The sequence below is a fragment of the Pseudovibrio sp. Ad5 genome (assembly GCF_001623095.1).
Taxonomy (GTDB): Bacteria; Pseudomonadota; Alphaproteobacteria; order Rhizobiales; family Stappiaceae; genus Pseudovibrio.
This window is the reverse complement of record NZ_LMCH01000008.1, coordinates 113628-194800: the sequence shown is the minus strand read 5'-3', so window position 1 is coordinate 194800 and position 81173 is coordinate 113628. Positions and strand designations below refer to the sequence as shown.

General features: G+C 50.7%; 74 protein-coding genes and 2 pseudogenes (1 of these 76 only partly in view). 37 read left to right on the top strand and 39 right to left on the bottom strand.

What is annotated here, in order from left to right:
- Nucleotides 1-339: 339 nt before the first annotated feature.
- Nucleotides 340-1245, bottom strand: coding sequence for a LysR substrate-binding domain-containing protein (locus PsAD5_RS06040; protein ID WP_063291423.1), 906 nt, complete (start codon nucleotides 1243-1245; stop codon nucleotides 340-342).
- Nucleotides 1246-1342: 97 nt separating this feature from the next.
- Between PsAD5_RS06040 and PsAD5_RS06035 the strand changes: the two genes are divergently transcribed.
- Nucleotides 1343-1534, top strand: coding sequence for a hypothetical protein (locus PsAD5_RS06035; protein WP_063291422.1), 192 nt, complete (start codon nucleotides 1343-1345; stop codon nucleotides 1532-1534).
- A 94-nt stretch (nucleotides 1535-1628) separates the two neighbouring features.
- Here PsAD5_RS06035 and PsAD5_RS06030 read toward each other — a convergent pair whose 3' ends face one another.
- The 3 genes from PsAD5_RS06030 to PsAD5_RS06020 all read right to left on the bottom strand — a co-directional run bounded on the left by PsAD5_RS06030 (nucleotide 1629) and on the right by PsAD5_RS06020 (nucleotide 5750).
- Nucleotides 1629-2012, bottom strand: coding sequence for a RidA family protein (locus PsAD5_RS06030; protein ID WP_208980823.1), 384 nt, complete (start codon nucleotides 2010-2012; stop codon nucleotides 1629-1631).
- Between the two features lie 149 nt (nucleotides 2013-2161).
- Complete coding sequence (locus PsAD5_RS06025) at nucleotides 2162-4414, bottom strand: hypothetical protein (RefSeq protein ID WP_063286870.1); 2253 nt, start codon at nucleotides 4412-4414, stop codon at nucleotides 2162-2164.
- A gap of 172 nt (nucleotides 4415-4586) precedes the next feature.
- Nucleotides 4587-5750, bottom strand: coding sequence for an acetyl-CoA acetyltransferase (locus PsAD5_RS06020; protein ID WP_063286869.1), 1164 nt, complete (start codon nucleotides 5748-5750; stop codon nucleotides 4587-4589).
- A gap of 375 nt (nucleotides 5751-6125) precedes the next feature.
- Here PsAD5_RS06020 and PsAD5_RS06015 point away from each other — a divergent pair, with 375 nt between their 5' ends.
- Together PsAD5_RS06015 and PsAD5_RS06010 are read left to right on the top strand one after the other, a co-directional pair.
- Nucleotides 6126-7040, top strand: a complete 915-nt coding sequence (locus tag PsAD5_RS06015) for a glycosyltransferase family 2 protein (protein WP_063286868.1) — start codon at nucleotides 6126-6128, stop codon at nucleotides 7038-7040.
- A gap of 123 nt (nucleotides 7041-7163) precedes the next feature.
- Nucleotides 7164-8126, top strand: a complete 963-nt coding sequence (locus PsAD5_RS06010; protein WP_063291420.1) for a glycosyltransferase family 2 protein — start codon at nucleotides 7164-7166, stop codon at nucleotides 8124-8126.
- 59 nt (nucleotides 8127-8185) lie between these two features.
- On the opposite strand, the gene PsAD5_RS06005 is transcribed toward PsAD5_RS06010, so the two are convergent.
- The 3 genes from PsAD5_RS06005 to PsAD5_RS05995 all read right to left on the bottom strand — a co-directional run bounded on the left by PsAD5_RS06005 (nucleotide 8186) and on the right by PsAD5_RS05995 (nucleotide 10909).
- Nucleotides 8186-9025 carry a tetratricopeptide repeat protein gene (locus PsAD5_RS06005; RefSeq protein ID WP_084405919.1) on the bottom strand — a complete coding sequence of 280 codons (840 nt, stop codon included), beginning with the start codon at nucleotides 9023-9025 and terminating at the stop codon, nucleotides 8186-8188.
- A 248-nt stretch (nucleotides 9026-9273) separates the two neighbouring features.
- Complete coding sequence (locus PsAD5_RS06000; protein WP_063291439.1) at nucleotides 9274-9711, bottom strand: VOC family protein; 438 nt, start codon at nucleotides 9709-9711, stop codon at nucleotides 9274-9276.
- A 70-nt stretch (nucleotides 9712-9781) separates the two neighbouring features.
- The gene (locus tag PsAD5_RS05995; RefSeq protein ID WP_208988509.1) at nucleotides 9782-10909 is read right to left on the bottom strand and encodes a glycosyltransferase family 4 protein; all 1128 of its coding nucleotides are present in this window, start codon (nucleotides 10907-10909) and stop codon (nucleotides 9782-9784) included.
- A gap of 218 nt (nucleotides 10910-11127) precedes the next feature.
- Between PsAD5_RS05995 and PsAD5_RS05990 the strand changes: the two genes are divergently transcribed.
- A complete protein-coding gene (locus PsAD5_RS05990; protein WP_063291437.1) occupies nucleotides 11128-12360 on the top strand; it encodes a TIGR03862 family flavoprotein in 1233 nt (410 codons plus the stop codon).
- On the opposite strand, the gene ftrA is transcribed toward PsAD5_RS05990, so the two are convergent.
- Nucleotides 12351-13340, bottom strand: coding sequence for a transcriptional regulator FtrA (gene ftrA, locus PsAD5_RS05985; RefSeq protein WP_063291436.1), 990 nt, complete (start codon nucleotides 13338-13340; stop codon nucleotides 12351-12353). The genes PsAD5_RS05990 and ftrA overlap by 10 nt on opposite strands.
- Before the next feature lie 223 nt (nucleotides 13341-13563).
- On the opposite strand from ftrA, the gene PsAD5_RS05980 reads away from it, so the two are divergent.
- A complete protein-coding gene (locus tag PsAD5_RS05980) occupies nucleotides 13564-13977 on the top strand; it encodes a rhodanese-like domain-containing protein (protein WP_063291418.1) in 414 nt (137 codons plus the stop codon).
- A 54-nt stretch (nucleotides 13978-14031) separates the two neighbouring features.
- Here PsAD5_RS05980 and PsAD5_RS27805 read toward each other — a convergent pair whose 3' ends face one another.
- On the bottom strand, nucleotides 14032-14427 hold the full coding sequence (locus tag PsAD5_RS27805; RefSeq protein WP_153041342.1) for a hypothetical protein: 396 nt from the start codon (nucleotides 14425-14427) through the stop codon (nucleotides 14032-14034).
- 884 nt (nucleotides 14428-15311) lie between these two features.
- On the opposite strand from PsAD5_RS27805, the gene PsAD5_RS05970 reads away from it, so the two are divergent.
- The 11 genes from PsAD5_RS05970 to PsAD5_RS05920 all read left to right on the top strand — a co-directional run bounded on the left by PsAD5_RS05970 (nucleotide 15312) and on the right by PsAD5_RS05920 (nucleotide 27595).
- Nucleotides 15312-16514: a substrate-binding domain-containing protein gene (locus tag PsAD5_RS05970; RefSeq protein WP_063291416.1), complete on the top strand. Its 1203-nt coding sequence runs from the start codon at nucleotides 15312-15314 to the stop codon at nucleotides 16512-16514.
- A gap of 173 nt (nucleotides 16515-16687) precedes the next feature.
- Nucleotides 16688-17587: a bile acid:sodium symporter family protein gene (locus tag PsAD5_RS05965; RefSeq protein WP_063291415.1), complete on the top strand. Its 900-nt coding sequence runs from the start codon at nucleotides 16688-16690 to the stop codon at nucleotides 17585-17587.
- Between the two features lie 11 nt (nucleotides 17588-17598).
- Complete coding sequence (locus PsAD5_RS05960; protein WP_063291414.1) at nucleotides 17599-18396, top strand: ABC transporter ATP-binding protein; 798 nt, start codon at nucleotides 17599-17601, stop codon at nucleotides 18394-18396.
- Nucleotides 18389-19114: an ABC transporter ATP-binding protein gene (locus PsAD5_RS05955; RefSeq protein WP_063291413.1), complete on the top strand. Its 726-nt coding sequence runs from the start codon at nucleotides 18389-18391 to the stop codon at nucleotides 19112-19114. The genes PsAD5_RS05960 and PsAD5_RS05955 overlap by 8 nt, the downstream gene beginning before the upstream one ends.
- Complete coding sequence (locus PsAD5_RS05950; protein ID WP_063291412.1) at nucleotides 19111-20139, top strand: branched-chain amino acid ABC transporter permease; 1029 nt, start codon at nucleotides 19111-19113, stop codon at nucleotides 20137-20139. The genes PsAD5_RS05955 and PsAD5_RS05950 overlap by 4 nt, the downstream gene beginning before the upstream one ends.
- Nucleotides 20140-20151: 12 nt before the next feature.
- On the top strand, nucleotides 20152-21207 hold the full coding sequence (locus PsAD5_RS05945) for a branched-chain amino acid ABC transporter permease (RefSeq protein ID WP_063291411.1): 1056 nt from the start codon (nucleotides 20152-20154) through the stop codon (nucleotides 21205-21207).
- 336 nt (nucleotides 21208-21543) lie between these two features.
- Entirely contained in the window at nucleotides 21544-21756 is a 213-nt protein-coding gene (locus PsAD5_RS05940) for a cold-shock protein (RefSeq protein WP_057461006.1), read from the top strand.
- 403 nt (nucleotides 21757-22159) lie between these two features.
- Nucleotides 22160-22711 carry a TetR/AcrR family transcriptional regulator gene (locus PsAD5_RS05935; protein ID WP_063286955.1) on the top strand — a complete coding sequence of 184 codons (552 nt, stop codon included), beginning with the start codon at nucleotides 22160-22162 and terminating at the stop codon, nucleotides 22709-22711.
- A gap of 116 nt (nucleotides 22712-22827) precedes the next feature.
- Nucleotides 22828-23916 (top strand): TRAP transporter substrate-binding protein, encoded by a 1089-nt coding sequence (locus PsAD5_RS05930; RefSeq protein ID WP_063286857.1) that lies wholly within the window; start codon nucleotides 22828-22830, stop codon nucleotides 23914-23916.
- Between the two features lie 357 nt (nucleotides 23917-24273).
- Complete coding sequence (locus PsAD5_RS05925; protein WP_063291410.1) at nucleotides 24274-26319, top strand: methyl-accepting chemotaxis protein; 2046 nt, start codon at nucleotides 24274-24276, stop codon at nucleotides 26317-26319.
- A gap of 97 nt (nucleotides 26320-26416) precedes the next feature.
- The gene (locus PsAD5_RS05920; RefSeq protein WP_063291409.1) at nucleotides 26417-27595 is read left to right on the top strand and encodes an NAD(P)/FAD-dependent oxidoreductase; all 1179 of its coding nucleotides are present in this window, start codon (nucleotides 26417-26419) and stop codon (nucleotides 27593-27595) included.
- A 506-nt stretch (nucleotides 27596-28101) separates the two neighbouring features.
- Here the strand turns inward: PsAD5_RS05920 and PsAD5_RS05910 are convergent.
- The 5 genes from PsAD5_RS05910 to PsAD5_RS05890 all read right to left on the bottom strand — a co-directional run bounded on the left by PsAD5_RS05910 (nucleotide 28102) and on the right by PsAD5_RS05890 (nucleotide 33858).
- Nucleotides 28102-28875, bottom strand: coding sequence for a slipin family protein (locus PsAD5_RS05910; RefSeq protein WP_063291407.1), 774 nt, complete (start codon nucleotides 28873-28875; stop codon nucleotides 28102-28104).
- Complete coding sequence (locus PsAD5_RS05905) at nucleotides 28872-30299, bottom strand: NfeD family protein (RefSeq protein WP_084405918.1); 1428 nt, start codon at nucleotides 30297-30299, stop codon at nucleotides 28872-28874. Before PsAD5_RS05905 ends, PsAD5_RS05910 begins: the two co-directional genes overlap by 4 nt.
- A 551-nt stretch (nucleotides 30300-30850) precedes the next feature.
- Nucleotides 30851-32680 carry a M10 family metallopeptidase C-terminal domain-containing protein gene (locus PsAD5_RS05900; RefSeq protein ID WP_063291406.1) on the bottom strand — a complete coding sequence of 610 codons (1830 nt, stop codon included), beginning with the start codon at nucleotides 32678-32680 and terminating at the stop codon, nucleotides 30851-30853.
- Nucleotides 32681-32881: 201 nt separating this feature from the next.
- Complete coding sequence (locus PsAD5_RS05895; RefSeq protein ID WP_084404347.1) at nucleotides 32882-33553, bottom strand: SDR family NAD(P)-dependent oxidoreductase; 672 nt, start codon at nucleotides 33551-33553, stop codon at nucleotides 32882-32884.
- Nucleotides 33499-33858: an SDR family NAD(P)-dependent oxidoreductase gene (locus PsAD5_RS05890; RefSeq protein WP_153040698.1), complete on the bottom strand. Its 360-nt coding sequence runs from the start codon at nucleotides 33856-33858 to the stop codon at nucleotides 33499-33501. Before PsAD5_RS05890 ends, PsAD5_RS05895 begins: the two co-directional genes overlap by 55 nt.
- A 106-nt stretch (nucleotides 33859-33964) precedes the next feature.
- On the opposite strand from PsAD5_RS05890, the gene PsAD5_RS05885 reads away from it, so the two are divergent.
- The 7 genes and pseudogenes from PsAD5_RS05885 to PsAD5_RS05855 all read left to right on the top strand — a co-directional run bounded on the left by PsAD5_RS05885 (nucleotide 33965) and on the right by PsAD5_RS05855 (nucleotide 42342).
- Nucleotides 33965-34552 (top strand): TetR/AcrR family transcriptional regulator, encoded by a 588-nt coding sequence (locus tag PsAD5_RS05885; protein ID WP_057465627.1) that lies wholly within the window; start codon nucleotides 33965-33967, stop codon nucleotides 34550-34552.
- 438 nt (nucleotides 34553-34990) lie between these two features.
- Nucleotides 34991-35371, top strand: coding sequence for a VOC family protein (locus tag PsAD5_RS05880; protein ID WP_153040697.1), 381 nt, complete (start codon nucleotides 34991-34993; stop codon nucleotides 35369-35371).
- A 233-nt stretch (nucleotides 35372-35604) separates the two neighbouring features.
- Nucleotides 35605-36337 (top strand): annotated as a pseudogene (locus PsAD5_RS27540) (IS6 family transposase).
- A gap of 262 nt (nucleotides 36338-36599) precedes the next feature.
- Nucleotides 36600-37960 (top strand): annotated as a pseudogene (locus PsAD5_RS05870) (IS3 family transposase).
- A gap of 365 nt (nucleotides 37961-38325) precedes the next feature.
- Nucleotides 38326-40008, top strand: a complete 1683-nt coding sequence (locus PsAD5_RS05865) for a sensor histidine kinase (protein WP_063291402.1) — start codon at nucleotides 38326-38328, stop codon at nucleotides 40006-40008.
- Nucleotides 40005-40715 (top strand): two-component system response regulator BtsR, encoded by a 711-nt coding sequence (gene btsR / locus PsAD5_RS05860; protein ID WP_063291401.1) that lies wholly within the window; start codon nucleotides 40005-40007, stop codon nucleotides 40713-40715. Before PsAD5_RS05865 ends, btsR begins: the two co-directional genes overlap by 4 nt.
- Nucleotides 40716-40896: 181 nt before the next feature.
- Nucleotides 40897-42342, top strand: coding sequence for a carbon starvation CstA family protein (locus PsAD5_RS05855; protein WP_063291400.1), 1446 nt, complete (start codon nucleotides 40897-40899; stop codon nucleotides 42340-42342).
- Between the two features lie 117 nt (nucleotides 42343-42459).
- Here PsAD5_RS05855 and PsAD5_RS05850 read toward each other — a convergent pair whose 3' ends face one another.
- Nucleotides 42460-44643 (bottom strand): TonB-dependent receptor, encoded by a 2184-nt coding sequence (locus PsAD5_RS05850; RefSeq protein ID WP_208988505.1) that lies wholly within the window; start codon nucleotides 44641-44643, stop codon nucleotides 42460-42462.
- An 8-nt stretch (nucleotides 44644-44651) separates the two neighbouring features.
- Complete coding sequence (locus PsAD5_RS05845) at nucleotides 44652-45980, bottom strand: MFS transporter (protein ID WP_063291399.1); 1329 nt, start codon at nucleotides 45978-45980, stop codon at nucleotides 44652-44654.
- A gap of 264 nt (nucleotides 45981-46244) precedes the next feature.
- Here PsAD5_RS05845 and PsAD5_RS05840 point away from each other — a divergent pair, with 264 nt between their 5' ends.
- Both PsAD5_RS05840 and feoB read left to right on the top strand, forming a co-directional pair.
- Nucleotides 46245-46529 (top strand): FeoA family protein, encoded by a 285-nt coding sequence (locus tag PsAD5_RS05840; protein WP_208988504.1) that lies wholly within the window; start codon nucleotides 46245-46247, stop codon nucleotides 46527-46529.
- A complete protein-coding gene (feoB, locus tag PsAD5_RS05835; protein ID WP_057462828.1) occupies nucleotides 46513-48336 on the top strand; it encodes a ferrous iron transport protein B in 1824 nt (607 codons plus the stop codon). Before PsAD5_RS05840 ends, feoB begins: the two co-directional genes overlap by 17 nt.
- Before the next feature lie 6 nt (nucleotides 48337-48342).
- On the opposite strand, the gene PsAD5_RS05830 is transcribed toward feoB, so the two are convergent.
- The 6 genes from PsAD5_RS05830 to PsAD5_RS05805 form a co-directional block, all read right to left on the bottom strand.
- Nucleotides 48343-49401, bottom strand: coding sequence for a siderophore-interacting protein (locus tag PsAD5_RS05830; RefSeq protein WP_063291397.1), 1059 nt, complete (start codon nucleotides 49399-49401; stop codon nucleotides 48343-48345).
- Between the two features lie 38 nt (nucleotides 49402-49439).
- Nucleotides 49440-50231 (bottom strand): ABC transporter ATP-binding protein, encoded by a 792-nt coding sequence (locus PsAD5_RS05825; RefSeq protein ID WP_063291396.1) that lies wholly within the window; start codon nucleotides 50229-50231, stop codon nucleotides 49440-49442.
- Nucleotides 50231-51271 (bottom strand): FecCD family ABC transporter permease, encoded by a 1041-nt coding sequence (locus tag PsAD5_RS05820; RefSeq protein WP_063291395.1) that lies wholly within the window; start codon nucleotides 51269-51271, stop codon nucleotides 50231-50233. Before PsAD5_RS05820 ends, PsAD5_RS05825 begins: the two co-directional genes overlap by 1 nt.
- Nucleotides 51268-52317 carry a FecCD family ABC transporter permease gene (locus PsAD5_RS05815; RefSeq protein WP_063291394.1) on the bottom strand — a complete coding sequence of 350 codons (1050 nt, stop codon included), beginning with the start codon at nucleotides 52315-52317 and terminating at the stop codon, nucleotides 51268-51270. Before PsAD5_RS05815 ends, PsAD5_RS05820 begins: the two co-directional genes overlap by 4 nt.
- Entirely contained in the window at nucleotides 52317-53357 is a 1041-nt protein-coding gene (locus tag PsAD5_RS05810; RefSeq protein WP_063291393.1) for an iron-siderophore ABC transporter substrate-binding protein, read from the bottom strand. The genes PsAD5_RS05815 and PsAD5_RS05810 overlap by 1 nt, the downstream gene beginning before the upstream one ends.
- A 69-nt stretch (nucleotides 53358-53426) precedes the next feature.
- Nucleotides 53427-55688: a TonB-dependent siderophore receptor gene (locus PsAD5_RS05805; protein ID WP_063291392.1), complete on the bottom strand. Its 2262-nt coding sequence runs from the start codon at nucleotides 55686-55688 to the stop codon at nucleotides 53427-53429.
- 298 nt (nucleotides 55689-55986) lie between these two features.
- On the opposite strand from PsAD5_RS05805, the gene PsAD5_RS05800 reads away from it, so the two are divergent.
- Entirely contained in the window at nucleotides 55987-56625 is a 639-nt protein-coding gene (locus PsAD5_RS05800) for a TetR/AcrR family transcriptional regulator (RefSeq protein WP_063291391.1), read from the top strand.
- Here PsAD5_RS05800 and PsAD5_RS05795 read toward each other — a convergent pair.
- Nucleotides 56589-57533, bottom strand: coding sequence for a LysR family transcriptional regulator (locus PsAD5_RS05795; protein ID WP_063291390.1), 945 nt, complete (start codon nucleotides 57531-57533; stop codon nucleotides 56589-56591). The genes PsAD5_RS05800 and PsAD5_RS05795 overlap by 37 nt on opposite strands.
- Nucleotides 57534-57641: 108 nt before the next feature.
- On the opposite strand from PsAD5_RS05795, the gene PsAD5_RS05790 reads away from it, so the two are divergent.
- From PsAD5_RS05790 to PsAD5_RS05760, 7 genes are all read left to right on the top strand, one after another.
- Nucleotides 57642-58619, top strand: coding sequence for a glutathione S-transferase family protein (locus tag PsAD5_RS05790; protein ID WP_208988503.1), 978 nt, complete (start codon nucleotides 57642-57644; stop codon nucleotides 58617-58619).
- Nucleotides 58619-59545: a DMT family transporter gene (locus tag PsAD5_RS05785; protein ID WP_063291389.1), complete on the top strand. Its 927-nt coding sequence runs from the start codon at nucleotides 58619-58621 to the stop codon at nucleotides 59543-59545. Before PsAD5_RS05790 ends, PsAD5_RS05785 begins: the two co-directional genes overlap by 1 nt.
- Nucleotides 59546-59605: 60 nt before the next feature.
- The gene (locus PsAD5_RS05780) at nucleotides 59606-59983 is read left to right on the top strand and encodes a nuclear transport factor 2 family protein (RefSeq protein WP_063291388.1); all 378 of its coding nucleotides are present in this window, start codon (nucleotides 59606-59608) and stop codon (nucleotides 59981-59983) included.
- A 304-nt stretch (nucleotides 59984-60287) separates the two neighbouring features.
- Nucleotides 60288-60623: an SAF domain-containing protein gene (locus PsAD5_RS05775; RefSeq protein ID WP_063286819.1), complete on the top strand. Its 336-nt coding sequence runs from the start codon at nucleotides 60288-60290 to the stop codon at nucleotides 60621-60623.
- On the top strand, nucleotides 60623-61798 hold the full coding sequence (locus PsAD5_RS05770; RefSeq protein ID WP_063291387.1) for a UxaA family hydrolase: 1176 nt from the start codon (nucleotides 60623-60625) through the stop codon (nucleotides 61796-61798). The genes PsAD5_RS05775 and PsAD5_RS05770 overlap by 1 nt, the downstream gene beginning before the upstream one ends.
- Nucleotides 61799-61850: 52 nt before the next feature.
- Nucleotides 61851-62993: a mandelate racemase/muconate lactonizing enzyme family protein gene (locus PsAD5_RS05765; protein ID WP_057462840.1), complete on the top strand. Its 1143-nt coding sequence runs from the start codon at nucleotides 61851-61853 to the stop codon at nucleotides 62991-62993.
- A gap of 17 nt (nucleotides 62994-63010) precedes the next feature.
- Nucleotides 63011-64591 carry a BCCT family transporter gene (locus tag PsAD5_RS05760; RefSeq protein WP_057462841.1) on the top strand — a complete coding sequence of 527 codons (1581 nt, stop codon included), beginning with the start codon at nucleotides 63011-63013 and terminating at the stop codon, nucleotides 64589-64591.
- Between the two features lie 77 nt (nucleotides 64592-64668).
- On the opposite strand, the gene PsAD5_RS05755 is transcribed toward PsAD5_RS05760, so the two are convergent.
- Nucleotides 64669-65343 (bottom strand): GntR family transcriptional regulator, encoded by a 675-nt coding sequence (locus PsAD5_RS05755; RefSeq protein WP_057462842.1) that lies wholly within the window; start codon nucleotides 65341-65343, stop codon nucleotides 64669-64671.
- Nucleotides 65344-65629: 286 nt separating this feature from the next.
- Between PsAD5_RS05755 and rirA the strand changes: the two genes are divergently transcribed.
- Nucleotides 65630-66100 (top strand): iron-responsive transcriptional regulator RirA, encoded by a 471-nt coding sequence (gene rirA / locus PsAD5_RS05750; protein ID WP_082596779.1) that lies wholly within the window; start codon nucleotides 65630-65632, stop codon nucleotides 66098-66100.
- Between the two features lie 54 nt (nucleotides 66101-66154).
- Here rirA and PsAD5_RS05745 read toward each other — a convergent pair whose 3' ends face one another.
- Genes PsAD5_RS05745 through PsAD5_RS05725 form a run of 5 tightly spaced genes read right to left on the bottom strand, consistent with a single transcriptional unit; the run spans nucleotide 66155 to nucleotide 69394 of the window.
- Complete coding sequence (locus PsAD5_RS05745; protein ID WP_063291386.1) at nucleotides 66155-67384, bottom strand: TonB family protein; 1230 nt, start codon at nucleotides 67382-67384, stop codon at nucleotides 66155-66157.
- Nucleotides 67381-67767 (bottom strand): ExbD/TolR family protein, encoded by a 387-nt coding sequence (locus tag PsAD5_RS05740; RefSeq protein WP_063286815.1) that lies wholly within the window; start codon nucleotides 67765-67767, stop codon nucleotides 67381-67383. The genes PsAD5_RS05745 and PsAD5_RS05740 overlap by 4 nt, the downstream gene beginning before the upstream one ends.
- Nucleotides 67768-67800: 33 nt before the next feature.
- Nucleotides 67801-68184 (bottom strand): ExbD/TolR family protein, encoded by a 384-nt coding sequence (locus PsAD5_RS05735; protein ID WP_063291385.1) that lies wholly within the window; start codon nucleotides 68182-68184, stop codon nucleotides 67801-67803.
- Nucleotides 68174-68899: a MotA/TolQ/ExbB proton channel family protein gene (locus PsAD5_RS05730; RefSeq protein WP_244272064.1), complete on the bottom strand. Its 726-nt coding sequence runs from the start codon at nucleotides 68897-68899 to the stop codon at nucleotides 68174-68176. The genes PsAD5_RS05735 and PsAD5_RS05730 overlap by 11 nt, the downstream gene beginning before the upstream one ends.
- 51 nt (nucleotides 68900-68950) lie before the next feature.
- A complete protein-coding gene (locus PsAD5_RS05725; RefSeq protein WP_063286812.1) occupies nucleotides 68951-69394 on the bottom strand; it encodes a hypothetical protein in 444 nt (147 codons plus the stop codon).
- 299 nt (nucleotides 69395-69693) lie between these two features.
- On the opposite strand from PsAD5_RS05725, the gene hemP reads away from it, so the two are divergent.
- Nucleotides 69694-69861 (top strand): hemin uptake protein HemP, encoded by a 168-nt coding sequence (gene hemP / locus PsAD5_RS27535; protein WP_082596781.1) that lies wholly within the window; start codon nucleotides 69694-69696, stop codon nucleotides 69859-69861.
- Between the two features lie 68 nt (nucleotides 69862-69929).
- On the opposite strand, the gene PsAD5_RS05720 is transcribed toward hemP, so the two are convergent.
- From PsAD5_RS05720 to kynU, 7 genes are all read right to left on the bottom strand, one after another.
- A complete protein-coding gene (locus PsAD5_RS05720; RefSeq protein WP_057462848.1) occupies nucleotides 69930-71129 on the bottom strand; it encodes an ABC transporter substrate-binding protein in 1200 nt (399 codons plus the stop codon).
- A gap of 81 nt (nucleotides 71130-71210) precedes the next feature.
- Nucleotides 71211-72191: a branched-chain amino acid ABC transporter permease gene (locus tag PsAD5_RS05715; RefSeq protein WP_063291384.1), complete on the bottom strand. Its 981-nt coding sequence runs from the start codon at nucleotides 72189-72191 to the stop codon at nucleotides 71211-71213.
- Nucleotides 72192-72204: 13 nt separating this feature from the next.
- Complete coding sequence (locus tag PsAD5_RS05710) at nucleotides 72205-73077, bottom strand: branched-chain amino acid ABC transporter permease (protein ID WP_057462850.1); 873 nt, start codon at nucleotides 73075-73077, stop codon at nucleotides 72205-72207.
- A gap of 14 nt (nucleotides 73078-73091) precedes the next feature.
- Nucleotides 73092-73862: an ABC transporter ATP-binding protein gene (locus PsAD5_RS05705; protein ID WP_244271718.1), complete on the bottom strand. Its 771-nt coding sequence runs from the start codon at nucleotides 73860-73862 to the stop codon at nucleotides 73092-73094.
- Nucleotides 73862-74635, bottom strand: coding sequence for an ABC transporter ATP-binding protein (locus PsAD5_RS05700; protein WP_057462851.1), 774 nt, complete (start codon nucleotides 74633-74635; stop codon nucleotides 73862-73864). Before PsAD5_RS05700 ends, PsAD5_RS05705 begins: the two co-directional genes overlap by 1 nt.
- Nucleotides 74636-74953: 318 nt before the next feature.
- Nucleotides 74954-75796 (bottom strand): tryptophan 2,3-dioxygenase, encoded by an 843-nt coding sequence (gene kynA / locus PsAD5_RS05695; protein WP_063291383.1) that lies wholly within the window; start codon nucleotides 75794-75796, stop codon nucleotides 74954-74956.
- A 2-nt stretch (nucleotides 75797-75798) separates the two neighbouring features.
- A complete protein-coding gene (kynU, locus tag PsAD5_RS05690; protein ID WP_063291382.1) occupies nucleotides 75799-77031 on the bottom strand; it encodes a kynureninase in 1233 nt (410 codons plus the stop codon).
- Between the two features lie 378 nt (nucleotides 77032-77409).
- Between kynU and PsAD5_RS05685 the strand changes: the two genes are divergently transcribed.
- Nucleotides 77410-77868 (top strand): NUDIX hydrolase, encoded by a 459-nt coding sequence (locus PsAD5_RS05685; protein ID WP_063291381.1) that lies wholly within the window; start codon nucleotides 77410-77412, stop codon nucleotides 77866-77868.
- 15 nt (nucleotides 77869-77883) lie between these two features.
- On the opposite strand, the gene PsAD5_RS05680 is transcribed toward PsAD5_RS05685, so the two are convergent.
- A complete protein-coding gene (locus PsAD5_RS05680; RefSeq protein WP_206599611.1) occupies nucleotides 77884-78639 on the bottom strand; it encodes an amino acid ABC transporter permease in 756 nt (251 codons plus the stop codon).
- Between the two features lie 244 nt (nucleotides 78640-78883).
- Here PsAD5_RS05680 and PsAD5_RS05675 point away from each other — a divergent pair, with 244 nt between their 5' ends.
- On the top strand, nucleotides 78884-79666 hold the full coding sequence (locus PsAD5_RS05675) for a transporter substrate-binding domain-containing protein (RefSeq protein WP_208981684.1): 783 nt from the start codon (nucleotides 78884-78886) through the stop codon (nucleotides 79664-79666).
- A 70-nt stretch (nucleotides 79667-79736) separates the two neighbouring features.
- Here the strand turns inward: PsAD5_RS05675 and PsAD5_RS05670 are convergent, their stop codons facing one another.
- Nucleotides 79737-80396, bottom strand: a complete 660-nt coding sequence (locus PsAD5_RS05670) for a glutathione S-transferase family protein (RefSeq protein WP_063291379.1) — start codon at nucleotides 80394-80396, stop codon at nucleotides 79737-79739.
- A gap of 221 nt (nucleotides 80397-80617) precedes the next feature.
- Nucleotides 80618-81173, bottom strand: partial view of a hypothetical protein gene (locus PsAD5_RS05665; protein ID WP_063291378.1) — the 3' portion only. The gene runs 215 nt beyond the window's last position; 556 of the gene's 771 nt are visible here — the last part of the coding sequence; the start codon falls outside the window, past its right edge; the stop codon is at nucleotides 80618-80620.

Genomic DNA, 81173 nt, shown 5'->3' with positions numbered 1-81173 from the left:
CGCTTCTCATCGTCACTCCAGCGCCGTCCTTGGCTTTCTATCATCATCAAAGTCCATGCAGATAAAACTACACGTACGATAGAGCAGCAAAGCTAGAATCGTCAGGTCGGGTTCGCCGGACGCTTACATTATATTTGCTGATTGAGAAAATAAATCTACATACCCCTACCATCCGTTAGAGCAACGAACACCAGAAATGAAAACCTATCAATTTCGACGAACTCATATTTTAAAGAATCTGGTTCTTCGCGTTTTACAGGTTGCTACCACGCGTTTAATGCAGAGTGCGACATGGATGAAATCAGTTCCAGCTTATCCTGTTAAATCTTCCAAACAGGATCAGACAGCATAGCCAGCCTTGTCTTTTTCCATTTCGCTCAATATCCAGTCTCGGAACAGCTTTATTTTGGGGTTGTTTTTCTGCGTTTCACGGTAAACAAGCCAAACTGGATTTTCAGCCGTGCACTTTAATGGGAAGGGCTGGATAAGCAGGCCATCCCGCAACGCACTTGAATGAAACAACGGTGTCAGAATCGCAACACCATGCCCCGCAATCGCGATATTTCCATCAACAGTTTGCGTGCCCATTTGGGAAACGGGTTGATTTGAAAAATCGGGATCTTTCACGCCAGCTGCTTCAAACCAGTTTCTCCACCAAGGATCTCCTGTATCAATAATGGGAAGTTTCAGCAGGTCTTCAGGCTTGTTCACACCGCCAATGCTGTCAGCAAGTCTTGGACTTAACATGGGAGTATACGTAACTTCGGCTAGTTTGTGACAACATAACCCAGGCCACTTTTTAGGGCTGTTTCTGATCCCCATATCAATATCAGAGGATGCAAAATCAACAACACCGCCAGAGGCTTCCAATTGAACAGCAATTTTGGGGTTCGCCATCTGAAACTCTCCGATACGCAACGAGAGCCAGTTCATGGCAAAGGTGGGAACCACACTTAGTTTCAGTGTCCCATCCTGCGTTCCTTGCACCGCCGAAAAGCCAGCACGAATAGACTGAAAAGCCTCATTTGCAACTGCCGCAAGTTGCGCACCTGCCTCCGTTAAAACAACTTGTCTTCCTACCCGATTGAACAAGGGTTTCCCGGCACGATCTTCCAGCACTTTTATCTGATAACTCACCGCTGCTTGCGTCATTCCCAGCTCCTCCCCAGCACGGGTGAAGTTGGAATGTCTCGCTGCCGCTTCGAAGGCGCGAAGAGCGTTGAGTGGAGGCAGACTGTTCGGCATCTTTGATAAAATCTCCTTATGCTTTCTTCCCTATATTCGATTGGACTGTAAATGCAACCTCCGGCATTAATTCCCCAACAACAGCAGGAGAAAAAGCATGGCAGATTTCACCGTTGAAGCTCAGAAATTCAAAGTATTATCAAATATTTTCAATAGGTTAGCTAAAGGATTTAGAGATATTTTCTTTTCAATGAAAAGAGGGAGTGAGCGTTTAGATGCACGTGATCTGCCAGCACACTTACAAAAGGATATTGGGGTCAACTTAGAGTCAGAGCCATTTATCAGATGAAGCAACATAAGGTCATCATATGGTTCTTATCACCCTCTGTTATCTTCTAAATCATCCCAAACTAACAAATTCAAACTAAGAATGCAGATCCACCTCACCCGCCATAGTGTGCGCTGACGATGACGCGGACTTCTACCAGGGCGCCTTCACGGCGGAGGCCGGCGGCCTCAATGGCGGTCCAGGCTGGGTAGGGTTTGGAGAAGAACTCGAGGCGGATGGTGTCGAACAGCTCGAAGTGATCGCGCAGGCCGATGTGGTAGCTGGTCATCTCAACAACGGCATCCATATCGACGTTGGCTTCACGCAGGATGCATTCGATCTTTTTAAAGGTGTTGCGGAACTGGGCTTCGGGGTCTTCCGGCATCTGGCCGCTCATATCCGCGCCTGTCATGCCACTCAGGAAGATGTGGTTTCCCGAGAAGATGGCTGGTGACATGTTGAGCTGTTCTGAAACGGATTGAAACTCGTGTGGGAGCACTAAACGCTTGACCATGAAATACCTTTCTTGCATGTGCCTTCGGGAGCTTCGAACGAACCGAAGACATGCAAACTATAAAACCGCCCGCAGAACCTAGCAGAGGGCGGTGAAAATCCAAATGATGTTGTCGTGAGACTGGCTTGCTTCTTTTACTTGAAGGCGGAAGGAATAAACTCCACGGCCTTGCAAGGGATGTATTTACCGCGCCGGATCAGATTTCGGGAAGCTGATTTGTAGACGACATCCTTGAGCACCAGATAGGCTGGTAGTTTGGCGTTGGAGCCATAGACCTTCATAATCATATCTGCCCATTTTTTTGCCAGGTCGCTTGGTTTTTCGACGATAGGTACGCCGTTGTGCTTTTCGCCAGTGTATTTGAGGATCAGTTCTTTTTGAACAGCAGGCTTTGAGAGGGCGGCTAACGCACCTGTCAGTGAGGCTTCCTGATCTTTTGTTCTGCCGTCTGCTTCTGTACGGCCACCTTCCGGTGCTCCGTCGGTCTCTTCTACTTCCTCCTCTTTTTCTTTAACGACGACGTTGTAATGGTTCTTCTTGCCACTTTCGTCAGGCTTGAACTCGATCTCGAACATCATTACCCAAGGCTGTTTGCTGGCCCATTTCTTGATGTTCTTGAGACTGGTGCCCTTGCTCATTTTTGCGATCACCTGCTGGAGAATGTTTTCCTGCAGGGCGTTGAAGGCTTCATGGGCTTCGCCGAAGCTTTCCAGCATGCCCTCGCCTTTGGAGCTGAGGAATTTCTCCAGTTCCTCTTTATGTGCTTTCAGTTTTTCAGCTTTGCGGGCCTGATCTGCCTTCAGATCAGCAATGTTATCTGCGAGCTCTGCCAGATCCCCAGCCATGTTTTTGGGTGCTGCGCGAAGCTTTTGGGCCGCCTGAACAGACTCCGAGGTCTCCTTATACGTCACCACATGGACTTTCTTTTCAGGCTTGCCGCGTTTGAGTTTCCCTTTGAGGCCAGAGCGGTTTTCGCGGTACCAGACTTCCTTCACTTCCATATAGTCTGGCAGTTGATCCGATATGTCCTGTCCTTCTTTTTGAGCTGTCAGCAAAGTTTTGGCCCATGCCATGGAGGCCTCACTGGGAATGCCCACAAACGGTTTGCCGTCCGGTCCTGTTTCACCAGTCTCGCGGTGAGACATGGAGGCCATCATCTGGCCTGAGCGAAGGCCGTTGAAGACCAGTTCCGGCGTGGTTGCAAGCTCGGTTTTGGTTACAGCCTTGTGGGGCATGTCCACGTGGTTATCGACCATCGGGTCGCCGGTGCTTGCCGGTGTTTCCGGTGCTTTTCGTGTTTCTGATGTGATGGAAAAGTTGCGGCCTTCTTTTTTTATGTTGACCTTCACCATCTGGGCCCATGGCTGCGTTTCTGCCCAGGCCAGGCTCTTCTTCATGTTGTTGCTTTTGTCCAGATGAGCCAGCACCATTTCTTCTGCCGTGCGCTGTAAGCCAGAGGTGGCGAAAACAGCTTTGGGCCGCTCATCTGACAATTGCAGGACGGCTGCTTCGACTTCAGCTCCCCGATTGATTGCAGCTTCCACGCAGTTGGTGCAATTGAGCGCGAAGGCCATTTGCTTGGAGGTGGCGGTGCCATAGGCGATGGCTTCTTCTTCCAGCTCGGCCAGTCGTTTCTTTTCACGCTCTGACACCGCATTGGCTTTGGCTTCATGCAGGGTCTTCATCATGGTGTCGCCAAAGGCTTTTTCGTGCATCAGCTCTTTGGTTGAGGCCACTAGCTCATTGCCCAACACCTTCATATTCTGGCTGAAGAACATGATGGTTTCGCGCTGTGCTGTGTCCATTTGGTTGGAAGGGGTATCGCTGGCCTGACGGAGATAGGCTCTGAACTCGGGCGCGGTTGACTGATCCTGAAACACTTCGCGGGTCAATTGACGGGATTGTTTTTTCAGCTCGATTTCGTGCTGCATCAGCACCATTTGCCGGGCTTTATTATCACTCTCCCCCAGAGTGCCTTTGACCAGTCGATCCCATTTGACGGCCTCCGGGTCCGCATAGGCTGCACCCAACGGGTCTTCATCATAATGGGATTTTTGGGACTGGTAGGAGTTGAGGCGCTGGGTGAAGCCTTCGGTGGATTTGATGCCGGCGTCTTTCAAAGCTGCTGAGAGAGGTCGTTTCTTACGTTCCGCGGCCGGTGTGCCTTCAACGATGTAATCTGCGATATCAGGTTCTGTGGTCCACTCTGGTGTGTCTTCGTCCACTTGCGAGCCAATCGCCGCGCTTGCCTCAGAGGTTTTGCTGGTGACGCTTGCAGAGCGTTTCTTCCGGCCACCGCCAACGAGATCATGGAACTTCCAGTTCATCTCTGAATAGACTTTTTTCAGCCAATCATCGTACTTGGGGGCTGACTCTTGTCCTGGCATCGACACACCTCTCCTAACCTTGCGTCAGACAAGAGGTTTACCACGATCACATTGGCGTGATGATGTTGGTTTGAGGGCTTAGTTAGCGATTGGTGAGCTGCAAGGCCACAATGCAAAAGAAAAGCCCCGGCGGACCGGGGCTCTGATACTCATTTGTCTGGTTTTGCCGGGTTTACTTGAGGCGCTGCATCACAGACACATAGTTGGCAACGGCTGCGCCGCCCATGTTGAAGATGCCGCCGAGCTCTGCACCATCCACCTGAATGCCGCCAGCTTCGCCTACCAGCTGCATGGATGTGAGGACGTGCATGGACACGCCAGTCGCACCGATTGGGTGGCCTTTGGCTTTCAGACCGCCAGATGGGTTGACCGGCAATTTGCCGTCCTTCTGGGTCCAGCCTTCCAGAATGGCTTTCGCACCCTGACCTTCTGGCACCAGCCCCATGGCTTCATATTCGATCAGCTCAGCGATGGTGAAGCAGTCGTGGGTTTCAACAAAGGACAGGTCTTCAACGGTGATGTTGGCCATGGAGAGCGCACGCTTCCAAGCTTCCGTACAGCCTTCGAACTTGAGGATGTCGCGCTTGGACATTGGCAGGAAATCCTGCGCATGCCCCATGCCGCGGAAGGCAACAGCCTTTTTAGCGGAGAGCGCTGTGGTGGTGTCTGTGAGAACAATGGCTGCTGCGCCGTCAGACACAAGTGAGCAGTCGGTGCGCTTCAGCGGGCCAGCTACAAACGGGTTCTTCTCGCTCTCATTGAGGCAGAACTCTACGCCGAGATCCTTGCGCATCTGTGCGTATGGGTTCTCCACGCCGTTCTTGTGGTTCTTCGCAGCGATGTGGGCCAGCGCTTCGCTCTGGTCGCCATGCTTTTGGAAATACATGCCTGCGATTTTGCCGAAGACACCAGCGAAACCAGCCGGGGTATCGCCATCTTCTGGCAAGTAAGAGGCTTTGAGCAGGTTTGCTCCGATTTCACGGCCCGGCGTGGTGGTCATCTGCTCAACACCAACGACAAGCACGAACTTGGCGTCGCCTGCTTTGATGGATTTGACGCCCTGATGCACGGCAGCTGAGCCAGTCGCACATGCATTTTCAACGCGGGTGGTTGGCTTGAAGCGCAGCTTGTCATCTGCCTGAAGCACGAGGCTTGCTGTAAAATCCTGCTTGGAAAAACCTGCATTGAAGTGACCCAGAACGATCTCATCAATGTCTTCAGCGGCGAGACCGGCATCGGCAATCGCTTGCTTGGCAACCTTTGTGACCAGAGTCTCTACGGTTTCATCTGCCAGTTTGCCAAACGGTGTATGTGCCCAACCAATAATTGCGGCCATTTTCTTCTCCCAAAGAAATTAAAGTGGGTGCCGAAAGTCTCGCCTCAAACCCGGCTCTCAAATGCGCGCAAATCGTTTCACCCCTGCGCGCGAGATGCAATCATACGGAAGTTGTAGTGAACGGGGCTATCCGAGGGACTTTATGCTAGGTTTTGTCGATCTGACAGTCCTTTCCACCCAAGCCGAGTGATGGTTTCTGGTTTGCTCTCGCCGTATGAGCAGGGTTTGACTGGCGGTGCGCGACGACTTTCTCAGTCATCTCCCTTATTTGATATTGATGGGTTTCTATTGGGTGAAAACAGTCCTTCATATTAGACGAATTTCGGAATGTGTAGGGGGGAGTAAACTCTAGATTATTGCGGATAATCCAAGAGTTTGAGGCCCGATATCTCCACCCAGAGCAAAATCATCGACATTGCAGCAAAGCGGGCCCAGCAAGGAAAGCCAACCGCTGACGAGCGATCTGATGAGGCCCGCATTCCAATGTCTGTTTTCATCATCGCGAAGAATGAGGAAGACCGGATCGGGCAGACGATTGCCAGCTGCATTCACTGGGCTGATGAGGTCATTGTGATTGACAGCGGGTCGACGGACCAGACCGTCACCGTTGCCCAGCGCATGGGCGCCAGTGTGCTGTACAATGACTGGAACGGGTACGGCTTACAAAAGCGGTTTGGTGAGGACCAATGCCGGAATGACTGGATCCTGAACATTGATGCCGATGAGGTGGTCACACCTGCACTGCGTGATGAGATAGTGGGCTTGTTCCAGACCTCTGTTCTTGCGCAGAACGATTTTTGGGAGGTGGACATCTGCGATGTGTGGCCTCACGAAACGACCGCTGCAAAACACGCCTACTCTCATAAGCAAATCCGGCTTTACCGCAGGAGTGTAGGCCGTTTTTCTGCCAGCTCGGTGCATGACACGGTTCGTCCGCCCAGCGATGCCAAGATAGGCATGCTGAAGGGGCATATGGACCACCGCAGTATTCCCAGCGTCGCCTTCCACTTTGAGAAGATGAACCGCTATTCCACCATGCAAGTGCATGAGATGCGTGGACGGGGCCGCAGGATGCCGAAGTCACGGCTGCTCTATGAGTTTCCCGCAGCCTTTCTGAAGGGCTATCTGGTGCGCGGGTACTGCCGATATGGCTGGTGGGGTTTGATTGCCTCTACCAACTATGCAGTTGGGCGATATCTGCGGGTCGCGAAATCCATTGAAGCAGATCTTCTGGAACAGACTCATTCATCTCAGAGGGGGGCGACTGCTGCACGGCAGGATAAGACCTGACCCAGCCTTCCACCCGATGTTCCTGATTTTTCAAAGAAACGACGCAACACAACAAACGCTTAGCTTCCTTCGCAGCCTGAGCTGGAAGGCAAAAAGAGCTTAAGCAGATAGGTGGCTTATTCAATGGCTGAAAAGCAACAGCAGGATCCCGCCCCTCTTGTCAGCGTGTTAATCCCTGCACGCAATGCCGCAAACACGCTTGGAGAGACGCTGAGCAGCCTGTTGGCACAAAGCTTCACAGACTTTGCTGTTGTGTTGGTGGATGATGCCTCCACCGATGAAACCCGGGAAATTGCGGAGCATTTTGCAGGCCATTTTCCGAAGGGCCGGTTTCAGATTCTTGAAGGGCCAGGTCAGGGAATCTCGAATGCGCTTAATACCGGGCTTGCGGTGATTGAGAGCCCCTTGGTTGCCCGCCTTGATGCGGATGACCTGTCGGAGTCGCTTCGGCTGGAGCGGCAGGTTCGGATTATGAACCGGAACCCTGACTGGCAGTTGTGCGGGACAGAAGTTTCCGTGATTGATGAGGCCGGGCAGATCATAGACCAGATGGAGTGCCCGAAAAGCTCGGTTGAGATCCGCAAGCGCCTGTTTGAGAAGTGCTGTTTGTACCACCCGACCATTATGTTTCGCCGTGATGCTGTGTTGGCCCTTGGCGGTTATCGCCCCCATTTTGATGGCGCGGAGGATTACGACCTTTATCTGCGCCTGCTGGAATATGGGAAGATTGGTGCCCTCAACGAGCGGCTTGTCCGGTACCGGCTGCATCCCGGTCAGGTGACTGCACGCAACGGTCGCCCTTATCGGATGGTGGCTGATATGGCTTTGCTCTGTGCTGTTGCGCGGTTGTACGATGAAGAGGAGCCGTATTTCAGCAAGGACACGCTGGCGAATGATGTGGGCCAAGCCCTGCGTGATGAACTTCGGGAGCGCGGCTTCCTGCATATCTCGCCAAAGGTGGCACGGCATATGGCACAGCGTATCAAGAAGGCCAAGGCACGATTGGAGTACCTGAAAGGACTGTTGTTTGTTGAGAACGCGAAGGCACGGAATTACAAGGAAGCGGCCAAGGCGTTGTTGGTGTGAGGCTGCGCTCACGATATTTGGGCGAGTTGTGCTTATGTGAACTCTAGGCGGTTTAGTTTTTAATCACTGTGGGCATTAATCCAGTCACGAACCATGCGCTGTCCTTCAGTGATTTGTTCGGGGGTAAGATGCTTCACGATTTCAGTGCGATTTCTTATCGCTAATTTATTACCCTGCTTTGCAGCAAGACTATGCCACATATAAGCCATTACATAATCTCTTGGTATCCCATCACCTAATTGATACATGACACCTAAATTGCTCTGGGCTTCACTATCACCAAGTTCTGCGCCCTTGCGAAACCAACTAAACGCTTTTGCATAGTCTTTGTACACTCCGGCACCGTTTACATACATTAAGCCTAAGCTATTCTGCGCTTTCGGATGACCATTGGTGGCAGCTTTGCGATACCATTCACGGGCTTTGGCATAATCTTGCGGGACACCTTGGCCGTTAGAGTACATAAAACCTAAATAATTCTGTGCCCGACTTAGGCCATCAACTGAGGCTTTGCGATACCATTCAAAGGCTTTAGCGTAATCCTGAGGCATCCCTTGGCCATAGTAATGCATAAAACCTATATGATACTGCGCTTTCGAATGCCCCTGCGTAGCTGCTGCGCGAAACCACTCAAGCGCTTTTGCGTAGTCCTGCTGCACTCCTTGACCGTTGTGATACATGACACCTATATTGTATTGTGCACCAGAAGAGCCCTGTGCTGCAGGTTGGCGATACCATTCAAGTGCTTTAACATAATCCTGCTGCACCCCTTCACCATTGGCAAATATTACTCCAAGACAAAATTGAAGACGACCATCACCAGTTGCATTCGCCAGTTTGATGCAGGATGATAGATTTTCTCTATTCCCCCCCCACAGGATCACGTCGACATTCTTCAAGAGTTTGCGAACTTACTGCTGTTTTCCAGCCAATAAAAGCAAACAGAGAAAGCAAGAATAGTAATTTGTTGTGAAACATAACTTCCCTTACCACTGACTTTAACTACCAAAGATTGCACCTTACTAATCAAATCTCTTGTTCGGTTAAGACGTTGCTGGTGGGACGTTGCGCTCACGGTGCTTGCGCAGTTTAGTGCCTGCAGCATAGCCTGTTTGGAACCGAGGAGGCTCTTCTTCGGGGCTGCGCTTTAGGTGGGCTTGGTCCACTGCGCTAATTCTATCGTGATCTTTTCTGGCCCAAACAGGAACACCAGTTTTCTGTCGTTGAACTCCATGACTTCGGAACGGGCTTTGAACCCGGCGGCTTGAAGTTTTGACAGTCTGTCTTCCAGATCATCGACCGCGAAACACAAGTGATTGTAGCCTGTTCGGCAGAGGTCTTCAGGGTATGGCTCGGTGCGTGGCTCTGGATTGCGGTAGTGCAGCAGTTGGATTTCGAACCTGGGGCTATGGCCTTTCAGAACCAAAGTGACGTGCTCTGCTTCCAGGTCCGAAATGCCCATGTACTTTGAAAACACTGGACCGGAGATAACGAGGGATTTTGCTTCTTCAAAGTCAAGCAGGTTGAAGAAAGCACGCGCCTCCTCCAGATTGCGGACAGCCACTGTCACATGATCAGGGTGCATTTTGTTGATCTCCTGGGTTGCGGGCGATCTGATCTTCGCCCTGCTGTACCAGTCCCGGTCTTCATTCACCTCACTCTGACACGAGCATGTGGTCAATGAGGCCCTGTGTTTTATCGGAGCCGCTGACAAAGTCATCCCACAGGCTCATGAGCATGTCATCGTAGTTTTCTGCGATCTGATGGATGTTGAAGAGACGAAGCACTCTCTCCCGTCCTGCTTCTGCCATGTCTTCGCGCAGGGGCTGGTTATCAGCTAGATCGAGCAGTGCAGATGCAATCTCTTTGGGGGATCTTGGGTTGATCACCTTGCCAGTTTCTCCCACCGCCTCCCATAAGCCGCCAGAGTGCGTGGTGATCACCGCAGCGCCGCAGCTCATAGCTTCAATCGCAGTGCGGCCAAAACCTTCTGCCACGATGGAGGGGACCACTGCGATGGATGATCTTGCGAGGCGTTTTTGAACATCTGAGGCATTGAGGTTGGTCTCGATCGAGACACTGTCCGCGTGGCTTGAAAGCATCTGCCGGAGAGAGTTTGCCGTTGATTGCTCTCCCTCGTCGGTAACGGCCAGTACCAGGTTCAGCTTCCACCCCGTCCGATCCAAACGATCTGCACAGGCAAGCCAAGCCTGCGCCAGGTCGAACACGCCTTTGTCTTCCCTTGCCCGCCCCACATAGATCACAGAGTTTTCTTTGGGGGCTGGGGACCAGAGCTCGCAATCTATGCCGTTGGGCACCACCACACTGCGGGCTTTTACACCCGTGAAATTTTCGCAGAAGTTATTGCGGGCATCTTCGCCAACCCAGATGATGCCGGCAAGGCGGTTCATTTTGCGGGTGTACTTCCAGCGTTTGAACGCGCTGTTGCGCTCAAACCTGCCATGTCTGTGCAAGATTACAGGGGTGCCGGGAAAGTCGGTGATGATCTGAAACGCCGTTTCCAGATGCTGATGCACGACGATCAGTTGCGGTCCAAACTCTGACAGCGGATCATAAAACTTTGCCGGCGTTGGCTTTCTACCCGGTTCTGTCACTGCAAAAACATCAACATCTTCAAACAGATCCTCCTCGCCTCCTGCAAAAATACGCAGGTTGCCTTTGTTCTGGCTATGAAGCGCAAGATCATGAGCGCACAGATCTATTGATGTGGCTCGAGACTGGCAAAAATGCATGTTACGCGGCATTACGATTGCAGTTCTCAATGCGGCCCCCACTTTACTGTTTGCATTCAGCAAAGCTTGAAGTGCGGGGACTGTACATTCCTTAGAAGTCTTCCTTCTAATATCAGGGGTGCTTCTTTAAGGAGGTAAAAATCCCTGATGTGCCCTGCTCTCCATCTGTGGGATGTAGCGCTCTTCCGGCTTGTAATTGGCGGAAAACAAAGGCATTAGAGCTGTAAATGTCATTGGCTGGAGCCTCAATGACCATAAGCGGACTGGATGGATCTTTGACAAAGCATGTTGCAATCATCGGAGCAGGCCCTGCCGGGCTGTTTGCTGCTCAACATCTGGCAGAAGCCGGAGTGCGCGTGAGCCTCTTTGATCAACGCCCGTCCCCTGCCCGCAAGTTTTTGATGGCTGGGCTTGGTGGTCTCAATCTAACTCACAGTGAGGATCTGGAGGTTTTTCTGAGCCGCTACCGTCCTGCACATGCGCAACTGTTGCAGTCAGTGCGGGATTTTCCTCCTTCTGCTTTGCGGGAATGGAGCGCAGAGTTGGGGCAGCCGACGTTTGAAGGTTCCAGCGGCAAGGTGTTTCCTAAAAGCTTCAAAGCCTCTCCGCTGTTGCGTAACTGGTTGAAATTGCTTGATCAGCAAGGCGTAACATTGCATGCGAACACCCGATGGCACGGATTTGATGAAGCCGGAAGTTTACTGCTTCAAAAAGGCAATGAACCCATTGAAGCGCAGGCATTTGACGCGGTCTTGCTGGCGCTTGGTGGTGGTTCCTGGGCGAAGCTTGGCTCTGATGGAGCGTGGGTTTCGACTTTGCGTGACAAGCAGATTGATGTGAACGCGCTGCTCCCTGCCAATTGCGGGTTTGAGATTGCGTTCTCGGATCACTTCAAGGACCGCCACAAAGGTACTCCTCTGAAGAAGATAGCTATCTCCCACGGAGATCGCCGTGTTGTTGGTGATGCCATGCTGGATGCCTGTGGGATTGAAGGCGGCGTGATCTATGCGCTCTCAGCTGATCTGCGGGATACAATCCTTACAACAGGGACGGCACAGATTGAGATTGATCTGAAGCCGGATGTCTCTGCTGACAAGCTCACGGCCAAGCTGGCGCGGCCACGTGTTAAGCAATCCATGAGCAACTTCCTGCGCAAAGCAACCGGTTTGCCTGCTGCCGCCATCGCTTTGATGCGGGAAGCAGGACCGCTGCCGGTTGAGGCTGATGAGCTAGCAGCGCGTATCAAAGCTCTGCCGTTGCAGTTGACTGCTCCGCGCCCCATTGACCGTGCGATCTCCAGCGCGGGCGGGATTTCGTTTGACGAAATCGACGAGCACTACATGCTCACCAAACTGCCGGGTGTGTTTGTGGCGGGCGAGATGCTGGACTGGGAAGCGCCAACGGGTGGCTATCTGCTGCAGGCGGTGTTTGCGACAGGTCGCTCTGCTGCGCATGGCATGAATGCGTACCTTCAGGCGTGACGGGTTTGAAACTGGCGCCTGTAAGCTGTTGGCGTGGTGCCATATTTGCTTCTGAAGTGATGACGCAAGGTTGCTGCTGAGCCAAACCCGCAAAGGTGGGAAAGGTTCTCCATGTCCATCATCTCTTCCGCTTCCAATAGGTGCTTGGCTGTTTCCAATTGTTTGGTGCGCCGCCACTCTGCGGGTGCAAGTCCGGTTACCTTTGAGAATTTGCGGATGAAGGTGCGCTGGCTCATGCCCATCAGATCCGCCATTTCTGGCACGGACATGGTGTAGGCACGTTTTTTCTCCAGTTCCTCAAATAGCGCTGCGAAGCGTTTGCTTTCCCGTTCCTCGGGTACAGGCTGTTCTGCAAACTGAGTTTGCGTTCCTTCCCTGAACGGAGGTGCAACCAGTCGTTTGGCAACGCTGTTGGCGATCTGAGAGCCATAATCCTGCCGGATGATGTGGAGCGCAAGGTCAATGCCTGCTGCGCTGCCTGCGGAGGTGAATACCCTGTCGGTCTCTGAATAGAGCCGGTCTTCTTCTACATTGATGGATGGGAATCCGGTTTGCAGCGCTTCGGCATAGCGCCAGTGCGTCGTGGCTGTGCGGCCATTGAGCAGGCCAGAGCGCGCCAGTACAAAAGCACCAGAGCAGATGGAGGCAACACGGGCTCCGCGATTGTAGGCCTTACACAGTGCCTCAATCAGGTCCTCCGGCACCGGGGTATCAATGCCACGCCAGCCGGGGATGAGGATGATGTCGGCGTGATTCAGCGCATCCAGCTGTTTTTCGGCTTTGATCTCCAGACCACCCGCAGCACGGATAGGGCCGTCCTCGATGGCGACCGTCTCATACCTGTACCAGTTCGCGCCGAGCTCTGGTCTTGGCAGGCCGAACAACTCGTAGGCCTGACCGAACTCGAAGGTACACAAACCGTCATAGATGAGCGTTGCGACAAGTGGGCCTTCTGGGCTGCAGGGTGTGGGTTGGACCATCGGAAAAATCAACTCGAAAGAGATTGGCGTATTTTTTACGAATATAGTCATTTGAGCCAGTTTTTCGCAACTGGGAAATTCTTCAGATTATGGGAGCAGGCGAAATTCCTGTCATCACCCAAGGCTGTTTGCGGAGGCACCACTCCTGCAAGCTGCTTTAAAATAAGTGTTTTTGATGCTCCTCGCCCTAATCAGGAGCATCCTCGCAGATTTGGAGAAATACATGTCCTCACGCGCGCTCGAATATTCGCCAGCTGACCCAAAGCTGGCACTCTCGCATTTCCGTTCAATCCTGCAGTTCGAAACAGACTGTTCTGATGTACAGGCAGACCTGGCCGATGGTACTGCAGAATTCGTTTTGATTGACGTTCGCGGTGCTGTCCGCTTTGCGAAAGGACACGTGGATGGTGCGATCTATCTTCACCACCGGGATCTGACGGAAGAGAACCTTGCCAAGTGGCCGATGGACACCGTTTTTGTGGTCTATTGCGCTGGGCCGCATTGCAACGGTGCAGACAAGGCGGCTTATAACCTCTCCCGGCTGGGACGTCCCGTGAAGATTATGCTGGGCGGTATAACCGGCTGGATCGACGAAGGCTTTGAGTTGGTTTCCTCGAAAGCTTTACAGCCCGCTTAAATAACAAGCACCGAGGCTTAGCCTCGGTGCCACCACTAGTTTGCTACGCCAAGCCTAGCTTTTCTTCTTAGCTTTCTTCTTGCGGGCTTTTTGAAACATGGTCTTCATTTCAGCATCATCACGCGCCATTTTGCAGAGCTGAGCTGACGTCTTTCCCTTGTACGTTTTGGTGTAGTGCTCATACCGCTTCGCATAGATCGTAATGTACTCTTTAACAGCACATTTCCTATTTGCCCTTTTGCTGGTCAGGCACACAAGCAGTGCGGATTGAGCTAGCAAGTCCTGGTTCTTCATCTCCATGGAAGGACAATGTTTGTCGATGTAATTTGCTCGCGCAACATCATCCGCCTGCTCAACGAATAAATCCGGCAAGGAAGATCGTGTGGTTACACACCCACTCAACAGAACTGCAGCACCTAGCAATACAAATAATTTTAGATAATTTTTCAAAATATTAGCTCCTATCGTAAGTTAGAGCTAATTAGATGCATTAGGAACATTTTGCAATTTTAAGATGAATAGGATACTTCCATTTAATTCAAAGGTTGCATCTGCTCATAAAAAAGGCACCGAGGTGGGAGGATACCTCGGTGCCAAACAAAGCAGGCATAAAAAGGCCGATTGGGAGGGGGAGGTACGGCCTTTAAAATCGTCGGGGCAAGACAACCTGCCTTGAAACAAGGAGGACCCACCAAGCAATGGAAACGGGTCACCCTTCAGTTGTCCGCATAGTGATATGCAGATAATCCCTTTTCAGGACTTATTGTTATTTTGGTAATACTGACTGCTACGCACTCAGTACTTAATGACGCCCTGTTAAACCAGTGTTCTTATTGCTATTGAAGGTATCAGGATCTTGTTATCATCAGGTTTTCAGAGATGGTGAACAAACACTTATCTGACACACCTGCAGAGAGACGCGGCCTAACGGTTAATTGAGGTGTAAACAGGGCGAAATACGGCTTTTCCATGGCGTATGACCGTCAGCTTGTCGCAGTGAAAGCAGGAGTAGTCACAACAACTTACAGTAAGTCGCAAGAAGCATTTTTTGAACTGAAACTGCAAAGAGTAATTGCAAATATTGGACTGATGCCCTGATCACGAAAAACGATTTTTTGATATAAAATTCTGGACAGCTGAAATTTATTTTCCGGATAAGCAAATACAAGTGATCCGTTCAAATCTTAACAATTTGGCTCAATCTGTAATCATTGACTCCTTCCTGAATACATGCGTCAACTATATTTACGTTGTTTGAGGGCAGGCTTGCGAAGTCTTTTGAGACGGTGTTTGCGTTTAAGGAGGCCCCTGGGCAACGTGGGAGGGGTTTCATTATGCATAAATTACTTAGGGCCGCGGCGGTTAGCCTAGCGGCCAGCGCGTTTGCGCTTTCTGTTTCATCAAATATTTCCTCTGCGGCAGAGCCGATCAAGATTGCCCACGTCTATGGTAAAACCGGTCCTTTTGAGGCCTATGCCAAGCAATCTCATGTGGGCTTGATGATGGGGCTGGAATATGCCACCGGCGGGACCATGGAGATTGATGGCCGCAAAATTGAGGTCATTGAAAAAGACAGCCAGCTCAAGCCGGATATTGGACGTGCCATGCTGGCCGAGGCTTATGGCGATGATGAGGTTGATCTCGCAATTGGACCGGTCTCCTCTGGTGTTGCGCTGGCGATGCTCTCGATAGCCGAGGAATACGAGAAGCTGCTGATCGTGGAGCCTGCAGTTGCTGACAGCATCACAGGCGCCAACTTCAACCGCTACATCTTCCGCACGTCCCGGAATTCCTCTCAGGATGCGATTGCGAATGCTGTTGCCCTTGGGCAGGACGGGGCGTCTATTGCCACACTGGCGCAGGATTATGCGTTTGGGCGTGATGGCGTGGCTGCTTTCCGCAATGCAATTGAAAAGACCAACGCCAAGCTGGTGTTTGAGGAGTACGCACCGACGGACACCAAGGATTTCACTGCGAGTGCCCAGCGCATCTTTGAGGCTCTGAAGGGTCAGGAAGGACGCAAGTTCTTGTTTGTGATCTGGGCTGGTGGCGGAAACCCGCTGGCGAAGATCAACGCGATGAACCCTGAACGCCACGGGATTGAGATCGCAACGGGTGGCAACATTTTGGCGGCCCTGAAAGCCTATAAGGCCATGCCGGGTATGGAAGGCGCCACCTACTATTACTACGAGATCCCTCAGAACCCAGTGAATGACTGGCTGGTGAAGGAACATGAGGCTCGTTACAGCTCGCCGCCAGATTTCTTTACGGCGGGTGGTATGGCGGCAGGTATTGCTGCTGTCGAGGCGATCCGTAAAGCTGGCTCCACGGATACGGAAGAGCTGATCACCGCGATGGAAGGCATGGAGTTTGAAGGTCCGAAGGGGCTGATGAAATTCCGCGCTGAGGATCATCAGGCATTGCAGTCCATGTATCACTTCAAGATCCGTGTGGATCCAGAGGTTGAATGGGGCATTCCTGAGCTGGTGCGCGAACTCAAGATTGAGGACATGGATATCCCAGTTCAGAACCAGTAGGTCCCCGTTTTCATAGCTCAGAGAGGGAGCGGGCTACTCGCTCGCTCTCCTAAATCGCAAAAGATAACGCTTTGGAGCCGTGAGGGGGTTTTGCAGGATTACTGACCTCATCCTCAGTTGCAGATTGTCCCGCTTACGGAATATCAGGGCCTCAAAGAGCGAAGTACAAGACCATGGACATTCTCTTAAAGCTGTTTTTGCCGCTTTCGCTGGCGTTCATCATGTTTTCTCTCGGCATCTCCCTCACACTGCAGGACTTTAAACGCGTGGTGCAGATGCCGCGTGCGTTCAGCATTGGCATGCTGGGGCAGTTGCTTTTGTTGCCCGTTGTTGCCTTTCTCATTTTACAGGTGGTGGAGTTGGAGCCGGCCATGGCGTTTGGCGTGATGCTGCTTGCCTTCGCCCCGGGTGGTGTCACCTCCAACATGCTGACACGGTTCAGCGGCGGCTCTGTCGCGCTGGCGGTGTCGCTCACAGCCGTGACCAGTGTGCTGTGTGTGTTGACGGTGCCGGTTTTTGCAGCGGCATCCGCAAACTACTTTCTTGGTGCGGCCATGCCCAAGATTGATGTGACGTCTATTGGCATTTCCATGGCACTGATTATGGCTGTTCCCGTTGCGATTGGGGTTCTCGTCAATCATATGGCGCCATCGTTCACCGCCGCAATTTCCAAAGTAGTGTCGCTGTTGGCTTCCGTACTGTTTGTAGTGATCGTGCTTGGAGCCATTGCCACCAATTGGTCTGTGCTGACGGCCAACATTCTGGAACTGGGGCCAGTCCTTATTTTGCTGAATGTTGTGATGCTGCTGGTTGGGTATGGCGGCGCCAAGCTTATGAAGCTCTCGCATCCTGACAGTGTTGCGATTGCTATGGAGGTGGGCATCCAAAATGCCACGCTTGGGATCACCGTTGGGGCTTTGATCGCAATGAACGGCGAAGCATTGCCGCCATACAGTCTGGCCTCCGGTATTTACGGCATCACCATGTATGGCTGTGCCTTCCTCTTCATCCTCTGGGCACGGCGGAAAGCGCGGGCAAACCCGAGCCTTCGCGCCCAAAATGAACTCTCATAAAGGGCAGGTCTTTGGAATTACAGAAAGACGAAAAGCCGGTTCTGAGTACGCATGGTCTGACCATTCGTTTTGGTGGGCATGTGGCTGTAGATACTGTGTCCTGTGATTTTCATCGCGGAACGCTGACTGCCATTGTGGGGCCGAATGGTGCTGGCAAGACCACTTACTTCAACCTGATTTCCGGCCAATTAGCCGCCAGTGCTGGTCATGTCTGGTTTAATGGCGAAGACATCACGCGCCTTTCAGTTGCCGACAGGACCCTGCGGGGCATCGGGCGGGCGTTTCAGATGACCAATCTGTTTCCCGGCCTGAGCGTTCGGGAGAATGCTCGGCTGGCGGTGCAGGCTCATCAGCGGATGGGTATGGATTTGTTTTCCATGGCGGACAGCCATGTGGAGCTGATCCAACGAGCAGAGCACATTCTGGCAGAGGTGCATTTGCTGGATAAGGCCGAGCAGATCACATCCGAGCTGTCACATGGAGACCAGCGCAAGCTGGAGGTGGCGCTGATGATTGCCATTGGTCCGCAGGTGCTGATGTTTGATGAGCCGACAGCAGGCATGAGCGTTGATGAAGTGCCGGTTGTGCTGGACCTGATCCGTGAGTTGAAGCAGGACAAGGACCGCACGATTTTGCTGGTTGAACACAAGATGGATGTGATCCGCTCATTGGCTGACCGGATAATTGTGCTGCACAACGGAGAGCTGGTGGCAGATGGGGATCCTACTGAAGTGATCGCCTCTCCGGTGGTTCAGCAGGCTTATCTAGGTGTTGCACCTGAAGAGAAAACAGAGGGTGCGCATGTCTGATGCTCTTCTCAGTCTAAACAGCGTTCACACGCATATTGGCCCCTACCACATTTTGCAGGGCGTTGATCTGGAAGTTCCACGCGGTGGTGTCACGGTTCTGCTGGGGCGGAATGGCGCTGGCAAGACCACAACGCTGCGGACCATCATGGGGCTGTGGCAGGCCTCAAAAGGGACGATCCAGTTTGATGGAGCGGAGATCCAGAAAGAGACGACACCTGCCATTGCCCAGCGTGAGATTGCTTTTGTGCCGGAGGATATGGGCATCTTCACCGATTTGACCGTGCATGAAAACATGCTTCTGGCTGCACGGAACAGTGCGATTGATGAGGAACGGCTGGGATGGATCTTTGGCCTGTTCCCTCCCCTCAAAACATTCTGGCAGAGTGCTGCGGGTAATCTTTCCGGCGGGCAAAAGCAGATGCTGGCGGTGGCTCGCGCAATCATTGAGCCGAGGAAGTTGATCCTGATTGATGAGCCAACCAAGGGGCTGGCTCCTGCAATCATCAACGCCATGATTGCAGCCCTGAAAGAACTGAAAGAGATGCAGACCACGATTTTGCTGGTGGAGCAGAACTTTTCCATGGCGCGCGCAGTGGGAGACACCGTTGCCGTGATGGATGACGGGCGGATTGTTTATTCCGGTGACATGGCAGAGCTGGCAGCTGATGCCGGATTGCAGGAGAGGCTGATGGGACTTTCACTGGAGGCACACCAGTGAGCGACAGCCTGATTAAACCGCGCATCGAGCGCCCTTCTCTCTCTCAGACTATCGAAGCCAAGGCACCGCTGCTGCTTGTGCCTGTGCTGATGTTGATCGGCTTGCTCGCCATTGGTTCCGGCTCCACCTGGTTGACGCTGACGGCGGCGGGGCTGGCGATGGGGATGATGATTTTCATCATGGCATCTGGCCTTACTGTGATCTTCGGCCTGATGGACGTGATCAACTTCGGGCATGGGGCGTTTATTTCGCTTGGAGCCTTTGCAGGGTTTACCATTTTGGGCCTGCTGGGTGGGTGGATTGAGAGCCCCAGCATTGCGCTTAATCTGGGCGCTGTTCTGCTTGCTGTGGCGTTTGCCATGCTGGTGACGGGCCTTGCGGGCTATGGCTTTGAGCGGCTGATTGTGAAGCCGGTGTACGGACAGCATCTGAAGCAGATCCTCGTGACCATGGGCGGGCTCGTTGTGACGCAGCAGCTGATCTATGTGATCTGGGGCCCGGATGAGATCGTGCTGGCGCGGCCTGCTGCGTTTCAGGGTTCTTTTGTGGTGCTGGGCGCTGCCATTGAGAAATACCGTGTGTTGGCCATTGTAATCGGGCTGGCATTGTTTGTTGCCATGCGGCTGGTTTTAAACCGGACACGCATTGGGCTGCTGGTGCGGGCTGGGGTTCAAAATGGCGAAATGGTGGAAGCTCTGGGGTATCCGATAGAGAAGCTGTTTCTGGCGGTGTTCATGGTGGGCTGTGCTTTAGCGGGGCTCGGCGGTGTGATGTGGGGCATGTATCAGGAAACCATTACGGCCCACATGGGGGCTGAGGTGATGATCTCCGTGTTTATCGTGGTGATTATCGGCGGGCTTGGCTCCATTGAGGGCTGTTTCATCGGCGCTATGCTGGTGGGTTTGCTGACCAACTACACCGGCTTCCTGATCCCCAAACTGGCGTTGGTCTCGACCATTTTGCTGATGGGGGCTGTGCTGATGTGGCGACCTCAGGGGCTTTACCCTGTTGTCAAAGCGCATTGAGGAGTTTGTAAGATGATTGTGAAACTCCTTTCTGGTGACCGTCCACGCAGCAAAATGCTCAGTGCTGTCCTGCTGCTCATTCTGGTTGGGTTGCTGTTTACGCCCTTTCTGTTTCCCGGTACGCGTTCGTTAGATACGGCTGCTCGCATCTGCATCTTCATTGTGCTGGTGGCCAGTTATGATTTACTGCTGGGGTACACGGGTGTGGTGTCGTTCGCGCACACCATGTTCTTTGGTATCGGGGCTTATGGGACGGCCATTGCACTGGTGAACATGGGCGCCTCTTACAGTGCGATTGCACTTGGCACTGTGTGCGGTGCGCTGGTTGCCGGGGCCTTTGCGTTTGTGATTGCGCTGTTCTCACTACGGGTCAAAGCAATCTTCTTTGCCATGATGACTTTGGCCGTAGCGAGTGCGTTTCTGGTGCTGGTCTCGCAACTTTCCGGCTTCACTGGTGGCGAGGACGGGCTGAGCTATCGTATCCCGCGGGAGATGACGCCTGCGTTCAAGGTGGTGAAGGAGAAGGTGCTCGGGGTTCGTCTCAATGGCAAGCTGATCACGTACTATGTGGTCTTCTTCAGCAGCCTGTGTCTGTTCCTTGTTTTGCTACGCATGGTGAACTCTCCGTTTGGCCGTGTTCTGCAAGCTATCCGAGAGAATGCATTCCGTGCGGAAGCGATTGGCTACAAGGTGGTGCGATATCGCAGTGTGGCGACAATTCTGTCTGCGGTGATGGCAGCACTTGCAGGTTCGCTGATGGCCCTCTGGCTGCGCTACACTGGACCAGCGACAACGCTCTCCATGGATATAATGGTGGACATTCTGTTGATGGTTGTGATTGGCGGAATGGGGAGCATGTACGGCGCCGTTATCGGGGCTGTCCTGTTCCTTCTCACCCAGTCTTATTTGCAGAACCTCTTGGGCCTCCTTCAGGAATCGCTGGGTAGTCTGCCTATAGTGTCAGAGGTGGTTTCACCGGAACGCTGGCTGCTTTGGTTGGGAATGTTATTTATCTGCAGTATTTACTGGTTCCCTAAGGGCATCGTGGGCCGTTTAAGAGGAACATAATGCCTCAATTGGGCTCTTTTTTTAAATTGCACCTTGTGGATTTCTTAAGGAGCAACTACATCGGTAGGGACGAGCAAGCTAAGAGATTTGCTTATCCCGTAGTATTAGAGGGGCGACATATGACCCGCCTCCCTATATGAACCATTAGGACTGATTTCTTTTAGAAAGAATGAGAGCTCAGACCTTATGACTGCGGGCTGTTATTAGAGACACGGCTGGCAATGTTGCGGTGCATGTATCGGAACAATGTCCTTTTCTGCCTTTGATTACATTGCTCGTCACGACTGACCCGCCTTAACCAGGCGAGTTGACTTTTTTGGCTTAAAGGACGTTTCCATGCGACAAGACGGTACCCTCAAATTCTTCAACCACGACAAAGGCTACGGCTTCGTTACTCCAGCTGACGGTTCCAAAGACATCTTTGTTCATATCACAGCTTTCGAACGCTCTGGCATCGCAGTTCCTGCTGAAGGTGCAGCGATCACTTTTGTTGCTGAAGAAGATCGTCGTGGCCGCGGTTTGCAGGCTTCCCAGATTGAGCTTGCTTAATCTGTACGATTTGCGAGGCTCCAGAGTTTGTTTCAGCGCAAGCTGAATGAACTTTGTGACCGCCACATAATTGGCCTGATGCGCGCCGGCAATTGCCAGGCGCCGTCAGGCCTTTTATTTTTTACATCAGACCAGCCGTCTCCTTGTTCTGATCAGAGCTTGCCTAATGCTCTCTCTCCCCCATCTTTCAGCTGAGAACTTCTTAAAAGAGCCGCAATCACGGCTATTTTATCTGGCTCAACGAACATCGTTGTTTTCACTTCATAAATTTCGTGGTTCACATGACGACTTGGCCTCGCAAAGTTGCCACTGATGGCCTATACTGACAAAAGTCGCAGATCTGCGCTTATAAGAACAACTTTTTTCTCTGCGACCTCTCGCAGAATTGGGCAAGGGACTCATTGTGAAGGGCACGACCAAAGCCAGCAGAACGCAGCATCGCATTCTTGAAGCGGCCATCGACTATGTGCAAGCACAAGGCGGTGGGCAGTTTTCGTTGGATGCAATCGCCAAGCATGCAGGTGTTTCCAAAGGTGGGCTGCTCTATAACTTCCCAAGCAAACAAGCTCTTATCCGCTCCATGGTTCAATACCATGTAGATGGCACGCGCGATAACATTGCCACAGAAGAGCAGAAGCTTGCTGATGATCCTTATCGTCATAAACTTATGCGGGCATTCCTGAAGGGGCTTTGCAGCAAGTTCAAAGAAGACAACAAGGCAGCCTCCGGTATGCTGGCCGCCATTGCAGACGACCCGAGCCTGCTTGACCCCGTCCGCGTCTTCCACAAAGACATGTACGCGCGCATTCAGGACGAGTCTGAAGACCCAGAGCTGGCAACCCTTGTCTATCTGGCTGTTGAAGGCATTCACAGCAACGGGATGTTTCAGGTACTTGATGAGGACCAGCTGAATGTGGAAGAGCAACTCGAGCGCATGTTCGAGATACTCAAGTAAAGCTCTCTCTGACTTGATTTCTTCTCAGCCCTGACTGCTGAAATATATCGCCAGACCCACCTGCCCTCTGCTAGCATTAATACCTACGTATTTTATGAATTAGCGGAGACGGGCAGATGAAACGCCGTGACTTTCTGAAAACAGCAATGGCAACTGGTGCTGCAGGCGGCGCTTCTGTCCTTGCTGCGCCAGCACTTGCAAACGCCACATTGAACCTGAAACTCGTCGGCTCTTTCCCAAAGGGCTTCCCGGGCGTGGGCACCTCAGCTGAGCAACTGGGCAAACGCATTGAGGCGCTTTCTGACGGCAAGATTTCCATCAAGTACTTTGGTGGCGGCGAACTGGTTCCTCCGTTCGAAACATTCTCTGCCGTTTCCTCTGGCACTGCTGATATCGGTCACAACGCGCCTTATTATCAGGTGGGCAAGATCCGCTCGACCATGTACTTCACCACCCTCCCGTTTGGCCTGGATGCGACCGAACTTTCCGGCTGGTTGCGTCATGGCGGCGGACAGGCGCTTTGGGACGAAGCGTATGCACCGCATGGTGTGAAACCATTTTATGCGGGCAGCTCAGGCGCTCAGGCAGGTGGCTGGTTCAAGAAGCCAATCAAGTCTCTGGATGATCTTGTCGGGCTGAAGATGCGTATTGCCGGCCTTGGCGGCGACATTCTGCGCAAAGTGGGTGCGACCACTGTTGTCACACCTCCACCAGAAATCTACCCTGCCCTGCAGTCTGGTGTGGTTGATGCGGCTGAGTTTGTTGGCCCGTGGAACGATCTTGCTCTCGGCCTTTACAAGATTGCGCCGTACTACCATTTGCCAGCGTTCCATGAGCCGGGTCCGGGTCTGGAAATGATCGTAAACCAGAACACCTATGAGAACCTGAGCCCTTGGCTGAAGGAAGTTCTGGCGCAAGCGGCGACAGCACAGGCTGAAGAGAGCACGGCGGAATTCCGCTATAACAACACCATCGCTCTTTCCACACTGGTGGAGCGCGGTGCCATTCTCTCCTCCTTCCCACCGGATGTGATTGAAGCGATTGGCGCGGCTGCGCGTGAAGTGATTGCGGCGTATCCTGCCGGGGACGCGATGAGCGAGAAAATCCACGGTTCCTACATGGACTACGTGAAAGCTTGTTCTCTGTACGGTGCGCGCATGGAGGGACAGCTTTATCAGGACCGTGCGCAGGTGTGGTCTACGTAAGCATCACTTGACCGAGATTTTGGAATGGGGAGTTTTGCTTCCCTTTCCATAGACTGCTTAAACGAATCATCAAAAGCTCACTAATTATCGTCGATGCTCTTGTACTCGCTGAAAACTCAAGTATATTTCCGAAATAGTAATCAATTGCAATCTACACATATACTTAGGAACTAAGTATTTCACCTACTTATATTACTTAGGTGAGAATAAGTAGGTAGTTAGTACAAATCCAAGCTATAGAATAAACGCTCTATAAAGAATTACTGACTCAATTTGTGCGTGTAATAACGAAACAGTGTAACGGGCAGCAGTGCCCCGCTCAAATTTGGAACTCGAGTTCCCCTTTCAGGTGCTCTCATGCGTCGTATTCTTTTAAAGTATCGTATCATCGCGATATTCATGCTTGCGTTTGTGCCCATGCTCTATTTTGCTGGCTCACAAACCACCACCGCCTATAACAAAAAGGTGGAAGCATCCTCTATTGGTCAGGTTGCAGAGTTTGTTCCTGTATTGAGTGCTGTTGTTCACGAACTGCAAAAAGAACGTGGCCGCTCCGCCGGATATCTTGGCGCAAAGGGCAAAGCCTTTGCTGAGGGCCTTGCTGACCAGCACAAGCTGACCGACAGCAAAATCCGTATCTACAAGACTGCGCTGGACAACATCCACCTTGCTTCCATTGACAAGGGCCTTGCGGCTCAGGTGGACATGGTGAACAGCCGTCTGGCAAACATTGCCCGGATCCGCAATAACGTCAAAAGCCTGAACACAACCGTTGGCGAAACTGTTGCTTACTACAGTGGCACCATCAACGAGGCCTTCAAGTTTTTGCCAAGCACAATTGCTGTGAGCCGCGATGCAAGCCTTGTTCGCAAGCTGAGCATGTATGAAGAAGTGCTGCTTGGAAAAGAGAACGCAGGCATTGAGCGCGCAATTGGCGCAAACGGCTTTAGTGCTCAGGAATTTAACCCGACTATCTACCATCGCTTCGTTCGTCTTGGCGCCAGTCAGGATACGCACTTCAAAACTGCGCAATCATTGATGACCGGGCCTCAGGTGAAGTTTCTGGAGAAGATCTTCAACCGGCCTATCATGAGCCAGGTTGATGCTGCCCGTAAGCTGGGGTATGCCGCTGCGTTTGGTGGCGATATCTCCTCCATCTCCGGTACTGAGTGGTTTGACCTGGCGACCGAACGTATCGACTCGCTGAAGGATTTTGAAGACTACCTTGCGGACGAACTGGTGATGCATGCGCAAAAACTGACTGCGAATGCACAGTGGGAGTTTATGCTGGCCCTCATCATCTCCGGCATTGTGACGGTGCTGGGTATTGGCGCGGCTTACACGATCATTCGCAGTGTATCTATTCCGGTAACAGCCCTACTTAGCGATGCTCGCAAACTGGCTGAAGGCGACACCACTGTGACGTTCGCTGGTGCGACTGGCGTTGATGAAGTTGGCCAGGTGGCGAACGCTGTTATGTCTTTCCGCGATACGGTTGCTGAGCAAAAGCGACTGCAGAGCCTTTCTGAGAAAGAGCATGAACAGGAGCGTGACCGCCAGATGCACGTGGATCAGCTGATCAGTGTGTTTAATGACCAGGTTTCCAGCGTTCTTGACCGGGTTGATGACAACACCGGTAAGATGCAGCAAACCGCTGACTCTCTGACGCACATAGCGACAACCACATCTGACCGTGCCAACAGCGCTGCTGGTTCCTCTGAGCAGGCTTCGCAAAACGTGCAGACCGTGGCTTCTGCTGCTGAAGAGCTCTCTGCATCCATCGAAGAGATCGGGCGCCAGATCTCCCAGACCAAGCAGACTGTTGATGATGCAACCAGTGTTGCAACTGCCACCAACGATCATGTGGCGGATCTGGATGTTGCGGCTCAGAAGATTGGCGAAGTGGTCAATCTCATTCGTGACATCGCCGAGCAGACCAACCTGCTGGCTCTGAACGCAACCATTGAAGCAGCGCGTGCTGGCGAAATGGGTAAGGGCTTTGCGGTTGTTGCATCCGAGGTGAAGGAGCTGGCAACCCAGACCTCCAAGGCGACAGAAGAGATTTCCTCTCAGATCTCCGGTATTCAGGGTTCTACGAAGGAAGCTGTGACCGCTATTGAGCAGATTGCTGGTACAATGCATCAGGTGAATGAGTACACCAGCTCCATTGCCACTGCGATTGCTCAGCAGAATGCAGCGACATCATCCATCAGCCAGAACATTCAGCAGGCTGCACAGGGCACTCAGGATGTGGCGGACAGCATGAGCGTTGTCACGAGCTCGGTTCAGGAAACCAACCACTCTGCCAATGACGTGCTTGAGGCTTCTTCTTCTGTTTCCAAACAGGCAACGGAGCTGCGCCAGACCATTTCCAACTTCCTGAGAGATGTTGTTGCGGCTTAAGCGTTAAACATTGCTGAAATGCATGGGGAGGGCTCCGGCCCTCCTCTTTTATTTGATCCCGAGTTGACCTTGGCTGGAAAGCCCATATAAGAGCGCCATGCAAAACATTGACGTTCTTATAATAGGTGCAGGTGCCGCCGGCCTGATGTGTGCCATTGAGGCTGGAAAGCGCGGACGCTCTGTGCTGGTGATTGACCATGCCAAGCGCCCAGCGGACAAAATCCGGATCTCCGGTGGCGGGCGGTGCAACTTCACAAACCTGCACGCCTCTCCCGCGAACTATCTTTCTGAGAACCCACGTTTTGCTGTTTCTGCTTTGAAGCGTTTCACCCAGCATGATTTTATCGCGCTGGTGGACAAGCACCGCATCAGTTGGCACGAAAAAACACTGGGCCAACTGTTTTGCGATGACAGTGCTCAGCAGATCATCGACATGCTGCTCCAGCTCTGCCAGCAATCTGGCGTTCGCATTCAGCTGGGCACCAGTGTCACCTCTCTCACCAAGCCTGATGATCGCTTTACCGTTGGTACCTCCAGAGACACCGTGCGAGCGCAGTCTGTAGTTGTGGCATGCGGAGGTCCATCCATTCCCAAGATGGGTGCCACCGGCTTTGGCTACGAGATTGCCAAGCAGTTTGATCTACCGCTCGTCACCCCTCGTGCTGCTCTCGTGCCATTCGTTTTTGATGATGCGATGCGGGAGCGGACCAAACATCTGGCAGGCGTTTCAGTGGATGCTGTTGTGTCTTTTAAGAAGACCAGTTTTCGCGAAGGATTGCTCTTCACCCATCGTGGCCTTTCCGGGCCATCCATTCTGCAGATCTCCTCTTACTGGGAAGAAGGCAAAGACATTCGCGTCAACTTGCTTCCAGACACAGATGTTTTTGAGGCCCTTAAGTCCGCTAAGCAAAGCCAGCCGAAGCAGGACATTAAGACTGCGGTGGCAAGTTTGCTGCCTAAAAAGCTGGCCACGCATATTGCTGAGGAGCATAAGCTGAGCGGACGGTTGGCCGACACCTCCGACAAGATGCTGCGCAAAGCCGCTCTGGCAATCAACGAGTGGACCCTCAAGCCCGTCGGCACCGAAGGCTACCGCACTGCTGAGGTCACCTTAGGCGGCGTAAGCACTAAGGCCCTCTCCTCCAAAACAATGGAAACCAGCTCCGTCCCCGGCCTCTTCCTCATCGGCGAAGTCGTCGACATCACCGGCCACCTCGGCGGCTTCAACTTCCAATGGGCCTGGTCTTCCGGCCATGCGGCGGGGCAGTTTGTTTAGATATGAGGGTAAAATAAAGTCTGTAATGTCGCATATCATGCACTTTACTACATGTGCGAAAAGCTCTCTAGAAAATCAAGCTTTATTGGTCACAAGAGGCCACAAAGCGGTTATTCGGGCACTTCTAACTGAGGTTGAGTAAAACTTATGTAAAGTGTTACGCAATCTATGAAACGAGACTTCTTCAAGATCCAGTCCTCGATACGGCGCAATACTATCTCTACTTTTAAACTTAATCACTTATCGTGAGGATTATCCTCGCACTTCCCCAATTGCACTCTGTAATATTTTTTCAAATGTTTCTGCCACCTGACCTGCTCCACCCTTGACTATCGGGGTGCCTGTAGTCTCCATATTCCAGGCCATCACCTTGCCCATCAGAGATCCCAAAGTTACTTCTGGGGTCGAACCTGAACGCAATAGCGCAGCTTTAGAAACTCCTTCCACCAACTGTAGTTGAGCCCTTGAGAGAGACATTCCTGTCAGCATAACTCAGAAACACTAACTTATTTTTGCTCGTCGGCAGAACCCTTCAGGGGAAGTCGGCCTATCAGTTCCATTGGCATTGGAAAGACAATCGTATTACTTCTATCGCTCGCGATTGTCTGCAGGGTTGTCAGATAACGCAGCTGCATAGCTTGATCGTTCTGAGAGAGAATTCCGGCGGCTTCTAGAAACTTTTCCGCCGCTTGCTGTTCGCCCTGCGCGTCGATGACCTTGGCGCGGCGTAGCCGCTCTGCTTCCGCCTGCTTTGCGATCGCCCGGATCATGCGGTCATCAAGGTCAATGTGCTTCAACTCCACATTTGATACCTTAATACCCCAGGTTTCCGTCTGTTCATCCAGAATACGCTGAATATCAGCGTTTAATCGATCTCTCGATGCAAGCATTTCGTCAAGCTCATGCTGACCTGCAACCGAGCGCAGTGTTGTCTGAGCCAGTTGGGTGGTCGCCTGAAGGAAATCCTCAACCTGTATAATCGCCCGTTCAGCGTCCACGGCGCGAAAATACACGACAGCATTGACTTTGACGGAGACATTGTCGCGCGAAATTACGTCCTGCTCAGGCACGTCTAAGACGCGTGTGCGCAGATCCACCCGAACCATCTGCATGATACCCGGAAGAACGATGATCAAACCTGGACCCTTTACTTTCCAGAAACGCCCTAGCAGGAAGATCACACCTCGCTCATACTCCCGCAAAATCTTCAATGACGAGAAAACAATCAAGAGCGGAATCAGTACAGTCAAAGTCCAGGAATAGTTAAGCAGTTCGTTCATGATTGGTCCTCATTTTTAAGGGGAGAGACGGTGAGGGTTAATCCCTCAATGGCCGATACTTCGACAGTGTGGCCCGGCTTTAAAAACGTTGTACTTGTTGCCTGCCATACTTCACCATGAACCCTGACGTGTCCCTCTCTTCCATTCCAGTCCAAAACCACGGCTTTACTGCTGAGCATTTCTTCCCGCCCTGTTACGACGGCACGGCCCTTGGAGCGCATAAGAAGATAAAGAATGATGAGAAAAACGCCGGCACTAACAGCTGCGATCGACCCAATCAGCATAGGAGATACCTCCAGTTCTGGAGTGTCACTGTCGATCAGCATGATTGAACCCAGCACAAAGGCGACGGCACCACCCAGTCCGAGCACGCCAAAGCCGGGCGCAAATACTTCAGCGATCATAAGGCCAAGCCCGACAAGAATTAAAGCCAGTCCGGCATAGTTGACTGGCAGTAGCTGAAAGGCGTAGAGCGCCAAAAGCAGGCAGATCACACCGGTAATCCCTGCGATGAAAATACCTGGGCTGTAAAATTCCAGAACGATGCCATAGATGCCGATAAGAAACAGGATATAGGCAACACTCGGATTGGTGATGACAGAAAGAAACTCGGTCCGCCAATCTGGTTCCACTGGAATAATCGTCAGATCATCAGTTTTGAGCGTAATCTGCCCCTCTGGCAACTCTACGGACCGCCCATTTAGTTTCTGAAGAAGATCGGTTTGACTATCTGCAATAAAGTCGATGACTCCTTCCTCGAGAGCATCGACCGCCGTTAGGCTGGCAGCTTCGCTGACCGCCTTTTCCGCCCACTCTGAGTTTCGGCTCCTCAACTGGGCAAGGCTCTTGATATAAGCCTTCGCATCGCTGATAGCTTTGTCGGAGGAGGACGGGGCCGCACTTGTCCCTTCGTCCTCGTCGTTGTCAGAGCCTTCTGATCCGGGAAAACCACCACCTACCTGAACTGGTGTTGCAGCGCCAAGATTGGTTCCCGGTGCCATGGCAGCAATATGGCATGCGTACAGAATATAGGTTCCGGCACTGGCCGCACGGGCACCGCTCGGTGCAACATACCCAACAACTGGAACCGGCGATGCCAAAATGGCATGGACGATGGTGCGCATTGCAGTGTCTAGACCACCAGGGGTGTTCAAAGTGAGAATGACAAGCGTGGCTCCATCTTCCTGGGCGGATTGGAGGCCACGTGTCACATAGTCAGCAGTGGCCGGCCCTATAGCGCCTTCAATACGGATAAGTGGGGCGGTCCGATCCGTTTGGGCGTTACAGTAGCTCGTAGAAAAAAGCGCAAAAATGAAGAAACTACCGATTAGAATTGCCAGAAATACGACACATTGAATACAGGCAAATCCTAGACCTTTAAGATTTGCAATCTGCCATTCCGTTCCTGTTGCCGCCAATCGCATTTTAAGGTGCGTTCTGTTTTTAGTTGGTTACAGATGGATCACTTCACTAACTACATAAGGGAATGTGATGACTAACGTAATCAAGTAAGAATTGCTGTTATAAGGCACAGCCAATTATCGGTATCTATACTGACACATGACGCATGTAATGGGGGTTTTGGTGAATAAGACAGTTTCTAAGAGCTTAAGGCACCTCCAAACTGCTTGCATTTAAACAGAAAATTACTTGTTCGCGAGTCTGCTTGTTTGAGAGCGTTCGATGAAGGCGACCAAAATCTTGCATGAATAGTGGGTGGACTGTCAAAAATTGCATGCGACATTTCAATCATGGCTACAAATGAGTTCGGTGAAGTCTCAGAGCCTTATGGTCATCATAGAGGGGCATCCAGCACCATGCCTCAAAACACAATCCTATATCTTGTGAGCTAATTTTGACTGCAGCAAAGATGCTACGATCCCGCGCAAGTTTAATGACTGACGCAATGCAGCAGGACTTTGAACTGTGCTCCAAGAGAATTGTAAGAAGAACAAGCGCTTGGAGCACACTTTATTTACACGAACATAAAGTCATCAGCACTGATTAGATCAGCACCGATATCGGACAACACGATGGAACCACCTTGGTAGGAAATGAGCGCCCCATCCTCTGAAGCCAAAATAGTGAGTTCTTCAAGACTGGTGACGCTATTCTTAATAAACTTGATGACATCTAGCCCACTCGAAAAGTCGGTAATCCTGTCATCTCCAGAGTTAGCCGCAAAGATGAAAGTGTCTTTGCCTTTGCCACCGGAAAGTATGTCATCACCGACGCCTCCTGTTAGGAGGTCACTCCCCTTTCCACCATCAAGCTCGTCATTGCCTATGCCGCCATCTAAACGATCGTTTCCATTGCCTCCAAGCAGGTTATCATCGCCTTTCCCACCGTAGAGCCTATCGTTGCCCACTCCTCCATCCAGAGTATCGCGACCATCTTCGCCGTAAAGCCTGTCCTTGCCTCTGCCACCTTTGAGCTGATCTATCTCGCTGCCGCCATAAAGCCAGTCATTGCCACGCCCGCCACCCAGCAAATCGTGACCTTCATTTGCAAAAAGCTTGTTGTGAGCGTCGTTGCCAATCAGTTCGTCATCCCCAGAACCGGTATATGCATTTTCAATCACGGTTCCACGCATAATGGCAAGATTGCCCTTCAAGCCCTGAACATCTGAATAGGTTTCCTCGACGAGAGAAATCCGCTGATCACTAATCACAGAGCTGAAGTTGATGCTATCGTTGCCACCATCATCCAGAATGGTGAAGGTCATAGGAACCATGCCAGCGATATCATCGTAATATCCTCCAGCATTGGAGTTTTCGCCGTAGATGGTGTCGTCAGTACGCAAGTTACCTGCCGTTCCATAAAGATCTTGCATAGCAAGAATATCGGCGATCATAGGCGTGACCACATACGCATAACTGGCATCGATGTTCGTGTTTCCCTGCTGACTAAAATATGACATGACTGTCGCTTGCCAGGAATCATTGGAATAATGATTGTCTACGCCGAATGTAGCATCTCCGTTATAATGGCCGGCATGCCCCAGCCCCAGCGCATGTCCGATTTCGTGAATATATGTCTGATAGGAGTACGAGTTTAAGTTCGCTCCATATCGATCAACCCAGTCCGCGCTAACATTGACGAATGATCGCTCAATTTCACCATAAAAGGTGTTGGAGCTTGCATAAGCTCCGCCATAATTGTCGTCGAAGTTTATCTTTGCATAGGTATCTGTAAATTCGAAATTGATGCCAGTCATCATTGACCATGCGTCAAGAGCGTTCTTTGCCAGGTATTGGCCGGTATCTGTCAAACCCGAAATATTGACTGAGATCGCCTCTCCAGGTTCCACATCAAATGCCCGGCGATATCCCCAATATGCATCAGTCAACTGATGTGCAATCTGGTCATTTGAAAAAGCGTCTGGATCTACCGGCACTTCAGTAGAGCCAGCTTCCTCGGTTATACTAAGCTGATAGTCTCCAAAAGAATTTCCCTCTGTACCAATGGTAGCCAAAACATAATAGGTGCCGCGTTCCTCAGGTGTGAAAGTGACTTCGGATTTACTACCATTCCCATTTTCAGTATCCGACGCGACGGGCCTGGAGTTGGGATCGAACAGGACCAAACTTGTGTCCGATGGCCCATTGGATCCCTCACTGTCCATGGAGATCGTGTACTCAACCCCCGCCTCAAGGACAATCGCAACAAAATCTGAATCTCCGCCTCTTTTCAAAGACCCATAGAAAGTATCCTTCGGGGTAAGAGTGTACGGAGTATCAAAGTGGGCAGGAGCATCTCCCTTTTCCACTAATATAGATTTATTGGAGTTATATCTGGTAGGCATGCGAATCTTTTCCGATAATTTAAATTATCGAATTACGATATACACTATTCACATACTATCAATATTCATATGTACATCTTTCACAAATGCTTCATTTTTACTTATACTATAATTTTACTAATTTAGTGCAGAAATCTCGGCGGATATTGCTAGATTATAACAAAATTAACATCTACATCTACTTACTGCAGAGATTGCGGATCATTTGCAGGCTTCTGATAAAGATGCTCTCCATCTAGCCGTTGAAGCATCACTTATCTGCATAAGCTTTGTTCTGATACTTGTGTCTTTCGCTTCTGGATTGGGCTCAGAAATCTTGTCTTCATCGGTATAGGTGCCAGTTACACTGCTGTATCGCGACGAAATAGCGAGCCTTACTATGCGATCAGCTCCTACTTCCGGTGGAGAGGCAAAAATGCGCATGATGAGCCGAAAAATACCTGGAATGCCTTTTAGATCCCGCAGCAAATTGGAACGAATGAAGCCGGGATTAAGCGCGTTTACAGTGACTCCTGAGCTTTCTAATTGCTCAGCCAGCTCAACTGTAAACGCATTGAGCGCGAGCTTTGCCTGAGCATAGGGTTTTAGCGCATCAAAGCCGTGTTTGGTTTGGAGATCTTCAAAATTAATATGGCCTAGTGCTTCCGTTTCGGAGGAAACATTCACAATTCTTGACGGCGCAGAGGTTTTGAGACGCTCTAGCAAAAGGTTCGTAAGCAAAAAGGGGCCAATATAATTAATCGCCCACATCTTCTCCAACCCATCTGCTGTGATGGTGCGTTTTGGGACTTGAGCACCTGCGCAATTGACTAGGACGTCTATGCGCTTGTGAGTGGCAATGATACGTTCAGCACAACAGCGAATGCTCTCCATTGATGCCAGATCACAGGATAGAAACTGCGCCCCCCCCCATCAATGGCATTTAGCTCGCGTGCAACTGCCATCCCTTTTTCTTCGTTGCGACCTAAGATAATCAGGTTTGCCCCGAGCTTATGCAGTGTACTAACAGCGGCTCGCCTCATACCATCAGTTCCACCCGTAAACACAATTATCTTACCTGATATGTGCTTATCTTCTTCAGGGATTGCATAGACGGGATTTGGTTTCCTTCGTTGTGGTGTGAAAGTGTTGAGCACCATACTCGCTTGCTTGATAATTGAAGCATTTTTAGAACTCATGGCCACTCCCATTCGGAAACATATAATTCCGGAATTGTTAATTACCGAATAAGCGATATAGAAGTTTGACATGGAAATCAACCTTTGCAGTAATTAGGAAGTCTTCATGAATAAGAGATCAGGCCAGCGAGCTGAGCTTACCCGCGGTCGTAAGCGGGATCGTAACAGGACCGACGCTATTCTTGCTGCAACGGCTGAGTTAATTATCGAACATGGGTTCGATAAACTTCGAGTTCAGGATGTTGCAGAAAAAGCCGGAAGTGGGCTCGGTACGATATACCGAAGGTGGGAAACAAAAGAAGCCTTAGTAACTGACGCTATTCGCGCTTTTCCTGACCCTCCACTTCCCTCCAGTGATGACGCCGCAGCAGATTTGGCATCTGTTATTCGGGAGAAAACTGAGTTTTATGCTTCAAAACCAGATTTACTTCCCGGAGTCATCTCAGCATTGAGGGAAGATAAGGGTATTGCTGACGCTATTCGTGATCGATATGACGATAAACCACTTCGCCAGCTTTTTGCCAGGCTATTGGGTTCTGATCATCCTCAATTGGATCTACTAGCAGAGCTCGTACCAGCAATACTTCTCAACCGAACTGTTTTCCATAACCGTCCAGTTCAATCGGACAACTTTGCCGATGAGATCCTGGCACTTGTCAAAGCTTTATCGAGTGTTCGAGTTGAGAGCCCCTGATGTTATGAGTGAACGCATGCGAGGTTATAAGGGCACCTTAGTTACCGGCAGTGAGAGGCTGAGCGAGTGTTCCATGTGAGTGACTTCTGCCTTGCGAGGCATATTGATCTGATTTGAGCAATAATCATATGCGGTCATCTGTCCGGCGTGTTTAGACGGCAAACATGACTGTTGGTCTTGATGGTTACCGCTTGCCAAGTCGCAAACCGGTAAACGAACGACGACGTATCCCAGACATTCCATAGATGTCTGGGTTAATCTTTGCGGTTGGCCGTGCGACAAAGCCCTAACCGCATAAGTTGATGAGCCAAGCAAGCTCTTCGTGCGCACTTGGCTTTTCAGCTTACACTTGTTTAAATTATCGCCAATTTAGAAAGCTAACTCATATTGTAGTTTGATAAGAAGGTCGTTGTGGATGCAGACGCAAAGGATCTGAATATGACGGTACTGCTCATGCAGCATCTCGCGCTGCCGATCCCACCTGATGGCGTTGAAGATGCTAGGCGGTTTTATGGCACCTTACTAGGGTTTAAAGAAATAGAACGCCCTCAAGAAGCGAGTAGCCATGCCGGATGTTGGTTCTCATCAGGTTCTGTCAATTTGCATTTGCTCGGCAGTGAACCATTTGCGCCAGTAACAGTTGGCCACCCAGGACTTGTTGTCGATGATCTGGCAGCTTTGGCGAAGAACCTACGGGCAGCGTCTGTCACGGTAACGGATGACACCATCCTCTTCGGCCACTACCGCAAGAAGGTCCATGACCCATTTGGAAACATGATCGAACTGCTGGAGCCTGTTGATGGCGGCCATAGTTTGTAAGTTCCAAACCCAACAAAGACGCTTAACCTGGCGCAGGCTCTGAAGCTTCACAACGTTAAGCGGACGCCGTGTAGGTGGATTTTGTCAGCTTCGTTGCGGTAAAGTGAGGCCTGGAGAACGCTTAAATGTGTAAGCCGTTAGATGGCGCTTGCCGATTGCAGAAGCCTACCCTCTAGATTGATGCCAAGCACTCCCACCTTCTTGCTTTTAGCTGCTTCGGGTAGTTCATCACTATGCTTTATCTTGACGCTTTTCCTCGTCTCAAAGACTATTGTTTCTCACGCTGTATCATTGGCTAAGCGGTTTGGGCCTATCATCCGTTCGCCATAAGCCTGCGTAATGTTGAAGATCTTTTAGCAGCGCAGGGAATAGTGCTTAGCTATGAGACTATTTGGAACTGAGTACACAAGTTTGGGCACGTCTTTGCCGGAAAAATCCAGAAGGACCGAGCAGCCAATGTTAGTTGCACCTTGATGAAGGTGTCATCAAGGTCAACGGCGTTACCTATTGGCTGTGGCGGGCTGTAGACGGGAATGGCGATACTCTTGATATCCTTTCGCAAGCGTGTAGTGACAAAAAGTTAGCCAAACCCTTCTTTTATAAGTTTTCAGGCGTTGGAGCATGCCGCACGTTCTGATGAAGGACAAGCTTGGCTCCTACGGGGCAGCCAGACAAGAGATCGCACTAGGTCTTGAGCAACCGGGCGCACAATGGCTTGAACAACCGTGCAGAGGCTTCGTATCATCGTACGCGACAACGGGAAAAGATCATGGGCCACTTTAAGCCTACGCAGCAAGAACAGAGATTTCTATTCGCGCACATCAGGTTGCAGCTATTTTCCGACCGAAACGCCACCGCCTTTCAGCCAACTCGTACCGCCATGCACGCGCTGATGCATTCAGTTTATGGAACGATTACATAGCAGAATTACGCCCACAAACAGAGCCGCGGGAGGCCTCCTCATAACCAAGCTAAATAGGCGATGGTCTCAATTTCATTGCATTTTATGAAGCCTTAGGAGTTTGTCCCAGTTACATCACCACCAGCAAAACAGTGCTGCCTGAGGTGGACGAGGCTGCTGAGATCTTTTTGATCCTCAACACCGATAACAGGGCTATCTTGCTCAGAGTGGCAAAAGGCTTTGCACAAAACTAAACTAAGTCCAACTGTTCCCCGCCGAAGCCATATGAACAGATGGGTGAGTTTGAGTAGGAGAGTGTTTTGACCCATGTTCACTAGATTAGGAGTGAACAATGGAGCAAAATACAAGAACCCCAGCGCTGCAGCTGAGAAGGCGGTCAAAGACATTCGCCGTAAAACCCGCAAGCGCTATTCCACCGAAAACAAGATCCGTATTGTGCTCGCAGGATTGCGCGGTGATGACAGTATTGCTGAGTTATGCCGATAGGAAGGCATCTCATAGGGACTGTATTACAGCTGGTCGAAAGAGTTTCTGGAAGCTGGCAAGAAGCGGCTTGCTGTTGATACTGTCCGTCAGGCGAACACTGGTGAAGTAAAGCAGTTGCGTAATGAGGCACGCGCCTCAAAGAAGAGGTTGCCGAGCAGGCTCTGGAACTGCACCTTATTAAAAAAAACATGCTCGAGGATGGGGGAGACGACGAATGAGGTATCCCACCCAAGAGAAGCTAGAGATTATCCGGCTGGTTGAAGGATCTCATCAACCAATCAAGCGCACGCTGGCGCTTCTGGGTATCCCGCGTTCGACCTTCTATACTTGATATGATCGCTACCTGGAAGGCGGCGTTGAAGCGCTGGAGGAGCGGGTATCAAAGCCATCCAAAGTATGGAACCGTATTCCCGATGAGAGCAAAAATTGGCGCTAGACGAGCCGGATCTGTCACCGCACGAGCTTGCAGTTCGTTTTACAGATACGAAAGACAATTTTATTTCAGAAGCTTCCGTTTACCAACTGCTGAAGGCGCAGGACCTGATCACCTCCCCAGCCTTATGTGGTCATCAAGGCCGCCGATGAGTTCAAGGACAAGACTACAGCACCGAACCAGCAGTGGCAAACCGATTTCACCTACTTCAAGATTATCGGCTGGGGTTGGTTTTACCTTTCAACCGTTCTTGACGATTACTCCCGCTACATCATCTCCTGGAAGCTATGCACCACAATGAAGTCCGAGGATGTCACCGACACCCTTCAGCTCGCACTCGATGCTTCAGGTTGCGAGCAGCCAAAGGTCATGCATCGTCCACGACTGCTTTCTGACAATGGCAGCTCTAACGTCTCGTCGGATCTGGCCGATTGGCTGGAAAGGAAGAGTATGAAGCATGTGTGGGGAGCGCCGTATCATCCACCAACCCAAGGTAAGATTGAACGTTGGCACCAGACCATGAAGAACCGCATTTTGCTAGAAAACTACCCATGTCAGAGGACTTGGAAGCGCAAATCAGGAACTTTGTCGAACACTAAAATCACCATAGCTACCACGAGAGCCTTGGCAATGTGACACCGGCCGATACTTACCTAGGGAGAGATAAGCAGATCCTACAAAATTGGCAGATGATTAAACGCAAAACTCAGCAAATCGCCGCTTACGCTACCACGCTCAAGCCGCATAACATTAACACGCAAAAGGGCCAGACACTCCATTACTCGAAAGCCAATTTTGTCCAACTATCTTTGACGACGGACACTCCGTCATCATTACAAACTATTTTATACCGCCACACTTAGATTGATCTCCAAGCATGAGATCCTGACAAAGCAACTATTCAGATAGCCTTGCCTTCATCCGGACTTTTAGTGCTGGTTTGCGTCTTGCGACAATTGCGCGCGTTTCGCTGGTTAGGTTTAATAACTCAAATATATCAAAATCTTAGGGATAGTATAATTGGGTGTTTGTGTTCTGCTTGGTGGATTGAAAATCTGTTGTGAGGCGGTACACTTTTGGGGCTAATTCAAGAAACAATAGTAAAGCCAACAAATGGCCCTCATTCTTCATCTGCTGCAGCAAATGTGTGTGTATTTGGTGATCGTTTATATGGTCAGCAAAACGCCGCTGTTTAAGATCTTTACGGAAGACGCCCCTCGCCTACCGCACAAGGTACTTATTTATCTGGTGTTCTCTGGCTTTTGCGTGATTGCCACAACATTCGGTGAACAGGTTGATGGGGCCATTGCTAACACCCGCGCTATGGGCGCGGTCCTGGGTGGTCTTTTGGGTGGTCCAGTTACGGGGTTTCTGATTGGGTTGACGGGCGGTTTGCACCGCTACGGCTTTGGTGGGTTTACTGATCTGGCTTGTGCGATCTCGACCACCTCAGAAGGCCTGTTGGCCGGGATGACTGCATTCTATTTGCGCACGCATAACAAACGCGCACTGCTGTTTCGCCCGATGTTTGTGTTTGGCCTCACCTTTGTAGCGGAAGTGGTGCAGATGCTCATCATCCTGATTGTAGCCCGGCCATTTGATCAGGCTCTTGCGCTTGTCCAGCAAATTGCGCCCCCGATGTTGTTCGTCAACTCACTGGGAGCAGCTTTCTTTATGAGCATTGTCCGTGATCAGAAGACGATGTTTGACAAACTATCATCAGCCTTCTCCAGTCAGGCACTAAAGATTGCAGAACGATGTGTCGGCGTCCTTGCTAAGGGGCTAAATGAAGTTTCTGGAGGCAAGGTTGCCCAGATTGTTAAAGACGAAACGAATGTAGGGGCCGTCGCGATTACGGACCGTACCAAGCTGCTTGCCTTTATTGGTATTGGTTCGGATCACCACAAACCGGGGACAGAGATTTCCTCTCAACTGACTATTGATGCTATCGAACAAAACAAGGTTATGTATGCAGACGGTGTTGAAGAGCCATATGGCTGTTCGCTGTCATCCTCCTGCAAGTTGGGTTCATGCCTTGTTATTCCGCTTCATAGCGACTCCCAAGTGATCGGCACAATCAAACTCTACGAGCAGAAGAACAAGCTGTTTTTGAATATCAACCGAACACTGGGCGAAGGCATTGCGAAGCTTCTCTCCAATCAGATCCTTTATGGAGAACTGGAAGAGAAACAGAGCCTTTTGACACGGGCTGAGTTGAAACTGCTGCAAGCGCAAGTGAACCCGCACTTTCTGTTCAACACGCTCAATACGATTGCCATTATTACAAAACGCGACGCGGAGAAGGCTCGGGAACTATTGCTGCAGCTCTCCAAATTTTTACGCATTAACCTGAAGCGCACCTCTGGCCTCGTCACTCTTGGTGAAGAACTTGACCATGTGGATGCCTATCTGGCGATTGAGAAAGCTCGTTTCCCGGACAAACTGGCTGTTGAGCTCGATGTTCCCACTGAACTGCTATCCCTGAAAATTCCAGCATTTACGTTGCAGCCACTCATTGAAAACGCCATCAAGCATGGCATTTCGCAGAGCATAGACGGTGGATGCGTTAGAATCCGTGGGCTCATGAGCAATGAGTATGTGGAACTTCAAGTGGAAGACGATGCCGGGCTTTATGTGCCACCACAGAACCGCGAAGGACTTGGAGTTTCACTGGTCGACAAACGCTTGAAGAAACAGTGGGGTGAGGAGTTTGGCCTGCACATTGAATGGGAAGAGGACGCTTTTACCCGGGTTTCAATCCTACTCCCTGCTCCTATGTTGGAGGCAGCCCAATGATTAGTTGTCTGATTGTTGATGATGAACCTTATGCTCGTGAGGAGTTGAAGGATTTGCTCACTGGAGCAGATGGTATCGAAGTACTTGGCGAGTGCAGTAATGCGATTGATGCCCTTGGGTTTATAAATAAGCACAAGCCTCAACTGGTGTTTCTGGACATTCAGATGCCGCGCATCTCTGGCATGGAAATGATTGGCATGCTGGACCCGGAAACTATGCCGCGCATTGTGTTTTCGACCGCTTATGACGAGTATGCCATTAAAGCCTTCGAGCATCATGCTTTTGATTATCTGCTCAAACCAATTGAAGAGGACCGGCTTGCCAAGACACTTGGCCGGGTCCGGTCTGATCTGCGTCCGCAATTGATGGAAGAAATTACGCCTCAAGAGCTTCAGCACCTCCCCTGCTATCTTGGAAACAAGCTGAAGGTCGTTCCAGTGGCAACCGTTGAATATGTGTTTAGCGACTTGTCTGGAATCCATGTGGCGACTGCAGAGTCTTATGTGCACACACACCTTACCCTTAAAGTGCTGGAACAAAGAACCGCATTGGCCCGCTGTCACCGCCAGTACCTTGTCTCACCAGATGCGATTTCGGAGATTGTGTTGCAGGAAACGGGAGCGGAAGTGGTGACGCACAGCGGAACCAAGATCCCAGTTTCACGTCGATATCTAAAAAGCCTGAAGCAGCATTTTGGATATTCATGAGTGCGTATATACACTTAGCCGTTGGATCGCTTCAAATTTACGTGAAACTGTCGCGTCTCAATTAACCGCTTATTTGTTTTAATTGCCGCTCACCCCGCCTCAACTGCCGCTTAGCTGAAACCTCAGCAACTTGCCCTTGAAACCAGTTTAATCGCTCCCAGAGATTTGTGGAGGAAGAAAGATGTCCTGGTTTCTCTTGAGTATTGGCCTGCTGTTCGGCGGCTATTTTATCTATGGCATGTTTGTCGAGAAGGTTTTCGGGATTAAGCCCGCACGCCAGACACCTGCCCACGCACATACTGACGGTGTCGATTATGTGCCGATGTCCACCAAAAAAGTCTATCTGGTTCAATTGTTGAACATTGCAGGCGTTGGACCAATCTTTGGCCCGATCCTTGGCGCCCTGTATGGTCCGGCAGCAATGCTCTGGATCGTTTTTGGCTGCATCTTTGCAGGTGCAGTGCATGATTATTTCTCCGGCATGCTGTCCGTTCGCAACAAAGGGCAATCCGTCCCGAACCTTGCTGGCAAGTACCTCGGCAGCGGCGCAAAGCACTTCATGAACATCTTTGCAATTGTATTGCTTCTGCTGGTGGGCGTGGTGTTTGTGTCTGCTCCAGCAAGCCTGCTCGGCCGCCTGACCGGTGTTGATGTTACAATCTTCCTGGTTTGCATCTTCGCATACTACCTGATCGCAACCATCGTTCCTGTCGACAAGATCATCGGACGCTTCTACCCGTTCTTCGGGGCTCTGCTGGTGTTTATGTCTGTGGGTTTGACCGTCGCTTTGCTGCTGTCCAGCGAACATTCCATGTTGCCGGGCGTTGAAGCTGGTGACTTCTTCCAGAACCTGAACCCGAATGACATGCCACTTTGGCCTGCTCTATTCATCACTATCGCTTGTGGTGCGATCTCCGGCTTCCATGCCACTCAGTCTCCACTGATGGCGCGCTGCATGGAGAATGAACAAAATGGTCGCTTCGTCTTTTATGGTGCGATGATTGGTGAAGGCGTGATCGCGATTATCTGGTGTGCGATTGCTCTGTCCTTCTTCGGCGGCGTTGAAGGCCTTTCTGAAGGCATGGGCGGCAATCCTGCGAACCTTGTTTACGAAGCATCCAACGGTCTTCTGGGCACGTTTGGTGGCTTCCTCGCAGTACTCGGTGTTATCGTCCTGCCGATCACCTCTGGTGACACCGCTTTCCGTTCAGCACGTCTGATCCTGGCTGAGTTCTTCAACATGCCACAGAACCAGATGCCAAAGCGTTTGTTGCTGGCAATCCCACTGTTCGTTGGCGGTGCACTCCTGACTCAGGTGGATTTCGGAGTGATCTGGCGTTACTTCGGCGTTGCCAATCAAGCAACTGCCGCACTGATGTTGTGGACTGCTGCTGCCTATCTGCTGCGCCATAACAAGCTGCATTGGATCTGCACCATTCCGGCAACCTTCATGACTACCGTTGTTGTGACCTTCCTGCTGAACTCCACCAAACTTGGATTCGGCCTGCCAATGACAGTCTCCACCATCGGCGGCATCCTCGCAGCCCTGCTGATTGCCTCAGCAGTCTGGATGAAGGTGAAAGGGAAAGTCGTTGACCACGAAGACGTACTCGAACCCGGCGAGTAACCCTCACTCTACTCGCTAAAGCAAAAACAGCGCAGGACCTCTAGTCCCTGCGCTGTTTTTTGTATTTATCAGATGGACCTGCAAGCAAGGCAGAGCCCTGCCTAACATTTGCATAACTTAAAACGTCTTGGTGTACTGCAAGAAGACACGGCGGCCTTCGGCTAGGACGTTGCGGTTGCGGCCGGAGCTTGCTGTTACATTGGTCTGCTTGGTATCAAACACATTTTCTACACCAAACTTCACAGTCCCAAAATCTGCAGCGTATTTGGCGCCTGCATTGACAGTGAATGTCTGCTTCAGCTTTAGATCTTCTGACTGCGGGTTCCCGTCATCAACATCTCGCCCCGAGCCGTAGATTGCTTCGCCATGAAGGCTCAAGCCATTCTCAAAGCGGTAGTCTGTATAAAGGGTCGCCTGGAATGGGGAACCAATGCGATTATTCGGCAACGCGTCGTCAAGGTCGCCATCCTCATCATAATCATAAACACCTTCTTTGTAGGCAAGGACAGTACCAAGATCCCAATATGCATTTACAGCGGCTTTGACATTGAGTTCAGCTCCCCAAATACGTTCTTTTCTCTGCCTGAGAGCGCTTGCAGATGGGTTGAATGTGAGACCTTTATCCGTTGTTGAGAGATAAACAGAAGCAGCAAGGGAATATTTGCCATCATTGAAGCGCGTACCCACTTCATAGTTGTTGACGATGGCTGCCTCTGGCTTCAAATCAGAAAAGTCGAATTCTGTACGACCCGGGTTTGTGTTGTCCAGAGACCGACGAGTGAAACCTCCGACATCAGGTACAGAGAACCCTTGAGAGAAACCTGCAAACAAATCCAGATCATCATTAAGATGCATCACACCACCGAGATTAAAGACCGTAGCATCATAAACTGCATCCCCACCTTTGACACTTGCTTCTGCAACAGGGATATGCCGACCTTGATAGTAATAAGTGCCAACAGGCCGTGTATAATCACCTACGCTCAAATCATAGCGTTGATAACGAAGGCCACCGCGCAGTTCGAACATCTCCCCGAGAGGGACTTTAAGCTGTCCAAAGACTGCAAAGGAGTTTTGCTCCATTGGTCCAATGATATCACGGCCATCAGGTAGCTTCTGGGTTACATCTTCGTAGGTAAAATCGCCCCCGTAGCTGAACTCCAACCCTTCGTAAAAGTTACTGAGATCGCGATCAAATGTTGTGCGAACTCCAACCTGCTTCATGAATACTGAGTTTTGAGAACGGTCCGGATCTGGAGAATAAGTGAACGGATTAGCGTCACTTAATGGAACCAAAGCCGAACGTCTTTCAGTATCGTTGAAAAAAAGTTCTACATTGGCATCACCGAAAAGCCCCAGATCGTAGACATTTAATGTCGCGGTCAGGTTCTTGGCGTCTTCCATCGGGCTCAGCCCTTTATAGGGATCGCTGGTGTTTTGAGAAACCGGGTCCGATGTGAAATCAGAGTAGAACTCGATATCTTGCTCCATTTTGAGCAGATTGGCGTAAATCGAGACATCAAATCGCTCCGCTTCAAAACCAACACGACCAGAGATATTGTATTGCTCGATACCAGAGCCACCACCCTGCCCAGTTGCCGGATCTTCTGGCACGCGCGTGCCGTTTCCGGCAAACAAATCACCCGTGTTTTTGAACTGGCCATTCAGTTGAATGCTCTTGCCATCTTTCCGGTATCCAGCCTCAGCACTCGTGAGCACATGCGCACTATCCTTAATATTGCGCTCACTAGCAGAGATGGTCGTGGAGAAAGACCCACTGAAGCCCTCTTTATCGGCACTCTTAGTAATGACATTGATGATACCGCCTGTACCGCCGTCACCATAAACAGCACTTGCACCGTTAATAATTTCAATGCGTTCAATACTATCTGCATCAATGAGGCTTAGAACGCGATTCACTTTACGCAGCGAAGATGTGCGCGGGCTGCCATTTACCAGTACTTGCAACGAGCGCCCGCGGAAAGTTTCCCCTAATCCGCTCAGTGTATCATTGCTGAGGTTCAAACCCGGAATGTAACGCCCCAACGCAGTCGTAATATCGCCATTGGCAGCGACGGCTTGCTGTAGTTCCTCACCAGAGATCACCTGCACCGTGCCTGGGATGGAAGAGATGGATTCCTCGGTACGGCTGGCAGTTACGACGACGGTTAGGTCGGTGTCGTCTTCGATGGCATCCTGTGCGGTTGCGATGGATGTTGTTTGAAACATTGCGAAAGGCGCGACAGTGCACAGTAGCACTCGCGCGAAGGAACCTTTGTTCCCCATAGCGACGCGTTTCATATTGCCCCCTAAGTTTTTATCAGTGATGTTGTTGAAAGATCTGCATCTTCGGCAGTTTGTTGCCCCTTGCCGATGGATGCTTTTTTGAAGAAGTGCATGCTCGCCAAAATACCTGCGACTGAGCAGACAGTTGCGAGCGAGAAGAGGATGCCGTAGCCGGAATGCTGCGCGATAAAGCCAGCAGCTACGCTACCCAGCATGTAGACGAATAGATTTGCGCAGCTGAGAATAGTGAAGTCGGTACCAGCTTGCTTGAGCGAACTGACGCGCATGAATGCGCTGTAAAGACCGACAATTTCCATGTAGCGGATGAAGGTGTTGGCGGCAGAAAGGCCAACGAGCACTGCAACTCCGCGATAGTCCAGCAACGCTACAGATGCGTAGCCGAGGAAACACAAAGTCCTCAAAGTACCAATAAGCCAGAGGAACTGCATCAGGCCAGCTCGTTTGATCAGCACCACAGCAATCGCTGAACCGCCCAAGCCAACGCAAGCGGCTGCGCCTCCGCTAACCAATCCGATCTGAGAAAGAGAAAAGCCGAAGTCCACCAGAAACGCTTGCTCAACGCCTTTGACGAGCCCCTCAGGCAGGCGGAACAACAGTGCAAAAAACAACAGCATCAACGTGTTGTTGCGCTTTACAAATCCAATGATCGATGGCCGTGGCTTGCTTTCTCCATCGACACCTTTGTCTTTCCGTGGGTTTTCTCTGAAGAAGAGCAGTGGCAGCAAAGTGAGAAATGACAGACCAGCAGCTGTTTTAAGAGCAAAGCTCCACCCCCACAGATCATGCAGAAACAGGGACAGAGAACCACCGATCAACACACCCGCGGCAACACTGCCTCCCTGGACTGCATTGCCAAGAGGCTGGTCTTTCGGGGCGAGGTGTTCAACGGCAAAGCCATCTGTCGCAATGTCCTGTGTAGAGGAGGACAGCGCCAGAACCATCAGTAATGGAAACAGGATGTGCAGTTGCTCGGCGACATTGAGTGTTGAAAGATAAGTAATGATGCCCACGGAGATAAGCTGCATCGGGATGATCCAGCTTCGACGTCTTCCAAAGGCAGCGAAGGAATAACGGTCAACAATTGGCGCCCAGAGGAATTTGATAACCCAGGGCAGCATCAAAAGTGCCATAGAGCCAATGCTGACAAGACTGATGCCTTGTGCGCGGAAGATCGCCGGCATGGCTGCAGCGACAAGATAAACCGGAATAGCCTGAGCTACATAAAGCCCCGCCAGCACGACAATGACTGAACGGGCTGTACGATCACCTTGCTCGTTTTGTGAAGTTGCGCGCGCCTGCCCTGCAATATGGGCACTGCTGTCGTTAGCCATTTTCTACCTAGCACTCAACGGCCTGGCTCGAACGAGTCGTTCTGGCTAACCAACTAATGATTTTTAACTAGAGAATTACACTCATATTTTCAATCACTACTTGCAAGTTATTCGCAATTAGATCTTACGGAGAAATTACAATAATTTCTGCTTTAGCTAAGTTTTCAAGCCAGCGGCAACACGCTTCTAACCAGTTTGCTGAGAGGAGCTTGTGTATTTATGAGTTTAAACCTCAACTTCATCCCAACGCCCCAAGAACAGACTATGAGCAGTGCACCGAAAACCCGCAGTCTCGATCACCTTCTCAAAGGCGAAAGAGCCATTGTGCGAGAAATCGAGAGCGAGGAAACATCTGATGGACGCGCTCTGGTCGTTCGCCTGAACGCGCTGGGGATCAACATTGGAAAGGAAGTCAGCGTTATACGGCTGGCTTGGTTGGGTGGCCCCATGTTGCTTCGTGTCAATCAGGTAACACAGGTTGCGATCCGACGTTCTGAAGCACGTTGCGTTGTTGTGGAGGAGATCAAAGGCGATGAACCCTCGGCCTGAGGCAGGTGCCCAGAGTACCCCACGTATTGCACTTATCGGTCAGCCAAACACTGGCAAATCCATGCTGTTTAATCGCATCACCAATGCCCGTGCCTCCGTTGGCAACTGGCCGGGGATCACCGTTAATGTGATGCGTGCGCGCGTGCCTTTAGCGGGGCGAAACGTGGAATATGTTGACCTGCCGGGTATTTATAATCTGGAGGGCGGATCTGAAGACGAAGCCGTCGTGAACCGGTTTTTGACAAAATTTCCGATTGATCTGGTTATCATCGTTATCAATGCAGCGCAGATTGAACGACAGATCCTGATGCCTTTGCAGGTGAAGGCGCTGGGACTGCCTGCTGTTGTCATGCTCAACATGTGTGATGAAGCTCATAAGCTCGGCATCACGTTTGATCTTGAGCAGTTGCAGAATTCTCTCAAGATGCCGGTGGCTTTGATTAGCGCCAAATACGGCACTGGCTTTGACGATGCCATGAAACAAGTCTCAGACAGTTTAAGCTCTGACTTTGCCAGCAAGCCAGTTCTGGCGGACTATGACTCGCTGTTCAAAACACTGATGACTGAGGAAACGCTCGATGATGCTTTGAAAGGTTGCGTGACTCTTCCCAAAATCTGGCCGAAAACACTGACGGAAAAGCTGGATCAGCTGTTTTTGCATCCGCTGCTGGGCCTGCCCATGTTCTTTCTCAGCATGCTGGTTATCTTCTCCGTGATCTGGGAGATTGGCCTTCCCTCTCAGGATCTTGTGAGCCGAGGTGCTGACTGGGTACAAACGATACTGCTGGAGCCGGGTTTGGCCTGGGCGCCTGTCTGGCTCAATAGCTTCTTGATCAATGGCATATGGCTTGGTCTGTCGACGGTCGCATCATTTGTGCCGCTTCTTGTGCTCTTTTTCTTTTGCATGGCCGCTGTTGAAGATAGCGGGTATCTGGCGCGTGCTGCCTTTTTGATGGATGCTCTGATGCGCCGCGTTGGGCTGGATGGCCGCGCTTTTGCGATGCAAATGATGGGGTTCGGTTGCAATGTACCCGCATTAATGGGCACGCGGGTCATGCGTACCCGCTCCTTGCGCCTGCTGGCTATGCTGGTTATTCCATTTTCACTCTGCTCTGCGCGCCTTGCTGTGTTCGTTTTTATTATCAGTGCCACCTTTCCCAGTTCCAAAGGTGCACTAGTGTTATTTTCCTTTTACGTGATCAGCTTCCTCGCCGCATTTTCAACGGCCGCCATCTTTAGCTTTTCCAAGCAGTTCAAGAGCCAGGAACCCTTCTTGTTGGAGATACCCCCCTATCGGATTCCGACAGTCAAACAAGTTTTACTCAGAGGTTGGGGTGAGGTGCGTGAGTTCATCAGAAGAGCTTCACGGTTTATTATCATCGGCTGCATTCTGGTTTGGTTGTTGACGAACCTGCCAGTTGGCGCAGAAGGATTGAATACCTATGGCGGCCAACTGGGCGTTTTGCTTCAGCCGATCATGGAGCCAATCGGCATCAATCCGTATCTTACTCTGGCACTGATCTTCGGTTTCATCGCCAAAGAGATCGTCATCGGATCTTTGTCTACAATCTACGCACTATCTGCCAGTGGTGTTTCTCAAGCCATTTCGGTGAGTGTCACACCGCTGGAAGCCTATAGTTTCTGCTTGTTCTGCCTGCTTTACACGCCTTGTCTAACAACCATTGCGACGGTGCATTCAGAAGGAAAGTCATGGCAGTTCACCAGTTTCTCGCTGATCTTGTCTCTAAGCTATGCCTGGCTGGTGTCATTCCTGTTTTACCAAGGCGCAAAGCTCTTTGGGTTTTAGGAGAGCTTATTCCTCCTCCCAAAACCCCGCGATGTAGCAATTATCGGCTTTGAAACCAACTTCATTACGGAAATACTTGCGCGCTTTCTTGGCAGTTTTCTTTTCCGCAGCAAACCAGAAGAATGCCTCCTGAACCTCAGGAATTTCCACTCGTTTTGCAGCATCAAATAATCCGTCATGACCATGAGCATCCCGATAAATCCATTCAAGGCTCATTGTCTCAGATAACGGGATTGGTGCTTCCATACCTTTTTTTGAAACACTGATGATCACCGCACCTTTCGTACCTGCAGGAGAACTTTCGAGAATGCGTGAGATGGCTGGAATGGCTGTTTCATCTCCAGCCAGCAACAGATACTTGGCCTCCGGAATCCACCCGCCACCAGGGCCAAGCAGACCAACCTTGTCCCCTTCGTTAACGCGAGCTGCCCACTCCGCTGTCGGCCCGCCTTCATGCAGGAAAACATCAAAGTCGATAGTCTGTGCTGACTTATCGAACTGGCGAACAGTGTAGACAGGGCGCATCAATTCATAATCACCCTCAGGCCAGACCGTGCGGCCTTTGTCATCCCAATAGGGCCATCTGGCTTCAAAACCCAGATTTTTCGAGAACAACAGACGGAAGTGCAACCCACCTTCAAAGAAGCGCTCAATTCCCTTCGCTGCAACGGTTACCCGTATGAAATTGGAGCTGAAAGCCGCTGTTCTGACAACCTGAACTTCGAGAAAGTTGGGCGGGTGAACGCCTGCTGTAAAATCCCCGCTCCAGACCATCTGAGGTGGAATGTTTATGTCAATGTGGCCAATAAGATGCTCGACACTCTCTTTGACCAGATGCAGTGCCTCTTGAGATGGTGCTGAAATCACCAGCTTCGCCTCTGTATCTGCCTTCAGAAACTCAACCATTCCGACAGGAGAATTCACGCAGTAATGGGAACTGGTAATTTCTTCCAGCGTCAGATTATGGAGCTTTGCTTCGGCAGCAAAAAGCTCAATGGCTTTGGCAAACTCGATACCGGGAAGGAGGCTTTCGATCCTATGAAGTTCTGTTGCAGTGGTTGTCATCAAAGTGCTCGTCTTGTTTTATCGAAATATTGTTGGCATCAAGCTGGAACAACCAGCGGGGTTCCCTTCACCGGATCGGGCATCACGTAGCATTCCAGACCGAAGGTTGATTTCATGATGTCTTGTGTGATGACCTCGGCTGCATTGCCCTGCGCTTCAATCTGCCCACCCTTCATCACGATGAGATGGTGGGCATAGCGCGCTGCGAGGTTGATATCGTGCAACACAGCAACGATTGTCATCTGCTGTTCTCCATTGCATCGCTTCAACAGCTCAAGCAGTTCAATCTGGTGGGCGAGATCAAGAAAGGTTGTTGGTTCATCCAGCAACAGCAGATCGGTCTCCTGTGCCAGAGCCATCGCAATCCACACACGTTGACGCTGCCCACCTGACAACGAGCTGAAAGGCTTGTCTCGCAGCTCAGTCACTTTTGTCATATCCATCGCATTTTGAATGGCCACTTCGTCCTGCCGGGACCATTGGCGCCAAACAGACTGGTGAGGCGTGCGGCCTCGGCTTACCAGATCACCGACGGTGATACCTTCAGGCGCGACAGGCATCTGGGGCAATATGCCAAGACGCTTGGCAACCTCGCGGGTGGGCTGCTTATGGATGGATTTGCCATCCAGCAATACAGTGCCAGCACTCGGCCTTTCCAGCCGGGCTAATGATCGTAGAAGCGTTGATTTTCCGCAGGCATTGGGGCCGATTACGACAGAGATCTGCCCCTTTGGAATAGTCAGGTTAAAGTCTTTCAGGACACTATGAGATCCAAACGAAAGCCCAAGACCCCTGGCCTCTAACGGTGTGTGTTCTTTAGGATCAAGCATTAGATGAGGTTCCGTTTCGCCTGCCGGGCAAGCAACCAAATGAGATAGGGAGCACCGATCAGAGCTGTAAAAACACCGGTTGGCATTTGGAAGGCTGCAACCAATGTGCGTGCTGCGGTGTCAGATAACAAAGTGACGAGAATGCCAATCCCAGCAGCAAGGATGAGCGCTGATGATGGAGTCCGGGAAAGCTGACGTGCTATGGGGCCGGAGACGAACGCCACAAAGGGAATTGGGCCAGCAACCGCGACAGCTGTCGCGGTCATGACCACAGCAACAGCAACCATGAGCAGTCGAAGGCCATTCACTTTAAGACCAAGCCCGGTTGCCAGATCCTCATCAAAGGCGAGCCTGTCCAAAAAGTACTGCAACACAATACCCAGTGAGCCCAAAGCCACAAATGCAACAGCAACAGGAGCAATATCTTCGCGCTGCACTTGCCCAAGGCTGCCAACAAGCCACTTGGCCATGTCAGATGCGCGCTGAATATCAAGCTGCGACATGAGGAAGTCAGCGCATGCCAGCAAGGTGAACCCAATACCAATGCCAACCATGATCAACCGGAACAGATCCAAGCCGCGGTGCCAGGACAGTGCAACAACAAGAAGCGCCGTCAGCACACCACCAGCCACAGCACCCCAGAACACGTAGGCGGCCGATCCAAACAGGAAGATCGTCAGTAATGCGCCAAACGCAGCACCTGCATTGAACCCGAGCACATCTGGTGATGCCAACGGGTTGCGCATAAGTGCCTGAAAGATTGCACCGGACATGCCCATAAGACCGCCCACAAACACCCCAACGAGAATACGCGGCATCCGCACATCCAGCAGGATGAGCTGGTCTACACCGCCCTCCCCGCTGAAAAACAGCGGAAGGATGCGGCTTGCCGCGATGGGATAGGCTCCAAGCCAAAGCGCAGCAATCACCGAAATAAGGCTGAGTGTTAGCAAGACTATACCAACCACAGCGCTGCGCTTGCGCATGAGCAATGCACCACCGGGTAGCGGAATGACGAGATGATGACTGAGCAATTTCATGGAGACATCATCCTTGTTTTTCTGATGAGGTAGATGAAGAACGGGCCACCGACCAAGGCCACTGTGACCCCAATTTGCAACTCGCGGCCTTCGAGCACTATTCGGCCAAGGATATCTCCCGAAAGCACAAATAGCGCGCCCAGCAGAGCTGAGAACAGCAGCAACCAAGCGCTGTCCGCTCCACTAAAACGTCGTGCAACATGCGGCACAATAAGCCCTACAAACGCGACTGGCCCAGCCAATGCGACGGACCCGCCCGAAAGGCAGACCACGGCAAACAAACTCAGTCCTTTGACGAGGCCCATTTTGGTGCCAAGGGACTTCGCTAAATCCTCACCAAGCGATAAAGCGTTGAGCCAACGCCCAAGAATAAGACAGGCCAGAAAACCAACTGCAAAGAACGGCCAGAGTTGGAGTAGGATTTCCGGCTTCACACCTTGCAGTGACCCAACGACCCAGAAGCGATAGGTCTCCAGCGTTTGCTGGCTGACCAGCAATACACCGCGCACCAATGCCAAAAGGAACGAGCTGACAGCAGCTCCAGCCAAAGCCATACGCAAAGGGCTGGCACCGCCCTGCCCCAGATTGGCAAGCCCGTACACCGCAATGCTCACCACAAATGCACCAGCCATTGCAGGCCAGATGAACATTCCGGCAGCTGAAATGCCAAGTCCCCAAATGGAAAGCACAACGGCCATGGAGGCACCGGCATTCACACCGAACAGTCCCGGATCAGCCAGCGGGTTGCGGGTTACGGTCTGCATGATGGCACCAGCCATTGCCAGAGATGCACCAATCAACAGCGCACCGATGAGCCGCGGCACACGCATTTCCAAAATCACAATATGATCCGGATTATTCAGATCAGTTGCCAGCAAAGCATCACTGATTGCCGAGAGTGGAACTGCCCGCACACCTGCACCAAGCGACACCACAGACAAAGCAATCAAAATGGCTACAAACGCAAGTGACCAGCCACCACGAGACTGACCGGAGTTAGCAAGACTATCACCAGTCCCAACTCGTTGAGCGGATTCAGCAAACATCACTGCCCCTCCATTTGCTGTGCACGGGTGATGCCTGCTTCAACCGAAGTTGCAACAGGTGTTGCCGGGTTGCCATCAATCGCCGCTGCGATCAGTGGTTCCAGCTGATCTAAAGCAAAGCTCAGACTGAGCGGTGAGGAATGTGAGAGGGCAGCAGCGATCATAGGCGTCGCCACCACCTCACGGCCTTCATTGTAGACGCGCATTGTTGGTCGGAGCCGCAAAGCGTTGATTTGGGAGGCACCTGAGCCAAAGTCGAGCCAGATCAGCACATCCGTATCAATCGGATCCAAATCCTCTGGCGAGACACGAACATAAAAAAGATCACTGCGAACAAGCGCTTCTACTTTTTCGGAGGCAACAAACCCAAGATCCCTCAGGAAACGGCCTCGCAGGTCTGAGGAGGGATAGGCCCCGATATCTCCCGGCCACACAACCACAGCAGACTTGCCGAGCCAAGCCGGATTGCGTTTCTTAATGGCCGCAAAGCGCGCTTCCAGATCCAGCACCACCTGCTCACCTTTTTCAGGTTGTCCAACAGCTTTCGCGATCGTGCGCGTCATCTGCTGCCACGGCGTACCGTAATCCCCGAAGTGCTCTTCAGGCACGAGAACCGGCGCAATCTGCGAAAGTATCTTGTACTGAGAACGGGTCATTCCAGACCACAAACCCAGGATCAGATCAGGTTTCAGAGCAGCGATCTGCTCCACATTAATCTCACCCCACATGACTGTCGGCTTGGCATCCCCCAGAGCAGGTTGCGCCCAAGGCCAGACACCACTCGAGTAGCTACCATACCAACGCCGAAGCGCTACCGGCCTCACTCCCAACGCCAGAAGGAAGTCATGCCCAATGAAGCTGACAGAAACGATCCGCTTAGGCTCTGCAGTGACCGTCGTTGTCCCGTACTGATGTTCAAACACTGCTGGAAATTCAGCTGCTGTCGTCTGCTGAAGGCACAGCAAAGGCACGGCAAGACACAGCACAGTGTAGTACAACAGCAGCTTCATTTTTTTGATGCCTGCGTGGATGGTTTGCATGTCACTCTCACAAAACCAGCCACGGACTGAAAAGCCCGTGGCATCACCGTATTTACTGATTGAGAAGCTCTAGAAAGTACTCATCAACTGCAACCGCAGCTCACGTCCCTTGCCATATGTGCAATTGTGGGAGTCCACATCTATACCTGCAGGCAACGGGAAACTGGAAAGTACAGCCTTACCGCAGTGGCTAATGTAAGATTTGTCCGCCAGGTTTTTGCCTGTCAAAGATACTTTGAAATTCTTGTATTGATAATTTACGGACGCATCAAACAAGCTCACAGGATCCAACTCAATCGAATTTCTTACATCACCGTAACGCTCACCTAAGTAGCGCATTCCTGCTGCAATACTGAGACCATCAAGCCTACTGCTTTCATTGAAATCATACTTCAACCAAAATGAACCGGAGTGCTCAGGAATACGTTCAAGCTGATTTCCAACCAAATTTGACTTATCAGATTTGGTAATCTCAGAATTCAAGTAGGAGTAACTCGCCAAAGCGGAGAAGCCATCGAACAGTTCAACAGACGCTTCTGCTTCCAATCCCTTGACCACAACTTCGCCCACTTGAGTATTACCAAGCAAGTATTCTGGATCTGCGATCACAGCATTGTCTTTTGTAATTTGGAATGCAGCTAATGTGAACAAGCCATTGAAATCGCTTGGCGAGTATTTCAAACCTACTTCAACTTGCCTCGCTGTTTCAGGCTCAAACACCGTCTTGGTTACGTTATCAACCCCAGACGGCGGCGCATCAAACGACGTTCCGTAGCTTGCATAAGGAGTGAGGCCAAAATCACTCACGTATGATAGACCAACACGCCCAGTAAATGCTCTGTCATAAGTCTTTTCATGAGTTCGAACAGCCCCAGGCTGAGCTTGAAGGCTCTGGGTGTCCATTTCGAGCCAGTCATGACGCAAGTTCACATCGAGCCGGAAGTTATCATAGATTTTTGAGTTGGCGGCAGCGTAGAGGCCTGTTTGTGTAACCGACTGGTTCTGGTATCCGGTGTAATGACCAACAAGATAGGCGCTTGAAGGAGGTAAAAGGCTAGGCAAAAGATTTGTCTTCTTGCCAGTAAAGAGATTTTTCTCGCCTGTGTACCCGCTTCCTAAATCCGCATCAGAATTGCCCTTGTGAAAATCAAGACCAAAGAGGAATTGAGTGTCCACCGCGCCAAAGTTGGCATCATAGAGAACCGATGTATCGACGGAACCCTGCCAACCTTCTTCTTCCACCTCATTAGCAATTAACACAACGGTGTCTACGCCCGGCGTACCATCAAGATTCAAAGCCCCACCATTATAGGCTCCGTCATAACTGATCTTGTTGTAGGCCAAACGTGCTTTTTGAAGAACCTTCAAATTATCAGCAAAAGCATGCTCGAACTCATAACCAACATAATGCTGGTCACGGTTCAGCCCCTTGCGATCCGGATCACCGGCAAATGTGTCGTAGTCGAAACTACCCTGACTATTTGAGAGCAGAGTTCCATGTTGCGGTAGTATCTGCCAGCTCTCACCCTGAAAATCTTTCTGGTATTGAGCAAGCAATGTAAGCTTGGTTTGATCGCCAAGCTTCGCAGTTATAGATGGAGCAAAATAGAACCGGTCATCATTCACATGATCTACTTGAGTATCTGACAAACGGCCAACTCCAACCAACCGATAGCTGATTGGAGAACCTTCTGAGAGGGAACCTGTTACGTCTGCAGCAAGTTGTTTACGGTTATTGTTTCCATAGGTTGCTTGCAAAATCGCAGAAAAATCTTCTTGCGGGCGCTTGGTGACAGTGTTGACCAGGCCGCCTGGCTGGTTCGCACCAAACAAATCGGAGGACGGGCCACGCAACACTTCAACGCGCTCGACACCAAACGGCTCAATGTTCCAGCCACCCCAGGCAAAAATTCGCAACGGCAACCCATCGCGGTAATTAAGCCCACCAACAGCGCTTTCAAAACCACGAATTGCATAGTTATCGTAACGAAGATCAAATCCGTAGATCGCAGGCACAACACCAGCGCTGTAGGAAATCGCATCTACAATAGATTCGGCGCCCTGATCTTCCATCTGCTGAGAGGAAACCACCGAAACAGAACGTGGTGTTTCCTCGATCGGCAAACCAATACGGCCAGCACTCGCTGTCTCAGTTGGGACATAACCTAGGGTCGGCGCCAACGCGTCTTCGGCAACGGAAGAGCCGTATACAACAACTTCATCCAGATCTTGATTGGGAGGACCCGCCTCTTGCGCATTCACGATTCCAGCAAACAGCAGCAAGCTAATAGAGGGGCCAGACAGAAGCGCAGACTTGTAGTGGATGCCCATGTTTTAAACACCTATTCCACTGATAATCGCTCCAAAGGTGTCTGGCTTCTGGCTTGACGTTTAATTTGGTTGGAGCTCAATCATTTGATTTTTCAATACTTTTAGAATTAACAGCAACTTCCGATCTAATGACCAAAAAGTTGAGCAATCACTCGATTTTGACTCCAATAAATAATATGACTTTATAAGTCAAGTTATTCAGTGAGTATATCTGCTAATTTGTTTCTTAAGGGCTTGCCACCGGAAATCTTGTTGTGCAGAACACGGGAAAGCGAGCTTTACAAAGGACAGCCAGCCCATGCCATCCATGAACGCGCAATCACTCGCTTTGCGAAAGAAAGCCAAACAACAACGCTCACGAGAAAAAATCGAACTTATCCTGCAGACAACACTGGATATGCTGAGCGAAGGTCAGGTTGATAAGATCAACACCAATGAGATTGCCCGCCGTGCTGGCGTCAGTGTAGGGTCGCTCTACAACTTCTTTCCCAACAAGCAATCCATTCTTTATGAGCTGTTTCGCCGTTGGCTGGAAAACGCTTTGACCGGACTGGATGACCTGGATGCACGCTATGATGGCAGTGAGCCAATCCGGGACTATATCGATGATATGTTCGAGCAAATGGCAATCAATGCACAAGCAAACACTGCAGGCCATTGGCAGCTTCGCCGCTCCATGAATTCCTCCAAAGAACTGTCAGAGCTAGAAGAAGCGCACATGGACCAAATTCTGGCACGCTTCATCCGTATCCAGGAAAAGTTTGGCCGCCAACTCCCAAACAACCCGCACCGCCTCGCCTATCTCCAAAACCTCATCAGCGTCTCCTGCCTCAACATCGTCGCCCTCACAGCAGACGAACAAGAACGCAAAACCGTCATGCACTGGTGCAAAAACCTGCTCTATCTGGTGTTTGATGTTGAGAGGTTGGAGGAGTAGAGCCCGTCATCCCAGTAAGGTTCATCGCCACCGATTTCTGATGAGATGAAGTCGATGAAGCTGCGGGTTTTAGTGGGGAGGTATTGGCGGGCGGGGTAGACGGCGTACATGTTTTGGGTTGGTAGGATGTATTCCGGCAAGACTTGGCGTAATTCTCCTGATCTCAGATAATCACCTGCTGCAAAGGTGGTCAGTCGACCGATTCCGCAACCGCCTAAAACAGCAACTGTGAGGGCGTCGCCATTGTTAACCTGGAAATTTCCAGAGGCTTCGATTTTGATGGGCCCGTCTGCACCCTCTAATGTCCATTCTTGCTGGTCACTAAAGTATGCGTAATGCAGGCAGTTATGGTGATGCAAATCTTCCGGGTTTTCTGGCATTCCAAACTCATCCAGATACCCCGGAGAGGCTGCCAGCACGTTGCGGCAAGGTGCTATTTTTCGAGCGATCAAGGACGAGTCCTGAAGGCGCCCTCCTCTGATTGCCAGATCAAATCCGCCATCAACTAAATCAACCAAGCGATCTTCCATGATCATATCAATGCTGATTTCTGGATTATTCTTGAGGAACTTAGAGATCAGAGGAGCTATGTGAAGTCGGCCAAATGTCATGGGAACGTTTATCTTTAGTCGCCCCTTTGGTTTGCCCTGTAGCTGTGCGACAGCGCTTTCTGCTTCTTGCGCTGCAGTCAAAGCGTCTACGGCACGAGTGTAATAAAGTTCTCCTGCTTCCGTAAGGCTGATGTTGCGAGTAGTGCGGTGGAGAAGGCGAGCTCCAAGATGCTCCTCCAGCAAGGATATACGCTTGCTGATAGCTGACTTAGAGACACCGAGTTGCCGAGCAGCAGCGGCAAATCCCTTTTGCTCAACCACCGTTACGAAAACGGGTAGTGCACCTATATGTTCCATTTGCCTATCTTTGTTGTTCTCTTTTACTCACCAATAAGTTTCCATATTAGATGATTATCATAAAATCGGAAACCAATTAAGTTCTCTTCAGAAGAAGAGGACAGTCCGATGGCTATGATGCTGATCAATGGGCAACTGCATGAAAAACCCAAAAGTAGTGACGGAACCTATCGCCCTATCAGCAGCGATATTCGTAACTGGATAGAACCGAATGTGGCTGCTGAGTTTCCTGCGGAAGAAGATCGCTACCATCTTTATACATCACATGCGTGTCCGTGGTGCCATCGTGTGATGGTGATGCGATCATTAATGGGGTTGCAGGGGATCATTTCTGTCAGCGAGATGCATCCGGTCATGGGGGATAAGGGATGGCAGATTGACCAAACCTTGTTTGATGATGCAGCAGGTGTTCCAAGAGACGCATTTATTTTTGAAGTCTATTTACGCACCTTTCCCCAGTACACCGGCGCGCTTACGGTCCCTCTCCTGGTCGACAAGAAGACAAACAAGATCATCAGCAATAATTCAGCGGACATCATGCGGATGCTGAACACATCTTTTGCTGATCTGGCCTCCTCAAGCACCAATTATTATCCGGCAGCACTGCGGAGTGAGATTGATGAACGTGCTGACTTCATTCAGGAAAACGTGAGCTCTGGAGTCTATCGCGCTGGCTTTGCTACTTCTCAAAGTGCCTATGACGCTGCAGTCTCTAAACTCTTTGAAGCTCTTGACCTTTTGGAGGTTCAGCTAAGTGTTCGGCGTTATCTGACAGGTGCTCAAATCACCGAAGTTGACTGGAAGTTTTTTGCTAGTCTCATTCGGTTTGATGCTGTTTACGTGACACATTTTAAAACCGATCTGCGACGCATTACAGATTATCCTAATCTCAGCTCTTATCTCCGTGAGCTCTACCAGCATCCTGGCATCGCAGAAACAGTGAATTTCCAACGTATGCGGGAGCATTATTTCCGCAGCCACCGTCATCTCAATCCCATAGGGATCGTTTCAATTGGCCCGCAGCCGGACCTTCTGAAACCGCACGGTCATGACCAAACCGGTGTCTTCCAGAAAGGAGTTGCCTAATGGATCGTCAAGCAACTTATACGGAAACTGGAAAGCACAATAATCCAACAGGTTACATCATCCTGATCGGGGCAATTGTTGGCGTTAATTACGCACTTGCCAAGCTTGTGACAAAAGCTGGGGTCACAGCACTGAGCGCAACATTTGCGCAGTTACTATTGGCGGGTTTGTTCCTCTACCTCTTGCTTCATCTGAAGCATGAGAGCTTCTCGCTGAAACGCCGTCATATCAAGTATTACATCATCAATGGCTTCCTTGGGATCACAGTGCCTTCGCTGGTTGCATACCTAGTCCTGCAGCATATTCCAGCCTGGCTTTTGACTGTTCTTGTAACTCTATCGCCTTTGATTACGGCGGTGCTCTCATCAATCGTCGACGGAAAGCTGATTGCAACACAGCGGCTTGTCGGGATTTTGGTTGGGCTTGCCGGGATTAGTTTTGTGACACTCAGTAGTGCTCAAGTCAGTCAGTTTGATCCTATCTGGATTTTGATTGGGACAGGCATGCCTATGTCGCTGGCAATTGCAAACATCTACCGCAACAAAGCCTATCCCAAAGACGCCTCCTCAGTTGGGACTGCAACCGGGACCATGTTCTCTCAAGTGCTGTTGCTGCTGCCTTTGCTTCTTCTTGGCGATAGTCTGCCAGCGCTTGTCGAGCCAATCCAGGACATCTGGTGGATCATCCTTGGCATCGGATTTCTTAGTGCAGCGAGCTATGCTCTCACGTTCTTTATTCAAGACAGAACGGACAGTGTTGGCTTCAGCCAAGTCGGATATTTTGCCACAGTTTCAGGTATTTTGGTTGCTGCACTGGTGTTTTCAGAACCCATCAGCATGGCCATCTTCGCTGCTATTGCCGTTCTGTTCTTTGGGCTAGCACTGACAAACGGACACATTCAACTCACGAAACTTCGAGCTCCCTGAATACTGTCCTTTCAGATGCAGCAACCACTCTCCCAACCTAAAAGAACGATAGGAAAGAAAATGACATCCCTCACTAAGACACACGTAGATGCACGCGACTTTGCCAATAAGCTTTATCAAGCCGTCGACTCTTTGAGCGCTGAGGCTGTCGGATCTTTTCTGGCACAAGACGTACGGTTCCAACTTGGGAATTTTGATGAGATTTCAGGTTACCAGCAGGTTGTCGATGCAAATACAGCCTTTTTCCAATCCATCGCAGCTATGTCACACACACTCAAAGACGCCTGGAGTATTGGTGATACAGTCATTTGCACAGGCGCGGTGCATTATACGCGTCATGACAAAAGCACACTCCAGATCCCTTTCTCAGCTGTTTTGAAGCTCAATGACACTCTGATTTATGACTATCAGGTCTATGTCGACGTTTCTCCACTTTAGGGGAAATAGCTGATCCCTTCCTGGGTAGAACAGGGAGACTCATTTGGTGGCACGGCGTGAAGCTTTTGGTTTTGCGCCGTGTTTTTTTTGTAAAAAAGCCCGTATTTCTGCTGGATTTTACTTAGTTCTTCCTAGCTGAGAACATTCATCAGCCCCCAGCACCCGAAATTTTTCAAAGCCAAGTCGCTGAATTTTAATAATTAATTCCCCCACTACCTCGATTGTCAGACAATATTGATTTTTCTCAAGACTTGATGTGTATTTTATGCAATAGTCGATTGTAGGACAATCGACGGAGTACACTATGATCAAGGCACTTCGCCTTAATGCTGCAGACAATGTTGCAACCCTGCTGGAAAATGCCAGCAAGGGCGAGACAGTTCTGGTGATCTCCGAACAGAACGAAAGCTTGGGAGAGCTGGAGCTTCTGCAAGCTATTCCCTTCGGCAACAAAGTCGCACTGCGCCCCATGAAACCAGAGGACCAGCTGATTAAAGGCGGCGTCGCAGTCGGCAAAGCAATCAAACCTGTTCCTCAGGGCCAGCTTGCTCACGTTCAAAACATTCGAAGCTTAAATCTGGATATTCCAGAGGTGATGATCAACGAAATCATCACCCAAATGGAAATTGAGGTGGACTGATGCAGACGTTCAGAGGCTATCAGCGAGCAGATGGATCTGTCGGCATCCGCAATCTCATCATGGTTATCGCTGCCGATGAGTGCGCAGAAGGCATCGCACGTGCGATCTCTGAGAAGACGCCCGGTACTGTTGTCGTCACCAATTACAATACCTGCATGTATGGTGGCAACGAAGAGATGATTGGCACCATGATCAACGCAGCGACTAACCCGAACATCGCCGGGGCGCTGGTGATCAATATGGGTTGTGGCAGCATTACGCCTGACCTTGTGGCTGGGCCAATCCGTGCAACCGGGCGTCCTGTAGAGACCCTCACCTGCATTAAAGAAAGCGGAACAGTTTCGACCATTCGCGAAGGGTTGAAGCGTATTGCCAAGATCGTTGAGCATGCCGATGCAACACCGATGGTTGATGCTCCAATCAGCAAGCTACTGGTGGGTATCAAATGTGGTGGCTCAGACACCAGCTCTGGCATTGCTTCTAACCCAAGTGTTGGTCTTGCCGCGGATAAGCTGATTGATATGGGAGCCTCTGTTGTAGCCGGTGAGCTTCTGGAATTGCTTGGCTGTGAGCATATTCTCAAAGAACGAGCTATCACCTCAAAAGTCTCTGAGAAGATCGGCCAGCTGATCAGTGATGAAGAAAAGCGTTGGCACGTTGAGGGCACTCAGGTTGAAACCATGAGTGTTGGTAACAGCATTGGCGGCCTGACAACCATCGAAGAAAAGTCACTCGGCGCTCTTGCAAAAACAGGCTCCAGGCCAATTCAGGATATCTTGCGCATCAATGCGACTAAGTTGGAAAAGCCAGAGGCTCCAGGCATGTACTTGTCTGAAACGACAATGCTTTGTGGTGGCTCAGCGATGCATTTTGCAGCACTCGGCTGTCAGGTGATCCTTTGGACCACTGGTGGGGCTGGTTTCAATAATCCGATTGTTCCAGTCATCCGCGTCAGTGGCAACAGTCAGCTGATCAATGAAGACATCGACATTGATGCAACCGGCATCATGCGCGGTGAAGACAGCCTTGAGAATGTCTCCGAACAAATCCTGAAAACACTCGAAGGCGTGATCAATGGCGAGAAAACCGCCATCGAAGACTTTGGCTACGCTTACTGCTCACTCATTCAGAAAGATCAGCGCGTCGAGCGTTTGCTTTCCATCCCCGCAGAATAATTAAAACAACGCGCAGGCCTTCATTGAGGACCTGCGCATCAGGGAGAATAAAATGAAGATCACTGATGTTGAGGTCATCCATCTTCGTGTCCCGCTGCTCGCACAAAATTGCGAGTGGGGCGAAGATGCACTGATCGTACGCATCCACACCGACACTGGTCTGGTGGGGCTTGGGGAGTCAGACAGCTCGCCAACCGTGATTGCAGCACTCATTGAAGCACCGCAGTCCAACTTGTATTGCACGGGTCTGAAGTCCCTGCTGATCGGCGAAAATCCACTTGAGATCAGCCGTTTATGGAACAAGATGTATTGGTCCAGCAACTATGTTGGTCGTCGCGGTGCTGGCATTCATGCCATGAGCGCTATCGATATTGCACTGTGGGACATCTCCGCCAAGCACTATGGTGTGCCACTGCATATTCTGCTGGGAGCGAAGTATCGTGATCGGATTCCGGCTTACGGCACTTTCATCCCGGCAGATAACCCAGAAGACAACCGCAAGATCGCACAGGATCTGGTCGCAAAGGGCTTCACCAGCCTGAAATTTGGCGGCGGCATTCTGGGTGATGATCCAGACACTGATTATGAGATTGTACGCGTTGTGCGTGAAGCAATCGGTCCAGATATACAGTTGCAGATCGATCTTGCCACCAAATGGCGCACTGCCTCTCATGCTTTGCATATGTGTAAGCGTCTGGAACCTTTCAATCTGCACTGGATTGAAGAGCCCGTCATGGCTGACGATGAACGTGGCTATGTGAAACTTGGAGCTCAGGCATCTCAAAAAATTGCTGGCGGTGAAGCGCTCACCACATGCCGTGAGTTCCACGACATGCTGGAGCGTTGTGAGCCAGACATCATTCAACCAGACATTACACGTTGTGGTGGCATCACCGAGATGCGCAAGATTTATGACATGGCGCAGATGCGCGGTGTCCAACTCATTCCTCATGGGTTCAGCACAGACATTCTGCTTGCTGCATCTGTGCATTTCCTTGCCTCCTGCGAGCAAGGAAACCTGATGGAATACTCCCAGAGCAATAGTCCGCTTGTTGCGGGTAACGGGCTGGCTAAAGAGCCAGTGGTCTTCGCTGAGGGGCAGCTTGTTGTTCCTGATCGCCCAGGCCTTGGGATCGAGCTGAACGAAGACCTAATCAAAAAATATCAAGTGAATGCACAACCTGCTTACGCTTGAAGATGGAGGAATAACAAATGTCTAACACTGGGAAAAGATTAGACACCTTACTGCTTTCAATAAGTCTGGGGTTTGTCATCGCCATTGTTGCTGGCCTGACAATCTTCCCTGAAAAGGGCAACGAGATAGCCAACTACCTGTTCGGTACATTCAATGCGATCTTCGGCACGCCTGTGCTGCTGCTTGTGTTTGGATCAGTTATCTTTCTGGCTGCGCTTGGTATAAGCAAATACGGCAATATCCGTCTGGGTGAAGGCAGCCCTGAGTACAGCACATTCGCATGGGTTTCCATGATGATCTGTGCAGGTCTGGGTTCTGCAACAGTATACTGGGCCTTTACTGAGTGGGCATATTACTTCAACGCCCCTCCTCTAGGAGTTCAGACTGGTACGACTGCGGCTTACGAGCTGGGCACTGCTTACAACCTGTTCCACTGGGGCTTCAGCGCCTGGGCAGCTTACTGCATTGTCTCTCTGCCAGTTGCTTACCACTTCCACGTTCGCAAGAACCCTGGTCTCAGCCTCTCAGCTGTGTGTACTGCTATCCGCGGTGACAAGCCGATAACTCCGCTTTGGCGCTTGATCAGCCGTGTGATTGACGTGATCTTCATCTTCACCATCTTCGGTGCACTTTCCATCACACTTGGTGTGTCTGTGCCGATGGTTTCTGAGATCCTGTCTTCTCTGATCGGTATTGAACCAACCTTCAATGTGAATCTGGTACTGATACTGATTATCTCCGCATTCTTCTCTCTGAGTTCATATGTGGGCATTCAGAAGGGTATGGCGCGTATCAGCTCAATGAACACATATCTGGCAATCGGCTTCTGTATTGCTGTGTTCCTGGTTGGCCCAACAATGTTCATTGCGAAGTCTACGGTGAATGGTCTTGGCATCATGATCCAGGATTTCATCCGCATGAGCCTTTACACTGATCCGGTTGACAATGGCGGCTTCCCAGAAGGTTGGACAATCTTTTACTGGCTCTACTGGATCACCTACACTCCGTTCGTATCCATCTTCGTGACCAAAATCTCCAAGGGTCGTAGTATCCGCGGCGTCATCACGAACATGCTGCTGAGCGGTAGTGCTGGTTGCTTCTTCTTCTTCGGTATCCTTGGTGGTCTGTCTCAGTCAGCAAACGTAACCGGTCTTGTTGATGTTGCTGGTCTTGTAGCTTCCGGCGAAGGAAATCAGGCGATTGTTCAGGTCATGAACACCCTGCCACTCAGCGCGATCTTCATCGTTCTGTTTGCGCTGGTCTCCGTTCTCTTCCTGGCAACCACTCTGGACTCTGCAGCCTTCACCATGGCAGCGGCTTCTACAAAGGGTCTGAAAGAGAACGAAGAGCCATCTCCAATGCTGCGCCTGTTCTGGTGTGTGATGCTGGCTGCAGTTCCACTTGCGATGATGTTCATTGACGCCCCACTGAACACCATCAAAACATGTGCCATCGTAACCTCTATCCCACTGATGTTTATCATCAGCTATATGGTTTACGGATTCATCAAGTGGATGCGTGAGGACTTCGCTTTAACAAGTGGCGAAGATATTCTCCGGCAGTCCCGCGAAGCAGCTGGTGCTGTTCCTGCGGAATAAGCTTCCTCCTCAGGCAAAGCAAAAGGGCGACCTCCGGGCCGCCCTTTTTTATGACTATCTCAAATCTTCAAGCACTATCAGTCGTCGGTCGCCAGCTTAACATGTTCATGTTTCAGCTTATGGCCCATTTCAGTGAAGGTACTGATGTTCTCAATAGCGAGCTTGCGGGCCTTTTCCGCCTCGCCAGAGCAAATGGCTTCCACTAAACCGACATGGGTGTTCGCACTGTCTTCAATATCAAAGTCAAAGTGCGTGATACGAATATAGATTGAAAGCTGATTGATCACGCTCTTGTACATGTGCGCCAAGCGTGCACTCTCACTCAGTTCAATGATCAGCTTGTGAAGCTCAAAGTCATAGAACGTAACTTCTGTAAGTGAGACGCCGTCTTGCTGGCAGATCTCCTTGAAGACCTCCAGCTCTTTACGCAGCCGAACAGCCTTTTCCGGCGTGATCGTTTCAGCTGCCATTTGAGCAGCCTGACTCTCCAGCGCGACACGAAGGTGATAGATTTCCCAGATATCGTGGTCCGTCAGTGTCGTCACGCTCCACCCTGCATAAGGCTTTTGCGAGACAAGTCCTTCGCTCGAGAGTGTGTTCAACGCCATGCGCACGGTTGTGCGTGAAAGCTCCAGACCTTTTGCAAGCGTACTTTCCGTCAGCTTGTCGCCTGAGACATAATGACCCGCCAAAATCTGCTGCCTCAGAAAGTCTGCGGCTTGCTCCTCAAGGCTTTGTTTTGAAATCTTCATTGGAACTCAATTGCGTCCGTCGTGTTCACTCTCATATTTGAGCTGTATCACCATTAGCTTGCTGAATAAATGACGAGTTTCTCACGCCAGATATTTGCTCTGTGATTATTGTAGGATCAGCTGGATTTAGATATATTTTGCACGTGCACTGGCAAAAGAACGGTCTCGGGTTTGTTTCCAGCACCGACAAAGTTTTTAATGACTCTAAACTGGGAATGGTTTATTGTTGAGTTAGAGATGCATATTTTTATTGACGACAGACACCGGAAGACGCATAGCTAATATTATGAGACTCACTCAACAAACCAACTATGCTGTACGTGCCCTGATGTATTGTGCGGCAAATCCTGGCAAGCCAAGCAAAGTTGCTGAGATCGCGGCTTCGTTTTCCATGTCGGAAACTCACCTTTTCAAGATCATGAAGGTGCTCGTTGACGCTGATCTGATGAAAACCATCCGAGGGCGTAACGGTGGTATCGTATTGCCACGTCCAGCTGAGCAAATCAGTGTAGGACAGGTGGTACGTGCAACTGAAGAGTCATTCCTTCTTGCTGAGTGCTTTGACAGTGGCCGTCAGGACTGCCCGCTCGTCAACCACTGCGGCTTCAATTCTGTTCTGCATGAAGCGCTGGAAGCATTCCTCGGTGTGCTCGACAAGTGCACGATTGCGGATCTTGCTGACAACCGCGCGAGCATTCGCCACCTGTTGCAGATTGAAGACCCACTTCTGCCAAAGAATATGGCTGCTGCTGAGTAAGCGCACCAAGAGCGACGAGATGATCAGGCAGCGAATATTCGCTGCCTTTTTTTGTTATCGTACTTTGAAGACTATCGGCGCTGTTCTACTGACCGTATTATTCCTCATCGAGGATGGAAATGCAGGCAATGGCGCAGCGGCCTTTAGGGCTTTCAACGCGGCCTGATCAAACCGCTTATTCCCACTCGACCGGGATAGCCTAATTCCCGTTACAGCCCCATCTCTGTGCACGACAAAACTCACACGGACGATGCCTGACTTCTTCCGATTCTTCTCACGTCTCGGGTATCGTCTATCTGCCGCACGCTGGATCTTCTTTTGCACCTTGCCCCAGTAATTGCTCGTTGCAGCATTGCCTGCACTGTCGCCGGAGCCAGCGATGTTGTTGCCATTCTTTGAGGTGTTGGAGCCTTTACGGGCGACCTTGGAGCCACGAGCAGAATTAACATCCGAGTTACCCGCTTTCTTGGCAGGTTCTTTCTTGGCTTTTGGTGGAGCCTTCTTGGCAGTTTTCTGCGGCAGCTTGGGACGTGGCGGCGCTGCTCGCGGGACGGGAACCGTTACTGCGGCAACTTCAGTTTCAACAGGCTTTGCCTCAAGCTCTTTCTTTTCGTCAACGGGTTCAGCTGTCTTCTTTTCTACCGGCTTCGACTCTTCAAGTGTTTCCTGTTGTACCAATTCCAGTTTTTCTGGTTGAGCTGATTTGGCTTCTTCCGGTTTAACTGCTTCTTGTGGCTCTTTCAGCTTTACAAGATCAACGTCATTAGTCGGCTCTACTGGTTCTTGCTGTTTAACAGGCAGAACTTTTGCAACTTCAACGGGCTTAATCTCCTGCACCTCAGCAGGTTTGATTTGTTCGGGCTGAAGCTCAAGTTTCAGCGGCTCAATCTCAGCCTTGATGGTAACACCTTCAGCAACAGGTTCTGGTAATGGTTTCACAGCCTGCGTTGCAATCGGTTTGATTGGTGTGATCTCTGCTTTAACCAGCTCAATGGGCTCAACAGACTCAATCTCTTTGACTTGCTCTATCGGAGTTTCAATCTCACGAGGCTCAACTTCATCTGGCTGGTCCGGCTCAATCGGTTCAACAACTTCCTTAGAACCTGCAATAAGATCCTCAATCGACCCGACGACAGAAAGTGACGTTGACCGTGTTGAGGCAACCTGAACTTCAGGAGCCCGTGTATAAAACCAAGCAAACCCAGCTGCGTGAACGCTGACAGACACGAGTAAGGCGGTCGTGAGGGCTGAACCACCGATTTTCCTGCGAATGCTCTTCTTCATTGGGCAGCCCTTACAGTGACCAATGTAATATCAGAGAAACCTTGTTTTTTCAGCGCGGCAAGGGTTCTGGCGAGTGTCTGACCAGACAGTGCCTTGTCAGCAACAACCATCAGAGGGTCTTTATTGCCGTCCAGCGGTATCAGATCCTCAACAAGAACTGGCTGTTCGTTTTGGGTTATCAATCCATCAGGAGCGATAATCAGCGCTCCGGCAATAAGCTCACGACTGGATTGCTCCTGCGTTTCTGCGGGGCTCACGTTTTTTGCATCGTCTCTATCAATTGAACCTGCAAAGAGGAAGAAGATGAGCATCAGGAACACGATATTGATCAATGGGATCGTGTTCTCAAATGTCCTCTTTTGTGGTTTTGTCTTCAGACGCATTCTTTAAACTTCTTATTTCGCAATATTCTGAATTCAATTGCCAACGATCGTCGCTGACCAACCTGCTGTTTTAAGCATCTCAAGCGCGCTTACGACATCCTGCACAGTGGAATCCTTGGCAGGGATGATCGCCACAGGTCGTACTTTTTCGATACCTGCGTCGTCGAGCGCCGCGATCAACGCCTCAACCTTCACCCGATCACCGTTCACCGACAGCTGTCCTTCGGCAAAAACTTGCAGAAGGATTGGGGACTGTTCCATTTGACCTGCGCCCTCAGCGCCCGATGTCACATCCAACTTTTGGTAGATCGAGAACGTGGAAGCGAGCATGAAGAACATCAACAAAAGGAAGATCACATCAATCAGAGATGTGAGACCAGGCGCACGGCTTCTTTTTGGAGCCTCACTAAGGCGCATCGTGAACAACCTCAAAACGTGGCTGTGTTCCAACCTGTTCCGCTTCTTCAGATTGGGTAGCGATGGACGTGACTGCCCCGGTGAAGAGTTCAGTGACGATCTTTTCCATTGCGCCCTGCTCTCGTTCGATGCGGCCTTCGAACAATGACAGCATCACGGAAGCTGGGATTGCAACGGCCAGACCAACGGCAGTTGTCAGCAGTGCAACCCAGATCCCACCTGCCAGAGTAGATGGATCGACCTGCGACCCAGCGTCGGCCATAGCCTGAAACGCCCCGATCATCCCAAGCACTGTTCCGAACAGGCCGAGTAGAGGAGCGATCTGGGCAATCATATCCAATGCCCGCAGATAACTGCGAAGATCCGCAAGATGCGTGAAGCAAACGCGCTCTACATCTTCCCGGACTCTTTTTTCAGGCACCTGCGGTTTCATAAGGCCACGCATGGCATGTGCCAGAACGTCGGAGACCGGAGAGCGATCTGTTACCACGATCCTGTAGGCCTGATCACGCTTCCCAACACGCCAGAAGGCCACGGCCTGCTCAGCTTTGCGATGACGACCAACGCCTGCAATCCAGAACTGCCAGAGTTTTGCAATGACAATTGTTAGAGCAAGTACGCTGACAACCAGCAGCAACCCAACAACCACACCACCTTTTGCAAGCAGATCCATAAAAGGTGTCATTGCTGCGGTCAGGCCCAGGTTTTCAATCATGGCATTCATTCTGGAAATCTCGTTGTTTTTCTAATTCAGTTCTGCAGCGGTTCAGAGTGTTAGTTCTATCGCAGCGCGAGAGGATACATTCAATGAGTCTAAGCAGCTAGCCGGAGATACATTTTCAGCTCCCTCGCACTGGCTGACATCATTGATGAGCAATGACGAGATGTCTGCACAACTGCTGGATGGGAGGTCATACTGCTGAACTCTCGTCTTTCCGGAAGGAAGACGACCTGTCTTCATGCTCAGGAAATCAGCAATTCCGCCTGTACTATCAAAGACTACCAAGTCCAACGCCAGTTGATTGATCTCATCTTTAAGGTGATTGCGAACAAGAAGGCTTACACGACACCCGTTCTGAGTGGTCTCAGCTTTATTCAACTGGAGAGCGATCACTGGTTCTCTTGTCGTGTTTGCTGCTTCAGCTGCAGTTATTTGCGTTATCCACAAGGCAGCAAGAGCAAGTGAAAACAGCTTAACCAACTTATTCATAGGACCCCAACCCAAAAATTAAAACTTAGTTGCAAATGCAAATCAGTCGCAGATATCAAGGATATCGTGGGCTGGCTGGCTGTTGAGGGAGAGAGTAACAGCTGGCTTGCGCATCGATACAAATCCTACTCCAGGACGGTTTGCGGGAGGACGCGATCTCCAGCAATTATTGAGTAGGCATTGCACTTGTAATAAAACATGAATATGAAAGTCAAGAAATAAACGCGATAGAGTCCCCCTAGCTCTTGAGGGTATCGCGACCATCCACGCTAGCCAAAATTGGGGAAAGGCTGAGGCGAATGACTGATATGGAAAAAGCTCAGGAAAGCTCACAAAGTCAGCCACATGAGCGCACTGTTGATAGCAAGGCACTCTTTGGCGATGAGCGCGAGATCACAATCTCCCATCGCGAAGATAACTACCGATTGTCGATCACGAAACTTGGCAAATTGATTCTTACTAAGTGAGAAGTTTGCCATGAAAAAAGCCGGCCTGAGATGAGGCCGGCTTTTTCCTTATTTGACTGTTCTGAGCCTTAGTTCAAAGCCTGCTGCAGCGCGAATGCATCGCCTTCGACCTTGAACAGGCCGTAAGAACCAGGGACGTCGCCAGCATTGTCAAAGTTCAGGTCGCCAGATGCGCCCTTGTAGTCGATGTCTTTGCCAGCTGCGATCAGCTCAACTGCCTTCTTCCATTCACCAGGAAGAACAGCTTCGCCCTGTCCGTCGGACACAGCAGCCATTGCCTCGGAAACCTTAGCAGCGTCACCACCAGCTTTTTCCAGAGCCAGAGCCATCAGGAATGCAGCATCGTAGGAGTTGGATACGAAGATTGCATCCGGGTTACCGCCAACCGCTTTGTACGCTTCGTTGAAGAGCTCAAGGCTGTTGGACTTCTCGCCTACTGGAGAAGAAGCAATGAATGTGGTCAGATTTTCAGCGCCGAGTTCACGGATGATTGCATCTGACTTCATGCCATCGCCGCCAACGAAGTTGGTGAAGAAACCGTTTTCCAGCGCCTGACGCAGGATGGTCAGGCCAGTGCCGTCACCGTAATCGAAGATTACAAGCGTATCTGCGCCACCACGGGACAGCTCAGCAAGGTTGGAACGGTAAGATGCCTTACCTTCTTCGTGTGCTGAATATCCAGAAATCTCACCGCCGTTTGCTTCAAATTCAACTTTAAAAGCATTTGCAAGGCCGCTGCCATAATCGTTGTTGAGGTAGGCAACAGCAACTTTCTTAGTGCCGAGGTTTAACAGCGTACGTGCGAGTGAGCGGCCCTGGAAGTCATCGGAAGGTACTGTACGGAATACCTGACCTTTATCTTCCAGGCCTGTGATTTCAGGGGAAGTCCCTGATGGTGTGATCAGCGTGATACCAGCTGGTACAGTCACAGAGTTCGCAACAGCCAGAACTGAACCAGAGCAGTGTGGGCCGATAAGACCCGCAACCTGTTCAATGTTTACCAGCTTGGTTGCGGAATCCACACCGTTCTGCGGGTTACACGCACTGTCGCCCACAACAGCTTCAAGCTTCTGGCCACCCAGAATACCGCCCTGCTCGTTCACCTGCTGGATAGCCAGTTTTGCAGAGTCCAGCATTGGTGGAGCCATAGCCGCGATTGGACCAGAAATACCTCCCAGAAGACCGACTTTTACATCAGCCTGAACAGCGTTGGATGCAAGTGCAGTAGCGCTGAACAAGCCTGCTGCCAATGCGATTTTCTTAAGCATCAGTTCACCTCCAAAGAGCCCTGTTTCAAATACTATCCGGATTGACCAGGGCGTTAAAATTGATTTCCACGAGTGCTGGCATTATTTCGCTGCACTTTCTTGTTTTTGAAAGGTTTTGACTTCTGGACTGCCAGCGGTTCCCTGAGGTTCCGGCAAGATCCCTTCCGGTCTGAACCGGAGGACCAATTGCAGAAGCAAGCCAATGATAAACACGCGCATGTACTTAGCTTTGATGGCGTATTCTGTTGGCAGCTGATCCGTTACAAACTCTGACGCAGACCAGATGATCCAGACAACAGCAACGCCGAGAAGTGCACCGCGGTTGTTACCTGAGCCACCAAGGATCAACATAATCCAGATCAGGAATGTGGCGATCATCGGGTCGATGGCTTCAGGGGTTATGGAACGGTTAAAGTGAGCAAACAGCGCACCACCAAGCCCCATCACAGCAGCACCGAAGATGAATGCTTCCAGACGACGCGCCTTGATGTCCTTACCCATTGCCGTTGCCGCATCTTCATTGTCACGGATACCGCGCATCATACGGCCCCAAGGAGCCGAAATCTGACGCTCGATAGCCCAGTACACGACGAGCACGATGGCAAAGACCAGAGCAAGATAAGCCAACTGGGAATACAGATAGGACAGATCACCAAATGGACGCGGGATCTTATTCACGCCGCGTGCGCCACCTGTCATCCAACCTTCCGACTTCACGACCAGACGGATGATTTCCGCCACGCCGATTGTCGCGATTGCCAGATAATCAGAGCGGAAGCGTAAGCAGACTTTGCCGATTGGCCATGCAATTGCGCCAGCAGCGATCATCGCGCCGATCCAACCCACAACAACGGGCAGCTGGTAGCCACCCAGATGGACAGCAGATTCTGGTGCCGTGAGCAGCGCAGATGAATAAGCTCCAACGGCGAAGAAGCCTGCGATACCAGCGTTAAAGAGACCGGAAAAGCCCCATTGAATGTTAAGACCGAGAGCCAGAAGGGAGTAAATGCCGATAAAGATCGCCATGAACACCGCATAGTTAAGCAGACCGATGAGTTCCATGTTTCTTCTCCCCCTACAGAACTTTACCCTTGAGCAAGCCAGTTGGCCGCACAAGAAGGATGAGCAGGAGGATCGCAAACGCCATGGCGGCCTTGTACTCTCCCGGGATAAACAGAACAGATGTCTCTTCAGCTATGCCAACAATCAAGCCGCCAATGACTGCACCTTCCACACGCCCTACACCGCCAAGAATTGCAGCTGCGAACATTGGCAGAAGCATCGTCCAGCCCATGAGCGGTTTCAGTTCTGTGTTGATGCCAAGGAAGAAACCAGAAGCGGCGCACAGAACGCCGACGATGCCCCAAGTCAACATTGTGATTTTGCGATTATCAACACCGGAAAGCAGCGCAAGATCCGGGTTGTCGGACATGGCACGCATGGCCTTGCCCCACTTGGTTTTCTGCAAGAACGCCCACAACACGCCAACGATCACAAACATTGCGATGATAGTGTAGATCTCACGATCACGGATGCGGATGCCCCAGTAATCATCTGGTCTGACGATACCACGGGTATAGGTTTCTGTATCAACACCCCAGACCACCTGAACAACGGCACGCAACATGAGAGCGATACCTAGTGAGGACATCACCACGATGATCTTTGGACGCTCTGAGAGGTAGTCGTAGAATAGTTTGTCGATGCCGATCGCCATAAACGCGCACACAACCATAGCAACGGGAAGAGCAACCCAAGGGCTTACCCCGAAGATGGTCACCACGCCGAGGGCCGCAAATGCGCCAAGCGTTGCGAGGTCACCATGCGCAAGGTGCGCAAATCTCAAAATACCGAATACCAGCGTGATACCAACTGCGCCCAGAGCGTAAATTGAGCCCAGTACGATCCCCGGCATGAGGTAAAAATTGACGAATTCCATAAATGGCATTGGATTTTCCCTTATTACCCGCCGAGGAACATTTCAGCAACTTCACGATCTGCGAGCAGCTCCTGCCCCGTTCCTTCATGCCGGTTGCTACCAGCTGCAAGAACGTAGCCTTTGTCAGCAAATGCCAATGCTTGCTTGGCGTGCTGCTCTACGAGCAAGATCGAAAGACCTGCATCACGCAGGTTGCGGGTGATCTCAAAAATCTGCTCCATGTATTTTGGAGAGAGACCAGCGGTCGGCTCATCCAGCAAGAGCAATGACGGGTTGAGCATCAATGCACGGCCCATTGCCACCATTTGACGCTGACCGCCTGACAGGTTTCCAGCCAACGCATTGCGGCGTTCTTTGAGATCAGGGAACAGGGTGTAGACCCTTTCCAAGCTTTTAGAAATGTCACCTTTCCGTAGGAAGGCCCCCATTTCGAGATTTTCGTGAATGGTCATCTCACGGAAGATGTTGTTGACCTGAGGGACGTAACAAACACCGTGCTGTACAATACGATTTGGCTTCCAGCCCGCGATATCTGTTCCATTGACGACAATAGAACCTCCGCGAACCTTCAGAAGGCCAAAGATCGCCTTCATCGCAGTCGATTTGCCAGCTCCATTCGGGCCAACAATTACAACAATTTCCTGCTCGGTCACTTGCATGTCGACACCCTGCAGGATGTCTGCATCGCCATATCCGCCACGAACACCTGTCATGGTGAGGATTGGTTTGCCGGAGTATTCTTGTTGCACGGAGTTCTTTGACATTGGTTGCTCTGCAATTGCTTGAGACGTCATTAGAGTGCAGCCTCCCCAACCGTTTCACCGAGGTAGGCTTCAAGCACCCGCGCATCAGAACGAACGGTCTGGAAATCACCTTCAATCAGAACCGAGCCTTCCGCCATACAGATGACCGGATCGCAGAGCTTCTCGATCATCTCCATATCGTGCTCAATCAGAACGAATGTGTAGCCACGTTCCTGGTTCAGGATTTGGATTTTGTCTTCAAGGCGGCGTAGCAATGTTCTGTTGACACCTGCGGCAGGCTCGTCCAACAGAACAAGCTTTGCATCGGTCATCATTGTACGGCCAAGCTCGAGAAGCTTTTTCTGTCCACCGGACAGATTACCTGCACGCTCATTTACAACATGAGACAGTTCCAGAAACTCCAGTGTCTCTAAAGCTTTCTGGCGTACTTCTTCTTCTTGCTTTTTCACGCTGCCAAAGCTGAGCCAGTTCTGGAATAAGCTCTCACCCTTTTGAGCGGGCGGAACCAACATGAGGTTTTCGAGAGCTGACAGACGATGAAACTCATGCGGGATCTGAAATGTACGTACCAAGCCTTTATGAAACAGCTGATCAGAGCTGAGGCGCGTTACATCTTCTCCCAAAAATTTGATTTTTCCAGCAGTTGGCTGAAGGGCACCGGCAATCAGATTAAACGTTGTGGTTTTACCAGCTCCATTTGGACCGACTAAACCTGTGATTGTGCCCTTTTGAACCGAAAATGAGCAATTATTGACGGCTCTAAACCCGCCGAATTGCTTCGACAGCTGTTCGATTTCCAGCATTATTATCCCCCCAGACTGCAAAGGACTGGCGTTTTATTGTTGTCAAGCACCTACCTAATGCCCTTAGTAGCATGTTATTTCAAGGCAGAAGTCCGCGCCATTTGCAGCCTAATCACTCGATTATCATGGTTCTATCTGGACAAGTTGAGTGAAACTTTCCAGATTCCATCTCCCAACAACCTTCCCATAAGTTGCGAGGAAACAGCTTCAACTGCGCATATATTGCCTGAAACATATAGATAATTCCACTTATATGCGCAGTTTGTAGAGATTTTAGAACAAAATAATTTCATAAATTGAGTAATTTTCGCAGCAATCTTACAGATCACTGCGCACCTGCCAAAGTTCTGGAAACAGCACAGTATCCAACATTTTTTTCAGGTACGGTGCCCCTGATGTGCCTCCAGTGCCCATTTTGCTTCCAATAATACGCTCTACGGTTGTAAGGTGATTGAATCGCCACCGACGAAAAAAGTCCTCAAAGTCGATTAGCTTCTCCGCGAGGTCGTAGAAATGCCAATTATCACGTGGATTGCGATATATTATTTCCCAAGCCTTCTGAACTGACGCATCAGTTGTATATGGCTTAGTGACGTCCCGGTTGAGTACTGCATCGGAGATTTCGAAGCCTGCACGCGCCAAAGCACGCACCATCTGATCATAGATGCCCGGTGCCTCATAAATCTGACGAAGCCATGCTGATACTTCTGGCATATGCTCATGTGGTTTCATCAGGGCCGGATTTTTATTACCAACCACAAATTCGATGGCACGGTATTGGTAGCTTTGGAATCCAGATGACTTGCCAAGGCTATCACGAAACGTGGTGTAATCGCTTGGCGTCATGGTGCGCAGAATGTCCCACGCGCTGTTGAGCTGCGCGAAGATCTTGTTGACGCGGGCCATCAGCTTTGAGACCTCGGCAAACTCATCCTCTGCCAAAGCAGTACAAGCCTCCGACATCTCACGGATCGCCAGCTTCATCCAAAGTTCGGCTGTTTGATGTTGAATGATAAACAGCAATTCATCATGAGCTTCAGTTAAAGGCGCTTGCGCACCAAGCACATCGGAAAGACGAAGATAATCGCCATAAGACATGTTTTCTTTGAAAGAGAGTTCTGCCCCGTGGTGCTCTAATTTGCGATCAATACTCTCAACCATGCTTATGTAACCTTGCTCTTCTGGTGGTATTCCGGCTTGTCCCAGAGATCTCCGGCAATAATTGCTTCAAGAATCTCAGCAGCTTTAAGGACCTCAGCAAAAGAGAGGTACAGAGGAGCAAACCCGAAACGGATGATATTTGGCGCGCGGAAGTCTCCAATCACTCCACGATCAATGAGTGCTTGCATGACTGCATAGCCTTGCTCGTGACGGAACGAGACTTGAGAACCGCGCTTAAGTGGGTCCGTTGGTGACGCAAGCGCCAGATTAGGGCAGCGACGTTTGACTTCGGTGATAAATAACTCACTCAACTCAATGGATTTAGCCTGCAGCGCTTCCAAAGAAGTCTCATCAAACACATCCAAAGATGCATCCAAAGCCGTCATGGCAAGAACCTGAGGCGTACCAACGCGCATCTGGTCTGTCTTAGCAGATGGCGTATACCCCAGATCGAAAGCAAACGGCGCATCGTGTCCCATCCAGCCCGTTAGTGGGTTGCCAGAATGGTTCTGATGTTGTGGTGCTACATAAACAAATGCCGGAGCACCGGGGCCGCCATTCAGATACTTGTAGGAGCAACCAACGGCAAAGTCAGCTTTTGCTTCCTTCAGATGGACTGGAAAAGCACCTGCAGAGTGGCACAGATCCCACATCGCCAAGGCACCAACAGAATGCGCTTTCTCAGTCAATGCTTTCATGTCGTGCTTGCGACCTGTGCGGTAATCCACTTCTGTGAGCATCATGACTGCAACAGTATCATCGAGGGCGGCTTCAACGTCTTCCGGAGCAACCAGACGCAACTCGATGTCACCACCGGTCAGTTCTTTCAGACCTTGCGCCATGTAGAGGTCAGTCGGGAAGTTTCCTGTATCGGAAAGAATAACTTTACGGTCCGGCCGCATCTTGATGGCAGTCGCCAGGACTTTAAAGACATTCAGAGAGGTGCTGTCGGTGCAGATCAAGGTTCCGTCATCAGCTCCAACGAGTTTGGCAATCCGGTTTCCGACTTTGCTTGGCAGATCAATCCAGCCGTGGCAATTCCACCCTTTAATGAGACTTTTGCCCCACTGCTCTTCGACTGCATTGGCTAAAACCGCAGACACATTCTTAGGTAGAGCCCCCAATGAGTTTCCGTCCAGATAGATAATCCCATCAGGAATTGAGAAAAGCTGGCGCAAATGAGCGAGCGGGTCAGCTCCATCTCTTTGCTCAATGCTTACTGCATCCAGTTCCACTATCAGCCCCCTATTATCGTTTTTATGATCACACTCTTTTTGGCATCAAAGCAATACCGAGCTGCGATTCCATTTTTTAATATTTCAAGTTTAAAGTATTTTTAGCAACAGTCTCGCCATGAAGTCTAGGTAAAAAGTATTATCTGGAAATTTCAGAACAAATATTCTAAATATGTAGAAAAGGAAATAAATCTCGCTCAATCGGGCTGCAATCACAGCGATATCTTGCAATAGCGCTGAAAAAATACAAGCAGTACACTAGATAGTCAGGGGCAGATCTAACTTCCTACCACAAACAAAGGAAAGCTCTGCTCACGGCTGAAGATCTGGATCAAACAAAAATGAAACTAGGCCGGATCACTGTAAAGGAAGAAACCCATGAAGAGTGCCCTTAGAAAGACAGAGGCACAAGTCTGGCCAGAACCAAAACGCCAGTTTGCTGCACTGCCTTTCAAAAAGAATAAAAAAGGTAAGCTACAAATTCTCCTGATTACGTCCCGCGAAACCAAGCGTTGGATTCTCCCTAAAGGCTGGCCAATGAAGGATCTCAGTGGTGGAGAAGCCGCAGAGCAAGAAGCCTTCGAAGAAGCTGGCATTAAAGGTGAGCTGACGGATCAAGCTGCGGGCATCTACCATTACCCTAAGCTTCGGGTCACCAAAGAGCCGATCCCTTGCCGCGTGAAGGTTTATCCGCTGGAAGTGACTGAGATGCTTGAGGACTGGCCAGAAAAGGACGAGCGCACACGGAAATGGTTCTCCGTAAGCGACGCTGTTCATGCTGTAGATGAGCCGGAGCTAAAGGCTTTGCTAGCCAACTGGTCACCAGAGAAAAGCTAGGTAACAGCCTGTTCTCTAGGCATGCTCCGCCTTAAAACGACGCTCCAGCCAACGAACACCTTGCGAGACAATCAGGATCAAAACTAGATACTCCAGCACAAGGACGCTGTAGATTTCGAGTGGTCGATATTCTGTGACGACCAGCTCATTTGCCCGCCTTGTCAGGTCTTGCAGGCCAATCACGGACACCAAACTCGACATTTTCAGCATATAGACCAGTTGGTTTCCAAGCGGTGGCAGCATGCGGCGGATAGCAAGCGGAAGAATGATAAAGCGAAGCCGCTGGAAATAACTCAGCCCAAGAGAGCGCCCCGCTTCGATCTGTCCTTTGTCGACTGACTGTATGCCTGCTCTGAAAATTTCAGCCTGAAACGCGCTGTCTGATAAGGCAAGAGCCAGTACACCTGCCCAGAACACGTTGATTGAGATATTCGCGACAACAGGCAAGCCGTAATAAACCCAAAAAATCAGCACTAGACTCGGCACTGAGCGCACCACTTCAACGTAAGTTCTGTTAAACGCAATTCCGTACTTATTGTCTGAAAGCCCCGGCAGAGCGACAAGAAGGCCAACGAACATGGAGATTGCGATTGCTGTGAGCGAGACACTGACTGTTTCTTGCAGCCCGGCGATCATGAAACCGAGATTAACTCTTCCTGTCTCAGTGTTTGGTGAGACTACATACCAGCCCCACTGGTCACCAGTGCAGCCCGCCAAAACGAATGCCAATGCGACGAGCACTGCTGCATTTCGGAATTTCAAGGTATCCACCTTCCAAATTTAAGAAGGCTGCCAACGGAAGCAAAACACGTAAGCAGCTCATGTATCTGCCTCAACACAGATAGATTGCCGGACACAAAACCTAGAGTGTCGTGCGCTCTTATACAAATCTTATAGAGACTTACCGCACACAATTAATTGAAGTCGGTTTTCTCTCAAAAACAGCATTGTAGTTATCGCTAAAATGGCTAGGTTTGCATTGGGCCAGATTCCAACTGCGTTTCAAGGAACTCTCATGAAGATGCTACGTTCATTTCTTACTGTAATTTTCGCTGCCGGCACGTTGTTCTCCGGCTCTGCATTTGCGCAATCCGCGCTTAACGAAATTTTGGATTCCGGTGAACTGAGGGTTGGTACAACCGGAGACTGGAACCCAATGTCTGTTCGTGACCCTGCCAGCAATGGTTATAAAGGTTATGACATCGACATCATGAACGAGCTTGCAACCGACCTTGGTGTGAAGCTCACCTTTATTCCAACCGATTGGAAAACCTTGGTGAATGGTATCGTTGCAGGCAAGTATAACCTGACTGGCTCTGCTTCAATCTCCCCAAGCCGCATGAAAGTAGCTGGTTACTCCGAAAGCTATATTTCCGTTGAGATCCTGCCGTATACGACCAGCAGCAAAGTTGGTGAGTTCAACAGCTGGGACAGCATCAACCAGAAAGACGTGACGGTCGCAACCACGCTTGGCACTACTTTTGAGAAGCTGAGCAAGGAATGGTTCCCGAATGCAACTATCAAAGTTGTTGAGGCACCTGCTCGTGGCTATCAGGAAGTGCTGTCAGGCCGCGCTGATGTTTTCATCACCTCCAACATTGAAGGTGCTACGCTGAAAGCGAAGTTCAAGCAGATCACCAACGTGCCAGTTTCTGAAAGCAGAAACCCGACCCCGATCGCTATGTTGATGCCGCAGACTGATCAGGTTTGGATCAACTACATCAACAACTGGATCAAGATTAAAAAAATGAATGGTTTCCTTGCTGCGACAGCTCAGAAATGGGGCTTGGCGCAGTAAAAACTGTTCATGCAGAATAAGAAAGGCGCCTCAAATTGGGGCGCCTTTATCTTTTGAGCTCACTGCGCGCTTATGCGTCTACCTGAATAAACTTCGCAACCCAATCCTGCATCGCTTTGCGGTTTATATCGATTGACGTCGCTGCATGAGAGAGAGATTGCATAGCTTGCCACCAATGTTGGCATTTAGGCTTCAGCATTAGCTCTCCACCAAACATACCAGCAAGTTGCTGAGCCTGAGAAAACGTTGTGGCAAAGGCTACATCAACCAAAGTAACATGATGACCAATCGCATACGGCTCAGCCTCAATCATGTCTTCCAAACGTGCGAACGCAGCACTCATATCATTGATCAACTGCTTGTAGACTTCATCCCTCGGCGGCTTTCCAGCTTTGATTGGGGCATAAAATGCGCGAACAGATGGTTCAATCCGCGTGTCGTGCAGACCCATCAGTGCCCTGACTTTAGCGCGCTCGATAGGGTGTTCTGGCATTAGCGCTGGAGACGGTGCGGTTTCCTCAAGATACTCAAGGATCGCGTTTGAATCTGACAGAGCAGCTTCACCATCCCTCAGGCCGGGAATTGAACCCGCTGGAACGATCTTCTTATAAGCAGCTGATCCATATCCATCTGGGGGCGGTAGCTCGGCGTAATCCAGATCTTTCATATCCAAAGCAATTCGAACTTTCGCGCAGAATACGGATTCTGGGTAGGCATAAAATTGTATCATTGGATCACCAGATTGTGCTTAGCGGCGGCGCTGCTTTGTGCGCACGCTTGGGAACATGCGGCAAATAAGAGCGCCTAGGAAGGAGGACGCAATACAATTTGTGTTGCACTGCAAACGTGGTGTTTTTAGCAGTCAATGAATTGTTTTGCCACTTCAACCTTTGGGTACGCTGTTTTTGGACGGCAAACTGCTTCGCCGCCGTAAGTGCTGTCTCCGACAAGCTAGAGTTGTTTAGCGCTGTCCAGATTCACCTTGAAGATCATCAGGTCATCCCGGCGCTCGACCTCACCTTCCAGTGAAATCAGTAAAGCAACCCAATCTTCAACCTCAGTAGTCAAAGGCTCACCATTTTCGTCAGCCAACACGAAGAATTCACTTCCCATAAGGGGGGGAGAAGTCACAAAAACGGGAGGGATACCGCCAATGATGCAGAGATTTGCGCATGCTTTGTGGGCTAATCCAACACCCGGACGCATTGCGCCATTGTAGCATTTACCATCACAAATCTCACCGGTTAGCCGCCATTTGCCCAAATGCTCTGCTGGTGCTGGTGTAAAATTTTGGACCGGATTTTCTGCAGCGCGAAGAGAGACCTTGCCTCCAACCTGCAACATATCGAGATCGCCACGCTTCAGCAGAATGCCACCAGCATCAACAGGTTGTCCGTCCAAAGGGCCAGCAAGTTGCTGCATGCCGCGTTTGCCAATACCAGAAATCAGCATGGCATGCGGCTTGTCACGCCCACCTTCTCCAGCAGGAAGCCGGAGTAGTGGGTAA

What these genes read in the sequence shown, in the direction of transcription:
- PsAD5_RS06040 (WP_063291423.1), bottom strand. Translation starts at nt 1,245, where the DNA reads ATGCCGAACAGTCTGCCTCCACTCAACGCTCTTCGCGCCTTCGAAGCG.
- PsAD5_RS06035 (WP_063291422.1), top strand. Translation starts at nt 1,343, where the DNA reads ATGGCAGATTTCACCGTTGAAGCTCAGAAATTCAAAGTATTATCAAAT.
- PsAD5_RS06025 (WP_063286870.1), bottom strand. Translation starts at nt 4,414, where the DNA reads ATGCCAGGACAAGAGTCAGCCCCCAAGTACGATGATTGGCTGAAAAAA.
- PsAD5_RS06020 (WP_063286869.1), bottom strand. Translation starts at nt 5,750, where the DNA reads ATGGCCGCAATTATTGGTTGGGCACATACACCGTTTGGCAAACTGGCA.
- PsAD5_RS06010 (WP_063291420.1), top strand. Translation starts at nt 7,164, where the DNA reads ATGGCTGAAAAGCAACAGCAGGATCCCGCCCCTCTTGTCAGCGTGTTA.
- PsAD5_RS06000 (WP_063291439.1), bottom strand. Translation starts at nt 9,711, where the DNA reads ATGCACCCTGATCATGTGACAGTGGCTGTCCGCAATCTGGAGGAGGCG.
- PsAD5_RS05990 (WP_063291437.1), top strand. Translation starts at nt 11,128, where the DNA reads ATGACCATAAGCGGACTGGATGGATCTTTGACAAAGCATGTTGCAATC.
- ftrA (WP_063291436.1), bottom strand. Translation starts at nt 13,340, where the DNA reads ATGGTCCAACCCACACCCTGCAGCCCAGAAGGCCCACTTGTCGCAACG.
- PsAD5_RS05980 (WP_063291418.1), top strand. Translation starts at nt 13,564, where the DNA reads ATGTCCTCACGCGCGCTCGAATATTCGCCAGCTGACCCAAAGCTGGCA.
- PsAD5_RS05970 (WP_063291416.1), top strand. Translation starts at nt 15,312, where the DNA reads ATGCATAAATTACTTAGGGCCGCGGCGGTTAGCCTAGCGGCCAGCGCG.
- PsAD5_RS05965 (WP_063291415.1), top strand. Translation starts at nt 16,688, where the DNA reads ATGGACATTCTCTTAAAGCTGTTTTTGCCGCTTTCGCTGGCGTTCATC.
- PsAD5_RS05955 (WP_063291413.1), top strand. Translation starts at nt 18,389, where the DNA reads ATGTCTGATGCTCTTCTCAGTCTAAACAGCGTTCACACGCATATTGGC.
- PsAD5_RS05945 (WP_063291411.1), top strand. Translation starts at nt 20,152, where the DNA reads ATGATTGTGAAACTCCTTTCTGGTGACCGTCCACGCAGCAAAATGCTC.
- PsAD5_RS05940 (WP_057461006.1), top strand. Translation starts at nt 21,544, where the DNA reads ATGCGACAAGACGGTACCCTCAAATTCTTCAACCACGACAAAGGCTAC.
- PsAD5_RS05930 (WP_063286857.1), top strand. Translation starts at nt 22,828, where the DNA reads ATGAAACGCCGTGACTTTCTGAAAACAGCAATGGCAACTGGTGCTGCA.
- PsAD5_RS05925 (WP_063291410.1), top strand. Translation starts at nt 24,274, where the DNA reads ATGCGTCGTATTCTTTTAAAGTATCGTATCATCGCGATATTCATGCTT.
- PsAD5_RS05920 (WP_063291409.1), top strand. Translation starts at nt 26,417, where the DNA reads ATGCAAAACATTGACGTTCTTATAATAGGTGCAGGTGCCGCCGGCCTG.
- PsAD5_RS05910 (WP_063291407.1), bottom strand. Translation starts at nt 28,875, where the DNA reads ATGAACGAACTGCTTAACTATTCCTGGACTTTGACTGTACTGATTCCG.
- PsAD5_RS05905 (WP_084405918.1), bottom strand. Translation starts at nt 30,299, where the DNA reads ATGCGATTGGCGGCAACAGGAACGGAATGGCAGATTGCAAATCTTAAA.
- PsAD5_RS05900 (WP_063291406.1), bottom strand. Translation starts at nt 32,680, where the DNA reads ATGCCTACCAGATATAACTCCAATAAATCTATATTAGTGGAAAAGGGA.
- PsAD5_RS05895 (WP_084404347.1), bottom strand. Translation starts at nt 33,553, where the DNA reads ATGGAGAGCATTCGCTGTTGTGCTGAACGTATCATTGCCACTCACAAG.
- PsAD5_RS05890 (WP_153040698.1), bottom strand. Translation starts at nt 33,858, where the DNA reads ATGAGTTCTAAAAATGCTTCAATTATCAAGCAAGCGAGTATGGTGCTC.
- PsAD5_RS05885 (WP_057465627.1), top strand. Translation starts at nt 33,965, where the DNA reads ATGAATAAGAGATCAGGCCAGCGAGCTGAGCTTACCCGCGGTCGTAAG.
- PsAD5_RS05880 (WP_153040697.1), top strand. Translation starts at nt 34,991, where the DNA reads ATGACGGTACTGCTCATGCAGCATCTCGCGCTGCCGATCCCACCTGAT.
- PsAD5_RS05865 (WP_063291402.1), top strand. Translation starts at nt 38,326, where the DNA reads ATGGCCCTCATTCTTCATCTGCTGCAGCAAATGTGTGTGTATTTGGTG.
- btsR (WP_063291401.1), top strand. Translation starts at nt 40,005, where the DNA reads ATGATTAGTTGTCTGATTGTTGATGATGAACCTTATGCTCGTGAGGAG.
- PsAD5_RS05855 (WP_063291400.1), top strand. Translation starts at nt 40,897, where the DNA reads ATGTCCTGGTTTCTCTTGAGTATTGGCCTGCTGTTCGGCGGCTATTTT.
- PsAD5_RS05850 (WP_208988505.1), bottom strand. Translation starts at nt 44,643, where the DNA reads ATGAAACGCGTCGCTATGGGGAACAAAGGTTCCTTCGCGCGAGTGCTA.
- PsAD5_RS05845 (WP_063291399.1), bottom strand. Translation starts at nt 45,980, where the DNA reads ATGGCTAACGACAGCAGTGCCCATATTGCAGGGCAGGCGCGCGCAACT.
- PsAD5_RS05840 (WP_208988504.1), top strand. Translation starts at nt 46,245, where the DNA reads ATGAGCAGTGCACCGAAAACCCGCAGTCTCGATCACCTTCTCAAAGGC.
- feoB (WP_057462828.1), top strand. Translation starts at nt 46,513, where the DNA reads ATGAACCCTCGGCCTGAGGCAGGTGCCCAGAGTACCCCACGTATTGCA.
- PsAD5_RS05830 (WP_063291397.1), bottom strand. Translation starts at nt 49,401, where the DNA reads ATGACAACCACTGCAACAGAACTTCATAGGATCGAAAGCCTCCTTCCC.
- PsAD5_RS05825 (WP_063291396.1), bottom strand. Translation starts at nt 50,231, where the DNA reads ATGCTTGATCCTAAAGAACACACACCGTTAGAGGCCAGGGGTCTTGGG.
- PsAD5_RS05820 (WP_063291395.1), bottom strand. Translation starts at nt 51,271, where the DNA reads ATGAAATTGCTCAGTCATCATCTCGTCATTCCGCTACCCGGTGGTGCA.
- PsAD5_RS05815 (WP_063291394.1), bottom strand. Translation starts at nt 52,317, where the DNA reads ATGTTTGCTGAATCCGCTCAACGAGTTGGGACTGGTGATAGTCTTGCT.
- PsAD5_RS05810 (WP_063291393.1), bottom strand. Translation starts at nt 53,357, where the DNA reads ATGCAAACCATCCACGCAGGCATCAAAAAAATGAAGCTGCTGTTGTAC.
- PsAD5_RS05805 (WP_063291392.1), bottom strand. Translation starts at nt 55,688, where the DNA reads ATGGGCATCCACTACAAGTCTGCGCTTCTGTCTGGCCCCTCTATTAGC.
- PsAD5_RS05800 (WP_063291391.1), top strand. Translation starts at nt 55,987, where the DNA reads ATGCCATCCATGAACGCGCAATCACTCGCTTTGCGAAAGAAAGCCAAA.
- PsAD5_RS05795 (WP_063291390.1), bottom strand. Translation starts at nt 57,533, where the DNA reads ATGGAACATATAGGTGCACTACCCGTTTTCGTAACGGTGGTTGAGCAA.
- PsAD5_RS05790 (WP_208988503.1), top strand. Translation starts at nt 57,642, where the DNA reads ATGGCTATGATGCTGATCAATGGGCAACTGCATGAAAAACCCAAAAGT.
- PsAD5_RS05785 (WP_063291389.1), top strand. Translation starts at nt 58,619, where the DNA reads ATGGATCGTCAAGCAACTTATACGGAAACTGGAAAGCACAATAATCCA.
- PsAD5_RS05780 (WP_063291388.1), top strand. Translation starts at nt 59,606, where the DNA reads ATGACATCCCTCACTAAGACACACGTAGATGCACGCGACTTTGCCAAT.
- PsAD5_RS05775 (WP_063286819.1), top strand. Translation starts at nt 60,288, where the DNA reads ATGATCAAGGCACTTCGCCTTAATGCTGCAGACAATGTTGCAACCCTG.
- PsAD5_RS05770 (WP_063291387.1), top strand. Translation starts at nt 60,623, where the DNA reads ATGCAGACGTTCAGAGGCTATCAGCGAGCAGATGGATCTGTCGGCATC.
- PsAD5_RS05765 (WP_057462840.1), top strand. Translation starts at nt 61,851, where the DNA reads ATGAAGATCACTGATGTTGAGGTCATCCATCTTCGTGTCCCGCTGCTC.
- PsAD5_RS05760 (WP_057462841.1), top strand. Translation starts at nt 63,011, where the DNA reads ATGTCTAACACTGGGAAAAGATTAGACACCTTACTGCTTTCAATAAGT.
- PsAD5_RS05755 (WP_057462842.1), bottom strand. Translation starts at nt 65,343, where the DNA reads ATGAAGATTTCAAAACAAAGCCTTGAGGAGCAAGCCGCAGACTTTCTG.
- rirA (WP_082596779.1), top strand. Translation starts at nt 65,630, where the DNA reads ATGAGACTCACTCAACAAACCAACTATGCTGTACGTGCCCTGATGTAT.
- PsAD5_RS05745 (WP_063291386.1), bottom strand. Translation starts at nt 67,384, where the DNA reads ATGAAGAAGAGCATTCGCAGGAAAATCGGTGGTTCAGCCCTCACGACC.
- PsAD5_RS05740 (WP_063286815.1), bottom strand. Translation starts at nt 67,767, where the DNA reads ATGCGTCTGAAGACAAAACCACAAAAGAGGACATTTGAGAACACGATC.
- PsAD5_RS05735 (WP_063291385.1), bottom strand. Translation starts at nt 68,184, where the DNA reads ATGCGCCTTAGTGAGGCTCCAAAAAGAAGCCGTGCGCCTGGTCTCACA.
- PsAD5_RS05730 (WP_244272064.1), bottom strand. Translation starts at nt 68,899, where the DNA reads ATGATTGAAAACCTGGGCCTGACCGCAGCAATGACACCTTTTATGGAT.
- PsAD5_RS05725 (WP_063286812.1), bottom strand. Translation starts at nt 69,394, where the DNA reads ATGAATAAGTTGGTTAAGCTGTTTTCACTTGCTCTTGCTGCCTTGTGG.
- hemP (WP_082596781.1), top strand. Translation starts at nt 69,694, where the DNA reads ATGACTGATATGGAAAAAGCTCAGGAAAGCTCACAAAGTCAGCCACAT.
- PsAD5_RS05720 (WP_057462848.1), bottom strand. Translation starts at nt 71,129, where the DNA reads ATGCTTAAGAAAATCGCATTGGCAGCAGGCTTGTTCAGCGCTACTGCA.
- PsAD5_RS05715 (WP_063291384.1), bottom strand. Translation starts at nt 72,191, where the DNA reads ATGGAACTCATCGGTCTGCTTAACTATGCGGTGTTCATGGCGATCTTT.
- PsAD5_RS05710 (WP_057462850.1), bottom strand. Translation starts at nt 73,077, where the DNA reads ATGCCATTTATGGAATTCGTCAATTTTTACCTCATGCCGGGGATCGTA.
- PsAD5_RS05705 (WP_244271718.1), bottom strand. Translation starts at nt 73,862, where the DNA reads ATGACGTCTCAAGCAATTGCAGAGCAACCAATGTCAAAGAACTCCGTG.
- PsAD5_RS05700 (WP_057462851.1), bottom strand. Translation starts at nt 74,635, where the DNA reads ATGCTGGAAATCGAACAGCTGTCGAAGCAATTCGGCGGGTTTAGAGCC.
- kynA (WP_063291383.1), bottom strand. Translation starts at nt 75,796, where the DNA reads ATGGTTGAGAGTATTGATCGCAAATTAGAGCACCACGGGGCAGAACTC.
- PsAD5_RS05685 (WP_063291381.1), top strand. Translation starts at nt 77,410, where the DNA reads ATGAAGAGTGCCCTTAGAAAGACAGAGGCACAAGTCTGGCCAGAACCA.
- PsAD5_RS05675 (WP_208981684.1), top strand. Translation starts at nt 78,884, where the DNA reads ATGAAGATGCTACGTTCATTTCTTACTGTAATTTTCGCTGCCGGCACG.
- PsAD5_RS05670 (WP_063291379.1), bottom strand. Translation starts at nt 80,396, where the DNA reads ATGATACAATTTTATGCCTACCCAGAATCCGTATTCTGCGCGAAAGTT.